The following is an 88,554-nucleotide window of genomic DNA, read 5'->3' on the forward strand; positions in this document are numbered from 1 at the left end:
TAGCTCGGTCAAATAAGAGAAACCGCTGCAAGTAAAGAAATACACTTGCAAGTACGCTCTATTCCCAAGAAGCTCCCACTTCAAGCGTGAAGAACCGCAAGGTTTAGCTAAGTGGCGAGTAGTTCACTTTGTAAGTGTAATGGTTTAATTGTAAATAAGAGGAAAGTACCTTTTTGAAAATGGCTGTAATAATAAAAAAAATTTCCAAATAACGATTAATTGTTTAATTGGGTGTATTTTTATTAAAAAAACGAAGAAACAACCGACTTTCGTACATTAAATTTATTACATTCACTTCAAAATTTCTGTAATTAGTGGTGGAAAGTGGATGAATGTGGTACATTAATTTCAGACAGTGGGGTGATTGTATGTTTATGGGCGAGTATCAACATAATATTGATACGAAAGGTCGTTTAATAATTCCGGCTAAGTTCCGTGAACATATGATGGCCGGATTCGTTATAACTAGAGGGCTAGACGATTGTTTATTTGGTTATCCGATGGCAGAATGGGAAAAGCTTGAACAAAAACTCAAACAGCTACCACTTACAAAGCGTGATAACCGCGCTTTCACACGTTTTTTCTTTTCAGGAGCAACAGAAGTTGACCTTGATAAGTCGGGGCGTATTAACATACCAAATAACTTACTTTCCTTTGCGAAAATTGAGAAGGAATGTGTCATTTTGGGTGTATCTAACCGCATTGAAATATGGGATCAAGCAAAGTGGCAAAGCTATTACGAGGATTCTACTGAATCTTTTGCTGATTTAGCCGAAAATATGTTTGATAGTAATATTGATTTTTAAGAAATATGGAGGACTGAATGATGTTCAATCACACAACAGTATTATTAAAGGAAACAGTCGATGAATTGAACGTTCGTCCGGATGGGATTTATGTGGATTGTACTCTTGGGGGAGCAGGTCATAGTGAGTATCTTGTTCAACAACTGAATGAGGGCGGTCGTTTAATTTGTTTTGACCAAGACACAACTGCAATTGAAAATGCAAAAGTAAAATTAGCGCCTTATATTGATCGCGTGACATTTATTCATTCGAACTTCCGTAATCTAAAAAGCGAACTAGCTTTAATTGGAATTACAGAAGTTGATGGTATTTTATACGATTTAGGGGTTTCTTCCCCACAATTAGATAATGCAGAAAGAGGATTCAGCTATCACCAAGATGCACCTCTTGATATGCGAATGGACCAAACAGCTTTACTGACAGCTTTTGATGTAATAAATGATTGGGATTATTCGGATTTAGTACGTATTTTCTATCGATATGGTGAAGAGAAATTCTCTAAACAAGTAGCCCGCAAAATTGAAGCAGCTCGTGAAGTCGCTCCAATCGAAACAACTGGACATCTAGTAGAATTAATTAAAGAAGGTATTCCTGCAGCAGCTCGCCGTAAAGGTGGCCATCCAGCAAAACGCATTTTCCAAGCAGTCAGAATTGCGGTAAATGATGAGCTAGGAGTAGCAGAAGAATCATTACAACAAGCTTTAGAAATCATTAATATCGGAGGAAGAGTAAGTGTTATAACATTCCACTCTTTAGAAGACCGACTTACGAAAACAATTTTCAAAGAAGTATCATCATTACCAGACTTACCACCAGGTTTACCAATTATTCCGGATCACTTACAGCCGAAGTATAAATTAGTAAATCGAAAACCAATTCTACCTTCAGAAGAAGAGTTAGAAGTGAATAACCGTTCGAGATCAGCAAAACTAAGAGTAATCGAAAAAATTAAGGAATAGTTAGGAGTGAGATAATGGCAATCCCACAATATAGACCTCAAAGAGACTATACTCGTCAAGTTCAACCTGAAATTCAACAACCAACTAACCCAGCTGGAAGTCCTTCGAAAAAAGTAAGAAAACGCGAATGGACGAAAGGTGAAAAAATAATTTTGGCTAGCATGATAACGGTGATTGCTGTTATTGCGATTCTAAGTTTATCTGTTCAATCGAAAATCGCCACTACTTCAGCAACTGTGGATGAAACGAATGTAAAAATCGCCACAATCCAAAAAGAAAATGAAAACTTGTCAAACGAAGTTGCAGAAAAATCTACTTATGAGAGATTTGTGAAAAAAGCGAAAGAACTTGGGCTGACTCCGAATGCTGACAACATTAAGGCTGTGTCAAAAGAATGACAAAGAAGATAAAAGTAAGAAATACAGGAGCCCTTGTGATGTTAGCGATATTTGGGCTCCTGTTTTTGGTGATGTTTTTTAGGATTTTGTATATTCAAGTCACTGGATCAGTCCACGGGCATGATTTAGTGAAAGAAGCTGAAGCTAAATTTAATAAAACCCAAGTAGAACAAGCAGAAAGAGGAAGTATATTAGACGCAAATGGTGTGCCAATCGTAACGAATACTGCGAGTTATGATTTATTCGCGGTTGTTTCGCCTGAAGCATCTGCAGGTACAAAACAGAAATTACATGTGAGTGATCCTAACCGAACTGCAACTATATTATCGAAGTATATTAATATGCCTAAAAAAGATATATTAAATAAACTGAAGATGAAAAAACCGGATGGATCACCTTACTATCAAGTTGAATTTGGAGCTGTCGGAAAAAATCTATCGCATAGTCAAATGCAGAAAATTGCTGATGAGGAATTGCCAGGGATTAACTTTACTGAAACGACGCAAAGATTTTATCCAAATGGCATGTTCGCTTCGAATATTATTGGATTTTCACAAAGAACTGAAAATGAAGGAATCGTTGAAATTGTTGGTAAAAGCGGTTTAGAAAAAACATTCAATAAAGAACTTTCAGGTGAAAACGGTGAAGTTAATTTTAGTAAAGATAAATGGGGGTATATATTCCCAGGTACTGAAAAAATGATTACACCACCAAAAGACGGTGACAATATTTACTTAACACTCGATAAAACAATCCAAAATATTTTGGAAAGTGAAGTCAGTAAAGTAGATGCAGAATACAAGCCGAAGTCGATTGTAGCGGTTGTAGCAGATCCGAAAACAGGGAAGATTCTAGCGTCAACGCAACGACCAACTTTTAACTCTCAAAAAAATGAGGGAATGAATACAAGTTGGTTAAATCGATTAACTGAAACGACAATCGAACCAGGTTCTACAATGAAGGCCTTCACTTTAGCAACAGCTATTGAAAAAGGTGTATGGGATCCGAATGCCACATTTATGTCAGGGCAATATACAGTGGGTGGTCGTACGATTCGAGATGCCAATCAAGTAGGATGGGGAAGAATTTCTTATTTAGAAGCAATTCAACGTTCATCAAATGTTGGGATGGCGAACTTACTTGAAAGAATCGGGGATGAAAACTTCCTGAATTCTATCGCTAAATTTGGTTTTGGTGAGAAGACAGGCATTGATTTACCAGGTGAAGCAACTGGTAAAATATTAGACCAATATAAGATTAATACCGTAACTACTACATATGGACAAGGGTCGACTGTGACACCAATTCAATTAATTCAAGCGTTTAGTGCTATTGCGAATAACGGTGAAATGATGAAACCATATGTGATTAACAAAATCGTTGATCCTAATACCGGTAAAGTATTGAAAAATAATAAACCGGAAGCAGTAGGACAACCGATTTCAGCAGAAACAGCAAAAGAAGTTAGAGATATTTTAGCGACGACAATAACTTCGCCTAAAGGGACAGCAAGAAACTTTGCAAGCCAAGAATACGAAGTATCTGGTAAAACAGGTACGGCGCAAATTCCGAATAATAAAGGCGGCTATGATTGGGGTAAGGGGAAATTCCTTTATTCATTTATCGGAATGGCTCCGCAAAAAGATCCTCAATTAGTTATGTATGTTGCAGTTGAAAAACCGAATTTAAAAGGGACAGAGTATGGTTCTGAACCAGTTTCGAAAATATTTAATGCTGTAATGGAAAGTAGCTTAAAGTATATGAATGTCGAAACGGATATGAGTCAAGTTCCACAAAAAGAACCAATCGATTCTTATTTAGGTGAGAAAACGACAGACATCGTCAAAGAATTAACAGGGCAAAAATATGAGCCGATTGTCGTTGGTTCGGAAGGTAAAATTACCGACCAATTCCCGAAAAAAGGTTCAGTTGTTTTAGAGAAGGGGAAAATCCTCTTGAAAACTAAGGGCGCAGTAATTCTACCTGACTTTAAAGGCTGGTCATTGCGAGATGTCTTGAAATACAAAGAACTAAGCGGCATCAATATGAAAGTGGTTGGTGACGGATATGTAAGCAAACAATCCGTTCCAGCAGGAGTGACATTGAAAAAGAATGACGCAGTTCAGATCACACTTAAAACACCAAAAGAGCAATATAGTAAGAAGAAATAGTTAGATATTTACCCGAAAGTGTTCCACTTTTGGGTAAATATTATAATTCACAAGTCTATTCTGAAAAAAATTGAACTTTCGTGTCGTTTGACCTTTAAATTTCAATTTGAAACTACTATGATAGTACTTGTACTTAAACGTAATTAAAGGAGAATCATCATGACAATTTCAATGGTGCTACTAACAATTTTTGCAGCATTACTATTATCTGCGGTAATTGGACCGGTAGCAATCCCACTATTAAGACGTATGAAATTCGGACAAAGCATTCGTGAAGAAGGCCCGAAATCTCATATGAAAAAACAAGGAACACCGACAATGGGTGGCGTAATCTTTTTATTCTCAATCATCATCTCTACGATGGCGATGAGCATGTATTATACGCAACTTAGTGTCTACTCAATCGTTTTATTAATCGTACTATTAGGTTTTGGTATGGTCGGATTTTTAGACGATGGTTTGAAAATCATTTTCAAAAGAAATTTAGGTCTTACTTCAATCCAAAAATTAATCGCTCAAATTGTTATTTCGGTTGTTGCGTACTTACTTTTAAAAGGCGCAGGATTTGATAATCATTTATCAATTCCATATACAGACATTGAATTTAACTTAGGTTATTTCTATGTGATTTTCATTGTTTTTTGGTTAGTAGGATTCTCAAATGCAGTGAATTTAACAGATGGATTAGACGGTCTAGTTTCGGGAACAGGTGCAGTTGCATTCGCAGCATTCGGTATTATTGCCTATGTTCAAAATCAGCCGGATGTCGCAATATTCTCGTTCGCAGTAACGGGTGCATTACTAGGTTTCTTAATCTTTAATATTAACCCTGCCAAAGTATTTATGGGTGATACAGGTTCATTAGCATTAGGTGGCGCATTAGGTATGGTATCAATTGCGACACACCAAGAACTATTACTACTTCTAATCGGTTTAGTATTCGTAGTAGAAACTGCTTCAGTAATGCTTCAAGTAGGTAGCTTCAAAATTAGAAAAAAACGTATTTTCAAAATGGCACCAATACATCACCACTTTGAACTTTCAGGCTGGTCTGAATGGCGTGTAGTTATTACATTCTGGTTAGTGGGAATTATTTGTGCTTTAGCAGCAGTATTACCGGAGGTCCTATAGGATGAAAATGATCGAATCAATGAAGGATAAAAAAGTATTAGTATTAGGTTTAGCGAAAAGTGGAGTTGCTGCAGCAGAACTTCTACACAAGCTAGGTGCATTTGTAACTGTTAATGATGCAAAACCCTTTGAGGACAATAAAGAGGCTCAAACACTACTTCACCAAGGAATTACAGTGATTTGTGGTCATCACCCTGAAGATTTACTCGACGACGGCTTTGAACTCGTAGTAAAAAACCCGGGTATTCCTTATACAAATCCAATAGTAGCGGATGCAATTTCTCGTGAAATTCCAGTTTGGACGGAAGTGGAACTAGCATATCTCGTTAGTGAAGCGCCAATGATTGGTATAACTGGTTCAAATGGTAAAACTACCACTACATCCTTATTGTTCGATGTTTTAAAAGAAGGTAGTAAAAAACCTTTGATTGCTGGAAATATTGGAACGGTAGCGTGTGGCGTTACTGCTGATGCTTCTGCCGATGAATTAGTCGTAACTGAACTTTCATCATTCCAATTGATGGGGACTGAATCATTCAAACCGCATATTGCGATTTGGACGAATTTATTTGAAGCTCATATTGATTATCATGGCAGTATGGAAGAATATGCGAAAGCAAAATTCAAAGTAACAGAAAACCAAACAGCCGAAGATTATTTAATTTATAATGCAGATCAAAAAATTGTAGCTGATTTCGCGCAACAATCGAAAGCAAAATTAATTCCATTTTCATCTAATGGAAGATTAGCTGAAGGGATTAGCGCGGATGATACACAAATTTATTGGATGGGTGAACCGTACTTAGAACAGTCGGTCATCGCATTACCTGGTAAGCATAATTTAGAAAATGTCTTATGTGCTGTTGCGACGGCTATTTTAGTAGATTGTCCAAAAGATGCCATCATCAAAGTACTAAAAATATTCACTGGTGTGAAACATCGCACGCAATTTATTGGTGAATTTAATCAAGTGAAATTTTATAACGACTCAAAAGCAACGAATACACTAGCGACTAAAAGTGCGATTTCAGCATTCAGCACGCCGTTAATTTTATTGGCGGGTGGTTTAGATCGTGGTCATTCATTTGAGGCGTTACGACCATATATGAGTCATGTAAAAGTTGTTGTCGCTTCTGGAGAAACTGCTGAGCGATTTGCTGAATTTGCACGTTCATGTGGAGTGAAAACAGTTGTTTTAGCAGATGATATGACAGATGCAGTTCCAAAAGCATTTGAATTATCAGAAGCGGGTGACACGATTTTACTATCACCTTCATGTGCAAGTTGGGATCAGTACCCAAGCTTTGAAAAACGTGGAGATTTATTTATCGAGGCATTCGAAGCTTTACAAAAATAGTATTAAGGAAGTGAGACGATGCAAAAGGTAATTGAGATTAAAGAGCGTAGTTCAACGTTAATCGAACGTAGAAAGAAAAAGCAAAAACGTAATTTTATCATTTTACTCGTTCTATTAGGCATCGTCTTAATGTTCCTCCTCTATTTTCAAACACCTTTCAGCCATATTGGCAAAATTAATGTGGATGGGCAGAAAATTGAAACGGAGGAATACTACATAAAACATAGTGGATTATCGACTGGTGACTCATTTTGGCGATTCGACCCGAAAGAAGTGCAGAATCGATTGAAAAATCAACCAACTGTAAAAAGTGTAACGGTAGAACGTTCATGGCTGAATGAGGTTAATATTCAAATCAAAGAAAACAAGCATATGGCAATATTAAAAACCGGCGATCGTTACAATTATGTTTTAGAAAACGGCGAATTATTATCATCTCGCACAACAGTAAATCAAACGAACCTTCCTATTTTACTTGATATGCCTGATCGAAAGTTTAGAACGAAATTGGTGAAACAATTGAAAAGATTAGATGCAGATATTCTCTTGATGATCTCTCAAATAGAGAAACCTAAAAATACAACGAATAGTAATTTAGTTCAATTGTATATGAGCGATGGTTTTGAAGTGAAAGTGAATGTCACGAATCTAGCGAGTAAACTGCAGTATTATCCTTCCATTGTGGCGCAATTAGGCTCTGAGAAAAAAGGTGTAATCAACCTAGAAATCGGAGGTTATTACAACACTTTTAAATTAGAGTATAAATAACTTGAAATTGTAATAAAGACGTTAATATCTTTTTTTTAATAAATATGGAATAATAAAGACATACCTTTATGAAACTTTTTTTCAAAAGATGTGTAAAAATTTACAATTATGGGTATAACAAAAGACTACTACTATTATCGTATGTGTTTATAAGAGTGATGGTCAGATCTAATCAAAGCGTTTTTTGATTAATTCAATTTAGTTGGAAGAAAATCACAAATTACTTAGACAAATATAGCAATATACAATAAAATAGTTAAAAAGAGAAAAATAAGGGGGTGCCGTAAATTGAATCAGCCTGAATTATATGTAGCGCTAGACCTAGGTTCAAACTCAGTGAAATGTGTCATCGGAGAAGTAGCAGATGAAAACACAATCCACGTAATTGGAGTTGGAGTTGAGAATTCTAGTGGAATTAATAAAGGTAATATTGTAAATATCGACGCAACAGTTGCTTCAATCAAAAGGGCAGTAGCAAAAGCAGAACGTATGATGGGTATGACTGTTAATAAAGTAATTTTAGGAATTCCCGCAAATCAAAGTTCAATCCAAGATGTAAAAGGTGTAGTCGCGGTTAACGGTGATTCACGTGAAATCTCTGATGATGACTTAGATCGCGTATTGGAATCGGCAGCAACTATGCTTAATTCACCGGATCACGAAGTCGTGAACCAAATTCCAAAGAAATTTACAGTCGATAATTTAACGGATATTAAAGACCCTCGTGGCATGCTTGGTATTCGTTTAGAAGTTGATTCAACGTTAATTTCAAGTAGTAAAACAGTTCTACATAACATATTACGATGTGTTGAACGCGCCGGTCTGGATGTTCAACAAATTTATTTAAAAGCGATGACTTCAGGTAACTTTGCACTAACGGATGACGAAAAATCTCGTGGCACAATGTTACTAGATATGGGTGCAGAATCAACAACTTTATCAGTCTTTAAAGAGGATATCTTAACAAATGTTGCGATGATCCCACTTGGTGGCGATAACCTTGTGAAAGATTTATCGGGGGTATTAAAAATCGATACTTCTCAAGCGAGAGAGTTACTTTATGATTATGGACGCGCATATTGTGACGAGAAGATGATCAAAGAAGGACTTACTGTACCAGTTGTAGGAATCGACTTTAAAGAGCAATTCGCTTTAAGTTACATCGTTGATATATTACAAGATCGTCTTTCAGAAATCTTCAACCTAGTTCTTGATGAATTGTATAATCAAGGTGTAGAAGACTTACCGGGAGGCATTGTTTTAACTGGTGGTGTCGCTAATCTTGATGGCATTCAAAAGTTTGCGAACGAACACTTTAATTCCCGAGTTCGTATTGCTTCTCCTACGCAAATGGGTGCGCGCAATCCAGAATTAACTGGTGCTATTGGCGTAATCCAATACGCGTTTGTGGAAGGAATGTTCTATGGCGAATTCAGTGATGAAGCACCATTAGAACCAATTCAACAAGGTAATAATAATTATAATGATAAGCGTACGAAAATGGATCAAGATCAATCAGAAGAACCAAAGCAAGGTGTTATGGTGAAATTGAAGGATATGTTTAATCGATTTATTGATTAATAACTATAAAAATTCTACGCATTAGTGCAAATAGAGGAGGAAATGACATGTTAGAATTTGATACAAATGATGATGCGTTAGCAGTAATTAAAGTAATTGGTGTCGGTGGAGGCGGTAACAACGCAGTAAACCGCATGATTGAACATGGTGTACAAGGTGTAGAATTTATCGCAGTAAATACGGACGCACAGGCATTAAAACTATCAAGTGCTGAATTAACTTTACAAATTGGTGGCAAATCTACACGTGGTTTAGGTGCAGGTGCTAATCCTGAAGTAGGTAAAAAAGCAGCAGAAGAAAGTAAAGAACAATTAGAAGAAGCTCTTGCTGGAGCAGATATGGTATTCGTAACTGCAGGTATGGGTGGAGGTACTGGTACTGGTGCAGCTCCTGTAATCGCTCAAATCGCTCGTGATTTAGGCGCATTAACAGTAGGTGTAGTAACTCGTCCATTTACTTTTGAAGGTCGTAAACGTCAATCTCAAGCCTTAGCGGGTACTGAAGCTATGAAAGCTGCAGTAGATACATTGATCGTTATTCCAAATGACCGCCTTCTTGAAATCGTTGATAAGAGTACACCAATGCTTGAAGCATTCCGTGAAGCAGATAATGTTTTACGTCAAGGTGTTCAAGGGATCTCTGATTTAATCGCAGTTCCTGGTCTAATCAACTTAGATTTTGCTGACGTAAAAACAATTATGTCTAACAAAGGTTCTGCACTTATGGGTATTGGTATTGCATCTGGTGAAACTCGTGCTGTTGAAGCGGCTAAAAAAGCCATTTCAAGTCCATTACTTGAAACTTCAATTACAGGAGCTAAAGGTGTTCTGATGAACATCACAGGTGGTTCAAGCCTAAGCTTATTTGAAGTACAAGAGGCAGCTGATATCGTTTCAACAGCTTCTGATGAAGAAGTAAACATCATCTTTGGTTCTGTAATCAATGAAGACCTGAAAGATGAAATCGTTGTAACAGTTATCGCAACTGACTTTAATGAGGAATCGCATTCAATGGATCCACGTCAACAACGTAACACAATGAACTCAGCGCCACGTCAGCAAGCAGCGCCTGTTCAACAACAAGCACCTCAACAACAACAAGTTCAACATGTGCAACAAGAAGAAGTAGCACAACCTGTTTCAGAGGATAACTATGAAATTCCTGCGTTTTTACGTAATCGTAAAAACAGACGATAATCTATTTTCACTATCGAAGCCAATAAATGTTGTGAAAACGACGTTTGTTGGCTTTCTTTTATAAATATGACAATTTGAATGAAGCTTCCTCTATATATTGAAAGTTCAAGCATAGCTTGATACAATGAGAAAACAAGTATCTTTGAAAAGTTGGGAAAAATTATGAAATCTGTTAAAGAAAATTTAATTAGTATACAACATAATGTTGACCGAGCGCTAAAAGTAGCAGGACGTAATCCACAGTCGTTGAATTTAATTGCAGTCACAAAACAAGTAACGATTGAACGTACGAAAGAAGTTCTTCAAAATGAATTGCTTCATATTGGTGAAAATCGTCCAGAAGGACTGTTGGCAAAATATGATGCAATCGGAAATGAAGCAACTTGGCACTATATTGGTTCACTTCAAACGCGTAAAGTACGACAAGTTATTAATAATATTGACTACTTACACTCTTTAGATCGACTAAGTCTTGCAGAAGAAATCGAAAAAAGAGCAGAACAGCCTGTGAAATGTTTTGTACAAGTGAATGTTTCTGAAGAAGAAGCAAAACACGGCCTTTCAACTGCGGATGCGATTGCTTTTATCGAGAATTTGCATGATTTTAGTAAGATTCAAGTAGTTGGACTTATGACGATGGCGCCTAATACTGATGATGAAGCGATCATTCGAGCAACATTTAAAGGTTTGAAAAAATTACAACAACAAGTCGCTGCGCTTAAATTGCCATTTGCACCTTGCGAAGAATTATCAATGGGTATGTCAAATGATTATGAAATTGCGATTGAAGAAGGTGCAACTTTTGTAAGAATCGGTACAGCACTAGTTGGAGATGAAGGAAGTGTTTCGTAATGAAAGTGAAAAATATTTTTAAAGACTTTTTCTATTTAGAAGATGATGAAGATGAATCAGTAGCATCAACTCAAGAACAAAAGCCTGCCAATGCGAAATCGCAAAAACCTCAATCTCAAAAGAAGTCAATGGTAGTGGAGCAAGAACAATTCAATGCTAGACAACCAATGGCGACACCTATGAAACAAAGAAATCCGATGCCGCGCAAGAAACAACAAGCACCAGCAGTCGTTGAAAATGAGTATTCTGCTTCAAATGTTGTGAGTTTCTCGCAAAAGACATCTAAACTAGTATTATTTGAACCATTTACATTTGCTGAAACACAGGATATTGGTGATTGCTTAAAAAATAAGCGAGCAGCAGTTGTTAACTTGCAACGAATTGATAAAATTCAAGGTAAACGTGTGATTGATTTCTTATCTGGAGCAATTTTTGCGCTGAATGGCGATATTAAACAAATTGGGACAGATATATTCTTATGTACGCCAGAAAATGTAGAAATTGATGGGGATATTTCGACTCTACATTTTGAATAATTATTTTTAAGGAGATTTACTATGATTACAGTAATCGTATATTATGCGCTACAAGCTTATACATATGCCATTATCGGCTATGTACTGATGTCGTGGATTCCTTCACTTCAAACATCGGCAGTAGGCGTGTTCTTATCTAAAATTGTAGAGCCGTACTTAGGGTTCTTCAAACGTTTTATTCCACCAATCGGTATGATTGATATTTCACCAATCGTAGCCATTTTCGCGTTGCAATTCATTACACGCGGTGCTATGACGGTGCTTGGAACTCTTGGTATTTAATAACTAGTTGTCTTTCAGTAATTCAGGATCATCTTTGTATGAAACTTACTTCTGTATAGGCAACTTCTTTTCATTTAGGAGGATTTTTTTGAAAGATTTAATGCAACATTTTCGTCCAGAGGAACAATCATTCATCACACATTTATTGACGATGATTGAAGAAGTTAGGCAGCAATATGCTCCGAAGTTGACGGGTTTTCTTGATCCGAGACAAGTGATGATCGCGCAATCGATTATCGGGGAGAATGGTGATGTAAAAGTAGCATCTGAAGGTGTTTTTCAACAAGCAGAGAGAAAACGACTACTTTTATTTCCAGATTACTATGAACCAACGCGTGAGGATTTCGATTTAGTCTGTTATGAATTACGCTATCCATCAAAATTTATTCAGTTAAAGCATCCGGATGTACTCGGTTCTATTTTAGCAATAGGTTTAGAACGTTCGAAATTCGGGGATATTAGAGTTGATGACAAAAAAATCCAATTTATTGTAGCTGCAGAAGTTTCTAATTATGTGCGGGCAAATTTAACAGCAATTAATAAAGTGAAAGTGAATTTAACCGATGTTACTAGTAATGAAGATTTTATTTTGTCAGAAGATCATTGGGTAGAACAATTTGATACAGTCAGTTCACTTCGCTTAGATACAGTTTTGGCTAGTGCCTTAAAAATATCTAGACAAAAATCGAGCTTACTTATTCAATCAGGTCATGTGAAAGTTAATTTCCGCTTGACCGAAAACAGCTCATTTGAAGTGGGAGAAGCAGATCTCCTTTCCATTAGAGGTTTTGGTCGATTATCGATTAAATCAATCGAAGGTAGGACGAAAAAAGATAAAATCCGCATTATTTTCAGTAAACTAGAAAGAAAATCCTAAAATTCATTGATTTTTGACATTTGTAGATGAACAAATTTCAAATGAAAGGTATAATAAACCTAAATTAACTAAAGAAGCGAAGGAGAGGAAATCATGCCAATTTCACCAATTGATATACATAATAAGGAATTCAACCGTGGATTCAGAGGGTATAATGAAGATGAGGTAAATGAATTTTTACAGCAACTAATGGAAGACTATAAAAATGTGTTAGATGAAAAAATGAATCTTGAAAATCGTATTACATCGATGCACGAGCAACTAGGTCACTACAATTCATTAGAGGACACTCTTCAAAAATCAATCGTTGTTGCACAAGAAGCAGCAGAGGAAGTTCGTCGTAACTCTCAAAAAGAAGCAAAACTAATTGTTAAAGAAGCCGAGAAGAATGCGGATCGTATTGTCAATGAAGCATTGTCGAAAGCTCGCCGTATTGCGATGGAAATCGAAGAGCTTAAAAAACAATCTAAAGTATTTAGAAATCGCTTCAAAATGATTGTAGAAGCACAGCTTGATCTAATCGAAAACGATGATTGGGATCATTTAATGGAATATGAGGCAGATACTGCTGAATTAGAACATTTGAATTTACCACAAGGTTAAGAACAACTACTTGACGAAGTGCTATAGTTTTCCTATAATAAATCAAGCACACTCGATTTTAGTCGAGTATATTGAATAAAAAGTAATGATAGAGACAGTAATTTATAACAAGCTGATTAGCGATTCGAGGATAGTGGAAGCTCGAACAGTGAATTATAAATGAAAATCACTCTTGAACTAGATTACTGAACTTTAGTAAGTAATCTCGGCAGCACACCGTTAACAGTGTTCTAAGAGGCATTTTATTTTTGAATGCAACTAGGGTGGTACCGCGAGAATACTCCTCCTCGTCCCTTTGGGATGGGGAGTTTTTTTATTTCCTGGGAAATACTCTTGAAATAAGCTACAAATACGTATGAAATTAGAGGAGGAATTATCAATATGGAATACAAAAATACATTATTGATGCCAAAAACAGATTTCCCAATGCGCGGAAATTTACCGAACAATGAACCGAAAATGCAAGAGAAATGGAACGACATGGACATTAACCAAATGGTTCTTGATCGTAACAAAGATAAAACGCCATATATCTTACATGATGGACCTCCATATGCGAATGGTGAGCTTCACATGGGCCACGCACTAAATAAAGTATTAAAAGATATGATCAACCGTCATCGTTCAATGACTGGTTACTTTGCTCCTTATGTTCCAGGTTGGGATACGCATGGTTTACCAATCGAACATGCTTTAACGAAAAAAGGACATGATCGTAAAAAAATGTCTGTAGCTGAATTCCGTGAATTATGTATGGAATATGCTTATGAGCAAGTTGGAATCCAACGTGAACAATTCCGCCGTATCGGTGTTCGTGGTGATTGGGCAAACCCATATATCACTTTAAAACCTGAATTCGAAGCGCATCAAATCGGTGTATTCGGTCGTATGGCTGAAAAAGGCTATATCTATAAAGGTTTAAAACCAGTTTACTGGTCTCCATCAAGTGAGTCTGCATTAGCAGAAGCAGAGATTGAATATGCTGATGTAAAATCACCTTCAATCTATGTGGCATTCGCTGTTGAAGATGGTAAAAATGTAGTAACACAAGATGAGAGTTTTGTAATCTGGACAACAACACCATGGACAATCCCAGCAAACTTAGGGATCTCTGTAAATCCTGAATATAAATATGTAGTTGTAAAAGTAGAAGATAAAAAATATATCGTAGCAAAAGGTTTACTTGAAACGGTATCTGAAAAATTAGGTTGGGAAAACCCAGTTGTGGATCGTGAAATCAATGGTACTGATTTAGAACACGTTACAGCGAAACATCCATTATTCGATCGTACTTCATTAGTAATGCTTGGCGATCACGTAACACTTGATGCAGGTACTGGTTGTGTTCATACAGCGACTGGTCATGGTGAGGACGATTACCAAATCGGTAAACGCTATGGTTTAGAAGTACTTTCAGTTGTTGATCACAAAGGTGTTATGACAGAAGATACTGGTGAATTCGCTGGTCTATTCTATGACAAAGCAAATAAACCTGTTTGTGAAAAATTAGAAGAAGTTGGCGCATTACTTAGCCTAACATTCTTTGAACACTCATACCCACATGACTGGCGTACGAAAAAACCGGTAATCTACCGTGCAACTCCTCAATGGTTCGCTTCAATCGAAAGCTTCCGTGAAGAGTTATTACAAGCAATCCGTGATACGAACTTCACACCTGTATGGGGTGAAACGCGTCTATTCAATATGATTCGTGACCGTGGTGACTGGTGTATCTCTCGTCAACGTGCATGGGGGGTTCCAATCCCAGTATTTTACGCTGAAAATGATGAGCCAATCTTAAACCCTGAAATCATCAGCCATGTACAAGGATTATTCCGTGAACACGGTTCAAATATCTGGTTCCAAAAATCAGCAAAAGAATTATTACCTGAAGGCTATACACACCCTGGTTCTCCAAATGGTGAATTCACTAAAGAAACTGACATCATGGACGTATGGTTCGATTCAGGTTCAACTCACCAAGGTGTATTAGCTGAACGACCTGAATTACGCTACCCAGCTGATTTATATCTTGAAGGTTCTGACCAATACCGTGGTTGGTTCAACTCATCATTAATCACTTCTGTAGCGATCAATGGTCATGCACCATACAAAGGTTTACTGTCACACGGTTTCGTTTTAGATGGCGAAGGTCGTAAAATGTCTAAATCAATTGGTAATACAATCCTTCCTTCTAAAGTAATGAACCAATATGGCGCTGATATCTTACGTCTATGGGTTTCATCAGTAGATTATACGGCAGATGTTCGTATGTCGATGGACGTATTAAAACAAGTTTCAGAAGTTTACCGTAAAGTTCGTAATACACTTAAATTCTTACACGGTAACTTACATGACTTCAACCGTAAAACGGACTATGTAGCATATGAAGATTTACGAGAAGTCGATCAATATATGTTCATGAAATTACAAAACTTCATCAAAACAGCTCATAATGCATTTGAATCTTATGAGTTTGCAAATGTTTATAAAGCAATGAACAACTTCATCTCTTCAGATCTAAGTTCATTCTACTTAGATATCGCGAAAGATGTGGTATATATCGAAGGTCATGACAACCATGATCGTCGTGCAATGCAATCGGTAATCGCTGATACACTTGATGCATTACTAAAAGTATTATCACCAATCATCCCTCATACAACGGATGAAATGTGGTCTTACTTAGCTGATACTGAAGTGCCATCTGTTCAGTTAACAGATATGCCTGAAGCGGTTGAAAAAGAAAACTTTGCTACATTAGAAGAGAAATGGTCTCGTATCATGGATGTTCGTACGGTTATCTTAAAAGGTTTAGAAGAAGCGCGTAATGCGAAAGTAATCGGTAAATCACTTGAAGCGAAAGTTATTGTGTTCAGCAATGAGCAAACAGTAGCGTTATTAAATGATGCTGCAATCAACTTTGCACAATTGAATATCGTTTCTAAATTTGAAGTTGGTGGATTAGTTGCGGAAGCGCCTGCTGATGCACTAGTTCAAGAAGATATCGCAGTAGTAGTTACAAAAGCTGAAGGTGAGAAATGTGAGCGTTGCTGGACAATCTCTGAAACAGTAGGTTCAAATGAAACACATTCAACTCTATGCGCGCACTGTGCTGAAGTTGTTGAAGAATACTACGCTGACGTAGAATAATTTTCTACCGAGTAGAAGGAGGAATTGCTTTCGAGCAGTTCCTCTTTTTTATTCAGTCCAGATGTAAATCAATCGAATCGTTAATAGCTATCTGCTTTTCGTTTTATAACTATTGTTTTGTTATTGATGCCTTCCAAAAAGAGTTGGTATCGATCGATAAAAGAGGACTCTAGTAAAGCATTGTTAATCTTTTAATCCTGGAATAATCATGTAGCAGAGTCCGCCCTTCTTCCGCTTAAGATGTATAAAGGAATTGGTAAAACTGTGCTTTTTTTGCCCTTTTTTCACATAGTTCAATATTGAAAGAATTAACGAGGACTCCTGCCGAAAAACAAGTGTGAAGCAATCCTTTCTTTGTCTAGCAAATTTACGCTATATGCTATGGGATACTTCAGGTTTTCGGGACCTTCCCAGGTTTAGTGGTGTCTAGCTTGTTCCACTACTCTCTTTGAGTCACTTCGAAAACTCGGGGAAAAGTGGTGGAGCTTTTACTTTTCCTTCGTTTCCTCCAGTGCTCTCGAGAGTCCCGAGTGGAAACGCTTTTCGATTTTACTGTTCCTTCGAATTCTCCAGATCTTCCGCATATGAACGAGCGTTTTGCACTTTTCGATTTTTGTCTAGCTCCGGTGGCTTATCTCTTTGAGTCACTTCGAAAACTCGGACGAAAGTGGTGGGGCGCTTACTTTCGTTTCGTTTTCTGCAGTGCTCTCGAGATAAACGAGCCACTTCCACTTTTCTATTTTTGTCATATCTTTTTTAATAGATGTTTTTCAATCGAACTGGCTATATGGTAAAATAACTATCATGCTGTATAAAACGGAGGACATACTGTGTTTAAATATTATTTAATAGCAATACTTGTCATTATATTGGATCAGCTGACAAAATGGCGTATTGTTGAAACGATGGACGTCGGCGAAGAAATCACAATTTGGGATCCGTACTTATCTCTATATTCGCATCGTAACGGTGGTGCTGCATGGGGAATGTTACAAGGACAAATGTGGCTATTTGCAATCATTACAATTGTGGTCATTATCGGAATCATTTATTATTTCCACAAAGAAGGTAAGGGAAAACCTTTATTCCAAGCAAGTTTAATGATGTTACTAGGTGGTGCAATCGGTAACTTTATCGATCGCGTATTACAAGGTGAAGTTGTCGACTTTGTAAGTGTACTAATTCCGGTAATTAACTATAATTTCCCGATATTCAATATTGCTGATGCAGCACTAACATTAGGTGTGATCACGCTAATAATTTATATTCTTTTCTTCGAAGGAAAAGAACAGAAAAAGGTGAAGTAATGACAGAACAATTTATTATGACAGAAGAACACAAAGGCCAAAGAATTGACAAAGTACTTGGCGCATTACAAGATCAATGGTCTCGTAATCAAGTACAGAGCTTTATCGATGATGGTCATTTATTAGTAAATGGTGGAACAGTGAAGAAAACATACAAGCTAAAAGCTGAAGATGTAATTACAGTAACGCCTCCAGAACCAGAACCATTAGAAATTTTAGCAGAAGATTTACAACTTGAAATCGTCTATGAAGATGCGGATGTATTAGTTGTGAATAAACCAAAAGGTATGGTCGTTCACCCGGCTCCAGGTCATACTACAGGTACTTTAGTGAATGGTCTTATGCATCAAGTAACTGATTTATCAGGAATCAATGGTGTTATGCGTCCTGGTATTGTACACCGTATCGATAAAGATACATCTGGTTTATTAATGGTTGCTAAAAATGATGTAGCGCACGAATCATTAGTACAACAATTAGTTGATAAAACGGTAACGCGTCGTTATACAGCGCTTGTACACGGTCACATCCCTCACGATAAAGGTACAGTTGATGCACCAATCGGTCGCGATAAAAAAGATCGTCAAAAAATGGGCGTTGTGGATACTGGTAAGCTTGCAGTGACACATTTCCAAGTATTAAAACGTTACGGAATTGATTACACACTTGTGCAATGCCGTCTTGAAACAGGTCGTACGCACCAAATTCGTGTGCATATGAACTATATCAACTACCCATTAGTTGGCGATCCTAAATACGGACCGAAGAAAACAATGAATATTGGTGGCCAAGCATTACACGCAGGTGTATTAGGTTTTGTACATCCTCGTACGAACGAGTATATGGAATTCGAAGCACCAATGCCTGCAGAGTTCACTGCCCTTCTTGAAGAAGTAAAATCAAACTACGAAGATTAATTTTCGAAAAGCTATTGACACTTTAAGTCATAACGTACTATACTGATGTCAGTGAAATCTTAATATTCACCTTTAAAGACAGTCCAGAGAGGCTGAAAAGGATGCGAAGAATGTAGGATTACTGTATTCAATTACAGTGTATTTGACATATCTATAAGTATACCTATACCCTCTCGAGCGACTATGCTCGGGAGTTTTTTTATGCCAACAAAGAAGGAGGCGGACAATTTGACGAAAAAAGCAACACTTTTAGATCCAGCAGGAATGAATCGTGCTTTAACACGAATCGCACATGAAATCATCGAGCGAAACGAAGGAATTGACGAGGTCATCTTAGTAGGGATTAAAACAAGAGGCGCTTACTTAGCGAAGCGACTTGCACTGAAAATTAATGCAATCGAGAAGAAAGAAATTCGTGCTGGTGAGTTAGACATCTCACTTTACAGAGACGATCTTTCAGCAAAAACAGCGAACGGCGAAGCACTTGTGAAACAAGTCGACATTACAGACGATGTAACGAATCAAAAAATCGTCCTAGTAGATGACGTACTTTACACAGGTAGAACGGTTCGAGCAGCAATGGATGCTGTAATGGATATCGGTCGACCTTCTCAAATCCAACTTGCAGTATTAGTCGACAGAGGACATCGTGAACTGCCGATTCGAGCAGACTTCGTAGGGAAGAACATCCCAACAGCGAGTAACGAGAGAATCGTCGTAAGCATGACGGAAGTTGATGACGAAGATCAAGTAGGTATTTACGAATAGTAAGAAGAATGTGAGGACATTATAGATATGACAAATACAGTTTTAGATATTCACGACAAGCCAAAAGCTGGCCAACTGATCACACTAAGTTTACAACATATGTTTGCAATGTTTGGCTCAACAATTTTAGTACCAACACTTACAGGATTATCACCGGCAATCGCGTTACTAACGAGCGGAATTGCAACCCTAGTATTCTTACTTGTAACGAGATTTCAAGTACCTGCTTACTTAGGTTCATCATTCGCCTTCATCGCGCCGATTATCGTAGCATCTGAAGCTACTGGCCCAGGAGGAGCAATGCTTGGCGCCATGCTAGTCGGTGTCACATACGGGATAGTATCCTTACTAATCTGGAAAACAGGTTATAAATGGATTATGCGACTTCTACCACCGATTGTGGTTGCACCAGTAATCATGGTCATCGGTTTAGGATTAGCTGTAACAGCAGTAAACATGGCAATGTACGAAAATGCAAACTCTGCTAATCAGATTTACCATGCTTCATATTTTGTACTAGCATTAGTCACTTTAGGCATCGCGATTGTGTTCAACAACTTTTTCAAAGGCGTGTTAAGCACAATGCCAATCTTGCTTGGTATGATCGGCGGTTACATCGCAGCGATTATTTCAGACTTAGTATTCAAAACGAGCTTCATTAATTTCCAACCGATTATGGATGCGAAATTTTTCGAAGTACCGAACTTCTTAATTCCAGGAATTGATTACGACTTCACTTTCACAACGAAAATTGCATTAGCAATGGTGCCGATCGTCATCGTAACGATCTCAGAACATATCGGACATCAGTTAGTGCTAGGAAAAGTAGTCAAACGTAACTTCATTAAAACACCAGGTCTTAACCGCTCTTTACTAGGTGATGGACTAGGAACATTAATCTCAGCATTCATCGGTGGCCCACCGAAGACAACATACGGCGAGAATATCGGCGTACTTGTACTAACGAGAGTATTCAGTGTTTGGGTAATCGGTGGTGCAGCAGTATTCGCCATCATCCTAGCATTCTCAGGAACATTAATGGCAATCGTCGGCTCGATTCCAACACCAGTACTTGGAGGCGTATCGATTCTACTATTCGGAATTATTGCTTCATCTGGTTTAAGAATGTTAGTCGAAAACAAAATTGACTTCGATCACAATCGTAACTTAGTCATCGCTTCAGTCATCTTGATTTTAGGAATCGGCGGAGGAAAATTATTCTTCAGCGAAACTTTCTCAATCGAAGGTATGGCGTTAGCAGCAATTGTCGGTGTCATCTTAAACTTTGTACTTCCAGGTAAGGCGCAGCCGGATCTAGAATTACAAGCAGAAGAAGATCGTGAAAAACTACAACAATAAAAAATAGATTTACCTTTTAAAGATTGCCCAGAGAGGCAAAGAAGGGTGTATCGACTAGAGAAAGAAGTAGCAAATGCGCTACCTCTCTATCTTGTCATATCATTCCTCAAGCCTCCCTCTGTCAATGGGAGGCTTTTCTTTATGAAAAATAACTTAGGGGGACGAACTGAAGATGAAAAATTTACTGTCAATGGACGAAGTGTCGACAACAGAAATCATGCAGATTTTAGAAAGAGCCGCTCAATTTGAAGCTGGCGAACCTTCACAACTAGAGAAAGATTACTACGTTTCAAACTTATTTTTTGAACCAAGTACACGCACAAAAACATCATTTGAATCAGCAGAAAGAAGAATAGGAGCTACAGTTATTCCTTTCGACGCTGGCTTCTCAAGTGTGCTAAAAGGTGAAACATTATATGACACAGTAAAAACGATTCAACAGAGTGGCATTGATGCGGTAGTCATTCGACATAAGGAAGATGCTTATTACGAGCAACTTTTAGGAGGATTAGACATCGCCATCATCAATGCAGGAGATGGGACTGGCCAACATCCGTCACAATCTCTCCTTGATTTGTATACAATATTCAAAGAGTTCGGAAGATTTGAAGGAATCAATGTTACAATTGCAGGTGATGTAGCACATAGTCGTGTCGCAAAATCGGATGCAGTTGCACTTACGAAATTAGGTGCAAACGTCAACTTCGTATGTCCACCAGAATGGCAAGGCGAATTTGACGCTCATTATGATTGGGATCAGCAAATTGAGACGAGCGACGTAATCATGTTGCTACGTGTACAACATGAAAGAGATGCAGCTTATGAAGGATTTACGAAAGAAAGCTACCATGAGCAATACGGCTTGACGATTGACAGAGAGAAGCAAATGAAAGATGGCGCAATCATCATGCACCCAGCGCCGATTAATCGCGGTGTTGAGATTGACACGACATTAGTCGAATGCGAGCGTTCAAGAATTTTTGCACAAATGAAAAATGGCTTGTTCATTCGAATGGCAATACTAGAATTTATTTTAAAGGGGAGAGGCTAACATGACAAAATTACTTAAAAACGTACAAATGTTAAACGCACAAGGTGAACTTGAAAAGAAGGATATTCTAATCGAAAATGGCAATGTAAAAGAAATTAACACAACGATTGAAAATGCTTCAGCAGAAGTAATTGATGGAAAAGGTTTAGTTGTATCCCCAGGATTTGTAGACGTACATACTCATCTACGCGAACCTGGATACGAGCATAAAGAAACGATTGCAACAGGATCTGCATCCGCAGCAAAAGGTGGATTTACAACAATTTGCGCAATGCCAAATACGAATCCTGTACCAGACTCGGTAGAAAACTTAAAACATATTAACAAATTAGTAGAAGAAAGAGCTGTGATCCGCGTTTTACCATACGGTTCATTAACAGTTGCACAATCTGGAGATGCGCGCACTGACTTAGCAGCATTAAAAGAACTTGGAGCAGTTGCATTCTCTGATGATGGTGTCGGTGTACAAGAAGCGGCAACAATGTATGAGCAAATGCAAGATGCAGCGAAATTAGGTATGACAGTCGTTGCTCACTGTGAAGATAACTCATTAATTTATGACGGCGTAATGCACGAAGGTACACGTAATAAGGAACTTGGTCTTCCAGGAATTCCTTCAATCTGTGAATCAGTGCAAATCGCACGAGACGTATTACTTGCCGAAGCAGCAGGTGCTCACTATCACGTATGTCACGTATCAACGAAAGAATCGGTACGCGCAGTACGCGACGCGAAAGCAGCGGGCATCCATGTGACGGCAGAAGTTTGTCCACACCACTTACTACTTGAAGAAATGGATATTCCATCAGACGATGCAAATTGGAAGATGAACCCTCCATTACGTGCGATTGAAGATAAAGATTCACTTCATGCGGCTCTTTTAGACGGTACGATCGACTGTATCGCGACAGATCACGCACCACATACAGTAGAAGAAAAATGCTGTGGTATGGTAGGCGCACCATTCGGTATTGTAGGGTTTGAAACTGCATTCCCCCTACTTTACACGCACTTCGTAAAACCTGGGAAATGGACTTTACAACAATTAATCGAGTGGATGGCTACAAAACCAGCTGAACTATTCAAATTACCTTACGGGAAAATTGAAGTTGGTGCTTCAGCAGACTTAATCTTAATCGACTTAGAAAAAGAACAAAAAATCGATGTAGACGGCTTTGTTTCAAAAGGTCGTAACACACCATTCGACGGCTGGAATGCTCAAGGATGGCCAGTAATGACAATCTATAACGGAAATATCGTTTGGGAGGATGCACAATGACAACTAGAAAATTAATTTTAGAAAATGGCGAAGTATTCGAAGGAACAGCATTCGGTTGTGAAAATGGATCGGATGGAGAAGTAGTATTTACAACAGGTATGACAGGTTATCAAGAGACAATGACTGACCCATCTTTCTGTGGCCAAATTGTAACGATGACGTATCCACTAATCGGTAACTACGGTATGAACCGTGATGATTTTGAAACAATCGAACCTGCAATTAAAGGTTTCGTCGTACATGAATTAGCAAAAACACCATCAAACTTCCGCTCAGAGAGAACGGTTGATGATTTCTGTAAAGCGAAGAACATTCCTGGAATTGAAGGAATCGACACGCGTAAATTAACAAGAATGATCCGTACGGAAGGTTCTGTAAAAGGTTATATCTCAGCTGCTGGCGAAGATGTAAATGTGGAAGAAGTAGTAGCTCGTCTACAAAAAACAGTATTCCCTACGAATCAAGTTGAACAAGTATCAACTAAATCAGCATACCCATCTCCAGGACGCGGCAAAAAAGTTGTGTTAATGGACTTTGGTATGAAGCACGGTATTTTAAGAGAATTAAACAAACGTGATTGTGACGTAGTCGTTGTACCATACAACACAACAGCACAGGAAGTTTTAGCATATAACCCTGATGGCATCATGTTATCAAATGGACCTGGGGATCCAAAAGATGTACCAGAAGCAATCGAAACGATTAAAGGTTTAGTCGGACAAGTGCCAATCTTCGGAATTTGCTTAGGTCACCAACTATTCGCATTAGCGAGTGGCGCAGATTCATTCAAATTGAAATTCGGTCACCGTGGCGCAAACCACCCAGTAAAAGATTTAAAATCAGGTCGTACAGAATTAACTTCTCAAAACCACGGTTACGCAATCGATCCTGAATCACTGAAAGATACAGATTTAGAAATCACTCATGTTGCGTTAAATGACGGTACAGTAGAAGGCGTTAAACATAAAGTACACCCAGTATTCACAGTACAATATCACCCAGAAGCATCACCGGGTCCAGAAGACTCAAACCACCTATTTGACGAATTTATCGAACTAATGAACACAACTGCTGGAAAGGAGCAACAACACAATGCCTAAACGCCATGATATCAAATCCATTTTAGTAATCGGTTCAGGTCCAATCGTAATTGGCCAAGCCGCAGAATTCGACTACGCAGGTACACAAGCCTGTCTTTCTTTAAAAGAGGAAGGTTACCGCGTAATCCTAATTAACTCAAACCCAGCAACGATTATGACGGATACGCAAATCGCTGATAAAGTATATATCGAACCTTTAAGCTTAGAGTTCGTATCAAGAATTCTACGTAAAGAACGCCCAGATGCGATTTTACCAACACTAGGTGGTCAAACAGGTCTTAATATGGCGATTGAGTTACATAACTCAGGCATTTTAGACGAACTGAATATCGAAATTTTAGGAACAAAACTAGATGCGATCAATCAAGCAGAAGACCGCGACCTTTTCCGTAACTTAATGTACGAACTAGATGTGCCAACGCCTGAATCTGAAATTATTCACACAGTGGAAGAAGCGGAAGCATTCGTCAAAGAAATCGGATATCCAGTAATCGTTCGTCCAGCATTCACGCTAGGTGGAACGGGTGGCGGAATTTGTGAGAATGACCAAGAACTTCACGAAATCGTTACTTCTGGATTAAAATACTCACCTGTAACACAATGTTTACTTGAGAAATCAATCGCAGGTTACAAAGAGATTGAATATGAAGTAATGCGTGATTCAAATGACAATGCGATCGTAGTTTGTAACATGGAAAACGTTGACCCAGTTGGGATTCATACAGGTGACTCAATCGTAGTCGCACCATCACAAACAATGTCTGACCGTGAATACCATATGCTACGTAATGTATCGCTAAAAATCATTCGTGCATTAGGAATCGAAGGTGGCTGTAACGTACAGTTAGCGCTTGATCCACATAGCTTCAACTACTACATTATCGAAGTAAACCCACGTGTATCACGTTCATCTGCACTAGCTTCGAAAGCAACTGGTTACCCAATTGCGAAACTAGCAGCAAAAATTGCCGTAGGTCTTACATTAGACGAAATGATCAACCCAGTAACAGGGAAGACGTACGCTTGTTTCGAACCAGCATTAGACTATGTTGTTGCGAAAATCCCGCGCTGGCCATTTGATAAGTTCGAAGGTGCGAAACGTAATCTTGGCACACAAATGAAAGCAACTGGTGAAGTCATGGCAATCGGCCGTAACTTTGAAGAAGCAATGTTAAAAGCAGTTCGTTCACTTGAAACGGGCCATAAGCACTTAGCGATGAAAAATGCTGAAAGCTTAACAGACGAGTGGATTCAAAAACGTGTGACAAAAGCAGGCGATGAACGTCTATTCTTCCTAGGTGAAGCATTACGTCGCGGTGTAACAATCGAAGAAATTCATGAATGGTCACAAATTGACTTATTCTTCTTAAATAAATTCAAAAACATCATCGATCAAGAAGAAGTGCTACGCAATAATGTGAAAGATATTCCAACTTTACGCTATGCGAAGAAAATCGGATTCGCTGATGAAACAATCGGCAATCTTTGGGGTATGACAGAAGGCGAAGTATATGACTTCCGTAAAGAACATGGCATCATCCCAGTGTACAAAATGGTTGATACATGTGCGGCCGAGTTCGAATCAGAAACACCATATTTCTACGGTACTTACGCTGACGAAAATGAATCAATTAAATCAGATCGTGAATCAGTAATCGTACTAGGTTCAGGTCCAATCCGTATCGGTCAAGGTGTCGAGTTTGACTATGCGACAGTTCACTCAGTATGGGCGATTCAAGAGGCAGGTTACGAAGCGATTATTATCAACTCGAATCCTGAAACAGTATCAACTGACTTCTCAATCTCAGATAAATTATACTTCGAACCATTAACAATTGAAGATGTGATGCACATCGTAGACTTAGAACAACCGAAAGGCGTTGTCGTTCAATTCGGTGGTCAAACAGCAATCAATTTAGCGGATCAATTAGAAGCTCGCGGTGTACAAATTCTAGGAACAGCATTAGATGATATTGACCGCGCAGAGTCTCGTGATCGTTTCGAAGCAGCATTGCATGAAATCGGCATTCCACAACCACTAGGCAAAACGGCTACGAATACACCGGATGCAGTAGCAATCGCAGAAAGAATTGGCTATCCAGTATTAGTAAGACCTTCATATGTACTTGGTGGACGTGCGATGGAAATTGTCTACGCAACAGAAGAATTAGAGCATTATATGGCGACAGCGGTTGAAGCTTCTCCAGAACATCCAGTATTAATCGACCGTTATTTAACAGGTAAAGAGATTGAAGTAGACGCAATTTGCGATGGAGAAAACGTATGTATCCCAGGAATTATGGAACATATCGAACGCGCAGGAGTTCACTCAGGTGACTCGATTGCTGTTTACCCGACTCAAAACCTTTCACAAGCTCATTTAGATACACTAGTAGATTACACGACTCGCCTTGCAAAAGGATTGAAAATCAAAGGGTTAATGAATATCCAATATGTCATCTCTGAAGATGTTGTATATGTTATTGAAGTAAACCCACGTGCATCTCGTACAGTACCATTCTTAAGCAAAATTACGGACATCCCTATGGCAAATGTAGCGACGAAAGCGATTCTTGGACAATCAATTATCGAACAAGGCTACCCAACAGGATTAGCACCAATTAAAGATGGCGTATTCGTCAAAGTACCGGTATTCAGTTTTGCGAAACTACGCCGTGTAGATACGACATTAGGCCCTGAAATGAAATCAACAGGTGAAGTAATGGGTAAAGACTCTACGCTTGAAAAAGCACTTTACAAAGGTTTCGTAGCAGCAGGTATGAAGATTGAAGATCACGGTTCAGTATTAATGACTGTATCGGATAAAGATAAAGAAGAAGCAACTGAACTTGCGAAACGCTTCACAAATATTGGCTACAGCATTCTAGCAACACCAGGAACTGCAGCAACATTAGAAGCAGCAGGCGTGAAAACACAAGTTGTCGACAAAATCGGCTCAAACGGCCCAACACTAATCGATGTAATCCAAAAAGGAAACGCACAATTAGTCATCAACACATTAACAAAAGGGAAGCAACCAGCACGTGACGGTTTCAGAATTCGTCGTGAATCAGTTGAAAACGGCGTAGCTTGCTTAACTTCACTAGATACAGCAGAAGCAATCTTAAGAGTAATTGAATCAATGACATTTACAGCAGAAGAAATGTAAGAAAGCGGAGGTGCACGAAACCATGATCCAACAAGAACGTATGAAAGTAGTTCGTCAAAAGCAAATTGCAGATGATATTTTTGAGTTGACCCTAATTGGGCAGCTCACACTAGAGATGAAGCAGCCTGGACAATTTGTTCATATCCGTGTAGAGGATGGCTATGAACCTTCATTAAGAAGACCAATCAGTATTGCAGAAATTGATCATGATGCAATGCAGTTTAAAATGATTTACCGTGCAGGCGGTAAAGGAACGAAAATATTGTCTACGAAAAAAGCCGGAGATGAAGTGGATGTTCTTGGACCGTTAGGGAATGGTTTCCCTGTTGAAGAAGCAGCACCTGGTGAAACAGCTCTATTAGTAGGAGGCGGCATTGGTGTGCCTCCACTATATGAGTTATCAAAACGTCTAAATGAATGCGGCATAAAAACAATTCACGTACTTGGATTCCAAGCAGCGAATAACGTATTTTATGAAAATCAATTTAAAGAATTAGGCGACACATATATCGTCACTGCAGATGGTTCAGCAGGAACGAAAGGTTTCGTAACAGATCTACTAGCAGAAAAAAATCCGAATTTCGATTTATTTTATAGCTGTGGACCAATGCCAATGCTAGGGGCGCTTGAAAAAGCATATCCTGAGAAAAAAGGTTTCCTATCATTTGAAGAGAGAATGGGCTGTGGTATCGGCGCTTGCTTCGCTTGCGTATGTGACACAACGGACGGCGACTATAAAAAAGTTTGCTCGGATGGCCCAGTATTCCCGAGAGGAGTGGTTGCACTATGAGTAATCGTTTAAAAGTGGAGTTACCAGGATTATCATTGAAAAATCCAATCATGCCGGCATCTGGTTGTTTCGGATTTGGCCAAGAATATGCCAACCTATATGATTTAAATAAGCTAGGATCGATTATGATCAAAGCGGCTACATTAGAAAAACGCCGAGGGAATCCAACACCACGCGTAGCGGAAACTTCAGCGGGTATGTTAAATGCGATTGGTTTACAAAATCCAGGTTTAGAGCATATTTTACAACATGAATTACCTTGGTTAGAGCAGTTTGATCTACCGATTATTGCAAACGTAGCAGGTACTGAAACAGCAGATTATGTAGAAGTAGCAAAAGAAATTTCGAAAGCACCGAACGTACATGCTTTGGAATTAAATATTTCATGTCCAAACGTAAAATGTGGCGGAATTCAATTTGGTACAGATCCACAAACTGCGAAGGAACTAACAGCTGCAGTTAAAGCAGTATCAAGTGTGCCAGTATATGTGAAGTTATCGCCAAACGTGACGAGCATTGTCGACATCGCAAAAGCTGTTGAAGAAGGCGGAGCAGATGGCATTACAATGATCAACACATTAGTCGGCATGCGCCTACATGAGAAAACAGGTAAACCAGTCATTGCAAACGGTACTGGCGGATTATCAGGTCCAGCAATTAAACCAGTAGCGATTCGTATGGTTTATGAAGTAAGCCAAGCCGTAAATATTCCAATCATTGGTATGGGCGGAATTTCAAATGTGGATGATGTCATCGATTTCCTTTCAGCAGGTGCAAGTGCAGTAGCTGTAGGAACAGCAAACTTCGTCGATCACTTTGTCTGTCCAACGATTATCGAACAACTACCAGCGAAGTTAGATGAACTTGGCTATGACAATATTACGCAAGTAATTGGAAGGAGCCACCGTTAAGATGAATACAAATCCAATTATTGCATTAGATTTATCAAGTAAAGCTGAAGTGGTGAATTTTCTTCAGCAATTTAATGAGCCTCTTTTCGTAAAGGTCGGGATGGAACTTTATTATCAAGAAGGACCAGAAATTATTAAAGTGATTAAAGAAATGGGTCACGATATTTTCTTAGATTTAAAATTGCATGATATCCCGAATACGGTGAAATCAGCGATGAAAGGTTTGGCTAAATTAGGGGTGAATTTAGTCAATGTACATGCTGCAGGAGGTTCAGCGATGATGAAAGCAGCGATGGAAGGTTTAGTCGAAGGAACGCCTGAGGGCCAAGAGCGACCGGCTTTAATCGCAGTTACACAACTGACATCAACTACTGAAGAACAAATGCAGCAAGAGCAAAATATTCAAACAAGTCTAGACGCATCTGTTCTAAACTATGCGATCTTAGCAAATAGTGCAGGATTAGATGGTGTTGTATGTTCAGTACTTGAGGCAAAAGTAATTGCTGAAGCATGTGGCGATGAATTTTTCAAAGTAACGCCGGGCATTCGTTTAGCAGGTGGAGAAGCGCATGATCAAAAACGTGTAGCGACACCACAATTCGCCAAATCAGAAGGTTCTACTCAAATCGTTGTCGGTAGAGCAATTACAAAAGCTGAAAATCCAGTTTCAGCATATGCAACAGTAAACCAACTATGGGGAGGAAATCAATAATGGCAATTCAACACGATGTAGCAAAAGGTATGTTAGAAGCAGGTGCAGTAGAATTACGTCCTAATGATTTATTCACTTGGGCTTCAGGTATTAAATCGCCAATCTACTGTGATACGCGCTTAACGATTTCTTATCCAACAGTACGTACTACGATTGCAAAAGGATTAGCGAAATTAATTCAAGAGAAATTCCCAACTTGTGAAGTAGTAGCGGGTACTGCAACTGCAGGTATTCCTCACGCGGCGTGGGTAGCAGATCTTTTAGAACAACCAATGGTATATGTGCGCTCAAAACCAAAGGATCACGGTCGCGGCAAACAAACAGAAGGCAAATTCCAAGAAGGCGCTAAAGTCGTTGTAATCGAAGATATCGTATCGACAGGCGGTTCTTCAATTAATGCGGTAGAAGCACTTCAACGCGAAGGTGCTGAAGTTCTAGGGGTAGTATCTGTATACTCTTACTTACTTCCAGCAGCGATTGAAAACTTTGAAAAAGCTGGCGTACCTTACTTCAGCCTTTCAAACTTCGAAGCACTTGTAGAAGCAGCAGAAGAAACTGGCACAATTGAAAAATCAGACATTCCGGGATTATTAACTTGGTACGAAGATTTAAAAGCTGGTAACTTAAAATAAAATTGTTTAAAAACGAGCGAGATTTTATTTCAGAAATGAAATGAATCTCGCTTTTTAAGTGCCTCAACAATCAAATTTCAATGTAAAATTATACCATAATCGTGACGAATTCAGCAAACATGTTCAAGTCGAGTGAGAATACATATCTTTTTATTGAGAAAACCTTTAAGATATAGAGAGTAATTTAACTCGTTAATATAAGGAGATAATAATATGACAGCAACAGCAGAACAACTTAAAAGTAAAAAAGTAGCATGGGTTTTATGGTTCTTCTTAGGTATGTTTTTTGGCGCACACCGTATGTATCTGAATCGTATGGGTAGTGGATTATTCACTATGTGTGTAGGTTTCTTCGCATTTATTACATCATTACTTGCATTTAGTTTCTACGTATTTATCTTTTTAGCTATTTGGTGGATTATCGAAGCTTTCCGTTTAAACAAAATGGTAGATGCTGAAAATGAATTCATCTTAAATGGTGGACTAGAAGATCAAGATTAATATTGATTTTATTCACGGGCCTGTGCAAATACTGTACAGACCTGTTTTTTTATTGAAATTTAAGTCTAAATTGTTTATACTAAAAACCAAGTTTAATAGTAGGATTTATAAGGGGTGAAAGGTGAAGATGGAAGAGTTTCAAATAAACACACAGACAAAAATGGGTAGAGTTACTTTAAAAGTAATGGATTTACATAGACAGACTTCATTTTATGAACAAGTAGTCGGCTTAAGAGTAATCGAAAGAACTGCTGAATACGCTTTGTTAGGGGTTGCAGAGCAAGAAGTTTTGATCGAATTAAGAAAGACAGCTGAAAAGGAACAACCGGCAAAAGGCACTGGGCTATATCATATCGCTTTTCAATTACCGACGAGAGAAGCATTTGCAACGAAGTTTTTTGAAATCCTTCGTAATAAGACACCGATTGATTGCCCTACTGAACAAGCAAGTAGATATCCACATTTTGATCGAATTATACCGATTTCGAGGTTAGATAGCGCGAGCGACCACGGTTATAGCGAGTCAATTTATTTACATGACCTTGAAGCGAATGGTATTGAAATATATGTAGAAAGACAAAATCCGACTGAAATTAGTGGGAATCATCCACTGAATTTTAAAGAATTAGCAGTCATTGCGAATGAAGAAAGTGATGGGAAATTACCGAAGCAAACGACAATTGGTCATATTCATTTACGTGTCAGTAAATTTGAAGAAACAGTTGATTTCTATTCACAAGTGCTAGGATTTGAATTGCGAGATTTAACGGATGATACTTTTTCTGTCGCATCAGATCGTCGCCACCATCATATTGCTGGGAATACGTGGTCAGGGGAAAATATTGCCCAGCCATTAGCGATTCATTCTGGATTATATCAATTCGAAATTGTTTTACCAGATGAGCAATCTTTGGATGAATTAAAAAATCATGTGAAGCAATTTGTACAAATGCAAGAGGCTCAAACTGGTTTCATCGTCAAAGATCCGAGTGGGAATCAAATATTTATTTCTAGAAATTAATTGGAAGAGAACTCTTTGATTTAAAAGGGCTTCTCTTCTATTTTTGTGTTCTTAAAGACTTAAAGTGTTATAAAAATTAAGTATTAAAAGTTATAAATTTGTAATTATGGGGTAACATATTTAGGAAGATAAAACAAGGGAGGTGGAACGCCACTGAGCGACAATTGGAAAAGTGGTTCAAGTCGTCTAAATCTATCTAAAGCACAGATGAAAATCTATGAACGATATAGGAAGAGAACGGCAAGAGCATATTTTTCATGGTTGATCTTAGGGATTTTAGGTCTTCATCGCTTTTATGTGGATTGGTCTTGGAGCGGGTTGTCGATGTTACTCATGTTTATGGTAGGAGTAGTATTCTTTTCTATATTTATTGGGAAGTTAATTTTAGCGGCGCTCACTTTATGGTGGTTATGCGATTTAATTTTATTGCCAATGATGATCAGGAAAGAGAACGAGCGTTTAAAAATCTCGTTGTAAATTTCGAATAAATTAAATTCTACGTCTATTTCCCGTTCATGGGCGAACATGAGCGGGATTTTTTTGTTCAAAAAAACATCACCGCCTGAGAGAAGCGATGATGTGATGATTAATTTTTTTGTAATTGCATAACTAATTCTTCATCGGGTGTGACGAAGACTGTTTTCTGTTCGAAGTAGATGACGAAACCAGGTTTAGCACCACTAGGTTTTTTCACTTGCTTCACTTCCGTGTAATCTACAGGGACTGAGGCAGACTCACGCGCTTTACTGAAGTATGCAGAAAGTGTAGCAGCTTCTAGAATTGTTTGCTCATCAGGTGCATCTGAATGGATGACTACGTGTGAGCCGGGGATGTCCTTCGTATGCAACCAAGTTTCCCATTTACGCGCGATTTTGAACGTAAGATAATCGTTTTGCTTATTATTTTTGCCGACGGAAATTTCAATACCTGTTGATGATACATATTTTTCTGGCGTTGGTTTCGTAGGCTTTTTACGGCGTTTTGATTTCTTCAGTTTCATATAACCTTGTTCAGCAAGCTCTTCACGAATTTCTTCGATATCAGCAGGTGAAGCTTGTTCAACTTGTTGTAAAAGCATTTCAAAATACGTAATGTCCGCTTTGGCAATTTGAATTTGTTCTTCAACTTTCACTAAAGCGTTTTTAAATTTATTATATTTCGCGTAGTAGGCTTGCGCGTTTTCGATTGGTGATTTGCGTTCGCTTAATTGAATCGTCACTTTCTCGCCAGTTTCACTATAATAATTGTCGACGGTTACTTTTGAAGCACCTTTTTCGAAATTATAAAGATTCGCCATTAATAACTCGCCATACAGTTGGTATTCTTCAAGATTTTGCGCGCGTTTTAAATCTTGGTCTAATTTTTTTAGTTTATGTTTTAATTTTTGAATTTCAGCTTGTAGCCAATGCTCTAAATCGCCTGCTTGTTGTTTTACGCGATCGCGTTCAGCTCTAGCGAAGAACACTCGATCAAGTAAAAGACTAAGCGTGTCATACGTTGTTTTTTTCTCATCAAATGACAGTAAATCATTCGGAGAGAAAATCGTTTTACGACCTTTTTCTAAATAAGTCGGCTGCGTCCCACCATCAACGAATTGTTGGATGAATGGCTTGAATAAATCTTTAAGTGGCGCTTGTTGAAGCTGCGCACGCGTGACAAGTTCAGTCGCGTGTAAACGAGAGAAACCGACGAAATGCTGCATAATATCATCTTCATTGCGAATTTCATCGAAGAAAGTGGCGATTTCCTCATCACTTGCACTGACAGGATTCACTTTATCCTGACTTGGCGGTGCGATATATTCTGACCCAGGTAATACAGTACGGTAGCTGTTCACTGAAGGCGATAAATGTTTTAAACTATCGACGATTTTATTCGTCACAGCATCGACCATAATTAAGTTACTATGACGGCCCATAATTTCAGCGAAAAGAATACGCGTAATTGGATCGCCAATTTCATTTTTACTTGAGATTGTAATCTTAATAATTCGGTCAGCATCTAATTGTTCAATATTTTCGATGAAGCCACCTTCGACATGTTTACGAAGGAGTGAGCAAAACATCGGTGGTTCTGGTGGATTTTCGATTACTTGTTCCGTCATATGAACACGAGCGTAAGTAGGGTGAATCGAAAATAGAAGTTTTTGGTTTGCGCCATTTGCACGGATTGTGAAAATTACTTCCTGCGCATTTGGTTGATGTATTTTGGCGATTCTGCCAGAAACGAGCTGTTGAAGCTCTTTCGTCATTGCGATTGTAAATAGTCCATCATATGCCATAATAATTCCTCTTTCACATACATTTTTAGTACATTCAGTGTACCATGAAATCCTTCTATATGAAGAAGATGAAGGTCGCTGTAAATTAATTAATTGGTTATTTTGCTAAAAAATATTGACTATACCTATTATTTCCTGTTTAATTAGTTTGTTTTGAAAATTCAATTTAGAAAAGGAATGTGATTGATGAAAAGAAGGTTTGGTTTTTTCATGCTCGTACTATCAATGATGCTAGTGCTAGTGGGCTGTAACTCAGCAACTCAAAAAGATGAGGCTGAACAAAGTAAGAAAGAAACAAATGAAGACAAGTTTTTAAATAAAGTTGATGAGCATTATGCTTATGAATTTGCGAAAAGTTTAGAGCAATTTAAGACGAATGACAAGTTAGGATATCGAACTGCAGGTTCAGAAGCGGAACTTCAAACCGGCGAACATATTCAAAAAGAGATGAAGAAGCTCGGTTTGCAAGAAGTGACGAAAGATGAAATTACAGTAGATTCTTGGACTTTTGAAAAAGCTGACTTAACTTTCAAAAATACTAAAGATGCTAAAGAAGTTGCGGTGCTAGGTGGTTATCAAATTAATTTTGATACGAAAGGTTCGAAGGAATTTGAAATTGTCTATGCGAACCGAGGAACTGCGAAGGATTTAGAAAATTTAGATGTAAAAGGCAAGTTAGTTTTAATAGATATTAATCAACGTGAAGATTGGTGGATTAACTATCCATCTTATCAAGCGCATTTAAAAGGTGCTGCAGCTGTAATTGCGGTACAAAATGGCGGCTATGCTGAAGTAGATGATTCAGCATTGAATGCACAAGATATTTGTGGTCCAGATGATGCGCCGGCATTCTCGATGTCACGTAAAAATGCAAAAGAATTGAAGAAAGTATTAAAAGCGAATAATAATTCGGTAAAAGTAAGTTTAGATGCGAAATCAACAGTGAAGATGGATCAACCAACGTATAATTACTACGGTAAAATCGAAGGTACAAATAAGGAATCATATATTTTATTATCTGCGCATTATGACTCTTATTTCGACGGATTCCAAGATGATAATTCAGCGATTGGTTTAATGTTAGGTATTGCAAAAGCAATGAAGGAAACAGGCTATAAACCAGAGAAAACAATTATTTTCAATGCATTGGCTGCGGAAGAATGGGGCGTATCGAATACGCGTTATGACTGGTCAACAGGTGCATTTAATCAAATTTTCAACGTACATCCTGAATGGGCGAAACAAACTTTTGCCAATATTAATTTTGAATTACCAGCATTTGAACATATGGATGCAAATGAAATCCGCTCGGTATATGAGTTCAAAGATTTCTTAACGGATTTTGCGACAACCGTTCCTAAAGTGAATGGTATTTATAAAGATGGCATTAAAGTAGTAACACCACTACAAACTTGGTCGGATGATTTTTCATTCTCGATTGCAGGGATTCCAGCAATTCGAAATGACTTCCAAGATAGCCAATTCATGCATACGCACTATCATTCACAATATGATGATCAAGAAACGTATAATAAAAAAGTTATGAAATATCATATGAATATGTATGGAACACTTGCGATGCAATACGATAAACAAGCTGTAACACCATTACATTTCACAACACGATTAGATGAAATGCAAAAAACAATCGATAAAAAAGTGAATGGACAAAGTGATGAGTTAGAAAAAGCGATTGCACAGACAAAGGAATTAGCAGTAGCGAATGATAAAAAAGTAGATGAAGTGAATGCTTCTTATAAAAAAGCGTACGAAGCAGGAGATATGAAAGAAGCTCAAAAGATTTTAACAGATCACAAAGTTTTAAACGATCAACTACTTGCGACATTCAAACAAGCACAAGATGATTTAGTTCGTCTAACTTGGGAAGATGAAGTGATTTTCCCGCATGAACATGCACAAAATAATATCACGAATTTATCGAATGCAATCACAGTTTTAAAAGCAGGGAAAGTGACGAAAGCTCTTGATGATTCACTGTATTTAATCGATAACAACTGGTATGCATATGACTTCGAAAAAGAAGTGTATGATTACTTCACAAATTACGTGACGGATCAACCAACTGACCGCCTAATGTGGGGAGCGGGTCGCATCGTCGGTCATGAAGATTTATACGATGTCATCCATTCGCTACAAAGTAAAAAAGATGGTGACGATGTGAAGACGGAAATCGCATCGTTAGAAAAAGCGTTAGAAACGCAAAAAGTACTATTAAAGAAAACAAATAATGAAGAAATCCAAAGTTTAGAGAAATTACAACAGCTTTTAAAAGCTAAGTAGTAGAAGTTGGATTGAACCTCGAATCGAAAATGATTCGAGGTTTTTTTATGTTAAAAGCATTTTTCACATTGGTCACAATAAAAGCATATTTCCATAGTTTTAAAAACTTACTTGAAAGAAATAGTGCGCCACTTGTCCGCAGAAAGCATTCGCTAGTTATGAAAAATTGAAAAACTAGATGGATAACAAATACAAACAGATAAAATAAATCTAAAATTTGAAACCGTTTTTTTCAAATTGTCGAAGAAAAGGACAAGCAAAACGAATAAAACATATGATATAATTAATCTATTATGCAAAGAAGGATGTGACTGACCTTGGTGCGAAGTATGACTGGTTTTGGCAGGGGTGTCACAATGACGGAACAATTTCAGCTCACGGTTGAGATTCGCTCCGTAAATCATCGGTTTTTAGAAGTGTCTACGAAGTTCCCAAAGGAATGGGTAGAAGCCGAGATTCATACTAAGAAGCTACTATCATCTTTACTCTCAAGAGGGAAATTAGATGTATTCGTACATGTAAAGCAGAACGAACAACAAGCGCCGAAAATCAAAGTGAATTTACCAACCCTACTCGCGTATAAAGAAGCGAGAGAAGAAGTGAATAGCATTTTACCTTTAACAAAGGAATGGTCAATGCAAGAAATATTAGCCATTTCGGATGCTTTGATTGTTGAATCAGCTGAAACACCAAATGAAGTAATTTTACAAGCTGTGAATATCGCAGTGGATGAAGCAGCGCAATCGCTCATTTCGATGAGAGAACGAGAAGGTCAGCAACTATACGAAGTTGTCAAAGGATTTAGAGCAGAACTTATGCAGCATATTGAGGACATACGCCAAGTATCATCTCAAGCTGTCGATAAGTATCGTCAAAAGCTCCTGCAAAGACTACAAGAATTTACGACGAGTGAAGTCATTGAAGACCGTTTATTAACGGAGATTGCAGTGTTTGCAGAGAGAGTAGATATTGCAGAAGAATTGGATCGACTGACGAGCCATTTTGAACAATTAGCAGAAACATTGAATGAAACTGGTCCGATTGGCCGAAAATTAGATTTCCTCTCACAAGAAATTCATCGAGAGATCAATACAATCGGTTCTAAAAATCAATCATCAGTTGCTTCAATAGCAGTTGTACAAGCAAAATCTACACTTGAAAAATTGAGAGAACAAGTACAAAATATTGAATAATTATGTTATTAGTAGTATCATTAATTATTTGTAACGACAAGGAGATAAAATGAGAAAAGAACGTGGATTACTGATTGTATTATCAGGCCCTTCAGGTGTCGGAAAAGGCACTGTACGTAAGGAACTGTTCTCACAACCAGATACGAATTATGAATATTCAATTTCAATGACGACACGCAAAGCTCGCGAAGGCGAAGTGGATGGCGTGGATTATTTCTTCAAAGATAAAGAAGATTTTGAAGTATTAATCGAGCAAGGTAAATTGCTTGAGTATGCTCAATACGTTGGAAACTATTATGGAACACCGATTGACTACGTTAATCAAACTTTAGATGCTGGGCGCGATGTATTTTTAGAAATAGAAGTACAAGGTGCGACTCAAATTCGTGAAAAAGTTCCGGATGGTCTATTTATTTTCTTAGCTCCTCCAAGTCTTTCTGAACTACAGAGCCGCCTTGTCGGTCGTGGTACAGAGACAGAGGATGTTATTGCGAATCGTATCGCAGCTGCAAATAAAGAGCTTGAAATGATGAATTTATATGACTACGTTGTCGAAAACGATGAAGTTACATTAGCTTGTGACCGTATAAATTCAATTGTTGTTGCTGAACATTGCCGACGTGAACGAGTGGAAAAACAATATTTAGCGATGCTAAAAGGAGAGTAATATAACATGTTATATCCATCAGTAGATAAATTAAAAACTAAAATCGATTCAAAATATTCTTTAGTGAGCCTTGCATCTAAACGTGCGCGCGCTATGCAAGAAGGTAGTTCAGAACGCCTTTCTTCATATGAATCACACAAAAACGTAGGGAAAGCGCTTGAAGAAGTAGCTGCTGGCGTTTTAACTCAAGTAAAACAAGATGAAAAAGCAATTTACGAGGATGAAGTTTAATCTCGAGACGGCAGAGAGAGGCTCCCAGAGAAGATGATTCTTTGGGAGCTACTTTTGTATAAATAGAACAATTTTGTAAAAGGACAGAGAGGATGAATCAAATGTTAACGAATAAAAAAATCTTACTTTGTGTAACAGGTGGAATCGCCGTTTATAAAGCGGTTGCCCTAGTTAGTAAATTAACGCAAGCGGGTGCAACTGTAAAAGTGATCTTGTCGGAATCAGCGATGGAATTTGTTCAACCATTAAGCTTTCAAGTGATGAGTAAAAATGATGTGTATTTCGATACTTTTGACGAAAAAGATTCATCTGTCATCGCACATATTGATCTGGCGGATTGGGCGGATTTAATTATAGTAGCCCCTGCAACAGCTAATTCAATTGGCAAACTAGCAAATGGTATTGCAGATAATATGATTACGACAACATTATTAGCCGCGACTGCACCAGTATGGATTGCACCAGCGATGAATGTACATATGTATGATCATCCTGCGGTTATTCGAAATATAAATCAACTTGCTGCGGATGGTTACCAATTCATAGAACCATCAGAAGGCTATTTAGCTTGTGGCTATGTTGGTAAAGGTCGATTAGAAGAGCCTGAAAAAATTACTGCATTAGCTTCGAAATTTTTTGAACCGAAAGAGCAGCCTTTAAAAGGAAAAAAAGTCATTGTCACAGCTGGCCCAACTAGAGAACGCATTGATCCAGTACGCTATTTAAGTAATTTCTCGACAGGTAAAATGGGATATGCAATGGCGAAAGCAGCGCGTGGTCTAGGCGCAAATGTCACGCTTGTTTCAGGGCCTGTCGCTTTAGCAAAACCAGCAGGAATCAATGTTGTAGATGTAGAAAGTGCTGAGGAAATGCTTCAAGCGGTGCTAGCGGAATACGATGACTGTTCGATTGCGATTAAAACGGCAGCGGTAGCAGATTACCGTCCGAAAAATCAAATGGGTCAAAAGATGAAGAAACAAGAAGGCGATGCAGCCATTGAGTTAGAAAGAACGACAGATATCTTGAAAACTCTCGGTGAGAGAAAACAAAATCAGTTGTTAATTGGTTTTGCTGCTGAAACAAATGATGTCCTACACTATGCTGAAGGTAAGTTGAAGAAGAAAAATGCGGATTATATCGTGGCGAATGATGTATCTAAAACGGATCGTGGATTTGGTGCAGATGAAAATACGGTAACGATTGTCGGCAAGAATGATTTTCTAAAAAGCTACCCTTCGGAAAATAAAGAGCAGTTAGCGAAAAAGGTTTTGGCAGACATTATTAAAAGAGAAGGGCTTTAATAATGATTGCTCAAGTGATCGTCGATGTATCGGCGTATCCAGTAGACAGACCTTTTGACTATCTTGTCCCGCAAAATATGGAGCAACTGATCGAAGCTGGGTGTCGTGTCAAAGTACCTTTTGGTCATCGTGATGTTTTAGGGTTTGTCGTTGGATTTGTAGATGAGACAGACGTTCCTCAAAATAAGTTGAAGCAAGTTTCAAAACTATTGGACATTGAACCAGTTATTACTGAAGAAATGTTAGCGATGTCAAAATGGATGACGCATAAAACGCTTTGCTATGAAATTGATGCGCTTCAAGTCATGCTACCTTCTGCTTTACGTGCAAAATACGAAAAGAACGTACAGTTACTCGTTGAACTTAATCAAATCGATCCACAATTAGCTGCTCAATTTGGTCAAAAAACGGTCGTTCCTTATAAGAAATTCGAAAATGCTCAACTTCTTGAAGTGTTGAAATCTTCTATTAAAAAGCAGCAACTTCAAACTGTGACAGTCGTAAAACAGCAAGGAAAGATGAAATCTGTTCGTAAATTTGAGGTGCAGGATGATGCACAACAATTACAAACGATTAATGAACAACTTTCGAATCGTGCGAAAAAGCAAAAACAAGCGATTGAATGGCTTTCAAATCATATTGGCGAGCGTTTTACACCACAGGAATTACTGAAACAAGCGGGGATTTCAGCATCTGTTTTAAAAGCGATTGCGGAGTTAGGTGTTGGACGATTTATTGATGAAGAAACGTACCGTGATCCATTTTCTCACGAAGTAGGGCATACGAAAGCACTTCAATTAACGGAAGAGCAATCGACTGCGCTGAGTGATATTACAACGACGATGAATCAGCAAAAAGCAACTACATTCCTACTGCATGGCGTTACGGGTAGTGGTAAGACGGAAGTTTATTTACAAGCTATTCAAAAAACTATTAATGAAGGCAAGGAAGCGATCGTACTCGTTCCTGAAATTTCATTAACGCCAATGATGACGGAACGATTCCGCGGAAGATTTGGTGAATTAGTAGCGGTTATGCATAGTGGCCTGTCGCAAGGTGAGAAATATGATGAATGGCGTAAAATCCAAAGAGGCGAAGTGAAAGTAGTTGTAGGTGCGCGATCGGCTATTTTTGCACCATTTACAAATGTTGGCCTCATTATATTAGACGAAGAACATGAATCGACTTATAAACAGGAGGATACGCCTCGCTATCATGCGAGAGATGTCGCAATTTGGCGTAGCGAATTTTATAACTGTCCGGTTATTTTAGGTAGTGCTACACCAGCTTTGGAAAGTTTTGCGAGAGCGCAAAAGGGTGTTTATCATTTACTCAGTTTGAAACAACGCGCGAAATCACAAGCGCTACCGGTTGTTGAAATCGTCGATATGCGAGATGAATTGCATAAAGGAAATCGTTCGATGTTTTCGATTAGTTTAGCGGAAGCAATACGCCAAAGATTGGAAAGAAAAGAGCAAATGGTTCTCTTTTTAAACCGACGTGGATATTCATCGTTCGTTTTATGCCGAGATTGTGGTACAGTGGTACAATGTCAAAATTGTGATATTTCACTTACCTATCATAGAAGTTCTGAAAAATTAAGATGCCATTACTGCGGCTATGAAGAGCATGTGCCAACTGAATGCCCAGAATGTCAAAGTGAGCATATTCGATTTTTTGGGACAGGTACGCAGAAAATCGAGAGCGAAATTTACAAAGTTTTCCCAGAAGCACGTGTCATTCGTATGGACGTAGATACGACAAGACAAAAAGGTGCGCATGAACGATTATTGGAAGATTTCGGTGCAGGTAAGGCAGATATACTTTTAGGAACGCAGATGATTGCGAAAGGATTAGATTTTCCAAACATTACATTGGTTGGTGTCATGAGTGCGGATACTTCATTGAACTTACCAGATTTCAGAGCTGCTGAAAAAACGTATCAATTATTGACGCAAGTAAGTGGCCGTGCTGGCAGACATGAATTACCGGGAGAGGTTATAATTCAAACTTATACGCCTGAACATTACGCGATTGAATTAGCACAAGCGCAGATTTTCGAGCCTTTTTATGATCAAGAGATGACCTTGAGAAGAAGATTCGCATATCCGCCATATTTCTATGTTGTCCTTATTCAAATTAGTCATGAAGATGTGATGAAAGCAGCAGAGTATGCAGGTTTAGCAAGTGATTTCGTGAGACAGAATTTGTCGAATCAAGTACAGCTTATTGGACCAACTGCGGCATCAATCAGTCGCATCCAAAATAGATATCGCTACCAATGTTTGATAAAATATAAAAGAGAACCTCAATTGAATGACGTTTTGAAAAAATTAATTAAGTTATACCGTACAGATTGGATTAAGAAAGGTGTCTTAATGACAGTTGATTTAGACCCATCATCCTTCTAGTACGTTAGAAAAGAGGAAAATAAATTGCTATTAACAATTATTGAAAACCCAGCAGAGGTGTTATCAACATCTGCAAAAGAAGTTACAAAATTTGATGAGAAATTAGCTACGCTTCTTGATCATATGTATGAAACAATGGTTGAGTCTGATGGAGTTGGAATCGCAGCTCCTCAAGTAAACGAAGGCATCCGCGCAGCGGTACTTGAATTAGGCGAAGAGCGTGAAGTATTAGAAGTTATCAACCCAGTAATTACGGAGTATTCTGTTGATACGAATGTTGATTTAGAAGGTTGCCTAAGCTTCCCAGGACTTTTCGGAGAGGTAGAGCGTTCAAACGGTGTACGTGTAGAAGCACAGGATCGTGACGGTAACCTATTCCAAATTGAAGCATATGATTATGACGCGCGCGTTCTGCAACATGAAATCGATCATTTAAATGGTATTCTTTTTGATTCTAAATTAATTCGCATTTTAACGGATGAAGAATTGGAGCAATTATACGCTGAGGAGGAAGAATAATTATGACATCCATCGTATTTATGGGAACACCTCAGTTTTCTGTACCCGTTCTACAAATGTTACATGATGAAGGTTATGACATTAAAGCAGTTGTTACACAGCCAGATCGTCCAGTAGGTCGCAAGCGTGTACTAACGCCTCCACCAGTAAAAGCAGCGGCTGTAGAATTAGGCTTACCTGTTATTCAACCTGAAAAGTTACGCGGTTCTGAAGAATTACAAGAAATTATCGCTTTAAATGCTGATATTGTTGTAACAGCAGCTTTCGGTCAAATTTTACCGAAGGAATTACTTGATGCGCCAAAATTGGGTTGTATTAATGTTCATGCTTCATTACTTCCGAAATACCGTGGTGGCGCGCCCATTCACCAAGCTGTCTTAGATGATGAATCAGAAACAGGCGTAACGATTATGTATATGGCTGTGAAATTAGATGCAGGAGATATTATTTCTCAAAAATCTATGGCGATTGAAGACCATCATACAACAGGTCAATTATTTGATGAACTCAGTATTATTGGACGCGATCTATTGAAAGAAACATTACCTAAAATCATCGCAGGTACGAATGATCGTATCGTTCAAGATGAAAGTAAAGTGACTTTTGCCTCGAATATTTCTCGCGAACAAGAACGTATTGATTGGTCGAAAAATGCACGTCAAATCTTTAATCAAGTACGTGGCTTAAATTCATGGCCGGTTGCTTATACAACTTTAAATGACGAAAATGTAAAACTGTGGGCAACGAGAGTTTCAGAAGAAAAAACAACTGAAGCACCTGGTACAGTTATTGCAAAATCGAAGAAATACTTCACTGTTGCGACAGGAGAAGGTCAAGCACTAGACATTCTAGAATTACAACCAGCAGGTAAAAAAGCGATGCCAGCAGTCAATTATTTGAATGGTGTAGGATCAAAATTGGAGATTGGGGATCACTTTGAATGAGCAAAATAAAAACTGAGAAAAAACGTGAAAGACAAGCAGCACACGCTGAGAGAAAAGCGAATAAGAAAAAAGCTAAACCAGCAATTTGGGATGGTAATGTTCGTGATGCCGCTTTAACAATTCTATTATCTGTTGATCAAAATCAAGCTTATAGTAACTTGTTATTGCACCAAACGATCGAAAAATACAAAATCGACAAAAAAGACCGTGGTTTATTAACGGAATTAACTTACGGTACTTTGCAATACAAAATGACTTTAGATTTCTATTTAGAGCCATATGTACGCGGGAAATTAGATGAATGGGTTCGTTGGTTATTACGTTTATCACTTTATCAAATCGCCTATTTGGACAAAATTCCAGACCATGCGGCTGTAAATGAAGCAGTTGAGATTGCGAAACACCGTGCGCGTCACCGTGGTGTAAGTGCTACAGTGAATGGTATTTTACGTTCAATTTTACGTGAAGGTGTTCGTGATACAACTTCGATTAAAGATGATGCAACACGTATTTCGATTGAAACAAGTCATCCTGAATGGTTAGTACGCCGTTATATCGAAGGCTTCGGTTTTGAGAAAACGGAAGATTTATTAATCGAAAATAACTTCCCACCACTTCAAACTGTACGTGTGAATAGCATGAAGGCAGATACAACAAAAGGTCTTGAAACACTATGGGCAGAAGAATATTCTGTAAAACGTAGTAGTACAATTCCTGAATGTCTTCATATTATCGAAGGTCAACCAGCACGTTCAAAAGCTTTTGCAGATGGTGTTATTACGATTCAAGATGAAAGTTCAATGATTCCTGCATATGCTTTAGATGTGAAACCAGGTATGCGCGTATTCGATATGTGTGCAGCACCAGGTGGTAAAACAACGCATATTGCGGAAAAAATGAATAATGAAGGTGAATTAATCGCGACAGATTTACACCAGCATAAAATGAAGTTAATTCAACAAAATGCAGATCGTCTTGGCCTGTCAGTTATTAAACCAGAAGTTTTAGATGGCAGAAAAGCAAAAGATCATTTCGAAAAAGAATCATTCGACCGTATTTTGGTAGATGCACCATGTAGTGGATTAGGTGTCATTCGCCGTAAACCAGATATTAAATATACGAAATCAGTTGAAGACTTCGCGTCATTACACGCTATTCAACTAGATTTATTAGATTCTGCTTACGAATTATTAAAAGTTCAAGGCAAAATGGTTTACAGTACGTGTACAATTGATAAAATGGAGAACGACGGAACGGTTGAAGCGTTTTTAGCAAAACATCCAGATATGGAACTTGCGCCGGTTGAAAATGCACCAGAAGCATTACCACAATTACGTGAAAATGGTATGATGCAAGTATTCCCTCAAGACTTCAACAGTGACGGATTCTTTGTCGCAGCATTCGTGAAAAAAGGGTAATTTTTTTAAATAAACTAAGTGCTGAACAGGCATTGCCTCTAAGCCAAAATGTTAGGAGATTCCAACAGTGGAACAAGAAAATTTAAAACCAGTAACAGAAAAGAAACGTGTCAAAAAAGAAAAACCAGTCTTAAGAGAATCAATTTACTCACTTTTACCTGAGCAATTAGAGCAATGGTTAAAAGATAATGGGGAAAAAGGATTCAGAGCAAAACAAATCTATGATTGGTTATATGTCAAACGTGTTTCTACTTTTGAAGATATGTCAAACCTTTCAAAAGAACTTCGTGATAAATTAGCTGAGAGCTTTGAACTTAGCACTTTAAAAACAATCATTAGACAAGAGTCTAAAGATGGTACAATCAAGATTTTATTCCAACTACAAGATGGTTATTCAATCGAAACAGTATTAATGCGCCATGAATACGGAAATTCAATTTGTGTAACGACTCAAGTAGGTTGCCGGATCGGTTGTACATTCTGTGCCTCAACTTTAGGTGGTCTAAAACGTCACTTAATGTCAGGTGAAATCATCGAGCAGGTTGTCAATGTTCAGCGTGAATTAGATGCGACGAATGAACGTGTATCAAGCGTTGTAATTATGGGAATCGGCGAACCATTCGATAACTATGACAATATGATGCAATTCTTACGTGTCATCAACCATAAACAATCATTAAATATTGGTGCTAGACATATCACAGTTTCTACATCGGGTATCGTGCCGAGAATTTATGATTTCGCGGATGAAGGTATGCAAATTAACTTTGCTGTATCATTACACGCACCAAACCAAGAAGCACGTCAAAAATTAATGCCAATCGCAAAAGCATACAAACTAGACGAATTGATTAAAGCTGTTAATTACTACACAGAAAAAACAGGTCGTCGTGTGAGCTTCGAGTATGGTTTAATGTCTGGACAAAATGATTCGATTGAAGTGGCAAATGAATTAGCAGATCTTATTCAAAATGTTAAATGTCATGTCAACTTAATCCCAATTAACTATGTACCAGAACGTGATTATATTCGTACATCACGCAGTAGTATTTTTGCATTTGAAAAAGCGTTGAAAAATCGTGGAATCAATGTAACGATTCGCCGTGAACAAGGTTCAGATATCGCGGCAGCTTGTGGACAATTACGCGCACAAGAACGTTCAGAAGAAACTGCACACTAGACGAGGTGAAAGTTGTGAGATATACCGTTGAAAGTGATATCGGTCAAAGAAGGTCAGTCAATGAAGATCGCGCAACTGTAATTTCCCGTAGCAATGAAGCCATCCATCTTGCCATCGTAGCCGATGGTATGGGTGGCCATAATGCTGGGGATGTTGCTAGCACAATGACTGTTGAAGGATTCCAAAAAAAGTTTAGCGAAGTGTCAATTACAGCATTTGAAACCGCTGAAAGTAGACAAGATTGGTTATTTGAAACAACAGTAGAATTAAATAAAATTGTTTATAAATACTCGCTAGAAAATGAAAATTGCAAAGGTATGGGTACGACGCTAATTGCTGCGATCATCGTGGGAAATGAAGCGTCTATTTGTCATGTTGGCGATAGTAGAGCATATCATGTAGATGCCGATACGATCGAATTAATAACAAGAGATCATTCATACGTCAATGTTTTAATCGATAGCGGTGAAATTAGTGAAGAAGAAGCAGCAACTCATCCGAAGAAAAACTATATTTTGAAATCATTAGGTACGGAGGAAACAATCGAACCCGATTTTTATAAATATCATTTTCAAGAAGATGAATTTTTACTAATTTGCTCAGATGGATTGAGTAATAAATTAGACAAACAAGAACTACATAAGCTCGTTACCTCTCCGCAATCAATCGATACAAAAGGAAAACAATTGGTGCAGCTGGCAAATGATCGCGGTGGTGAAGATAATATCTCGGTGATCCTTGCGCAGCCTCTAACTTATGGAGGTGAAGAAGTTGCTGATAGGTAAAAGAATTAATGGTAGATATAAAATTCTTGAAATGATTGGTGGAGGCGGCATGTCCACTGTGTATTTAGCACATGACATGATTTTAAACCGCGATGTAGCAATGAAAGTTCTGCGCTACACATTAAACGATGAAGAAGAGTCACATAGAAGATTTCAACGCGAAGCACTTTCTGCAACGAGTCTTAACCATCCGAATATCGTAAGTATTTTTGATGTTGGAGAAGATGAAGAAGATAGTTTGCAATACATCGTAATGGAATATGTAAAGGGCATGACATTAAAGCAGTATATTGTTGAATACGCGCCACTTGCACCAACACGATGCGTAGAAATCATGACGCAATTGACTTCAGCGATTGGCATGGCTCATCAAAATCAAATAATTCATCGAGATATCAAGCCGCAAAATATTCTAATGGATGAAGACGGCAATGTGAAGATTACAGATTTCGGTATTGCCATGGCTTTAACAGCGACTTCTTTTACAAAAACAAATTCAGTTCTCGGTACAGTACATTACCTATCACCTGAACAAGCGCGTGGTGGGATCGCTACGAAAAAATCTGATATTTACTCGCTCGGAATCGTCCTATATGAATTACTGACAGGCGAATTACCATTTTCAGGTGAATCAGCCGTGTCGATTGCATTGAAGCATTTACAGGCAGAAACACCATCGGTAAAAGCTGTCGTGCCATCGATTCCACAAAGCTTGGAAAATGTCGTAATAAAAGCAACTGCAAAAGAAGTTCGTCACCGCTATTTTACAGTGGAAAAAATGCGTGAAGATTTAGAAACGGTACTTGATGAATCAAGAGCGCATGAAGAAAAATTCACGATTCCAGAAGATCATGATGCGACGAAAGCGATGCCGATCATTAAAGTGAGAGATTTGGAAAAAGTAGAAGATCCAGATGAAACGGTCATTATTTCACCTGAACAAAAAGAAGTGAAGCCGAAGAAAAAAAGACGTAAAGGTCTATGGGCATTACTAATTCTTGCGTTGTTTGTTTTAGTAGCTGGCATTTTATTCTTTTTGAAACCGGATCTTTTCGCAGGGAAAAGAATAGCGATTCCAGATGTTTCAAACAATTCTTTAGACGATGCGATTGATGCACTTCAAACGGCTGGATTTACTATTGGTACGCAAACAATCAAAACTTCTTCAGATATTAAGGAAGGTAATGTGATTGGTACGAATCCTGAAGCAGGCGCCGAAAGAAAGAAAGGCACTGAAGTGGACATTATCGTGAGTGAAGGTAAGGAAAAACTAGAAATGTCGGATTATCTAGGTAAAAATATTGATCAAGTAAAAACATTACTCAGCAAAAAAGGTTTTGAAAAAGTGTCTGTGAAAAAAGCGTATTCTAAAAAAGCGATTGATACAGTCATAAAACAAACACCAGAAGCAGGGGAAGAAATCATTCCGAGTGAAGCTGAGGTTATTTTGACAATTAGTCAAGGTGAGAAAGAAAATATCGTATCAAATTTAACAGGACTTGATGAAACAGCATTAAAAACATATGCGGATTCATCTGGTTTTAATATTAAGATTGTCGATGAAGATTATTCAGATGATGTTGCGGAAGGCAAAGTAATGTCACAAAATATCACTGTAGGAACTTCACTAAAAGTAGGTTCGACAATTGAAGTTGTCCTTTCAAAAGGTCAAAAAGAAAAAGCAATCAAAACTTTTGTCAAAAAAATCGAATTAGATTTTGATCCAGAAGAAAATGCTGAAGGAAACGAACCAAGTTATCAAACTGTCAAAATCTATATTCAAGATGTTAAACACGAGCTGAAAGATATTAGCCAAGAATTTAGAATTTATGACGATATGGATAAGCGAATTTCTCTAGAAGTAGAGGAAGGAACAGAAGCAGCATATAAAGTAACGATTGATGATGAAGTTGTCTATAACGAAAAAATAAAATATGAAGATTTGTAATGATAATTGAGGAGGAAATGTATGGCGAATAGCCAAATTCGAAAAGCTTTAAGTGGCTTTTACTATGTATATGACGATGGCAAGCTTGTTCAAACAAGAGCGCGAGGGGTATTCCGTAAGCGAGGAATTACACCTTTAGTTGGGGATTTTGTAGAGTATGTTGTTGAAGGCGATAATGACGGGACTTTGACGAAAGTATTACCGAGAAAAAACGAACTCGTTAGACCGCCGATTTCAAATGTGGATCAAGCGATTTTAGTCTTCTCAGTAAAAGAGCCGAACTTCAATACAATTTTACTCGACCGTTTTTTAGTCGTTTTAGAATCATTTAGAATTCATCCGATTATTTGTTTAACAAAAATGGATTTATTACCAGAAGCAGAAGTAGAAGAAATCCAAAAATATAGTAAACAGTATGAAGATATAGGCTATACAATAATTCAGACGTACAAAGATAATCCGGCATTATTGGAGAAAATCACACCCGTTTTGGCAAATAAAACAACTGTTTTAGCTGGGCAATCTGGTGTTGGTAAATCAACATTATTAAATACATTAATGCCAGAACTTGATTTGAAAACAGGCGTCATTTCTGAAGCGTTAAACCGAGGGAAGCATACAACTCGCCATGTCGAATTAATCGAAGTCGCAGGTGGTTTAATTGCGGATACACCTGGATTTAGTTCATTCGATTTTGATACAATCGAGAAGGAAGAATTAACAAGTTGTTTCCCAGAATTACAGCGAGCATCTGAAAATTGTAAATTTAGAGGATGCCTTCACTTGAAAGAACCGAAATGTTTCGTCAAAGAACAATTAGAAAATGGAGAAATCGAACAATATCGTTACGACCATTATCTTCAGTTTTTACAAGAAATTACAGACAGAAAGCCGAGGTACTAATTATGATAAAAATCGCACCATCAATTTTAGCGGCTGATTTCGCTAAATTAGGTCAAGAAGTAGCAGAAGTAGAAAAAGCAGGCGCTCATTTAATTCACGTGGACGTTATGGACGGCCATTTCGTACCGAATATTTCATTTGGTGCAGTCGTAATGGATGCTATTAAACCGTACACAACATTACCATTAGACGTACATTTAATGATTGAAAATCCAGATCAATACATCGAGCAGTTTGCAAAAGCAGGCGCAGAATACATTACAGTGCATGCTGAGGCTTGCCCGCATTTACACCGCACGATTCAATTAATTCGTTCATATGGTGTGAAACCGGGTGTTGTATTAAACCCTCACACTTCAGTTGAATCAATTAAACATGTGTTAGAAGATATCGACATGGTGCTACTTATGACAGTAAATCCTGGTTTCGGTGGTCAAAAATTCATCGAATCAGTCGTACCAAAAATCGCTGAATTATCATATATGATTAAACAAAAAAATCTTGATATTGAGATTGAAATTGATGGCGGCATTACTGCTGAAACAATCGTTCCTTGTGCGGAAGCAGGCGCTACAATTTTCGTAGCAGGTTCTGCAATTTTCGGTAAAGAAGATCGTGAAGCGGCACTTCAATCAATTTTAGTAGCTGGAGAAGAAGCTGTAAAATGACTGTAGCGGTCGTTGTAGCAGGTGGTCCAAAAGAGGAAATCGTATTGAACGATTTCCTTTTTGCACATGAAGAAGTATTTTATGTGGGTGCGGATCATGGCGCAATCGTGCTAATGGAAGCTGGAATTAAACCTCATGCCGCAGTAGGGGATTTCGATTCTTTGACTCAAGAAGAGTGGCACCAGATTGGGCAGTATGTAGAGGATATTGAAGATTTTCAAGCAGAAAAGAATGAAACGGACACAGAGCTAGCTATTTTAAAAGCGCTTGAAAGTTCCCCAGAGAGGATTTATATTACGGGGGTTACTGGAGGTCGTCTGGATCATTACGAATCGAATTTACATACTTTATATCGCTTACAGAAGGAATACCCTCATGTCGAGATGTATATCATTAATAAATTGAACTGCTTAAGTTTTTTAAATGCGGGAATGAATGAAATTCGCAATGACTCATTTTATAAATATTTATCATTCTATCCTTTTGGAGAAAATGTCGAAAATATGACATTAAGAGGTGTGAAGTACGAAACGACAGATTTAGATATGCCTGTTGGATCCGGAAGATTTACGAGCAATGAATTTGTTGAGGAAGTTGCAACTGCTACTTTTTCAAAAGGAACTTGCTTGATGATTCGCAGTAAAGATGAATAAATTAGTGGACAGATGACCGAGGAAGTGGGGTGTCTGTTTTTTTGTTTTGCAATAGGGTATTAACATAATTCACAGAAATAACGAATGCTTCACACTTGTCTTTCGCAAGGATTCTACATCACGCAAAGCAATTGACGAGAATATGTAGAAATCCGATCTTTTGAAACACAGCCGTCACAAAATCAAAAAGGAAGCAACTCCTAAGAGTTGCTTCCTTTTCAAAAATAGAATTAAACGCGTTCTACTTTACCCGATTTTAAAGCACGAGTAGAAACCCATACTTTTTTCGGTTTACCATCAACTAAGATACGAACTTTTTGTAAGTTTGCACCCCAAGTACGTTTGCTTGAGTTCATAGCGTGAGAACGGTTGTTACCAGAACGAGCTTTGCGTCCAGTAATTACACATTGTTTTGGCATATTATTTCCCTCCTATATAAGAAGTTGAAAGTTCATGTTTCACTTCGATATTTCACATACTTTAATAATTTAACATACACTATATTACATTGCAACTCATTTTCTTTGCCTTTCAAGAAAAAAACCTTTACACCCTTTAAATCTTTTTCTTTCTCACCAAAAATAAGGAAAAAAGTATACGTTTATTTTCTATATCGTAACTTACTACGACTATTTTGTGCATTTTACTTTACGATATGAAGGAATATGCTTAATATATAGACTTCGGTGTTGTATAATATACAATGTATGTTTAGAAGTTGTTCAATGAATAAAAAAAAGAGTACAATAGAAAATAGCTAACTTTAAGTCAGGGGGCCAAATCATGTCAGTAGAACTTAAAAATGAATTCGGTAGCATCGATATTTCAAATGATGTAGTATCACAAATTGCAGGCGGTGCAGCAATTGAGTGTTACGGAATCGTAGGTATGGCGAGTAAACACCAAATCCGCGATGGCTTAACCGACATTTTACGTAAAGAAAACTTTGGCAGAGGCGTTGTTGTGCGTCAAGCAGGCGATCAACTTCATATCGATATGTATGTAATCGTAAGTTATGGAACGAAAATCTCTGAGGTAGCCTACCAAGTGCAGTCAAAAGTAAAATATACATTAGACAAAACACTAGGTATGTCTGTCAGCTCAGTTAATATCTATGTGCAAGGTGTTCGTGTAGCGAACGTGTAAGAGGAGGAACTTATTCAAATGAAGTCATTAGACGGAATCAAATTTGCAGAAATGGTACAAATGGGTGCTCATCACTTATCGCAAAATGCTGATTATGTAGATGCATTAAACGTTTTCCCAGTACCAGATGGTGATACAGGTACAAACATGAACTTATCAATGACATCTGGCGCGAAAGAAACGGCTGCAAAAGTCAATTCAAGTATTGGTAAAACAGCTCAAGCTTTATCAAAAGGTTTATTAATGGGCGCACGTGGTAATTCAGGTGTTATCCTATCTCAACTTTTCCGTGGATTCGGAAAATCAATTGAAAAAGAAGATACGGTTACTACAGTGCAATTTGCACAAGCTTTCCAATATGGTGTAGACACAGCTTATAAAGCGGTAATGAAGCCTGTTGAAGGTACAATTTTAACTGTTGCACGACTAGCAGCAGAACAAGCGGTTAAATCTGCTCAAAAATCGGATGATATTATTCAAGTAATGGAAGAAACTGTTGCAGCTGCTAAAGTAGCATTAGATCAAACACCTGAATTACTTCCTGTTTTAAAAGAAGTAGGCGTAGTAGATAGTGGTGGACAAGGCCTTCTTTATGTTTACGAAGGTTTCTTAGCAAGCTTAAAAGGTGAAGCATTACCTGCTAAAACAGAAATGCGTACAATGGATGATTTAGTAAGCGCTGAACATCACACTGCACAAGATTTCATGAACACTGCTGATATCGTATTCGGTTATTGTACTGAATTCATGGTTCGTTTTGAGGATGATAAAAAGCCATTTGACGAAGCAAAATTCCGTGAAGATATGAGTAAATTCGGTGATTCACTATTAGTCATTTCAGATGATGAAGTTGTGAAAATCCACGTTCACTCTGAAACACCAGGTGATGTAATTGCTTATGGTCACCAATATGGTAGCCTTGTAAAAGTAAAAGTTGATAATATGCGCGAACAACATACTGAAATTGTTGGCGAAGAGCATAAAGCAATGAAAAAAGTTCCTTACGCAGTTGTAACTGTTGCGATGGGTAAAGGAATCAAAGAATTACTTGAAAGCATGGGTGCTTCTTATGTAATCGAAGGCGGTCAAACAATGAACCCTTCTACAGAAGATATCGTAAAAGCTGTTCAAGAGGTTGGTGCTGAAAAAGTATTAATCCTACCAAACAACAAAAACATCGTTATGGCTGCGGAACAAGCTGCTGAATTACTAGAAATCGAAGCTGCTGTAGTTCCTACTAAGACAATTCCTCAAGGTTTAAGTGCATTACTTTCATTTAACCCTGAAGCAACTGTTGAAAGTAACAAAAATGCGATGACATCAGCAATTCAAGGTGTTAAAACTGGTCAAATTACATTTGCAGTTCGCGACACTTCAATTGATGGTGTAGAAATCCATAAAGATGATTTCATGTCTATGGCAGAAGGTAAAATTGTGAAAGCAACTCCTTCAATGACGGAAGCTACTCAATTCTTAATCGACGAAATCGTTGATGAAGATGCAGAAATCATCACTGTAATTTATGGTGAAGATGCGACTGAAGCGCAAGTTGAAGAAGTTACTACTTACATCGAAGAAAAATTCGAAGATGTAGAAGTAGAAGTTCACAATGGTAAACAACCACTTTACCCATTCATTTTCTCTGTAGAATAAATAATAGAATATAAGGGGGATTGCTTAATTGCAGTCCCTTTTTTATGTGGGTAAATTTGGGTTTTGTTAAATATCTTGGTAGTTTAAAGAGACTTTCGTTATAACTTTCAGAAATAACAAATGCTTCACACTTGTTTTTCCGCAGGAGTCCTCGTTATTTCTTTCAATGAAGATGTATCGATCGGTTTCTCAATAAGTTAATAAAAGGAATTCATGATCAATCGAAAGTAAAGAAACATAATGAATACGACTATAAACGAATTGATTGATTTAGAGTTAAAATTTGATTGGAATTAATGAAATAAATTGTACTTATAAATCAATTTTTATTTATGCGAAAATACTTGGAAAATAGTTCTAGCGCTCGTTTCAATATTTTGTCTAAATTGTTTGGGTTTTGCCCTTTCATGATGTAATATTGGTAAAGAGAATAGTATGCAAGGAGGAAAAAATCATGAAATTTACATCTGTTTTTGATATTATAGGTCCCGTTATGATCGGACCATCCTCATCCCATACAGCAGGTGCTGCGCGCATCGGGCGTGTGGCGAGAGATTTATTTGGCAAACAACCGACTTGGGCAAAAATCCATCTTTATGGTTCGTTTGCAGAAACGTATAAAGGGCATGGTACGGATGTCGCGATTGTCGGTGGATTATTAGACTATGATACGTATGATGAGCGTATTAAGACATCTTTTAAAGACGCTGAACGCTTAGGTCTTACTTTTGAATTCATCCCAGAAACGGGTAGTGTAGAACATCCTAATACAGCACGAATTGTTATTGGTGATGATGAGTCTGAATTAAGTATGGTCGGAATTTCTATCGGTGGTGGAGCAATTGAAATTACCGAATTAAATGGATTCCCACTGCGTATGTCTGGCGGTATGGCAGCAATTCTAGTCGTACATAACGACCGAGCGGGAGTAGTTGCGAATGTCGCGGTATGTTTAGCAAACCATTCAATTAACATTGGACATATGGAAGTTTCACGAAAAGAGCGTGGCAATATGGCGTTAATGGTAATTGAAGTCGATCAAAATATTGCGCCGACTATTTTAGAAGAAATCGAGTTATTACCGAATATTACGAAGGTAACGAGAATAAAAAATTAGGAGGCAACTACGATGGAAGTATTATTTCGCAATGTGCGTGATTTAGTAGAGCGTGCAGAAAATGAAAATAAATTAATTTCAGAAATTATGATTGAACAAGAGATGATCGTATCTGAAAGAACGCGTGAAGAAATTATGGAGCAGATGTATCGTAATCTGGAAGTAATGGAAGCGGCAATAGAGCGTGGATTAAAAGGTGTACAATCGGTAACTGGTTTAACAGGCGGCGATGCAGTATTAATTCAAGCATATATGAAAACTGGTAAATCATTATCAGGTGATTTATTACTAGATGCGGTTAGTAAAGCAGTTGCTACGAATGAAGTAAACGCAGCAATGGGGACGATTTGTGCTACACCAACAGCTGGTTCAGCAGGCGTAGTTCCAGGAGCGCTTTTTGCAGTGAAAAATAAATTAAATCCGACAAAAGATGAGATGGTTCGCTTCTTATTTACAGCGGGTGCTTTTGGTCAAGTTGTTGCCAATAATGCCATGATTTCTGGTGCAGCAGGCGGTTGTCAGGCAGAGGTAGGTTCAGCGGCAGCGATGGCGGCGGCAGCAATTACAGAAATGGCAGGCGGATCACCACAACAAAGTGCGCATGCGTTCTCTATTTCATTGAAAAATATGCTAGGATTAGTATGTGACCCAGTAGCGGGGCTTGTAGAAGTTCCATGTGTAAAACGTAATGCAATGGGTGCTGCCAATTCATTAGTATCAGCAGATATGGCTTTAGCAGGAGTCGAGAGTAGAATTCCTACAGATGAAGTAATAGATGCGATGTATCGAATTGGGCAAACAATGCCGGTAGCATTAAGAGAAACAGCACAAGGAGGACTCGCAGCAACACCGACTGGGAAATGGTTAGAAAAACGTATTTTCGGAGGTGCAGTAGCGAATCGTGGCTAGTGACTTAACACAGCCTGTCACCGAATTAAGTGGTGTTGGGAAAGCGGCGGCAGAAAACTTAGAAAGCATGAAAATACATACCGTTGAGGATTTAATTTGGACTTTTCCTTATCGGCATGAAGATTTTCGTCTGAAAGATCTTGCGGAAACACCCCATAATGAAAGAGTTACTGTTGAGGGCAGAGTCGAAAGCGTACCAACAGTTCTTTTTCTTGGCAATAAAAAATCAAGATTACAAGTACAGATGTTAGCTGGTCGTCACCTGATTAAAGTCGTATTTTTTAACCAAGCGTATTTAAAAAATAAGCTTGAACCAGGGATGATGATCACAGTAACAGGTAAGTGGGATCGAGGGCGCCAAGTCATCAATGGGACTAGCGTCAATTTTGGCGACCAAAATGAACGAGCGGATTTTGAACCTGTTTATAGCGTAAAAGGGAAGCTTTCGCAAAAGAAATTCCGACATTTTATGAGGCAGGCGCTTGACCTTTACGGTGATCAAATCGCAGAAACATTACCGAATGAACTATTAGAAAAGTATAAACTCGTACCAGTAACGGAAGCTTTGGAAGGGATTCATTTCCCGAAAAATCTTGATGAGACGAAGCAGTCGAGAAGACGATTCGTTTATGAGGAGTTATTACAATTCCAATTGAAAATTCAAACACTTCGTAAATCTCGAAAAGAAGATGAGCAAGGGACGAGTATTCATTATGACCTTGAAAAATTAAAATCATTTTTCGAGTCACTTCCATATGAACTAACTGGCGCGCAAAAGCGAGTGGTGAATGAAATATGCAAGGATTTACTCGTCCCACATCGTATGAACCGCCTTTTACAAGGTGATGTAGGTTCGGGGAAAACAGTCGTAGCAGCGGCGATGTTATATGCAGCAGTTACGGCTGGTTTCCAAGGTGCGCTAATGGCTCCTACAGAGATATTAGCTGAACAACATGCGGATAGCTTTAGTGAATGGTTGGAACCGCTAGGAATCAATATGGCTTTATTAACTGGTTCAACTAAAGCAAAAGCGAGAAGAGAAATCTTGGAGAGACTATCGACAGGTGAAATCGATATCGTTATGGGGACGCATGCATTAATTCAGCCAGACGTTATTTTTAAGCGACTTGGTTTAGTAATCACGGATGAGCAACATCGATTCGGTGTAGAGCAGCGTCGTATATTGAAAGAGAAGGGTGAAAATCCAGATGTTCTCTTTATGACGGCTACGCCAATCCCACGTACATTGTCGATTACTGCATTCGGAGAGATGGACGTATCCATCATCGATGAATTACCAGCAGGTCGTAAGGAAATCGAAACGCATTGGTTGAAGCATGAGCAGTTTAATCAAGTACTTCAAAAATTAGAAGCGGAACTTCGCGCTGGTAGACAGGCGTATGTCATCTGCCCTTTAATTGAAGAATCGGATAAACTCGATGTTCAAAATGCGGTTGATGTATTCCAACAACTTTCAACTGTATTCCATAACAAATACAATGTAGGACTCATGCATGGTCGACTTCACTCGAACGACAAGGACGCTGTTATGCGTGAGTTTAGTGAAGGGAACTTACAAGTATTAGTATCAACGACTGTAGTCGAAGTAGGTGTGAACGTACCGAATGCGACATTTATGGTCATTTATGATGCTGAAAGATTTGGTCTTGCTCAACTTCACCAATTAAGAGGTCGTGTCGGTCGTGGCGAACATCAATCATACTGTATTTTGCTAGCTGATCCTAAAAGTGATGAAGGAAAAGAACGTATGATTTCGATGGTTGAGATGACAGATGGCTTTAGATTAGCAGAGAAAGACTTAGAATTAAGAGGACCTGGTGACTTCTTTGGACGTAAACAAAGTGGCTTGCCAGAATTTAAAGTAGCGGATTTAGTACATGATTATCGCGCCTTAGAAACAGCCCGTCAAGATGCGGTTCAACTCGTTTCGGATGATGAATTTTGGACGCATGAACGCTACGCAAATTTAAGAAAAACACTTGAGCAGTCGGGTGTTCTCGACGGCGAAAGAATTGACTAATAGAAGGGGATGCGCGTCGTTTTTAAAAACAACACTTGCATTCTCTTTTTTATATTTATATACTGATATTAGTACCAAGTGCTAATTAAGGGGCGGAAAATGACAATGAAGTATTCAAAAAAAGATCGACAAAAATTGTTAACACAAACCATAGAAGACAACCCATTCGTAACAGACGATCAACTTGCAGAGAAGTTTAATGTAAGTGTTCAAACGATTCGTCTTGATCGAATGGAACTTTCAATCCCAGAGCTACGTGAACGTATTAAGGATGTAGCAGCACATAATTTTGAAAATGAAGTAAAGACTTTACCAATTGATGAAGTAATCGGAGAAATTATCGATATTGATTTAGACGATCGTGCTATCTCACTATTCGACGTTCAAGACGAACATGTATTTCAACGAAATGGCATCGCACGAGGACATCACTTATTTGCACAAGCAAACTCATTGGCTGTGGCAGTAATCGATGATGACTTAGCTCTAACTGTAAAATCTGAATTAACATATAATAAGCCAGTTCATGCTGGTAATCGAGTAATCGCAAAAGCAATCGTAACAGGCCGCGATGACGCAAGGAACCGTACATTTGTTACTGTGACTTCTTCAGTTGAAGGGAAGACTGTTTTCACAGGACAATTTGAAATGTACCGAACGAAGGGTAAAGGTGAGCGAAAATGAAAATAGCAATTGATGGAATGGGCGGAGATCACGCTCCAAAGGAAATTTTGGAAGGTGTTTTTCAAGCAGTAGAAGACTTTCAAGATATTGAGTTTTTAGTATATGGTGATGAAGCGAAAATGGCACCCTATTTGAAATCACATAATCGCGTTAAAGTGATTCACTGTGCTGAAGTAATCGAAGGTACGGATGAGCCAGTGCGAGCTGTTCGCCGTAAAAAAGATGCTTCAATGGTGAAGATGGCTCATGCTGTAGCTGATGGCGAAGCGGATGCTTGCGTATCAGCAGGGAATACAGGGGCATTAATGGCTGCGGGACTATTCGTTGTTCACCGCATTGATGGTATTGACCGTCCTGCGCTTTCAACAACTTTACCAACACTTGATGGTGCTGGTTTTGATATGTTGGATTTAGGTGCAAATGCGGATGCAAAACCTGAAAACCTTCTTCAATATGCCATTATGGGTAGTATTTATGCGAAAAAAGTACGCGGAATTGAAAAACCAACAGTTGGTTTATTAAATATCGGTACGGAAGAGAAAAAAGGTAATGACTTAACAAAACACGCATTTACTTTATTAAAAGAATGTGAAGATATTCATTTTATCGGCAATGTGGAAGCACGTGAATTATTAAATCACGTTGCAGATGTTGTTGTAACGGATGGCTTCACAGGAAATATGGTTTTAAAAACGATCGAAGGCGTAGCTGGGAATATGTTTTCAATGTTGAAAGATGCTTTTATGTCTTCAACAAAAACGAAACTTGCGGCTGTTATGATGAAAAATAATCTAAAAGAAATCAAAACGAAAATGGATTATACAGAGTACGGTGGTGCGGCATTATTCGGACTTAAAGCGCCGGTAGTAAAAGCACACGGTTCATCAAATGCAAAAGCATTCTACAGTGCCATTCGCCAAACACATTTAATGGTTGAACATGAAGTATGTGAAACGATCGATTCTACTATCTCAAAGGAGAATTAACATGACAAAAATCGCTTTTATTTTTCCAGGACAAGGTTCACAAACAGTAGGTATGGGTGCAGAATTAATTGCGTCAAATGACAGCAGCAAGAAATTTTATACAGAGGCGGATTCATTGCTTGGATTCGACCTTTCTAAATTGATGTTAGAAGGCCCACAAGAAGAGCTAACATTAACATATCATGCGCAACCAGCGTTATTAACAACAGGAGTAATGATTGCAGAACAACTCGTTCAAAATGGCATTACACCAAGTTTTACTGCAGGACATAGTTTAGGTGAATATTCAGCATTAGTAGCATCTGGCGTGATGAAATTTGAAGATGCGGTAATGGCTGTACATAGACGCGGTTTATTTATGAATGATGCAGTTCCAGCAGGTCAAGGTTCGATGGCAGCAATTCTAGGATTAGATGCGGAAGCTTTAAAAGTAGTGACGGATCAAGTAACAGCTGATTTAGGTGAAGTTGTACAATTAGCAAACTTGAATTGTCCAGGACAAATCGTTATTTCAGGTACTGCAAAAGCAGTTGAAGTAGCGAGCGAAAAAGCGAAAGAAGCGGGTGCTAGAAGAGCTTTACCTCTAGTCGTAAGTGGTCCTTTCCACTCGGAATTAATGCGTCCAGCAGCTTCGAAATTACAAGAGATGCTTGCAGGGATTCAAATGTCGGATGCTCAAACACCTGTCATTGCAAATGTTACTGCGCAATCAGTTACTTCAGCAGCTGAAATCCGTGGCCTATTAGTGGAACAACTGTATTCGCCAGTACGCTGGGAAGAAACAGTGCGCCAATTAATCGCAGAAGGTGTAGATACTTTCATCGAATGTGGTCCAGGAAAAGTATTAAGTGGTTTAGTTAAAAAAGTAGATCGTAAATTAGCGACATACTGTGTATATGATGAAGCATCATTACAAGCAGTAGTTGAAGCTTCAAAGGAGTGGGCAGTCAATGAAATTTAATGGACAAGCAGCAATCGTAACAGGTGCATCTCGTGGAATTGGCCGCGAAATCGCACTGAAATTAGCAAATGAAGGTGCCAAAGTAGTTGTGAACTACAGTGGTTCGAAAGACAAAGCTGAAGCAGTAGTGGCAGAAATTATTGCAAATGGCGGCGAAGCAATCGTACACCAAGCAAATGTTGCAGTTGCAGATGAAGTTAAAGGATTGATTGATGCGACAATGGAAGCATTCGGCTCAATTGATATTCTTGTAAATAATGCAGGAATTACGCGCGATAATTTAATTATGCGTATGAAGGAAGAAGATTGGGATTCTGTCATCGACACGAATTTAAAATCGGTATTCCTATGCACGAAAGCGGTAAGTCGCCAAATGATGAAACAACGTAAAGGAAGTATCGTAAATGTCGCTTCAATCGTTGGTGTGGCAGGTAATGCTGGCCAAGCCAATTATGTTGCTTCTAAAGCGGGTGTAATCGGTTTAACGAAAACAACTGCGAAAGAATTCGCTCCACGTAATATCCGTGTAAATGCGATTGCACCTGGTTTTATCGAAACTGAAATGACAGATGCATTGCCTGAAGATATTAAAACAGCTATGCTTACTCAAATTCCACTTGCGAAACTTGGTCAAGCGGAAGAAGTAGCGAAAGTTGTCGCATTTTTAGCATCAGAAGAAGCGAGTTATATGACTGGCCAAACACTTCACGTAGATGGCGGAATGGTGATGTAACTTTTACGTTAATTAAACGGAAATTTATTTTCATTAACGTACAGGAATGTTATACTAACAAAAAAGTGGTCTTACCATTTTAATGAGATAATAATTGAGGGGAGGTGAGTATTTTGGCTACAGTATTTGAACGCGTATCAAAAGTTGTTGTTGACCGTCTTGGTGTTGACGAAAGCGAAGTGAAATTAGAAGCTTCTTTCAAAGACGATCTAGGTGCAGACTCACTAGATGTTGTTGAATTAGTTATGGAACTTGAAGAAGAGTTCGATATGCAAATTGAAGATGAAGATGCAGAAAAAATTTCTACAGTTGGAACAGCAGTTTCATTCATCGAAAGCAAAATTGGCTAATTAAATACATATCGCTATTATAGTGATATCATTTAGATACCGAAATAATTAAGGGCTATCAAAGTCGTCAATGTACTGCTTTCAGTACAAAAGACGCTTCGATAGTTCTTTTTTGCAATAAATTTTGCACTATTAGCTAGAAACGAGTAAAATTAACGATGTACGTAAAGCAAACATAATAAGAAGGTTGATAAAATGAGAATTGAAGAATTATCTCAAAAAAACGGAGCAATACCAGAACAAGCAAAAGAAAAATTTGAAGAATTACAGAAACAACTAGGTTTGTTCTTTGACAACAAAAACCTACTATACAATGCTTTCACTCACTCTTCATTCGTCAACGAACATAGACGACGAAATTTTGAAGATAACGAAAGACTAGAGTTTTTAGGTGATGCTGTATTAGAGCTAACTGTTTCTAAGTTTTTATTCCTAATGTTTCCTAAGATGACGGAAGGCGAATTAACTAAATTACGCGCAGCGATCGTATGTGAACCTTCACTTGTGGTATTTGCTAACGAATTGAAATTTGGTCATTATGTCCTTTTAGGAAAAGGTGAGGAAATTACAGGTGGTCGTGAGCGTCCAGCTTTACTTGCGGATTGCTTTGAAGCGTTCGTAGGTGCATTATATTTAGACCAAGGTTTAGAAACAGTTGTAGGATTTTTGGAAAAAGTCGTATTTCCTAAAGTTGAGCTCGGTACTTTTTCTACTGTAGTAGACTTTAAAAGTCAATTACAAGAAATGGTCCAGCAGTCCAATTCAGGCGTATTAGCCTATGAAATTGTGAAGGAAAACGGTCCTGCACATAATCGTACATTCGTATCGAGCGTCACTTTAAGCGGTGAAGTTCTTGGTGAAGGTCACGGTAAATCGAAGAAGGAAGCTGAACAGAAAGCTGCACAAACTGCAATGAGTGCGCTGAAGAAACAGACTCCGAAGGGATAGGATGGGATGAATTTTGTATCTTAAACGGCTAGAAGTGATTGGTTTCAAATCTTTCGCTGAACGAGTTGGCATTGATTTCGTTTCAGGTGTTACAGCAGTTGTTGGACCGAATGGTAGCGGCAAAAGTAATGTAACGGATGCTATTCGTTGGGTGTTAGGTGAACAATCCGCTAAATCATTACGTGGCGCAAAAATGGAAGATGTTATTTTTGCAGGTAGTGAATCACGAAAACCGCTTAATTTTGCAGAAGTATCTCTTGTATTAGATAACGAGGATGAGCGCTTACCAATTCCATACAATGAAGTAAGCGTTACGCGTCGTGTCTATCGTTCTGGTGAAAGTGAATATTTATTGAATAAACAAGCATGTCGCTTAAAAGACATTACAGACCTCTTTCTAGATTCAGGTTTAGGGAAAGAGGCCTTCTCTATAATTTCACAAGGTAGAGTAGATGAAATTTTAAATAGTAAACCGGATGATCGTCGTGCGATTTTCGAAGAAGCTGCAGGTGTTTTGAAATATAAAAAACGCCGTAAAAAAGCGGAACATAAGCTTTTCGAAACGGATGATAATTTACACCGTGTGCTAGATATTTTGCATGAATTAGACGAACGAATTGAACCACTTCAAATTCAAGCATCTGCTGCAAAAGACTATTTAGAAATGAAATCGACGTTACGTGAATTTGATATTGGCGTGTTAATTCATGATATTGAATCGATTGACGAACAATTACAAGAACTTCTTCAAAACAAGCAAGGACTTGATAAAAATGAACAACAGCAACTTCATGAAATCCAACGAGCAGAAGTGAATCTTTCGAATGTGAAAGATACTTTAATGCAATTGAATGTTTCGATTGATTTAGATCAGCAACGTGCCGTTCAAGTTGGTGAAGATTATGTACGATTACAAGGTGATCAAAAGCTATTTGCTGAAAAGCAAAAGAATGCTTCTGAACAATTAGCGAAATTAAAAGCCTCTTTACAACAAGCGATTGAACATAAAGAGAGTTGGCAGAAAACGCTACTTGAAAAAGAGTTAAAGCATACGGATGCAAAAAATAAATTAACTGTTCTTCGACAAGAAGTAAAACAGTTAGAAAATAGTTTGAATCGCTCTACAGATGAATTGAATGCAGATATTGAAGATAAGAAGAGTACATACATTGACCTTCTAAGTCAAAAAGCGGCAATGAATAATGAATTAACGAGTATCGAACTACAGATTAATCAACAATTACAATCTGATGAGCGCATGACGACTAAATCGACTGTCTTACAATCTGATTTAGATGTTGCGAAGGAGCAATTGGCGACGATTGAGCCTTTATTAAATGCTGTCAAAAAAGAATTAGCTGAACAATTACAAGATTATGAAGCGACTCAAAAAAACTTGAAGCATGAAAAAGCGCAATATGAAGAAAAGCGTAAACTTTTATATGAAGGCTATCGTGAGCTGGAACAATTACGCTCAAGACGTGATACTTTGGCAGAGCTTGAAGCAGATTTTGCTGGATTCTATCAAGGTGTAAAAGCTGTCTTAAAAGCGCGTGAGAACAACCAATTAAGCGGAGTTCACGGTGCTGTAGCAGAACTGATTCAAGTGGATGGAGAGTATTCTAAAGCGATTGAAACAGCTTTAGGCGCAGCGACACAGCATATTGTCATGGATACAGATCAAGAAGCGAAATCGGCTATTCGTTTCCTTAAACAGAAACAAGCAGGTAGAGCGACTTTCTTACCGATGAATATTATGAAATCGCGTAAAATTTCTCGTCATACGATTCAATCAGCTGTCGATCATCCAGCGTTTGTGAATACAGCAGATGAAATCGTTACATTTGATGAGAAGTTCCGTACAATCGCCGAGCATTTACTAGGGCATATTATTATTGCGAAAGATCTTGATGGCGCTACGCAAATTGCGAAGTTCGTCAATTATCGTTACCGTGTTGTAACGGTGGATGGTGATGTCGTGAATGCCGGTGGTTCAATGACTGGTGGCGGTGCGAATAAGCAACAAAGCACAGTGTTCAACCGTAAAGCTGAATTAGAAACATTAGAAGATAAGCTGAAGATGATTAATGAAGCGGTTCAAAAAGCAGAGAAAATCGTTGCTGAATGGGAATCGAAATCTATTTCATCTGCTGGTCTTTTAGAAGTTCAGCGAGATCACGGTGAACAATTACGCAAAAAAGAACTTGAATTAGAAGAACAGTATCGTACTTTTAAATCAAATATTTCTATGACGCAACAAAGTTTATCAATTTACGGATCAGAGCAACAAGATGCGACTTCAAGACATTCTGAATTAGTTTTAAAACAAGAAGGTTTAAAAGCAACATTAATCCAGTTGAATGAGCAAATTACGAATGTAGATTTAGAAGTAACTAAATTAAATGAATTGAAACTGCAATCTGAATCAGCGAGAGATGAATTGATGAATGAACTGGCGAATAAGCGGGAAAGTAGCGCACAAGCTGCCGGTAAGTTTGAATCGATTCAAATTTCTACAGAAGAAACGCGTGGCCATTTCGAAAAAGCAGCACAAGAAGTGGCTCACTTACGCCGTGAAATTGATTTCGTCACAAATGGTGAATTACCGAATGATATGACGGTGGAAGATTTCCAAGCGAAAATCGCTACGCAACTTGTAGAAAAACAAAATTTAGAAACTTTAATCAAAAATAATGTCGAAAAACGTGCAACACTACAAGGTCAATTGGATACAGAAACAGAGCAATTGAAAGAATTACAGCGCGTTCATCGCAATTTAGTCGAAGCTCAAACAGCTACGAAAGTGAAAATCGGTAAATTCGAAGTACAACGTGAAAATAGTGTGGAACAATTGATGCAAAACTACGAATTAACATTTGAAGCAGCACAGTTAGAACCAGCTTTAGAAGTTGATTTAGAAACAGCTCGTAGAAAAGTTGGACTACTTTCTCAATCGATCAAAGAATTAGGCGATGTCAATGTGTCTGCGATTGAAGAATATGAAACTGTTGCGGAGCGCCATGAGTTCCTATCGACGCAACGTACAGATTTATTGGAAGCAAAAGATACTTTACATGAAGCAATTCGTGAGATGGATGTAGAAATGACGCATCGATTCGGTACGACGTTCAAACAAATTCGTGCGCATTTCCAAGAAGTATTTAAAGAATTATTTGGTGGCGGTAAAGCAGACTTAGTATTACTAGATCCAGATAATTTATTGGAATCAGGTATTGAAATTGTCGCACAACCACCAGGTAAGAAGCTACAAAACTTAGCGTTGCTATCAGGTGGCGAACGTGCATTCACTGCGATTGCGCTGTTGTTTGCAATCTTGAAAACACGACCAGTGCCATTCTGTATTCTAGATGAAGTAGAAGCCGCATTAGATGAGGCAAACGTAGCGCGTTATAGTCAATACTTGAAGAAATTTAGTGAAGAAACACAATTCATCGTTATTACACATAAAAAAGTGACGATGGAAGGTGCAGATGTTCTTTACGGGATTACAATGCAGGAACAAGGCGTTTCGAAACTTGTATCCGTTAAATTAGAACAAGAAACAATGTCCTAAAGGAGCGAATTAAATGAGTTTTTTAAAGCGTATGAAAGAAAAATTAATGGGTGGACCTGCGAAGGAAGAACCTGTTGTAGAAGTAACTGAACAAGAGGTTCCTGTCCAAGAGGAAGAACCTCAAAAGGCTTTACCAGAAGTAGAAGCAACGGTTGAAGAAGTTGTGGAAGAAGTGAAGCCAGAGCCAGTAATCGAACAACCAAAAGAAGAGCCTGTTGAAGAAGTAATCGAAGAAGTGAAAAATGAAGTTGCAGAAGTAGAAGTAGAACAACCAGTTGAGCAAGAAGAACAAAAAGGTTGGTTCAAATCAGCATTTTCAATCACTGAAAAATTCAAAACAGGTCTTTCAAAAACACGCGATTCATTCACTTCTAAAGTAAATGACCTTGTTGCGCGTTACCGTACAGTAGACGAAGATTTCTTTGAAGAATTAGAAGAAGTTCTTTTACAAGCGGATGTTGGTTTTGAAACGGTTATGGAATTAATCGAAGTGCTTCGTTATGAAGTACAAAAGAAAAATATTAAATCGACGGACGGCATTCAAGCATTAATCTCTGAAAAATTAGTGGAGATTTATGAAAAAGCTGGAGAAGATTCAATCGAATTAAATCTACAACCAAAAGGCGAATTAACGGTTATTTTATTCGTCGGTGTAAATGGTGTTGGTAAAACGACGACAATTGGTAAATTGGCGCATCGCCTTAAATCTGAAGGACGTTCAGTAATGCTTGCGGCGGGTGATACATTCCGTGCAGGTGCAATTGATCAACTTCAAGTATGGGGCGACCGTGTTGGCGTCGAAGTCATCAAGCAGTCTGAAGGTTCAGATCCTGCAGCAGTTATGTATGACGCTGTTCATGCGGCTAAAAATCGTGGGGTAGATGTGTTAATTTGTGATACAGCTGGCCGTCTTCAAAATAAAGTAAACTTAATGAAAGAACTTGAAAAAGTAAATCGCATTATTTCACGCGAAGTACCAAATGCTCCACATGAAGTATTGCTTGCGCTTGATGCTACAACAGGTCAAAATGCACTTGTACAAGCTCAAACTTTTAAAGAAGCAACAAATGTCACAGGTATTGTCTTAACGAAATTAGACGGTACTGCAAAAGGCGGAATTGTCATTGCAATCCGCAATAAACTGCATATTCCTGTGAAATTTGTCGGTCTTGGTGAGCAAATGGATGATTTACAACCATTTGATGCCGAACGCTATGTTTATGGATTATTCGCAGACGCATTAGATGAACAACTTGAAAAAGAAGAATTAGAAGATTAATTCAATCGATTGATGAAGCAGCCTGGCGATTATTTGCTAGGCTGTTTTCTATGTGAAAAGCTTGATATGACAGCATTCTCTCGTTTTTAGACAAGTAATTTTACTTGACAGAAATATGTATTTTCATTAATATACAAAAGAATATGTCTACGAATGTATAAATATCACGTCACATGATAAAATGAATGTGAGAAGGAGTGGTTAAAGTGCTATTAGAAAAAACAACGCGTATGAATTTTCTTTTTGACTTTTATCAAGCATTATTAACCGATAAACAGCGCAGTTATATGCAGCTTTATTATTTGGATGATCTATCACTAGGCGAAATTGGAGAGTCATATGAAGTATCTCGTCAAGCTGTCTATGATAATATCCGAAGAACTGAAGCGATGCTGGAGGAATATGAAGATAAACTACAACTATTCCAGAAATTTAAAAATAGACAAGAAATTACAAACAAATTACTATCATGCTTAAACGATGAACAATCATCGAAGGAAGATCTTATTCCTCTGATTGAACTGTTGAAGCAAGAGTAGGGAGGACGACAATTATGGCTTTTGAAGGATTATCAGAGCGACTCCAAAGTACGATTCAAAAGATTAAAGGTAAAGGTAAAATCGGTGAACAAGACGTTAAAGAGATGATGCGTGAAGTTCGATTTGCATTAATCGAGGCCGATGTAAACTTAAAAGTAGTAAAGCAATTTGTTAAAACTGTAAGCGAGCGAGCGGTTGGACAAGATGTAATGAAGAGTTTAACACCTGGACAACAGGTCATTAAAATCGTACAAGACGAGTTAACAAACCTTATGGGTGGCGAGCAAAGTCCGATTAAATTCGCGACGAAACCACCGACAGTAATTATGATGGTAGGTTTACAAGGTGCGGGTAAAACGACCACTACAGGTAAGTTAGCCAATGTACTACGTAAGAAATACAATAAGAATCCATTGCTAGTTGCAGCCGATGTCTATCGTCCAGCAGCAGTAAAACAACTTGAAACACTTGGCAAACAACTAGGTATTCCAGTATTCGAAAAAGGCACAGATGTATCGCCGATTGAAATTGCTCGTGAAGCGATTGAACACGCAAAAGCGGAACATTTGGATGTTGTTATTATCGATACTGCCGGTCGTTTACATATCGATGAGACTTTAATGCAAGAATTAAAGGATATTCGTGCGTTAAAAGAGCCGGATGAAGTTTTCCTAGTTGTAGATGCTATGACAGGTCAAGACGCTGTAAACGTCGCTAACAGCTTTAATGAGGCTGTCGGTATTACGGGCGTTGTTTTAACAAAATTAGATGGTGATACTCGTGGTGGTGCGGCGCTTTCAATCCGTGCTGTTACAGAAAAACCAATTAAATTTGTCGGTATGGGTGAAAAAATGGATGCACTTGAACCATTCCATCCAGAACGTATGGCTTCTCGAATTCTAGGTATGGGTGATGTTCTTTCATTAATTGAAAAAGCGCAATCTGAAGTAGATGAAGAGAAAGCAAAAGAATTAGAAGAAAAATTCAAAACACAAACTTTCACATTTGATGATTTCTTAGAACAAATGGCTCAAGTGAAAAAAATGGGACCATTAGAGGATATTTTGAAAATGATTCCAGGTGTCAATAAAATGAAAGGTTTGGATAACATCAATTTCGATGATAAACAAATCGATCATATCGAAGCAATTATTCAATCGATGACAATTGCAGAGAAAACAAATCCTGAAATTATTAATGCGAGCCGTAAAAAGCGTATTTCTAAAGGATCTGGTTGTTCAGTACAAGAAGTAAACCGTCTGATCAAACAATTCGATGACATGAAAAAAATGATGAAACAGATGACAGGTATGTCTCCAAAAGGTAAAAAGAAGATGAAATTCCCTGGAATGGACTCATTATTTAAGTAAAATTCGACTGTTAAGAAAAAATACTTTACAACCCCTTGTAATCCTTCTGGAATTAAGGTAAAATAATGTGTGTTAAGAATAAACACTTTACAAACAATCGAAAGCTTGATATTATACTATCTTGTGTAAAACAATATTCGGAGGTGCAAATAAACATGGCAGTTAAAATTCGTTTAAAACGTATTGGTGCTAACAAAGCTCCATTCTACCGTATCGTAGTTGCTGACTCACGTTCACCACGTGACGGTCGTTCAATCGAAACAATCGGTACATTCAACCCATTAACTTCTCCTGAAGAAGTTAAAATTGACGAAGCTAAAGCATTAGCTTGGTTAGGTAATGGCGCGAAACCATCAGATACAGTACGTAACTTGTTCTCAAAACAAGGTATCATGGAAAAATTCCATAACTCAAAAAAAGGTAACTAATATTACCTTTTAAATAATCGGGGGTGACATTTGTGGAACAACTGATCAAAACAATCGTCGAACCTTTAGTCGATTTTCCAAATGAAATTAGTGTAACAACTGATGAAAGTGCGAATCGAATTGTCTATAAACTTTCTGTAGATCCTCGTGATATCGGAAAGGTCATTGGCAAGCAAGGCAGTGTTGCGAAAGCGATACGCGCAATTGTTTATTCGGCCGCAAGTAGTCACCGTATGAAGAAGGCTTATGTCGATATTCTAGATTAGCGAAGAAGGAGGGAGCTTATGTTCCTTCCTTTTTTGTTTAAATAAATGTAAAATTGTATGAAAAAAGAGGTGTTTTTTAATGGAATGGTATAACGTAGGTAAAATTGTAAACACACATGGAATCGTAGGTGAGGTGCGTGTCATCTCTCAAACCGATTTTCCAGAAGAACGGTACGCAGTAGGAACTGAATTAGCGATTTTTGCTCCAGGTGAAAAAAAGCCAACTTTAGTAAAAGTGGCATCATCTAGAAAACACAAAAACTTTATTCTTTTAAAATTTGAAGGATATCCGTTTATCCAAGATGTTGAGAAGTTTAAAGGGACTGTGTTAAAAATCCATGAAAAATATTTAGGCGAACTTGGCGATGAAGATTTCTATTACCACGAAATCGTTGGATGTAATGTATTCGACGATGAAGGTAATGAACTTGGTGAAATCACAGATATTCTCCAAACAGGCGCTAACGATGTTTGGACAATCAAAGGTGTAAATGGCAAAATGCATTACATCCCAGTCATCATGGAAGTAGTGAAAGAAGTAGATGTAGAAGAAAAACGCATCACGATTGAACTAATGGATGGTCTTCTATCATGATGAATATTCAAGTGCTATCACTTTTCCCAGATATGTTCGAAGGTGTTTTCGGTTCTTCTATTATGAAGAAAGCGCAAGAAAAAGGCGCTGTAAAAATGGAAGTAACAGATTTCCGAGCATACTCTGAAAATAAACATAATCAAGTCGACGACTACCCTTATGGCGGAGGAGCCGGGATGGTTTTAAAACCAGAGCCACTTTTCAATGCTGTAGAGGAATTAGTCGCGCAAGGTAAAAAGCCTAGAATCATTTTAATGTGTCCACAAGGGGAGCGTTACGATCAAAAGAAAGCCGAAGAATTAGCGCAGGAAGAAGATTTAATTTTCTTATGTGGTCATTACGAAGGTTACGATGAAAGAATTCGTGAATTTTTAGTTACGGATGAAATTTCAATCGGCGACTTTGTATTAACAGGTGGCGAATTAGCCGCTATGACGGTTGTAGATAGCGTTGTACGCCTTTTACCAGGTGTTTTAGGTCAAGAGGCTTCACACGTCAATGATTCGTTCTCAACAGGTTTATTAGAGCATCCACACTATACACGCCCCGCTGATTATAAAGGGATGAAAGTTCCTGATGTATTAATGTCAGGAAATCATGCGAAGATTGAGCAATGGCGTATGGAACAAACGATAAAACGTACGTATGAAAGACGCCCTGATTTATTAGAGAGAATTGAACTTACAAAAGAACAAAAAGCGTATTTACAGAAGTTAAAACGCTCGAAGTAGTATGTAAAGTAAATTAACTTGCGTGGCTTTCAGAAGTATGATAATATTTAAAATGCATTTCCTATAGAGATGCCGTATTATGATATTCCGCTGCAGCAACCAATTGAGACCTGCATGAGTGTCTTCCGAGGAGAGAATAAAATGTCAAACATTATTACAGAAATCACTAAAGATCAATTACGCACAGACTTACCATCATTCCGTGCCGGAGATACTGTTAGTATCGACGTTAAAATCGTAGAGGGTACGCGCGAACGTATCCAAAAATACGAAGGCGTTGTAATCAAACGTCGCGGTGGCGGTGTAAGCGAAACTTTCACAGTGCGTAAAATTTCTTACGGCGTTGGTGTTGAACGTACATTCCCTGTACACACTCCAAAAATTGCTAGCTTAACAGTTACTCGTCGTGGTAAAGTACGTCGTGCGAAACTATACTACCTACGTAACCTACGTGGTAAAGCTGCTCGTATTAAAGAAATTCGTTAATTTCGAGTTGTTTAAGAAAGCACTATCCAAGCTATTTATTTTGGATAGTGCTTTTCTTTTTGCCTGTATATAGAAATCCTTGTACAATAGTAATAGATTGTAGGAGGAGGCACGTTATGGATACGAGAAGAAATAAAGTAAAAAGTGAACTTTGGGAATGGTCGAAAGCACTCGTAATTGCATTCGCACTCGCAGCGTTTATTCGATACGTCTTATTCACACCAATCGTCGTTGATGGAGAATCGATGATGCCAACATTACAAAGTGGCGATCGAATGGTTGTAAACAAAGTTTCATATAAAGTTGCTGACATTCATTATGAAGATATTGTCGTTTTCCATGCTCCTGAAAAGAAAGATTATATAAAGCGTGTCATTGGCATTGCAGGTGATACGATTGAATATAAAAATGATGTTCTTTATCGTAACGGAAAAATGATCGAAGAACCTTATTTAAAACCATATAAATCGGCCATTCAAGATGGTGGTACATTAACGGAAGACTTTAAACTAAAAGATTACACACAACGTGAAAAAGTTCCAAAAGGCTATGTATTTGTGATGGGCGACAATCGTAGAAATAGTAAAGATAGTCGACATATCGGATTAATTCCTGAAGATAAAATTTTAGGGAAGACAAATATCGTCTTTTGGCCACTTAATCAATTTGGTGTAGTGAAATAGATTGTAGGAGTGAGAGTATGACAATTCAATGGTTTCCAGGGCATATGGCGAAAGCCCGCCGACAAGTAACGGAAAACTTAAAACTAGTAGATATCGTATTTGAATTAATTGATGCAAGACTACCAATGTCTTCACGTAATCCAATGTTAGATGATATCATCCACCAAAAAACAAGATTATTAATTTTAAACAAAGCGGATATGGCTGATGAAACTCAAACAAAGCGTTGGATCGAGTATTTCAAAGAAAAAGGTCATCACGCAGTTGCAGTAAACTCTTTAGATTCTAAAGGTTTAAAGCGTGTAACGAAAGCAGCTGAGGAAGTATTAAAGCCTAAGTGGGATCGTATGCGCGCGAAAGGTTTAAAAACTCGTGCGATTCGTGCGATGATCGTCGGCATTCCAAACGTTGGGAAATCGACAATGATTAACCGATTAGCGAAGAAAAATGTTGCACGTACAGGAAATACACCTGGTATTACACGTTCTCAACAATGGATTAAAGTGGAGAAAGAATTAGAGTTACTAGACACACCAGGTATTCTTTGGCCTAAATTCGAGGATCAAGAAGTCGGCTATAAATTAGCAGTGACAGGTGCAATTAAAGATACAATTATGAATATGGATGATTTGGCGATTTATGGTTTAAACTTTTTAGCGAAACATTATCCAAAACGATTAGAAGAACGTTATAAAATTACAGAAGTAGCTGAAGAAGTAGTTGAAACATATAACCATATTGGTAAACTACGTAATGTAAAAGCAGCTGGTGGCGAGATTGATTATGATCAAGTATCCGAACTAATTATCCGAGATATTCGTAATGAATATTTAGGGACATTAACTTTCGACTTTGTAGAAGATTACGAATAAAAACAAAAACTGTTCATTCGATATGATAAAATCGAATGGACAGTTTTTTATGTAAATAACGTGAAATTAACCGATAAATACAATGATGTGAGGGAATAAATATGACGACAATTAAAGAAATTAAAGAAGCATTAAATAAAGAAGAAAATTGGCAAGATTGGATGGACGATATCCAAAAGGATGAACGTGACGGTGTTCAAAAAGCATTAAAAACATGGCAACGTCAATTTGAGAAACGCCAAAAGATTCGCCAAGAACATGAAGCGAAGGAAGCTTTTGATGCTGAATTCCGTATAAATGGTTCATATATTGCTGGTACTGATGAAGCGGGTAGAGGTCCATTAGCTGGTCCAGTCGTTACTGCAGCAGTAATTTTGCCTGAAAACTGCCCTGAATTAATGGGGTTGAATGATTCTAAACAATTATCAAGTGAAAAGCGAGAAGCATTTATGGCGCTTGTACAAAAACACGCGCTTGCGAGCACAATTCATTTTCAATCAGAGGAAGCGATTGATACTTTCAATATATACGAAGCGACAAGACGTTCGATGAAAGAAGCAATCGAAAACTTGTCGATTAAACCGGATTTTGTGTTAGCGGATGCGATGACATTAGATGTAGAAATCCCACAGCAATCCGTTATTAAAGGTGATGCGAAAAGTTTAGCAATTGCAGCAGCTTCAATTCTAGCGAAAACTGCTCGAGATCACTATATGGAAGAAATGGATGAAAAATATCCCGGATATGGTTTTGCAAAACATGCAGGTTACGGTACAAAACAACATTTAGAAGCAATCGATACATTAGGCATTACACCTATTCATCGAAAAACATTTGAACCAATCAAAACTATCATCTCAAAGGAGTGATCACAGTTGAATTTATCAGGTGTGAACTTAGGGCAAACTCAAAATAATCAATCGAAGCAACCTTTAGTTATTCAACAAGGGCAAGTGTTGCATGGCAAAATTAATAAATTATATCCTGATCAACAAGCTGAAATTACAATTGGCGGTCAAAAAATGATGGCTAAATTGGAAACTTCCATGCAAGCAGGAAATACACATTTCTTTCAAGTTTCAGCGACAGAACCTGAATTAACTTTGAAAATGGTTAGCGGTCCAATCGATGCAAGAAGCTCAGTAGCTGAACAAACGAAGCAGTTGTTAGATACAATGAAAATCCCTCAAAGTAAAGAAATGCAGCAACTCGTATCCCAACTTATAAAAAATGAAATTCCATTTAATAAAGAACAACTGATGGCTGCTGAACAAATGTTAAAAGGAGTTAAAGGTGGAGAAAGAGCACAGACGATTGAGGCATTACAAAAAATTATCGAATTGAAGCTACCGATTACTACTGATACTGTCCAAGCGGTCATTCAAGGTGGGAAAAAAGATGGCATGTTGAATTTGCTTTCAACGATTGAAGCTACCATTCGAGCAGATCAATCGATGCCCCCTGCATTAAAGGCACAAGTACTAGCACAGTTAGCGAAATTGCAAGCGCCTTTAAGTGAGCAGACTGGTATGGCATTGCTAGGGAAGATCTTGCAGGCAAAGGTAGGAAGCAGTAGTGAAGTACAGCAAATAATGCAGCAGGTTGGTATTTTGCAAAAACAAAACAATCAAAGTTTATCGAATCAAATTTTTGCACAAATGAAGCCGGATTTGAACGATTCCATTAAGCAGTTACTTACACAGAATTTAACTTCTAAATCAACGTTACAAAATCTATCCCAGCAAATTATTCAACATCCTAATTTATCGCCAGAATCTTCAAAAAGTATTCAACAAGCGATTACTCGCATGACTTTAGCGCCAACTGTTGCACACCAGACGCAATTAATCCAAGAAGTAACAACTCAATTGGGTCAAACGAAGGATTCAATTGCTCAACTTTTTGCTCAACTGAAAACAAGAGGCCAAAATGAAAAAGCGATTATTCAACAATTAGCAACGAAAATTGCCGCTTCCGATGAATTAACGCTGCCCCAAAAGCAAAATATCATACACCAGTTAGGTCAAGTTAATGAGAACAGCGTGAAAACGGCATTTCAAGCTACGCTAACAGCTTTTAGCGAACAAGTTGGACGAACTGGCTCAACTCAAGCAATGGCTCAAATAGGTCAACTTCTAGGGGTTTCAGGAGATGAGCAGTCAAAATTATTCCAACAATTAACGACAGCATTTCAAAAGTCAGCATCACCACAACTGCAACAAGTCGTACAACAAATCGAAATGCAGCAACTGCAACAATTAACAGGAAATTCTGTCCATGCAGCAATTAAAAATACATTGCAATCATTAGGATTAAGTTTGGAAGCACAAATTGCACAAGATCCAACCCAGAATAAATTAGCAGATTCATTAAAATCATTAATGCATGCAGTTATTCAAGATCAATCTTCATCGGCGACTAAAGGAATGGCGGAACAATTTATCGCTCGAATGAATGGTCAGCAACTTTTATCTGCTGAAAATGGTCCTCAGCAACAAATAATCATGCAAGTTCCGTTACAATTTTTGGGAAAACGGACAGAAGCGACGTTACAATGGACAGGAAATAAAAATAAAAATGGGAAAATAGATTCAAATTTTGCACGAATAATGTTTTACTTACAGCTTGAAAACCTACATGAAACTGTCATAGATATGCAGGTACAGAGTAGGGTAGTAAACCTAAATATTTTCACAGAAGAAAATGGCATAAAGGAGCTAATTTCTCCCTTAAAAGAAGTATTAAAAGTTAATTTAGAGAAACATGACTATCAGTTATCAGGGGTGTTCTTCAAAAAATTTGCTCAACAAACTGATTCTGTTAAACAACAGGTAGAGAAAAAAGCTAATGCAAAAGACGGAGGGCTGGATTTTAGAATATGAACAATGAAAAAAGAACAGAAGCTGTTGCTCTCTCCTTCAATCCGACTGAGTCCGATGCTCCAAAAGTTCTAGCAAAAGGAAAAGGGCTTGTAGCCGAGAATATTTTGTCCAGAGCGAAAGAAAATGATATTCCGATTCAGGAAGATTCTAATTTAGTACAGCTATTAGGACAGATAAATGTCAATGAATCGATTCCTGAGGAACTATACCAGGCAGTTGCCGAAGTATTCGCATTTATCTATCAATTAGATAAAAATCACGGAAAAGTTAAACAAAAAAGGCAGTGAAATTCACCAAGAATTTCACTGCCTTTTTGTCGTGAAAGAGAGAAAAAAAGTACTTTCGATTAATATTTTAGTATAAGTTAGACTGTAGACAACTTTCTGTAAATTTAATACAATGGAATAGAAGTAGTAATGCTTTACAATTGAGATGGGAGGCAATTTGATGAATATCCATGAGTATCAAGGTAAAGAAATTCTTCGCCAGTATGGGGTGGCAGTTCCAAAAGGTAGTGTAGCTTTCTCTCCAGAAGAAGCAGTTAATGCTGCGAAAGAATTAAATTCAGAGGTTGTTGTCGTAAAAGCGCAGATCCACGCAGGGGGCCGAGGTAAAGCAGGCGGTGTTAAAATCGCTCGCAACTTGGAAGAAGTACGTGCCTACGCAAAAGAATTACTAGGTAAGGTACTAGTAACTCACCAAACTGGTCCAGAAGGTAAAGAAATTAAACGTCTTTACGTAGAACAAGGATCAGATATTAAAAAAGAATATTATTTAAGTCTATTAGTAGACCGTGATACTTCAAGAGTCACTTTAATGGGTTCTGAAGAAGGCGGTATGAACATTGAGGAAGTTGCAGAAGAAACGCCTGAAAAAATCTTCACTGAGGTTATTGATCCAGTTGTAGGATTAACAGGATTCCAAGCACGTCGTCTAGCGTTCAATATTAATATTCCAAAACATTTAATTAATAAAGCAGTAAAACTAATGTTAGGTATTTACGAAGCTTTCATCGACAAAGATGCTTCAATCGTTGAAATTAACCCACTTGCGGTTACTGGCGATGATGAAGTAATGGCATTAGATGCTAAATTCAATTTCGATGGCAACGCATTATACCGTCATAAAGACATCGTGGAATTACGTGACTTCAATGAAGAAGACGAAAAAGAGATTGCAGCTTCTAAATATGACCTAAGCTACATAGCTTTAGATGGTAACATCGGTTGTATGGTAAATGGTGCAGGATTAGCGATGGCGACAATGGATACGATCAGTTACTACGGCGGTTCACCCGCTAACTTCCTGGATGTTGGGGGCGGTGCTTCAGCTGAAAAAGTAAAAGAAGCATTCAAAATCATCCTTTCAGACCATCATGTAAAAGGTATTTTCGTCAACATTTTCGGCGGTATTATGAAGTGTGACATTATCGCAGAAGGTGTTGTTAAAGCAGCATCTGAGCTAGGTTTACAAGTACCACTAGTAGTACGTTTAGAAGGTACAAACGTAGAGCGTGGGAAAGAAATCTTGAATGAATCAGGATTAAATATTACTGCAGCTTCATCACTTGCTGATGGCGCAGAAAAAATCGTAAAACTTGTTGGATAAGAGAGGCGGACTAAAAATGGCTATTTTTATTAATAAAGATACAAAAGTGCTAGTTCAAGGAATTACAGGCTCAACAGCTCTTTTCCATACAACGCAAATGCTTGAATATGGAACAAAAATTGTTGCAGGTGTAACTCCAGGTAAAGCGGGTTCTTCAGTTGAAGGCGTACCAGTTTTCAATACTGTTGAAGATGCAGTAAAAGAAACAGGTGCAAATGTTTCAGTAATTTACGTACCAGCTCCATTCGCAGCAGATGCGATTTTAGAAGCAGTAGATGCTGAATTAGATATGGTCATTTGTATTACTGAACATATCCCTGTAATTGATATGGTAAAAGTGAAACGTTATATGGAAGGTAAGAAGACTCGTTTAATCGGTCCTAACTGCCCAGGTGTTATTACTGCAGATGAATGTAAAATTGGTATTATGCCAGGATATATTCATAAAAAAGGCCATGTAGGAGTTGTATCTCGTTCAGGTACATTAACTTATGAGGCAGTTCACCAATTATCTGAAGCTGGAATCGGTCAAACGACTGCAGTTGGTATCGGTGGAGACCCAGTAAACGGAACAAACTTCGTAGACGTATTAAAAGCGTTCGAAGAAGATCCAGAAACTTACGGTGTAGTGATGATTGGTGAAATCGGAGGAACTGCAGAGGAAGAAGCAGCTGAATTCGTGAAAAACCATATGACGAAACCAGTAGTTGGATTCATCGGTGGTCAAACGGCTCCTCCAGGGAAACGTATGGGTCACGCAGGTGCAATCATCTCAGGTGGTAAAGGTACTGCTGCTGACAAGATTAAAGCGCTAAATGCTGCTGGAATCGAAGTTGCAGACACACCAGCTGTAATCGGTGAAACATTTATTAAAGTAATTAAAGAAAAAGGCTTGTACGAGAAATGTAAAACGCATTAAAATAGAAGTGGGTACCAGGTTTTACCTGGTACTCACTTTTTTTCATAAAGGAGGAAGATCCATGGATGAACTGACAAGTAATCTACTTGCGCTCCATTATGTACAGCCACTCACTGCTAACCGATTGTCCCCAATATTGCAGGTGGATCGTACATTGCAAAATCTCTCCTATATGACTCCCTCACAAATTGCTCTACTTTTAAAGATGAACACCCTAAAAGCAAGCTCCCTCTTAAATAATTTCAAAAAAATCCAACATACGGATTGGCAACAATATTATGCCGAAAAAAATATCACGCCCATCCCATTCTATGATGAACGATATCCGAAATCTTTATTAGATGTATTTGACCCTCCAGCAGTGATTTATTGCCGAGGGAAAATTCCTATATTGCAAAAGAAGAAAAAAATAGCTATAGTGGGTTCTAGAGAATCTACCAATTATTCTCAAAAATGCTTAGGTGAAATTTTACCAACTCTCATTTCACATGATATTGTCATTGTAAGCGGTTTAGCGAAGGGGGCAGATCAAATGGCTCACGAGACGACAATCCGTTTATCAGGGCAAACTATAGCAGTTTTAGGCTGTGGTTTAGATCATATCTATCCGAGGGAACATGAAGTATTGCAAAGTTATATGGAAAAACATCAATTAATCATTTCAGAATATCCACCATATATGACACCAAAAAAATGGCATTTCCCAATGAGAAATCGAATTATTAGCGGTCTTAGCGCAGCTGTATTAGTAACAGAAGCGGCAATTAAGAGCGGAACTTTAAGTACAGTTGATTATGCTTTGAATCACGGAAGAAATATTTTTTCGATTCCTGGCAGCATTTTTTCACCCTTGTCTAAAGGCTCGCATAAGCTGATATTAGAGGGTGCAACGCCAGTTTGGGAAGGTCATCAAATCATAGAAGAAACTGAGGGATTTTCGAATCAATTATGAAAAATGGTTGCAAAACTTAATTATCTGTTATACATTTTGCAACAGGTAATTGTTTTCAAAATTTGAAACTTCACCTCTACAAGGGGGCAAAACACATGTCGGATTATTTAGTAATAGTGGAATCGCCCGCAAAAGCAAAAACAATCGAGCGATATTTAGGTAAAAAGTATAAAGTAAAAGCATCAATCGGTCATGTGCGCGATTTACCGCGTAGCCAGACAGGAATTGATACTGAAAATAATTATGAACCTCGTTATATAACGATTCGTGGTAAAGGTCCTGTTCTACAGGAATTAAAAACCGCTGCCAAAAAAGCAAAAAAAATCTATCTCGCGGCCGATCCCGATCGCGAAGGGGAAGCAATTGCATGGCATTTAGCAACAGCATTAAACATCGATATTGAGTCGGATTGTCGCGTAGTTTTCAACGAGATTACGAAGGATGCCATTAAGGAATCATTTAAGCATCCACGTCCAATCGATTTAGACTTAGTAGATGCTCAACAAGCGCGTAGAATACTAGACCGATTAGTTGGTTACAATATTAGTCCTTTACTATGGAAGAAAGTCAAAAAAGGTCTTTCAGCAGGACGCGTACAATCAATCGCATTAAGTCTAATTATTGACCGCGAAAACGAAATTAAAAGTTTCCAACCAGAAGAATATTGGTCAATTGATGCAAACTTTGAAAAAGGTAAGAAATCATTTGATGCGAGCTTCTATGGTACGACTTCCGATAAAATTAAATTAACGAACGAAAATGAAGTTAAAGACATCTTAAAACAAATTAAAGGTGAAGATTTTGAAGTAGCGAAAGTTTTAAAACGTGAACGGAAACGTAATGCAGCACCAACATTTACAACATCTTCTTTACAACAAGAAGCAGCGCGTAAATTGAACTTCCGTGCGAAGAAAACAATGATGCTTGCACAGCAATTATATGAAGGTATTGATTTAGGTAAAAAAGCAGGCGGAATCGTCGGTTTAATTACGTATATGCGTACCGATTCAACGCGTATTTCTGAAACAGCGAAAAAAGAAGCGCATCAATACATTTTAGAAACATACGGTGAAGAATATACAACACCTGTTGAACAACAAGCGAAGAAATCTGAAAAAGCGCAAGATGCCCATGAAGCAATTCGTCCAACATCTACATTGCGCCACCCAGATACGATGAAAACGGTACTATCAAGAGATCAATTACGTTTATATCGTCTAATTTGGGATCGTTTCATCGCCAGTCAGATGTCTTCAGCAGTATTAGATACAGTAACTGCTGATCTACAAAATGGCGACATTTTATTTAGAGCAACAGGTTCTCAAGTGAAATTCCCAGGTTTCATGAAAGTGTATATTGAAGGTTCTGATGATAATAAAGAGGATAAATCGAAGGATCGCATACTTCCAACAATGGAAAAAGGCGATATCGTGAAGAGTCTTGAAATCGAACCGAAACAACATTTCACGCAACCACCACCAAGATTCTCAGAGGCACGTTTAGTTAAAACGCTTGAAGAACTAGGTATAGGTCGCCCGTCAACATACGCGCCAACATTGGATACAATCCAAAAACGTGGCTATGTAACACTCGAGACAAAACGTTTTGTGCCAACTGAATTAGGTGAAATCGTGCATTCACTTGTAATTGAATTCTTCCCTGACATCGTCAATATTGAATTCACTGCGAAAATGGAGCAGGATCTTGACTTAATTGAAGAAGGTAACAAAAAATGGGTCGATCTAATCGATGAATTTTACAAGAAATTCGAAAAAGACTTACGACACGCAGAAGTAGCGATGGAAAAAGTAGAGATTAAGGATGAACCAGCTGGTGAAGATTGCGAACTTTGCGGCGCACCAATGGTATTCAAATTAGGTCGATACGGTAAATTCATGGCATGCAGTAACTTCCCAGAATGTCGTAATACAAAAGCAATCGTCAAGGAAATCGGCGTTAAATGCCCAACTTGTAAAGAAGGGGAAATCGTTGAGCGTAAGAGCAAAACGAAACGACTATTCTTTGGATGTAATCGTTACCCTGATTGTGATTTCGTATCTTGGGACAAACCGATTAACCGTCCATGTCCAAAATGTAATGAAATGTTGGTTGAGAAGAAAATCAAAAAAGGTGTTCAAATCCAATGTACATCTTGTGATTACAAAGAAGAACCAACTCAATAATGACTTTAGAAGATATATGTGCAGATTTTTAGCTCATATATCTTTTTTTATGTTAAAGTAATGCAAGATAGTTCAGAACTATAAAAATGAACAACAACCAAGAAAGTAGGTAAATATAGATGACTTATGTAAATGTAATCGGTGCAGGTTTAGCAGGTAGTGAAGCTGCATGGCAAATCGCGAAACGCGGAATCCAAGTAAAACTTTATGAAATGCGCCCAGTAAAACAAACACCGGCTCACCATACAGATAAATTTGCGGAGTTAGTATGTTCAAACTCACTAAGAGCAAATAATTTAACAAATGCAGTAGGCGTAATTAAAGAAGAAATGCGTCAATTAGATTCAATTATTATTGAAGCGGCAGATGCTTGTTCAGTACCAGCAGGTGGCGCTTTAGCAGTTGACCGTCATGAATTCGCTGGATACATCACTGAAAAAGTTAAAAATCATCCACTTGTAGAAGTCATTCATGAAGAAGTGACTGAAATTCCAAAAGACGGCATTACAATTATTGCGACTGGCCCATTAACTTCACCAGATTTAGCAAAAGCAATCCAAGAAGCAACTGGTTTAGACTACCTTTACTTCTATGATGCAGCAGCTCCAATCATCGAAAAAGATAGCATCGACATGGATAAAGTGTACTTAAAATCTCGCTATGATAAAGGCGAAGCTGCATATTTAAACTGTCCGATGAATGAAGAGGAGTTTAACGCATTCCAACAAGCACTTGTAGAAGCAGAAGTAGCACCTCTTAAAGAATTCGAAAAAGAGAAATATTTCGAAGGTTGTATGCCGATTGAAGTAATGGCAAGTCGTGGACCGAAAACAATGTTATTCGGACCGATGAAACCAGTTGGATTAGAAGATCCTAAAACAGGTAAGCGTCCACATGCAGTCGTACAATTACGTCAAGATGATGCGGCTGGAACACTTTATAACTTAGTAGGATTCCAAACGCATTTAAAATGGGGCGAGCAAAAACGCGTCTTCCAAATGATCCCTGGTCTTGAAAACGTAGAAATCGTACGATACGGTGTAATGCATAGAAATACATTTATCAACTCACCAAAAGTTTTAGCACCAACATACCAATTGAAAACACAACCGAATGTATTCTTCGCTGGTCAAATGACAGGAGTAGAAGGTTATGTTGAATCTGCAGGTAGTGGTTTAGTTGCTGGTATTAATGCAGCACAAATGGCAATGGAGAAAGATCTTAAAATCTTCCCAGCAGAAACTGCATTAGGAAGTATGGCTAGATATATTACAGAAGCTGACTCAAAACACTTCCAACCGATGAACGTAAACTTCGGATTATTCCCTGCACTTGATGTAAAACTTAAATCAAAACAAGAGCGTGGAGAAAAACAAGCAGAAAGAGCATTAAAAGCGATTTCTGAATATATTACTACCGAAAAATTGTAAAAACGTCCTCTTTAGGTGGACAATTGTACGTAAGAGAAAAAGTTTGATAAAGCCGAGCAAAGTTGTTATACTTTGTAAGGCTTTTTTTATCGCGACTTTTTTAGAGTGTTGTACTTTTTTCAGTAGTGAATTATAGTACAGAAAGAAGTAAATGCCGTAAATCTACAGAAAATTAGCATAGTGAATGTATTTTGAAGTGCTTTGACTTTCAATTATTTTTTTATCATGAGAAGATAGTGTTGAAGATGTTGATAAAGAGGTGTCCGAAATGCACATCAATCAAAATGAAGCACTCCAACAATTTATTACATATGTTCAGTTGGAGAAAAACTATTCGGTTCTAACGACAGCTGCCTACGAGCAAGATTTGAAAGAATTTTTCGCATTTTTAAGCGAAGAAGGAATCGATCGACTTGAGGAAGTAGAGTACTTGCACGCTCGACTGTACGTTACGAAATTATATAATGAGCAAAAGGCAAGGGCGACAATCTCACGAAAGATTTCGTCTATTCGTTCGTTCTTCCGTTTTTTAAATAGGGATTTTGAGTTAGACGATGCTCCTTTTCAAGCGTTGTATCATCCGAAAAAGGAAAGTAGACTACCTCGTTTTTTCTATGAGGAAGAATTGAAAGTGCTTTTTGAAGCAAATAAAGGGGAAACACCTAAAGAGATACGAGAACTCGCATTATTAGAACTTTTATATGCGACAGGCATACGTGTTAGTGAATTAGTATCGATTGAGTTAAAAGACGTCGATTTCTCACTGAGTATAATACGCGTAATGGGGAAAGGGAGAAAAGAACGATATGTTCCATTTGGACAATTCGCCCATGAAGCGATGGAACTGTATGTGAATGAAGCGCGTCCTATTTTAATGAAGAAACAGCAGCATGAAACGCTGTTTGTGAATATGAAGGGATTGCCTTTAACCGCACGGGGTGTTCGATATATTTTGAATGATGTTGTTGAGAAAAGTGATTTAACTGCGAAAATTCATCCGCATATGATTCGCCATACTTTTGCGACACATTTATTAAATAACGGGGCAGATCTTCGCACAGTCCAAGAACTACTTGGCCATGCGAGTTTGTCATCAACCCAAGTGTACACACATATTACAAATGAACATCTTCGAAAGACATATATGAATGCTCATCCGAGAGCATAAAATCAAATAGGAGTGTGAAAATAGTATGGAATTACATGCGACAACGATATTCGCTGTTCAACATAAAGGACAAAGTGCTATGGCTGGTGACGGTCAAGTAACGCTAGGAAATTCGGTTGTAATGAAACATACTGCAAAAAAAGTACGTCGATTATTCAATGGTCAAGTATTAGCTGGTTTTGCAGGATCTGTAGCCGATGCATTCACACTTTTTGAAATGTTTGAAGGAAAATTAATTGAATATAATGGGAATTTACAACGTGCTGCCGTAGAAGTTGCAAAACAATGGCGTGGCGATAAAATGTTGCAAAAACTAGAAGCTTTACTTTTAGTAATGAATAAAGAAACACTTCTATTAGTATCAGGCTCTGGGGAAGTAATTGAACCAGATGATGGTATTTTAGCAATTGGTTCAGGTGGGAATTATGCACTTTCTGCAGGTCGTGCGCTGAAACAATATTCTGGCGATCAAATGACTGCAAAAGAAATTGCAGAAGCTTCATTAAATGTTGCAGCTGATATTTGTGTATTTACAAATCATAATATTATCGTGGAGGACTTAGACGTATGAAACAACAAACACCAAAACAAATGACTGAGTATCTAAATCGCTATATTGTGGGTCAAATGAATGCGAAGAAATCTGTTGCAGTTGCTTTGAGAAATCGTCATCGTCGACAATTGCTTTCTGAAGAAATGCGAGAAGAAGTAATTCCGAAAAATATTTTAATGATCGGACCAACAGGTGTAGGTAAAACTGAAATTGCACGAAGAATTGCAAAATTGGTAAAAGCACCATTTTTGAAAATTGAAGCAACTAAGTTTACGGAAGTTGGTTACGTAGGCCGCGATGTGGAATCGATGGTTCGTGACCTTGTAGAAGTGGCGATTCGACTTGTAAAAGAAGAAAAGCGCGCAGAAGTGAAGGTTGAAGCTGAAATTTTAGCGAATGAAAAAATCGTTAAACTATTAGTTCCAAGCTTGAAAAAGAAAAAACAAGCAACTTCTGCTAACCCTTTTGAAATGCTATTCGGTGGTCAACAACCGCAAGAGGAAACGACTGAAGAAGATCCGCAAATTCGTGTGAAACGCTCACAAGTTGCTGAAGATTTAAAAGCAGGTAAGCTGGAAGACGAAATCGTGACGATCGAATTAACTGAGCAAGCGTCGAATATGCTTGGCGCTATGCCGGGAATGCCTGGCATGGATATGGGCGGTAACAATATTGGTGATATGTTATCGAATATGATGCCGAGTCAAAAGAAAAAGCGCAAAGTTAATGTAACGGAAGCGCGTCGTTTATTAACGATTGAAGAGGCGAATCAATTGATTGATGAAGACGAAGTATCTGCTGAAGCAGTGCATCGTGCAGAACAATCAGGCATTATTTTCATTGATGAAATTGATAAAATTGCAGTCAAAGGAAATAGTGGTGGAGGACCTGGTGTATCGCGTGAAGGTGTACAACGTGATATACTTCCAATCGTTGAAGGTTCTACAGTAAATACGAAATACGGCAGTGTGCGTACGGACTTCATGTTGTTTATCGCAGCTGGAGCATTCCATATGTCTAAACCGTCGGACTTAATCCCTGAGCTTCAAGGACGATTCCCGATTCGTGTAGAATTAGAAAAATTAACGAAAGAAGATTTTGTTCGAATTTTAAAAGAACCAGATCATTCGTTAATTACGCAATACAAGGCACTTTTAGAAACTGAAGGTGTTGAAATTGACTTTACAGAAGAAGCAATCGATAAACTTGCTGAAATTGCCTATAAAGTCAATCAAGAAACTGATAATATTGGTGCGCGTAGATTGCATACCATTTTAGAAAAACTACTGGAAGACCTGTCATTCGAAGCTTCAGATATCGCCCCAGCACATATCGACATCACGCCGTTATACGTGGAGCAAAAGCTTGGCGAGATTGCTGAGGACAAAGATTTGTCAGAGTTTATTTTATAGTTTATAATGTGAATTATACAAACAATTAAAAAACTTTTGAATATTCCGTAAATAGCGGTCAATTCATGGGAGGAAATATATAAATGAAATTATTAGCAAAAATCCGTAAAATTAACTCGATGTTACAAGCGTCAGCAGGTAAGGCAGTTAATTTTAAAGAAATGGCAACTACGTTAGGTACTGTTATTGAAAGTAACGTATTCATCGTAAGCCGCAAAGGTAAATTACTAGGAATCGAATTAAATCAACAAATCGAGAATGAACGTACTGCAAAAATGTTTGAAGAACGTCAATTCCCAGAAGAATACACAAAAAATCTTTATGATTTCACTGAAACAGTATCGAATATCGGTGTAGATGACGAACATACCGCATTCCCAGTTGAAAACAGCGACCTTTACAAAAATGGTCTTACGACAATCGTTCCAATCAATGGTGGTGGCGAACGTCTAGGTACTTTAATCCTTGCACGTATCGACAACCGCTTTGAAGATGAAGATTTAATCCTTGCTGAATACGGCGCTACTGTAGTAGGTATGGAAATTCTTCGTGAAAAAGCTGAAGAAATCGAAGAAGAAGCACGTTCAAAAGCTGTTGTTCAAATGGCAATCAATTCATTATCTTATTCTGAGTTAGAAGCAATTGAACATATCTTTGAAGAATTAGATGGTTCTGAAGGTTTACTAGTAGCTTCTAAAATCGCTGATCGCGTTGGAATCACACGTTCAGTAATCGTTAACGCTCTACGTAAATTAGAATCAGCTGGTGTAATTGAATCTCGTTCTTTAGGAATGAAAGGTACTTACATCAAAGTTCTTAACAGCAAGTTCCTAACTGCTTTAGCTGAAATTAAAATGCGCTAATTAAATGTAAAGACCTAATCGATCTTATTCGATTAGGTCTTTTTTATATTGTGTTAAGTTAATCGTTAGAAATAATATTCAGTAAAATAATGTCTGTAAACTAATGCTTTCTCATTAAAAATCGGTTCTATTATATATGTTGGGGTATTAAAACAATTCACGTTGTAACTTTCAGAAAGAACGAATGCTTTCCGCCGACAAGTGCCGCACTATTTCTTTCCACTTTAGGTGGAAATAAACGAAAAGTAAATCACGCTTGTCCATATGCAAGGGTACAGCAAGGTTTGAAGAGAAAGTAAGCGCACCACCACTTTCTCCCGAAAACCTGAAGTATCCCATAGCATATAGCGTGATTTTGCTAGAAAGAGAAAGGATTGCTTCTCACTTGTTTTTCGGCAGGAGTCCTCGTTATTTCTTTCAATGTTGATCTATGTGAAAAATGGCAAAAAAAAGCACAGTTTCACCAATTCCTTTATACTTAAAATGCTGAATAATAAGCGAAAGAAAGGTGAGCTATGCTATATGAAGTCTATCATGAATATGCCAGGTTTAAAAGATGTTTTAATCACAAAAATTGAAGAAATTGAGGGAAAGTATGCCCTTTATATTGAGTTACCTAAGGTTCCCCATACTTGTCCATCTT

80 protein-coding genes and 1 other annotated feature are annotated in these 88,554 nt (G+C 38.0%); of the genes, 78 read left to right on the top strand and 2 right to left on the bottom strand.

Annotated elements, in window-relative coordinates; genetic code table 11:
- Positions 1-368 precede the first annotated feature (368 nt).
- The 29 genes from mraZ (at position 369) to DF281_RS05160 (ending at position 32,187) form a co-directional block, all read left to right on the top strand.
- Positions 369-806 (top strand): division/cell wall cluster transcriptional repressor MraZ, encoded by a 438-nt coding sequence (gene mraZ, locus DF281_RS05020; RefSeq protein WP_109349234.1) that lies wholly within the window; start codon positions 369-371, stop codon positions 804-806.
- Between the two features lie 20 nt (positions 807-826).
- Positions 827-1,765 (top strand): 16S rRNA (cytosine(1402)-N(4))-methyltransferase RsmH, encoded by a 939-nt coding sequence (gene rsmH, locus DF281_RS05025; protein WP_109349157.1) that lies wholly within the window; start codon positions 827-829, stop codon positions 1,763-1,765.
- A gap of 14 nt (positions 1,766-1,779) precedes the next feature.
- Positions 1,780-2,163, top strand: coding sequence for a cell division protein FtsL (gene ftsL2 / locus DF281_RS05030; RefSeq protein WP_109349158.1), 384 nt, complete (start codon positions 1,780-1,782; stop codon positions 2,161-2,163).
- An 86-nt stretch (positions 2,164-2,249) separates the two neighbouring features.
- Positions 2,250-4,334, top strand: coding sequence for a penicillin-binding protein (locus tag DF281_RS05035; protein WP_240605516.1), 2,085 nt, complete (start codon positions 2,250-2,252; stop codon positions 4,332-4,334).
- 159 nt (positions 4,335-4,493) lie between these two features.
- Positions 4,494-5,465 carry a phospho-N-acetylmuramoyl-pentapeptide-transferase gene (gene mraY, locus DF281_RS05040; RefSeq protein ID WP_109349160.1) on the top strand — a complete coding sequence of 324 codons (972 nt, stop codon included), beginning with the start codon at positions 4,494-4,496 and terminating at the stop codon, positions 5,463-5,465.
- 1 nt (position 5,466) lies between these two features.
- Positions 5,467-6,822, top strand: coding sequence for a UDP-N-acetylmuramoyl-L-alanine--D-glutamate ligase (gene murD, locus DF281_RS05045; protein ID WP_109349161.1), 1,356 nt, complete (start codon positions 5,467-5,469; stop codon positions 6,820-6,822).
- Between the two features lie 18 nt (positions 6,823-6,840).
- A complete protein-coding gene (locus tag DF281_RS05050) occupies positions 6,841-7,590 on the top strand; it encodes a cell division protein FtsQ/DivIB (RefSeq protein WP_109349162.1) in 750 nt (249 codons plus the stop codon).
- 288 nt (positions 7,591-7,878) lie between these two features.
- Positions 7,879-9,171, top strand: a complete 1,293-nt coding sequence (gene ftsA / locus DF281_RS05055) for a cell division protein FtsA (protein ID WP_109349163.1) — start codon at positions 7,879-7,881, stop codon at positions 9,169-9,171.
- 47 nt (positions 9,172-9,218) lie between these two features.
- Positions 9,219-10,367 (top strand): cell division protein FtsZ, encoded by a 1,149-nt coding sequence (ftsZ, locus tag DF281_RS05060; RefSeq protein WP_109349164.1) that lies wholly within the window; start codon positions 9,219-9,221, stop codon positions 10,365-10,367.
- A 162-nt stretch (positions 10,368-10,529) separates the two neighbouring features.
- Complete coding sequence (locus DF281_RS05065) at positions 10,530-11,219, top strand: YggS family pyridoxal phosphate-dependent enzyme (protein WP_109349165.1); 690 nt, start codon at positions 10,530-10,532, stop codon at positions 11,217-11,219.
- Positions 11,219-11,755 (top strand): cell division protein SepF, encoded by a 537-nt coding sequence (locus DF281_RS05070; protein WP_109349166.1) that lies wholly within the window; start codon positions 11,219-11,221, stop codon positions 11,753-11,755. The genes DF281_RS05065 and DF281_RS05070 overlap by 1 nt, the downstream gene beginning before the upstream one ends.
- 21 nt (positions 11,756-11,776) lie before the next feature.
- Positions 11,777-12,037, top strand: a complete 261-nt coding sequence (locus DF281_RS05075; protein ID WP_109349167.1) for a YggT family protein — start codon at positions 11,777-11,779, stop codon at positions 12,035-12,037.
- An 88-nt stretch (positions 12,038-12,125) separates the two neighbouring features.
- On the top strand, positions 12,126-12,914 hold the full coding sequence (locus tag DF281_RS05080) for a YlmH family RNA-binding protein (RefSeq protein WP_109349168.1): 789 nt from the start codon (positions 12,126-12,128) through the stop codon (positions 12,912-12,914).
- A gap of 93 nt (positions 12,915-13,007) precedes the next feature.
- Complete coding sequence (locus DF281_RS05085; protein WP_109349169.1) at positions 13,008-13,517, top strand: DivIVA domain-containing protein; 510 nt, start codon at positions 13,008-13,010, stop codon at positions 13,515-13,517.
- Between the two features lie 76 nt (positions 13,518-13,593).
- Positions 13,594-13,815, top strand: a binding site (T-box leader).
- An 83-nt stretch (positions 13,816-13,898) separates the two neighbouring features.
- The gene (ileS, locus tag DF281_RS05090; protein ID WP_109349170.1) at positions 13,899-16,670 is read left to right on the top strand and encodes an isoleucine--tRNA ligase; all 2,772 of its coding nucleotides are present in this window, start codon (positions 13,899-13,901) and stop codon (positions 16,668-16,670) included.
- An 830-nt stretch (positions 16,671-17,500) separates the two neighbouring features.
- Positions 17,501-17,977 (top strand): signal peptidase II, encoded by a 477-nt coding sequence (gene lspA, locus DF281_RS05095; RefSeq protein ID WP_109349171.1) that lies wholly within the window; start codon positions 17,501-17,503, stop codon positions 17,975-17,977.
- A complete protein-coding gene (locus tag DF281_RS05100) occupies positions 17,977-18,894 on the top strand; it encodes an RluA family pseudouridine synthase (RefSeq protein WP_109349172.1) in 918 nt (305 codons plus the stop codon). The genes lspA and DF281_RS05100 overlap by 1 nt, the downstream gene beginning before the upstream one ends.
- A 201-nt stretch (positions 18,895-19,095) precedes the next feature.
- Positions 19,096-19,662 carry a bifunctional pyr operon transcriptional regulator/uracil phosphoribosyltransferase PyrR gene (gene pyrR, locus DF281_RS05105; protein WP_109349173.1) on the top strand — a complete coding sequence of 189 codons (567 nt, stop codon included), beginning with the start codon at positions 19,096-19,098 and terminating at the stop codon, positions 19,660-19,662.
- Positions 19,663-19,689: 27 nt separating this feature from the next.
- A complete protein-coding gene (locus DF281_RS05110; protein ID WP_109349174.1) occupies positions 19,690-21,021 on the top strand; it encodes a uracil-xanthine permease family protein in 1,332 nt (443 codons plus the stop codon).
- 172 nt (positions 21,022-21,193) lie between these two features.
- The gene (locus DF281_RS05115; RefSeq protein ID WP_109349175.1) at positions 21,194-22,072 is read left to right on the top strand and encodes an aspartate carbamoyltransferase catalytic subunit; all 879 of its coding nucleotides are present in this window, start codon (positions 21,194-21,196) and stop codon (positions 22,070-22,072) included.
- 1 nt (position 22,073) lies between these two features.
- On the top strand, positions 22,074-23,351 hold the full coding sequence (locus DF281_RS05120) for a dihydroorotase (protein WP_109349176.1): 1,278 nt from the start codon (positions 22,074-22,076) through the stop codon (positions 23,349-23,351).
- Positions 23,348-24,451: a carbamoyl phosphate synthase small subunit gene (locus tag DF281_RS05125; RefSeq protein WP_109349177.1), complete on the top strand. Its 1,104-nt coding sequence runs from the start codon at positions 23,348-23,350 to the stop codon at positions 24,449-24,451. The genes DF281_RS05120 and DF281_RS05125 overlap by 4 nt, the downstream gene beginning before the upstream one ends.
- Entirely contained in the window at positions 24,444-27,620 is a 3,177-nt protein-coding gene (gene carB, locus DF281_RS05130; RefSeq protein ID WP_109349178.1) for a carbamoyl-phosphate synthase large subunit, read from the top strand. Before DF281_RS05125 ends, carB begins: the two co-directional genes overlap by 8 nt.
- Before the next feature lie 22 nt (positions 27,621-27,642).
- Positions 27,643-28,410, top strand: coding sequence for a dihydroorotate dehydrogenase electron transfer subunit (locus DF281_RS05135; protein WP_109349179.1), 768 nt, complete (start codon positions 27,643-27,645; stop codon positions 28,408-28,410).
- Complete coding sequence (locus DF281_RS05140; RefSeq protein WP_109349180.1) at positions 28,407-29,321, top strand: dihydroorotate dehydrogenase; 915 nt, start codon at positions 28,407-28,409, stop codon at positions 29,319-29,321. The genes DF281_RS05135 and DF281_RS05140 overlap by 4 nt, the downstream gene beginning before the upstream one ends.
- Position 29,322: 1 nt before the next feature.
- The gene (pyrF, locus tag DF281_RS05145; RefSeq protein WP_109349181.1) at positions 29,323-30,033 is read left to right on the top strand and encodes an orotidine-5'-phosphate decarboxylase; all 711 of its coding nucleotides are present in this window, start codon (positions 29,323-29,325) and stop codon (positions 30,031-30,033) included.
- Complete coding sequence (gene pyrE, locus DF281_RS05150; protein ID WP_109349182.1) at positions 30,033-30,665, top strand: orotate phosphoribosyltransferase; 633 nt, start codon at positions 30,033-30,035, stop codon at positions 30,663-30,665. Before pyrF ends, pyrE begins: the two co-directional genes overlap by 1 nt.
- A 213-nt stretch (positions 30,666-30,878) precedes the next feature.
- Complete coding sequence (locus tag DF281_RS05155) at positions 30,879-31,166, top strand: TM2 domain-containing protein (protein ID WP_109349183.1); 288 nt, start codon at positions 30,879-30,881, stop codon at positions 31,164-31,166.
- Between the two features lie 127 nt (positions 31,167-31,293).
- Positions 31,294-32,187 carry a VOC family protein gene (locus tag DF281_RS05160; protein WP_109349184.1) on the top strand — a complete coding sequence of 298 codons (894 nt, stop codon included), beginning with the start codon at positions 31,294-31,296 and terminating at the stop codon, positions 32,185-32,187.
- A gap of 586 nt (positions 32,188-32,773) precedes the next feature.
- On the opposite strand, the gene DF281_RS05170 is transcribed toward DF281_RS05160, so the two are convergent.
- Entirely contained in the window at positions 32,774-34,468 is a 1,695-nt protein-coding gene (locus tag DF281_RS05170) for an Rqc2 family fibronectin-binding protein (RefSeq protein WP_109349186.1), read from the bottom strand.
- Positions 34,469-34,654: 186 nt separating this feature from the next.
- On the opposite strand from DF281_RS05170, the gene DF281_RS05175 reads away from it, so the two are divergent.
- The 15 genes from DF281_RS05175 to DF281_RS05245 all read left to right on the top strand — a co-directional run bounded on the left by DF281_RS05175 (position 34,655) and on the right by DF281_RS05245 (position 51,590).
- Positions 34,655-36,769: a M28 family peptidase gene (locus tag DF281_RS05175; protein WP_197721259.1), complete on the top strand. Its 2,115-nt coding sequence runs from the start codon at positions 34,655-34,657 to the stop codon at positions 36,767-36,769.
- A gap of 329 nt (positions 36,770-37,098) precedes the next feature.
- Positions 37,099-37,962: a YicC/YloC family endoribonuclease gene (locus DF281_RS05180; RefSeq protein ID WP_307725163.1), complete on the top strand. Its 864-nt coding sequence runs from the start codon at positions 37,099-37,101 to the stop codon at positions 37,960-37,962.
- 49 nt (positions 37,963-38,011) lie between these two features.
- Positions 38,012-38,629: a guanylate kinase gene (gmk, locus tag DF281_RS05185; RefSeq protein ID WP_109349189.1), complete on the top strand. Its 618-nt coding sequence runs from the start codon at positions 38,012-38,014 to the stop codon at positions 38,627-38,629.
- Between the two features lie 6 nt (positions 38,630-38,635).
- Positions 38,636-38,860, top strand: a complete 225-nt coding sequence (gene rpoZ / locus DF281_RS05190) for a DNA-directed RNA polymerase subunit omega (RefSeq protein WP_109349190.1) — start codon at positions 38,636-38,638, stop codon at positions 38,858-38,860.
- 101 nt (positions 38,861-38,961) lie between these two features.
- Positions 38,962-40,161, top strand: coding sequence for a bifunctional phosphopantothenoylcysteine decarboxylase/phosphopantothenate--cysteine ligase CoaBC (coaBC, locus tag DF281_RS05195; protein WP_109349191.1), 1,200 nt, complete (start codon positions 38,962-38,964; stop codon positions 40,159-40,161).
- Positions 40,162-40,163: 2 nt separating this feature from the next.
- Positions 40,164-42,572, top strand: coding sequence for a primosomal protein N' (priA, locus tag DF281_RS05200; RefSeq protein WP_109349192.1), 2,409 nt, complete (start codon positions 40,164-40,166; stop codon positions 42,570-42,572).
- A 24-nt stretch (positions 42,573-42,596) separates the two neighbouring features.
- Positions 42,597-43,091, top strand: a complete 495-nt coding sequence (def, locus tag DF281_RS05205; RefSeq protein WP_109349193.1) for a peptide deformylase — start codon at positions 42,597-42,599, stop codon at positions 43,089-43,091.
- Positions 43,092-43,093: 2 nt separating this feature from the next.
- On the top strand, positions 43,094-44,035 hold the full coding sequence (gene fmt / locus DF281_RS05210; RefSeq protein ID WP_109349194.1) for a methionyl-tRNA formyltransferase: 942 nt from the start codon (positions 43,094-43,096) through the stop codon (positions 44,033-44,035).
- Positions 44,032-45,453 carry a 16S rRNA (cytosine(967)-C(5))-methyltransferase RsmB gene (rsmB, locus tag DF281_RS05215; protein WP_109349195.1) on the top strand — a complete coding sequence of 474 codons (1,422 nt, stop codon included), beginning with the start codon at positions 44,032-44,034 and terminating at the stop codon, positions 45,451-45,453. Before fmt ends, rsmB begins: the two co-directional genes overlap by 4 nt.
- Before the next feature lie 67 nt (positions 45,454-45,520).
- Entirely contained in the window at positions 45,521-46,633 is a 1,113-nt protein-coding gene (gene rlmN / locus DF281_RS05220; RefSeq protein WP_109349196.1) for a dual-specificity RNA methyltransferase RlmN, read from the top strand.
- 14 nt (positions 46,634-46,647) lie between these two features.
- On the top strand, positions 46,648-47,418 hold the full coding sequence (locus DF281_RS05225) for a Stp1/IreP family PP2C-type Ser/Thr phosphatase (RefSeq protein WP_109349197.1): 771 nt from the start codon (positions 46,648-46,650) through the stop codon (positions 47,416-47,418).
- Positions 47,405-49,366 (top strand): Stk1 family PASTA domain-containing Ser/Thr kinase, encoded by a 1,962-nt coding sequence (pknB, locus tag DF281_RS05230; RefSeq protein WP_109349198.1) that lies wholly within the window; start codon positions 47,405-47,407, stop codon positions 49,364-49,366. Before DF281_RS05225 ends, pknB begins: the two co-directional genes overlap by 14 nt.
- A gap of 21 nt (positions 49,367-49,387) precedes the next feature.
- The gene (gene rsgA / locus DF281_RS05235; RefSeq protein WP_109349199.1) at positions 49,388-50,269 is read left to right on the top strand and encodes a ribosome small subunit-dependent GTPase A; all 882 of its coding nucleotides are present in this window, start codon (positions 49,388-49,390) and stop codon (positions 50,267-50,269) included.
- A gap of 2 nt (positions 50,270-50,271) precedes the next feature.
- Complete coding sequence (rpe, locus tag DF281_RS05240) at positions 50,272-50,937, top strand: ribulose-phosphate 3-epimerase (protein WP_109349200.1); 666 nt, start codon at positions 50,272-50,274, stop codon at positions 50,935-50,937.
- Positions 50,934-51,590 carry a thiamine diphosphokinase gene (locus tag DF281_RS05245; RefSeq protein ID WP_109349201.1) on the top strand — a complete coding sequence of 219 codons (657 nt, stop codon included), beginning with the start codon at positions 50,934-50,936 and terminating at the stop codon, positions 51,588-51,590. The genes rpe and DF281_RS05245 overlap by 4 nt, the downstream gene beginning before the upstream one ends.
- 230 nt (positions 51,591-51,820) lie before the next feature.
- Here the strand turns inward: DF281_RS05245 and rpmB are convergent, their stop codons facing one another.
- Positions 51,821-52,009 carry a 50S ribosomal protein L28 gene (gene rpmB / locus DF281_RS05250; RefSeq protein WP_109349202.1) on the bottom strand — a complete coding sequence of 63 codons (189 nt, stop codon included), beginning with the start codon at positions 52,007-52,009 and terminating at the stop codon, positions 51,821-51,823.
- A 364-nt stretch (positions 52,010-52,373) separates the two neighbouring features.
- Between rpmB and DF281_RS05255 the strand changes: the two genes are divergently transcribed.
- From DF281_RS05255 to codY, 34 genes are all read left to right on the top strand, one after another.
- The gene (locus DF281_RS05255; RefSeq protein WP_109349203.1) at positions 52,374-52,736 is read left to right on the top strand and encodes an Asp23/Gls24 family envelope stress response protein; all 363 of its coding nucleotides are present in this window, start codon (positions 52,374-52,376) and stop codon (positions 52,734-52,736) included.
- Positions 52,737-52,754: 18 nt separating this feature from the next.
- On the top strand, positions 52,755-54,389 hold the full coding sequence (locus tag DF281_RS05260) for a DAK2 domain-containing protein (protein WP_109349204.1): 1,635 nt from the start codon (positions 52,755-52,757) through the stop codon (positions 54,387-54,389).
- Between the two features lie 454 nt (positions 54,390-54,843).
- Positions 54,844-55,506 (top strand): L-serine ammonia-lyase, iron-sulfur-dependent subunit beta, encoded by a 663-nt coding sequence (sdaAB, locus tag DF281_RS05265; protein ID WP_109349205.1) that lies wholly within the window; start codon positions 54,844-54,846, stop codon positions 55,504-55,506.
- 12 nt (positions 55,507-55,518) lie between these two features.
- Complete coding sequence (gene sdaAA, locus DF281_RS05270; RefSeq protein ID WP_109349206.1) at positions 55,519-56,415, top strand: L-serine ammonia-lyase, iron-sulfur-dependent, subunit alpha; 897 nt, start codon at positions 55,519-55,521, stop codon at positions 56,413-56,415.
- A complete protein-coding gene (recG, locus tag DF281_RS05275; protein ID WP_109349207.1) occupies positions 56,408-58,456 on the top strand; it encodes an ATP-dependent DNA helicase RecG in 2,049 nt (682 codons plus the stop codon). The genes sdaAA and recG overlap by 8 nt, the downstream gene beginning before the upstream one ends.
- A gap of 105 nt (positions 58,457-58,561) precedes the next feature.
- Complete coding sequence (gene fapR, locus DF281_RS05280) at positions 58,562-59,140, top strand: transcription factor FapR (RefSeq protein WP_109349235.1); 579 nt, start codon at positions 58,562-58,564, stop codon at positions 59,138-59,140.
- Positions 59,137-60,126: a phosphate acyltransferase PlsX gene (gene plsX / locus DF281_RS05285; protein WP_109349208.1), complete on the top strand. Its 990-nt coding sequence runs from the start codon at positions 59,137-59,139 to the stop codon at positions 60,124-60,126. The genes fapR and plsX overlap by 4 nt, the downstream gene beginning before the upstream one ends.
- A 1-nt stretch (position 60,127) precedes the next feature.
- A complete protein-coding gene (gene fabD / locus DF281_RS05290) occupies positions 60,128-61,087 on the top strand; it encodes an ACP S-malonyltransferase (RefSeq protein ID WP_109349209.1) in 960 nt (319 codons plus the stop codon).
- Entirely contained in the window at positions 61,077-61,820 is a 744-nt protein-coding gene (fabG, locus tag DF281_RS05295; RefSeq protein ID WP_109349210.1) for a 3-oxoacyl-[acyl-carrier-protein] reductase, read from the top strand. The genes fabD and fabG overlap by 11 nt, the downstream gene beginning before the upstream one ends.
- 113 nt (positions 61,821-61,933) lie before the next feature.
- On the top strand, positions 61,934-62,170 hold the full coding sequence (acpP, locus tag DF281_RS05300) for an acyl carrier protein (RefSeq protein WP_109349211.1): 237 nt from the start codon (positions 61,934-61,936) through the stop codon (positions 62,168-62,170).
- Between the two features lie 195 nt (positions 62,171-62,365).
- The gene (gene rnc, locus DF281_RS05305) at positions 62,366-63,118 is read left to right on the top strand and encodes a ribonuclease III (protein WP_109349212.1); all 753 of its coding nucleotides are present in this window, start codon (positions 62,366-62,368) and stop codon (positions 63,116-63,118) included.
- 13 nt (positions 63,119-63,131) lie between these two features.
- Positions 63,132-66,692 carry a chromosome segregation protein SMC gene (gene smc, locus DF281_RS05310; RefSeq protein ID WP_109349213.1) on the top strand — a complete coding sequence of 1,187 codons (3,561 nt, stop codon included), beginning with the start codon at positions 63,132-63,134 and terminating at the stop codon, positions 66,690-66,692.
- A 13-nt stretch (positions 66,693-66,705) separates the two neighbouring features.
- Positions 66,706-67,971: a signal recognition particle-docking protein FtsY gene (ftsY, locus tag DF281_RS05315; protein ID WP_109349214.1), complete on the top strand. Its 1,266-nt coding sequence runs from the start codon at positions 66,706-66,708 to the stop codon at positions 67,969-67,971.
- A 230-nt stretch (positions 67,972-68,201) separates the two neighbouring features.
- Positions 68,202-68,510: a putative DNA-binding protein gene (locus DF281_RS05320; protein ID WP_232026087.1), complete on the top strand. Its 309-nt coding sequence runs from the start codon at positions 68,202-68,204 to the stop codon at positions 68,508-68,510.
- A gap of 14 nt (positions 68,511-68,524) precedes the next feature.
- Complete coding sequence (gene ffh / locus DF281_RS05325; protein WP_109349216.1) at positions 68,525-69,880, top strand: signal recognition particle protein; 1,356 nt, start codon at positions 68,525-68,527, stop codon at positions 69,878-69,880.
- Between the two features lie 155 nt (positions 69,881-70,035).
- Complete coding sequence (gene rpsP / locus DF281_RS05330) at positions 70,036-70,308, top strand: 30S ribosomal protein S16 (protein WP_109304496.1); 273 nt, start codon at positions 70,036-70,038, stop codon at positions 70,306-70,308.
- Between the two features lie 32 nt (positions 70,309-70,340).
- A complete protein-coding gene (locus DF281_RS05335; RefSeq protein WP_109349217.1) occupies positions 70,341-70,574 on the top strand; it encodes a KH domain-containing protein in 234 nt (77 codons plus the stop codon).
- A 79-nt stretch (positions 70,575-70,653) separates the two neighbouring features.
- Positions 70,654-71,169, top strand: coding sequence for a ribosome maturation factor RimM (gene rimM / locus DF281_RS05340; RefSeq protein ID WP_109349218.1), 516 nt, complete (start codon positions 70,654-70,656; stop codon positions 71,167-71,169).
- The gene (trmD, locus tag DF281_RS05345) at positions 71,169-71,900 is read left to right on the top strand and encodes a tRNA (guanosine(37)-N1)-methyltransferase TrmD (RefSeq protein ID WP_109349236.1); all 732 of its coding nucleotides are present in this window, start codon (positions 71,169-71,171) and stop codon (positions 71,898-71,900) included. The genes rimM and trmD overlap by 1 nt, the downstream gene beginning before the upstream one ends.
- A 141-nt stretch (positions 71,901-72,041) precedes the next feature.
- On the top strand, positions 72,042-72,386 hold the full coding sequence (gene rplS, locus DF281_RS05350; RefSeq protein WP_109349219.1) for a 50S ribosomal protein L19: 345 nt from the start codon (positions 72,042-72,044) through the stop codon (positions 72,384-72,386).
- A 116-nt stretch (positions 72,387-72,502) separates the two neighbouring features.
- Positions 72,503-73,069, top strand: a complete 567-nt coding sequence (gene lepB / locus DF281_RS05355; protein WP_109349220.1) for a signal peptidase I — start codon at positions 72,503-72,505, stop codon at positions 73,067-73,069.
- Positions 73,070-73,086: 17 nt separating this feature from the next.
- Positions 73,087-73,941: a ribosome biogenesis GTPase YlqF gene (ylqF, locus tag DF281_RS05360; RefSeq protein WP_109349221.1), complete on the top strand. Its 855-nt coding sequence runs from the start codon at positions 73,087-73,089 to the stop codon at positions 73,939-73,941.
- Positions 73,942-74,042: 101 nt separating this feature from the next.
- A complete protein-coding gene (locus DF281_RS05365) occupies positions 74,043-74,810 on the top strand; it encodes a ribonuclease HII (protein ID WP_109349222.1) in 768 nt (255 codons plus the stop codon).
- Positions 74,811-74,816: 6 nt separating this feature from the next.
- Complete coding sequence (locus DF281_RS05370) at positions 74,817-76,823, top strand: hypothetical protein (RefSeq protein ID WP_109349223.1); 2,007 nt, start codon at positions 74,817-74,819, stop codon at positions 76,821-76,823.
- Entirely contained in the window at positions 76,820-77,110 is a 291-nt protein-coding gene (locus DF281_RS05375) for an EscU/YscU/HrcU family type III secretion system export apparatus switch protein (RefSeq protein WP_109349224.1), read from the top strand. Before DF281_RS05370 ends, DF281_RS05375 begins: the two co-directional genes overlap by 4 nt.
- A gap of 160 nt (positions 77,111-77,270) precedes the next feature.
- Complete coding sequence (gene sucC, locus DF281_RS05380) at positions 77,271-78,431, top strand: ADP-forming succinate--CoA ligase subunit beta (RefSeq protein WP_109349225.1); 1,161 nt, start codon at positions 77,271-77,273, stop codon at positions 78,429-78,431.
- Positions 78,432-78,447: 16 nt separating this feature from the next.
- Positions 78,448-79,350, top strand: a complete 903-nt coding sequence (gene sucD / locus DF281_RS05385) for a succinate--CoA ligase subunit alpha (protein ID WP_109349226.1) — start codon at positions 78,448-78,450, stop codon at positions 79,348-79,350.
- Positions 79,351-79,411: 61 nt separating this feature from the next.
- Positions 79,412-80,302, top strand: a complete 891-nt coding sequence (dprA, locus tag DF281_RS05390; RefSeq protein WP_109349227.1) for a DNA-processing protein DprA — start codon at positions 79,412-79,414, stop codon at positions 80,300-80,302.
- Between the two features lie 95 nt (positions 80,303-80,397).
- On the top strand, positions 80,398-82,485 hold the full coding sequence (gene topA / locus DF281_RS05395; RefSeq protein WP_109349228.1) for a type I DNA topoisomerase: 2,088 nt from the start codon (positions 80,398-80,400) through the stop codon (positions 82,483-82,485).
- Between the two features lie 119 nt (positions 82,486-82,604).
- Positions 82,605-83,915: an FADH(2)-oxidizing methylenetetrahydrofolate--tRNA-(uracil(54)-C(5))-methyltransferase TrmFO gene (gene trmFO / locus DF281_RS05400; RefSeq protein ID WP_109349229.1), complete on the top strand. Its 1,311-nt coding sequence runs from the start codon at positions 82,605-82,607 to the stop codon at positions 83,913-83,915.
- A gap of 268 nt (positions 83,916-84,183) precedes the next feature.
- A complete protein-coding gene (gene xerC / locus DF281_RS05405) occupies positions 84,184-85,083 on the top strand; it encodes a tyrosine recombinase XerC (protein ID WP_109349230.1) in 900 nt (299 codons plus the stop codon).
- A gap of 25 nt (positions 85,084-85,108) precedes the next feature.
- A complete protein-coding gene (gene hslV, locus DF281_RS05410) occupies positions 85,109-85,654 on the top strand; it encodes an ATP-dependent protease subunit HslV (RefSeq protein WP_109349231.1) in 546 nt (181 codons plus the stop codon).
- Positions 85,651-87,048 carry an ATP-dependent protease ATPase subunit HslU gene (hslU, locus tag DF281_RS05415; RefSeq protein WP_109349232.1) on the top strand — a complete coding sequence of 466 codons (1,398 nt, stop codon included), beginning with the start codon at positions 85,651-85,653 and terminating at the stop codon, positions 87,046-87,048. The genes hslV and hslU overlap by 4 nt, the downstream gene beginning before the upstream one ends.
- An 83-nt stretch (positions 87,049-87,131) precedes the next feature.
- On the top strand, positions 87,132-87,911 hold the full coding sequence (gene codY, locus DF281_RS05420) for a GTP-sensing pleiotropic transcriptional regulator CodY (protein WP_109349233.1): 780 nt from the start codon (positions 87,132-87,134) through the stop codon (positions 87,909-87,911).
- The last annotated feature ends 643 nt before the right edge of the window (positions 87,912-88,554 follow it).

This window comes from Kurthia zopfii (assembly GCF_003143955.1).
Classification (GTDB): Bacteria; Bacillota; Bacilli; order Bacillales_A; family Planococcaceae; genus Kurthia; species Kurthia zopfii.

Bases quoted from the DNA above. Each gene is read 5' to 3' on its own strand.
- mraZ (WP_109349234.1), top strand. From the start codon at position 369: ATGTTTATGGGCGAGTATCAACATAATATTGATACGAAAGGTCGTTTA.
- rsmH (WP_109349157.1), top strand. From the start codon at position 827: ATGTTCAATCACACAACAGTATTATTAAAGGAAACAGTCGATGAATTG.
- ftsL2 (WP_109349158.1), top strand. From the start codon at position 1,780: ATGGCAATCCCACAATATAGACCTCAAAGAGACTATACTCGTCAAGTT.
- mraY (WP_109349160.1), top strand. From the start codon at position 4,494: ATGACAATTTCAATGGTGCTACTAACAATTTTTGCAGCATTACTATTA.
- murD (WP_109349161.1), top strand. From the start codon at position 5,467: ATGAAAATGATCGAATCAATGAAGGATAAAAAAGTATTAGTATTAGGT.
- DF281_RS05050 (WP_109349162.1), top strand. From the start codon at position 6,841: ATGCAAAAGGTAATTGAGATTAAAGAGCGTAGTTCAACGTTAATCGAA.
- ftsZ (WP_109349164.1), top strand. From the start codon at position 9,219: ATGTTAGAATTTGATACAAATGATGATGCGTTAGCAGTAATTAAAGTA.
- DF281_RS05065 (WP_109349165.1), top strand. From the start codon at position 10,530: ATGAAATCTGTTAAAGAAAATTTAATTAGTATACAACATAATGTTGAC.
- DF281_RS05070 (WP_109349166.1), top strand. From the start codon at position 11,219: ATGAAAGTGAAAAATATTTTTAAAGACTTTTTCTATTTAGAAGATGAT.
- DF281_RS05075 (WP_109349167.1), top strand. From the start codon at position 11,777: ATGATTACAGTAATCGTATATTATGCGCTACAAGCTTATACATATGCC.
- DF281_RS05085 (WP_109349169.1), top strand. From the start codon at position 13,008: ATGCCAATTTCACCAATTGATATACATAATAAGGAATTCAACCGTGGA.
- ileS (WP_109349170.1), top strand. From the start codon at position 13,899: ATGGAATACAAAAATACATTATTGATGCCAAAAACAGATTTCCCAATG.
- DF281_RS05100 (WP_109349172.1), top strand. From the start codon at position 17,977: ATGACAGAACAATTTATTATGACAGAAGAACACAAAGGCCAAAGAATT.
- pyrR (WP_109349173.1), top strand. From the start codon at position 19,096: ATGCCAACAAAGAAGGAGGCGGACAATTTGACGAAAAAAGCAACACTT.
- DF281_RS05110 (WP_109349174.1), top strand. From the start codon at position 19,690: ATGACAAATACAGTTTTAGATATTCACGACAAGCCAAAAGCTGGCCAA.
- DF281_RS05115 (WP_109349175.1), top strand. From the start codon at position 21,194: ATGAAAAATTTACTGTCAATGGACGAAGTGTCGACAACAGAAATCATG.
- DF281_RS05120 (WP_109349176.1), top strand. From the start codon at position 22,074: ATGACAAAATTACTTAAAAACGTACAAATGTTAAACGCACAAGGTGAA.
- DF281_RS05125 (WP_109349177.1), top strand. From the start codon at position 23,348: ATGACAACTAGAAAATTAATTTTAGAAAATGGCGAAGTATTCGAAGGA.
- carB (WP_109349178.1), top strand. From the start codon at position 24,444: ATGCCTAAACGCCATGATATCAAATCCATTTTAGTAATCGGTTCAGGT.
- DF281_RS05135 (WP_109349179.1), top strand. From the start codon at position 27,643: ATGATCCAACAAGAACGTATGAAAGTAGTTCGTCAAAAGCAAATTGCA.
- DF281_RS05140 (WP_109349180.1), top strand. From the start codon at position 28,407: ATGAGTAATCGTTTAAAAGTGGAGTTACCAGGATTATCATTGAAAAAT.
- pyrF (WP_109349181.1), top strand. From the start codon at position 29,323: ATGAATACAAATCCAATTATTGCATTAGATTTATCAAGTAAAGCTGAA.
- pyrE (WP_109349182.1), top strand. From the start codon at position 30,033: ATGGCAATTCAACACGATGTAGCAAAAGGTATGTTAGAAGCAGGTGCA.
- DF281_RS05155 (WP_109349183.1), top strand. From the start codon at position 30,879: ATGACAGCAACAGCAGAACAACTTAAAAGTAAAAAAGTAGCATGGGTT.
- DF281_RS05160 (WP_109349184.1), top strand. From the start codon at position 31,294: ATGGAAGAGTTTCAAATAAACACACAGACAAAAATGGGTAGAGTTACT.
- DF281_RS05170 (WP_109349186.1), bottom strand. From the start codon at position 34,468: ATGGCATATGATGGACTATTTACAATCGCAATGACGAAAGAGCTTCAA.
- DF281_RS05175 (WP_197721259.1), top strand. From the start codon at position 34,655: ATGAAAAGAAGGTTTGGTTTTTTCATGCTCGTACTATCAATGATGCTA.
- DF281_RS05180 (WP_307725163.1), top strand. From the start codon at position 37,099: ATGACTGGTTTTGGCAGGGGTGTCACAATGACGGAACAATTTCAGCTC.
- gmk (WP_109349189.1), top strand. From the start codon at position 38,012: ATGAGAAAAGAACGTGGATTACTGATTGTATTATCAGGCCCTTCAGGT.
- rpoZ (WP_109349190.1), top strand. From the start codon at position 38,636: ATGTTATATCCATCAGTAGATAAATTAAAAACTAAAATCGATTCAAAA.
- coaBC (WP_109349191.1), top strand. From the start codon at position 38,962: ATGTTAACGAATAAAAAAATCTTACTTTGTGTAACAGGTGGAATCGCC.
- priA (WP_109349192.1), top strand. From the start codon at position 40,164: ATGATTGCTCAAGTGATCGTCGATGTATCGGCGTATCCAGTAGACAGA.
- fmt (WP_109349194.1), top strand. From the start codon at position 43,094: ATGACATCCATCGTATTTATGGGAACACCTCAGTTTTCTGTACCCGTT.
- rsmB (WP_109349195.1), top strand. From the start codon at position 44,032: ATGAGCAAAATAAAAACTGAGAAAAAACGTGAAAGACAAGCAGCACAC.
- rsgA (WP_109349199.1), top strand. From the start codon at position 49,388: ATGGCGAATAGCCAAATTCGAAAAGCTTTAAGTGGCTTTTACTATGTA.
- rpe (WP_109349200.1), top strand. From the start codon at position 50,272: ATGATAAAAATCGCACCATCAATTTTAGCGGCTGATTTCGCTAAATTA.
- DF281_RS05245 (WP_109349201.1), top strand. From the start codon at position 50,934: ATGACTGTAGCGGTCGTTGTAGCAGGTGGTCCAAAAGAGGAAATCGTA.
- rpmB (WP_109349202.1), bottom strand. From the start codon at position 52,009: ATGCCAAAACAATGTGTAATTACTGGACGCAAAGCTCGTTCTGGTAAC.
- DF281_RS05255 (WP_109349203.1), top strand. From the start codon at position 52,374: ATGTCAGTAGAACTTAAAAATGAATTCGGTAGCATCGATATTTCAAAT.
- DF281_RS05260 (WP_109349204.1), top strand. From the start codon at position 52,755: ATGAAGTCATTAGACGGAATCAAATTTGCAGAAATGGTACAAATGGGT.
- sdaAB (WP_109349205.1), top strand. From the start codon at position 54,844: ATGAAATTTACATCTGTTTTTGATATTATAGGTCCCGTTATGATCGGA.
- sdaAA (WP_109349206.1), top strand. From the start codon at position 55,519: ATGGAAGTATTATTTCGCAATGTGCGTGATTTAGTAGAGCGTGCAGAA.
- fapR (WP_109349235.1), top strand. From the start codon at position 58,562: ATGAAGTATTCAAAAAAAGATCGACAAAAATTGTTAACACAAACCATA.
- plsX (WP_109349208.1), top strand. From the start codon at position 59,137: ATGAAAATAGCAATTGATGGAATGGGCGGAGATCACGCTCCAAAGGAA.
- fabD (WP_109349209.1), top strand. From the start codon at position 60,128: ATGACAAAAATCGCTTTTATTTTTCCAGGACAAGGTTCACAAACAGTA.
- fabG (WP_109349210.1), top strand. From the start codon at position 61,077: ATGAAATTTAATGGACAAGCAGCAATCGTAACAGGTGCATCTCGTGGA.
- rnc (WP_109349212.1), top strand. From the start codon at position 62,366: ATGAGAATTGAAGAATTATCTCAAAAAAACGGAGCAATACCAGAACAA.
- ftsY (WP_109349214.1), top strand. From the start codon at position 66,706: ATGAGTTTTTTAAAGCGTATGAAAGAAAAATTAATGGGTGGACCTGCG.
- DF281_RS05320 (WP_232026087.1), top strand. From the start codon at position 68,202: ATGAATTTTCTTTTTGACTTTTATCAAGCATTATTAACCGATAAACAG.
- ffh (WP_109349216.1), top strand. From the start codon at position 68,525: ATGGCTTTTGAAGGATTATCAGAGCGACTCCAAAGTACGATTCAAAAG.
- rpsP (WP_109304496.1), top strand. From the start codon at position 70,036: ATGGCAGTTAAAATTCGTTTAAAACGTATTGGTGCTAACAAAGCTCCA.
- rimM (WP_109349218.1), top strand. From the start codon at position 70,654: ATGGAATGGTATAACGTAGGTAAAATTGTAAACACACATGGAATCGTA.
- trmD (WP_109349236.1), top strand. From the start codon at position 71,169: ATGAATATTCAAGTGCTATCACTTTTCCCAGATATGTTCGAAGGTGTT.
- rplS (WP_109349219.1), top strand. From the start codon at position 72,042: ATGTCAAACATTATTACAGAAATCACTAAAGATCAATTACGCACAGAC.
- lepB (WP_109349220.1), top strand. From the start codon at position 72,503: ATGGATACGAGAAGAAATAAAGTAAAAAGTGAACTTTGGGAATGGTCG.
- ylqF (WP_109349221.1), top strand. From the start codon at position 73,087: ATGACAATTCAATGGTTTCCAGGGCATATGGCGAAAGCCCGCCGACAA.
- DF281_RS05365 (WP_109349222.1), top strand. From the start codon at position 74,043: ATGACGACAATTAAAGAAATTAAAGAAGCATTAAATAAAGAAGAAAAT.
- DF281_RS05375 (WP_109349224.1), top strand. From the start codon at position 76,820: ATGAACAATGAAAAAAGAACAGAAGCTGTTGCTCTCTCCTTCAATCCG.
- sucC (WP_109349225.1), top strand. From the start codon at position 77,271: ATGAATATCCATGAGTATCAAGGTAAAGAAATTCTTCGCCAGTATGGG.
- sucD (WP_109349226.1), top strand. From the start codon at position 78,448: ATGGCTATTTTTATTAATAAAGATACAAAAGTGCTAGTTCAAGGAATT.
- dprA (WP_109349227.1), top strand. From the start codon at position 79,412: ATGGATGAACTGACAAGTAATCTACTTGCGCTCCATTATGTACAGCCA.
- topA (WP_109349228.1), top strand. From the start codon at position 80,398: ATGTCGGATTATTTAGTAATAGTGGAATCGCCCGCAAAAGCAAAAACA.
- trmFO (WP_109349229.1), top strand. From the start codon at position 82,605: ATGACTTATGTAAATGTAATCGGTGCAGGTTTAGCAGGTAGTGAAGCT.
- xerC (WP_109349230.1), top strand. From the start codon at position 84,184: ATGCACATCAATCAAAATGAAGCACTCCAACAATTTATTACATATGTT.
- hslV (WP_109349231.1), top strand. From the start codon at position 85,109: ATGGAATTACATGCGACAACGATATTCGCTGTTCAACATAAAGGACAA.
- hslU (WP_109349232.1), top strand. From the start codon at position 85,651: ATGAAACAACAAACACCAAAACAAATGACTGAGTATCTAAATCGCTAT.
- codY (WP_109349233.1), top strand. From the start codon at position 87,132: ATGAAATTATTAGCAAAAATCCGTAAAATTAACTCGATGTTACAAGCG.